General features: G+C 64.7%; 111 protein-coding genes and 1 pseudogene (1 of these 112 cut by a window edge). 40 read left to right on the top strand and 72 right to left on the bottom strand.

The genetic code is table 11. The annotated features are described in order from the left end of the window. The 3 genes in view from K289_RS0120665 to K289_RS0120655 are tightly spaced (each overlapping or abutting the next) and all read left to right on the top strand, a layout consistent with a single transcriptional unit that may run on beyond the window. Positions 1–644: the 3' portion of a hemin ABC transporter substrate-binding protein gene (locus K289_RS0120665; protein ID WP_027553278.1), read on the top strand. Its footprint begins 310 nt before the window's first position; 644 of the gene's 954 nt are visible here — the last part of the coding sequence; its start codon lies beyond the left edge, outside the window; the stop codon is at positions 642–644. After that, positions 641–1,735 carry an iron ABC transporter permease gene (locus K289_RS0120660; protein ID WP_027553277.1) on the top strand — a complete coding sequence of 365 codons (1,095 nt, stop codon included), beginning with the start codon at positions 641–643 and terminating at the stop codon, positions 1,733–1,735. The genes K289_RS0120665 and K289_RS0120660 overlap by 4 nt, the downstream gene beginning before the upstream one ends. After that, positions 1,732–2,532: a heme ABC transporter ATP-binding protein gene (locus tag K289_RS0120655; RefSeq protein WP_027553276.1), complete on the top strand. Its 801-nt coding sequence runs from the start codon at positions 1,732–1,734 to the stop codon at positions 2,530–2,532. The genes K289_RS0120660 and K289_RS0120655 overlap by 4 nt, the downstream gene beginning before the upstream one ends. A 57-nt stretch (positions 2,533–2,589) precedes the next feature. Here K289_RS0120655 and K289_RS0120650 read toward each other — a convergent pair whose 3' ends face one another. Together K289_RS0120650 and K289_RS0120645 are read right to left on the bottom strand one after the other, a co-directional pair. Then, positions 2,590–4,269 (bottom strand): mucoidy inhibitor MuiA family protein, encoded by a 1,680-nt coding sequence (locus K289_RS0120650; RefSeq protein ID WP_027553275.1) that lies wholly within the window; start codon positions 4,267–4,269, stop codon positions 2,590–2,592. Positions 4,270–4,437: 168 nt separating this feature from the next. Beyond that, positions 4,438–5,058 carry a response regulator transcription factor gene (locus tag K289_RS0120645; protein WP_027553274.1) on the bottom strand — a complete coding sequence of 207 codons (621 nt, stop codon included), beginning with the start codon at positions 5,056–5,058 and terminating at the stop codon, positions 4,438–4,440. 196 nt (positions 5,059–5,254) lie between these two features. On the opposite strand from K289_RS0120645, the gene K289_RS0120640 reads away from it, so the two are divergent. Next, on the top strand, positions 5,255–6,277 hold the full coding sequence (locus tag K289_RS0120640) for an AraC family transcriptional regulator (RefSeq protein ID WP_027553273.1): 1,023 nt from the start codon (positions 5,255–5,257) through the stop codon (positions 6,275–6,277). 1 nt (position 6,278) lies between these two features. Here K289_RS0120640 and K289_RS0120635 read toward each other — a convergent pair whose 3' ends face one another. Further along, entirely contained in the window at positions 6,279–7,490 is a 1,212-nt protein-coding gene (locus K289_RS0120635) for an NnrS family protein (protein ID WP_027553272.1), read from the bottom strand. 133 nt (positions 7,491–7,623) lie between these two features. Between K289_RS0120635 and K289_RS0120630 the strand changes: the two genes are divergently transcribed. Continuing rightward, complete coding sequence (locus K289_RS0120630) at positions 7,624–8,334, top strand: Crp/Fnr family transcriptional regulator (RefSeq protein ID WP_027553271.1); 711 nt, start codon at positions 7,624–7,626, stop codon at positions 8,332–8,334. A 119-nt stretch (positions 8,335–8,453) separates the two neighbouring features. On the opposite strand, the gene K289_RS0120625 is transcribed toward K289_RS0120630, so the two are convergent. Next, the gene (locus tag K289_RS0120625) at positions 8,454–8,651 is read right to left on the bottom strand and encodes a DUF1858 domain-containing protein (protein WP_027553270.1); all 198 of its coding nucleotides are present in this window, start codon (positions 8,649–8,651) and stop codon (positions 8,454–8,456) included. 198 nt (positions 8,652–8,849) lie between these two features. After that, the gene (gene hemN, locus K289_RS0120620) at positions 8,850–10,202 is read right to left on the bottom strand and encodes an oxygen-independent coproporphyrinogen III oxidase (protein ID WP_027553269.1); all 1,353 of its coding nucleotides are present in this window, start codon (positions 10,200–10,202) and stop codon (positions 8,850–8,852) included. A 164-nt stretch (positions 10,203–10,366) separates the two neighbouring features. Here hemN and K289_RS0120615 point away from each other — a divergent pair, with 164 nt between their 5' ends. The 3 genes from K289_RS0120615 to K289_RS0120605 all read left to right on the top strand — a co-directional run bounded on the left by K289_RS0120615 (position 10,367) and on the right by K289_RS0120605 (position 12,847). Next, positions 10,367–10,573, top strand: coding sequence for a hypothetical protein (locus tag K289_RS0120615; protein WP_027553268.1), 207 nt, complete (start codon positions 10,367–10,369; stop codon positions 10,571–10,573). Positions 10,574–10,818: 245 nt separating this feature from the next. Beyond that, entirely contained in the window at positions 10,819–11,916 is a 1,098-nt protein-coding gene (gene nirK, locus K289_RS0120610; protein WP_027553267.1) for a copper-containing nitrite reductase, read from the top strand. Positions 11,917–11,968: 52 nt separating this feature from the next. Further along, a complete protein-coding gene (locus tag K289_RS0120605) occupies positions 11,969–12,847 on the top strand; it encodes an SUMF1/EgtB/PvdO family nonheme iron enzyme (protein ID WP_027553266.1) in 879 nt (292 codons plus the stop codon). A gap of 271 nt (positions 12,848–13,118) precedes the next feature. On the opposite strand, the gene K289_RS0120600 is transcribed toward K289_RS0120605, so the two are convergent. The 3 genes from K289_RS0120600 to K289_RS0120590 are packed head-to-tail and all read right to left on the bottom strand — an operon-like array spanning position 13,119 to position 15,152. After that, on the bottom strand, positions 13,119–13,754 hold the full coding sequence (locus tag K289_RS0120600) for a GNAT family N-acetyltransferase (protein WP_027553265.1): 636 nt from the start codon (positions 13,752–13,754) through the stop codon (positions 13,119–13,121). A 22-nt stretch (positions 13,755–13,776) separates the two neighbouring features. Continuing rightward, on the bottom strand, positions 13,777–14,427 hold the full coding sequence (locus K289_RS0120595) for a 3-oxoacid CoA-transferase subunit B (RefSeq protein ID WP_027553264.1): 651 nt from the start codon (positions 14,425–14,427) through the stop codon (positions 13,777–13,779). 17 nt (positions 14,428–14,444) lie between these two features. Next, complete coding sequence (locus K289_RS0120590; RefSeq protein ID WP_027553263.1) at positions 14,445–15,152, bottom strand: CoA transferase subunit A; 708 nt, start codon at positions 15,150–15,152, stop codon at positions 14,445–14,447. Positions 15,153–15,417: 265 nt separating this feature from the next. Here K289_RS0120590 and K289_RS0120585 point away from each other — a divergent pair, with 265 nt between their 5' ends. From K289_RS0120585 to K289_RS0120570, 4 genes are all read left to right on the top strand, one after another. Further along, a complete protein-coding gene (locus tag K289_RS0120585) occupies positions 15,418–17,346 on the top strand; it encodes an AsmA family protein (protein ID WP_027553262.1) in 1,929 nt (642 codons plus the stop codon). Between the two features lie 384 nt (positions 17,347–17,730). Next, complete coding sequence (locus K289_RS0120580) at positions 17,731–19,116, top strand: ABC transporter substrate-binding protein (protein WP_027553261.1); 1,386 nt, start codon at positions 17,731–17,733, stop codon at positions 19,114–19,116. Positions 19,117–19,210: 94 nt separating this feature from the next. Then, positions 19,211–20,083, top strand: coding sequence for a carbohydrate ABC transporter permease (locus K289_RS0120575; protein ID WP_027553260.1), 873 nt, complete (start codon positions 19,211–19,213; stop codon positions 20,081–20,083). Further along, positions 20,080–20,931, top strand: a complete 852-nt coding sequence (locus tag K289_RS0120570; RefSeq protein WP_027553259.1) for a carbohydrate ABC transporter permease — start codon at positions 20,080–20,082, stop codon at positions 20,929–20,931. Before K289_RS0120575 ends, K289_RS0120570 begins: the two co-directional genes overlap by 4 nt. A 111-nt stretch (positions 20,932–21,042) precedes the next feature. Here K289_RS0120570 and K289_RS0120565 read toward each other — a convergent pair whose 3' ends face one another. The 5 genes from K289_RS0120565 to K289_RS0120545 are packed head-to-tail and all read right to left on the bottom strand — an operon-like array spanning position 21,043 to position 28,182. After that, positions 21,043–21,855, bottom strand: a complete 813-nt coding sequence (locus K289_RS0120565) for an ABC transporter permease (protein ID WP_027553258.1) — start codon at positions 21,853–21,855, stop codon at positions 21,043–21,045. Position 21,856: 1 nt separating this feature from the next. Then, a complete protein-coding gene (locus tag K289_RS0120560) occupies positions 21,857–22,768 on the bottom strand; it encodes an ABC transporter permease (RefSeq protein ID WP_027553257.1) in 912 nt (303 codons plus the stop codon). Next, positions 22,765–23,928, bottom strand: coding sequence for an ABC transporter ATP-binding protein (locus K289_RS0120555; RefSeq protein WP_027553256.1), 1,164 nt, complete (start codon positions 23,926–23,928; stop codon positions 22,765–22,767). Before K289_RS0120555 ends, K289_RS0120560 begins: the two co-directional genes overlap by 4 nt. A gap of 30 nt (positions 23,929–23,958) precedes the next feature. After that, a complete protein-coding gene (locus tag K289_RS44770; RefSeq protein WP_035685316.1) occupies positions 23,959–25,458 on the bottom strand; it encodes a glycerol-3-phosphate dehydrogenase in 1,500 nt (499 codons plus the stop codon). 39 nt (positions 25,459–25,497) lie between these two features. Then, entirely contained in the window at positions 25,498–28,182 is a 2,685-nt protein-coding gene (locus tag K289_RS0120545) for an EAL domain-containing protein (RefSeq protein WP_027553255.1), read from the bottom strand. 214 nt (positions 28,183–28,396) lie between these two features. On the opposite strand from K289_RS0120545, the gene K289_RS0120540 reads away from it, so the two are divergent. Next, positions 28,397–29,500: an NAD(P)/FAD-dependent oxidoreductase gene (locus tag K289_RS0120540; RefSeq protein ID WP_027553254.1), complete on the top strand. Its 1,104-nt coding sequence runs from the start codon at positions 28,397–28,399 to the stop codon at positions 29,498–29,500. 107 nt (positions 29,501–29,607) lie between these two features. On the opposite strand, the gene K289_RS0120535 is transcribed toward K289_RS0120540, so the two are convergent. Continuing rightward, a complete protein-coding gene (locus K289_RS0120535; RefSeq protein WP_027553253.1) occupies positions 29,608–29,793 on the bottom strand; it encodes a YdcH family protein in 186 nt (61 codons plus the stop codon). Between the two features lie 331 nt (positions 29,794–30,124). Between K289_RS0120535 and K289_RS0120530 the strand changes: the two genes are divergently transcribed. From K289_RS0120530 to K289_RS0120520, 3 genes are all read left to right on the top strand, one after another. Continuing rightward, entirely contained in the window at positions 30,125–30,331 is a 207-nt protein-coding gene (locus tag K289_RS0120530) for a YdcH family protein (protein ID WP_027553252.1), read from the top strand. A 177-nt stretch (positions 30,332–30,508) separates the two neighbouring features. Continuing rightward, complete coding sequence (locus tag K289_RS0120525) at positions 30,509–30,724, top strand: hypothetical protein (RefSeq protein WP_027553251.1); 216 nt, start codon at positions 30,509–30,511, stop codon at positions 30,722–30,724. 132 nt (positions 30,725–30,856) lie between these two features. Further along, a complete protein-coding gene (locus tag K289_RS0120520; RefSeq protein WP_027553250.1) occupies positions 30,857–31,108 on the top strand; it encodes a hypothetical protein in 252 nt (83 codons plus the stop codon). A gap of 111 nt (positions 31,109–31,219) precedes the next feature. Here K289_RS0120520 and K289_RS0120515 read toward each other — a convergent pair whose 3' ends face one another. Beyond that, positions 31,220–31,918: a GGDEF domain-containing protein gene (locus K289_RS0120515; protein WP_084788661.1), complete on the bottom strand. Its 699-nt coding sequence runs from the start codon at positions 31,916–31,918 to the stop codon at positions 31,220–31,222. 142 nt (positions 31,919–32,060) lie between these two features. On the opposite strand from K289_RS0120515, the gene purE reads away from it, so the two are divergent. Together purE and K289_RS0120505 are read left to right on the top strand one after the other, a co-directional pair. Further along, positions 32,061–32,549 carry a 5-(carboxyamino)imidazole ribonucleotide mutase gene (gene purE / locus K289_RS0120510; protein WP_027553248.1) on the top strand — a complete coding sequence of 163 codons (489 nt, stop codon included), beginning with the start codon at positions 32,061–32,063 and terminating at the stop codon, positions 32,547–32,549. Then, positions 32,546–33,652 (top strand): 5-(carboxyamino)imidazole ribonucleotide synthase, encoded by a 1,107-nt coding sequence (locus tag K289_RS0120505; RefSeq protein ID WP_027553247.1) that lies wholly within the window; start codon positions 32,546–32,548, stop codon positions 33,650–33,652. The genes purE and K289_RS0120505 overlap by 4 nt, the downstream gene beginning before the upstream one ends. 36 nt (positions 33,653–33,688) lie before the next feature. Here the strand turns inward: K289_RS0120505 and aqpZ are convergent, their stop codons facing one another. Continuing rightward, a complete protein-coding gene (aqpZ, locus tag K289_RS0120500) occupies positions 33,689–34,411 on the bottom strand; it encodes an aquaporin Z (protein ID WP_027553246.1) in 723 nt (240 codons plus the stop codon). 263 nt (positions 34,412–34,674) lie between these two features. Between aqpZ and rpsU the strand changes: the two genes are divergently transcribed. Together rpsU and K289_RS0120490 are read left to right on the top strand one after the other, a co-directional pair. Further along, positions 34,675–34,971 (top strand): 30S ribosomal protein S21, encoded by a 297-nt coding sequence (rpsU, locus tag K289_RS0120495; RefSeq protein ID WP_027545547.1) that lies wholly within the window; start codon positions 34,675–34,677, stop codon positions 34,969–34,971. Between the two features lie 126 nt (positions 34,972–35,097). After that, positions 35,098–35,745 (top strand): tetratricopeptide repeat protein, encoded by a 648-nt coding sequence (locus K289_RS0120490; RefSeq protein WP_027553245.1) that lies wholly within the window; start codon positions 35,098–35,100, stop codon positions 35,743–35,745. A 24-nt stretch (positions 35,746–35,769) separates the two neighbouring features. On the opposite strand, the gene K289_RS0120485 is transcribed toward K289_RS0120490, so the two are convergent. From K289_RS0120485 to K289_RS0120445, 9 genes are all read right to left on the bottom strand, one after another. Beyond that, a complete protein-coding gene (locus K289_RS0120485; RefSeq protein ID WP_027553244.1) occupies positions 35,770–36,705 on the bottom strand; it encodes a hypothetical protein in 936 nt (311 codons plus the stop codon). 92 nt (positions 36,706–36,797) lie between these two features. Further along, complete coding sequence (locus K289_RS0120480) at positions 36,798–37,082, bottom strand: cupin domain-containing protein (RefSeq protein WP_027553243.1); 285 nt, start codon at positions 37,080–37,082, stop codon at positions 36,798–36,800. Between the two features lie 12 nt (positions 37,083–37,094). Continuing rightward, a complete protein-coding gene (locus K289_RS0120475; RefSeq protein WP_027553242.1) occupies positions 37,095–38,195 on the bottom strand; it encodes a calcium:proton antiporter in 1,101 nt (366 codons plus the stop codon). 63 nt (positions 38,196–38,258) lie between these two features. Beyond that, positions 38,259–39,056, bottom strand: a complete 798-nt coding sequence (locus tag K289_RS0120470; RefSeq protein ID WP_027553241.1) for an alpha/beta hydrolase — start codon at positions 39,054–39,056, stop codon at positions 38,259–38,261. A 265-nt stretch (positions 39,057–39,321) separates the two neighbouring features. Continuing rightward, positions 39,322–40,719 carry an NAD(P)(+) transhydrogenase (Re/Si-specific) subunit beta gene (locus tag K289_RS0120465; RefSeq protein WP_027553240.1) on the bottom strand — a complete coding sequence of 466 codons (1,398 nt, stop codon included), beginning with the start codon at positions 40,717–40,719 and terminating at the stop codon, positions 39,322–39,324. A gap of 39 nt (positions 40,720–40,758) precedes the next feature. After that, positions 40,759–41,076: a proton-translocating transhydrogenase family protein gene (locus K289_RS0120460; protein ID WP_027553239.1), complete on the bottom strand. Its 318-nt coding sequence runs from the start codon at positions 41,074–41,076 to the stop codon at positions 40,759–40,761. An 11-nt stretch (positions 41,077–41,087) separates the two neighbouring features. Next, positions 41,088–42,215, bottom strand: coding sequence for a Re/Si-specific NAD(P)(+) transhydrogenase subunit alpha (locus tag K289_RS0120455; RefSeq protein ID WP_027553238.1), 1,128 nt, complete (start codon positions 42,213–42,215; stop codon positions 41,088–41,090). A 142-nt stretch (positions 42,216–42,357) separates the two neighbouring features. After that, positions 42,358–42,510 carry an aa3-type cytochrome c oxidase subunit IV gene (locus K289_RS0120450; protein WP_008136857.1) on the bottom strand — a complete coding sequence of 51 codons (153 nt, stop codon included), beginning with the start codon at positions 42,508–42,510 and terminating at the stop codon, positions 42,358–42,360. Positions 42,511–42,721: 211 nt separating this feature from the next. After that, positions 42,722–44,602: a M3 family oligoendopeptidase gene (locus K289_RS0120445; protein WP_027553237.1), complete on the bottom strand. Its 1,881-nt coding sequence runs from the start codon at positions 44,600–44,602 to the stop codon at positions 42,722–42,724. A gap of 124 nt (positions 44,603–44,726) precedes the next feature. On the opposite strand from K289_RS0120445, the gene K289_RS0120440 reads away from it, so the two are divergent. The 3 genes from K289_RS0120440 (at position 44,727) to K289_RS0120430 (ending at position 50,679) form a co-directional block, all read left to right on the top strand. Then, entirely contained in the window at positions 44,727–46,223 is a 1,497-nt protein-coding gene (locus K289_RS0120440; RefSeq protein WP_027553236.1) for a sigma-54 dependent transcriptional regulator, read from the top strand. A 346-nt stretch (positions 46,224–46,569) separates the two neighbouring features. Continuing rightward, the gene (locus K289_RS0120435) at positions 46,570–48,786 is read left to right on the top strand and encodes a murein L,D-transpeptidase (protein ID WP_027553235.1); all 2,217 of its coding nucleotides are present in this window, start codon (positions 46,570–46,572) and stop codon (positions 48,784–48,786) included. 273 nt (positions 48,787–49,059) lie between these two features. Continuing rightward, positions 49,060–50,679 (top strand): DUF882 domain-containing protein, encoded by a 1,620-nt coding sequence (locus K289_RS0120430; RefSeq protein WP_027553234.1) that lies wholly within the window; start codon positions 49,060–49,062, stop codon positions 50,677–50,679. Positions 50,680–50,689: 10 nt separating this feature from the next. Here the strand turns inward: K289_RS0120430 and K289_RS0120425 are convergent, their stop codons facing one another. From K289_RS0120425 to K289_RS0120415, 3 genes are all read right to left on the bottom strand, one after another. Further along, positions 50,690–51,115 (bottom strand): hypothetical protein, encoded by a 426-nt coding sequence (locus K289_RS0120425; protein ID WP_027553233.1) that lies wholly within the window; start codon positions 51,113–51,115, stop codon positions 50,690–50,692. Between the two features lie 165 nt (positions 51,116–51,280). After that, positions 51,281–51,553 (bottom strand): DUF2312 domain-containing protein, encoded by a 273-nt coding sequence (locus tag K289_RS0120420; protein ID WP_018641571.1) that lies wholly within the window; start codon positions 51,551–51,553, stop codon positions 51,281–51,283. 210 nt (positions 51,554–51,763) lie between these two features. Then, a complete protein-coding gene (locus K289_RS0120415; RefSeq protein WP_027553232.1) occupies positions 51,764–52,066 on the bottom strand; it encodes a DUF1244 domain-containing protein in 303 nt (100 codons plus the stop codon). A gap of 184 nt (positions 52,067–52,250) precedes the next feature. Here K289_RS0120415 and K289_RS0120410 point away from each other — a divergent pair, with 184 nt between their 5' ends. Further along, on the top strand, positions 52,251–52,844 hold the full coding sequence (locus tag K289_RS0120410; RefSeq protein WP_027553231.1) for a DUF1036 domain-containing protein: 594 nt from the start codon (positions 52,251–52,253) through the stop codon (positions 52,842–52,844). After that, positions 52,841–54,277, top strand: coding sequence for a pyruvate kinase (gene pyk, locus K289_RS0120405; protein WP_027553230.1), 1,437 nt, complete (start codon positions 52,841–52,843; stop codon positions 54,275–54,277). The genes K289_RS0120410 and pyk overlap by 4 nt, the downstream gene beginning before the upstream one ends. A 273-nt stretch (positions 54,278–54,550) precedes the next feature. Here pyk and K289_RS0120400 read toward each other — a convergent pair whose 3' ends face one another. After that, positions 54,551–55,231: a TetR/AcrR family transcriptional regulator gene (locus K289_RS0120400; protein ID WP_027553229.1), complete on the bottom strand. Its 681-nt coding sequence runs from the start codon at positions 55,229–55,231 to the stop codon at positions 54,551–54,553. A 283-nt stretch (positions 55,232–55,514) separates the two neighbouring features. Here K289_RS0120400 and K289_RS0120395 point away from each other — a divergent pair, with 283 nt between their 5' ends. After that, positions 55,515–56,492 carry a phosphatase PAP2 family protein gene (locus K289_RS0120395; protein WP_027553228.1) on the top strand — a complete coding sequence of 326 codons (978 nt, stop codon included), beginning with the start codon at positions 55,515–55,517 and terminating at the stop codon, positions 56,490–56,492. 165 nt (positions 56,493–56,657) lie between these two features. Here the strand turns inward: K289_RS0120395 and K289_RS0120390 are convergent, their stop codons facing one another. Further along, on the bottom strand, positions 56,658–56,822 hold the full coding sequence (locus tag K289_RS0120390) for a Flp family type IVb pilin (protein ID WP_027553227.1): 165 nt from the start codon (positions 56,820–56,822) through the stop codon (positions 56,658–56,660). A gap of 293 nt (positions 56,823–57,115) precedes the next feature. Here K289_RS0120390 and K289_RS0120385 point away from each other — a divergent pair, with 293 nt between their 5' ends. Together K289_RS0120385 and K289_RS0120380 are read left to right on the top strand one after the other, a co-directional pair. Continuing rightward, positions 57,116–58,606 (top strand): hypothetical protein, encoded by a 1,491-nt coding sequence (locus K289_RS0120385; RefSeq protein ID WP_027553226.1) that lies wholly within the window; start codon positions 57,116–57,118, stop codon positions 58,604–58,606. Positions 58,607–58,696: 90 nt separating this feature from the next. Then, the gene (locus K289_RS0120380) at positions 58,697–59,050 is read left to right on the top strand and encodes a hypothetical protein (protein WP_035685313.1); all 354 of its coding nucleotides are present in this window, start codon (positions 58,697–58,699) and stop codon (positions 59,048–59,050) included. A gap of 49 nt (positions 59,051–59,099) precedes the next feature. On the opposite strand, the gene K289_RS0120375 is transcribed toward K289_RS0120380, so the two are convergent. The 12 genes from K289_RS0120375 to tolQ all read right to left on the bottom strand — a co-directional run bounded on the left by K289_RS0120375 (position 59,100) and on the right by tolQ (position 73,612). Continuing rightward, positions 59,100–60,320, bottom strand: coding sequence for an ABC transporter substrate-binding protein (locus K289_RS0120375; RefSeq protein ID WP_027553224.1), 1,221 nt, complete (start codon positions 60,318–60,320; stop codon positions 59,100–59,102). 399 nt (positions 60,321–60,719) lie between these two features. Further along, entirely contained in the window at positions 60,720–61,130 is a 411-nt protein-coding gene (locus K289_RS0120370; protein ID WP_027553223.1) for a DUF3052 family protein, read from the bottom strand. Positions 61,131–61,142: 12 nt separating this feature from the next. Then, positions 61,143–63,065, bottom strand: coding sequence for an ATP-dependent zinc metalloprotease FtsH (gene ftsH / locus K289_RS0120365; protein ID WP_027553222.1), 1,923 nt, complete (start codon positions 63,063–63,065; stop codon positions 61,143–61,145). 254 nt (positions 63,066–63,319) lie between these two features. Beyond that, a complete protein-coding gene (gene tilS / locus K289_RS0120355) occupies positions 63,320–64,396 on the bottom strand; it encodes a tRNA lysidine(34) synthetase TilS (protein ID WP_027553220.1) in 1,077 nt (358 codons plus the stop codon). A gap of 175 nt (positions 64,397–64,571) precedes the next feature. Continuing rightward, entirely contained in the window at positions 64,572–65,594 is a 1,023-nt protein-coding gene (gene ybgF / locus K289_RS0120350; RefSeq protein WP_027553219.1) for a tol-pal system protein YbgF, read from the bottom strand. Between the two features lie 191 nt (positions 65,595–65,785). Further along, positions 65,786–66,274, bottom strand: a complete 489-nt coding sequence (pal, locus tag K289_RS0120345; protein WP_027553218.1) for a peptidoglycan-associated lipoprotein Pal — start codon at positions 66,272–66,274, stop codon at positions 65,786–65,788. A 253-nt stretch (positions 66,275–66,527) separates the two neighbouring features. Beyond that, positions 66,528–67,286: a hypothetical protein gene (locus tag K289_RS0120340; RefSeq protein WP_027553217.1), complete on the bottom strand. Its 759-nt coding sequence runs from the start codon at positions 67,284–67,286 to the stop codon at positions 66,528–66,530. A 161-nt stretch (positions 67,287–67,447) separates the two neighbouring features. Continuing rightward, positions 67,448–69,784, bottom strand: a complete 2,337-nt coding sequence (locus K289_RS0120335; protein ID WP_027553216.1) for a bifunctional diguanylate cyclase/phosphodiesterase — start codon at positions 69,782–69,784, stop codon at positions 67,448–67,450. 264 nt (positions 69,785–70,048) lie between these two features. Further along, positions 70,049–71,425, bottom strand: a complete 1,377-nt coding sequence (gene tolB / locus K289_RS0120330; RefSeq protein ID WP_027553215.1) for a Tol-Pal system beta propeller repeat protein TolB — start codon at positions 71,423–71,425, stop codon at positions 70,049–70,051. Between the two features lie 16 nt (positions 71,426–71,441). Beyond that, complete coding sequence (locus K289_RS0120325) at positions 71,442–72,398, bottom strand: cell envelope integrity protein TolA (protein WP_027553214.1); 957 nt, start codon at positions 72,396–72,398, stop codon at positions 71,442–71,444. A 10-nt stretch (positions 72,399–72,408) separates the two neighbouring features. After that, on the bottom strand, positions 72,409–72,861 hold the full coding sequence (gene tolR, locus K289_RS0120320) for a protein TolR (RefSeq protein WP_027553213.1): 453 nt from the start codon (positions 72,859–72,861) through the stop codon (positions 72,409–72,411). 34 nt (positions 72,862–72,895) lie between these two features. Further along, a complete protein-coding gene (gene tolQ, locus K289_RS0120315) occupies positions 72,896–73,612 on the bottom strand; it encodes a protein TolQ (protein ID WP_027553212.1) in 717 nt (238 codons plus the stop codon). A 587-nt stretch (positions 73,613–74,199) separates the two neighbouring features. Here tolQ and ggt point away from each other — a divergent pair. Both ggt and K289_RS0120305 read left to right on the top strand, forming a co-directional pair. After that, positions 74,200–75,936, top strand: coding sequence for a gamma-glutamyltransferase (gene ggt, locus K289_RS0120310; protein ID WP_035685310.1), 1,737 nt, complete (start codon positions 74,200–74,202; stop codon positions 75,934–75,936). A 284-nt stretch (positions 75,937–76,220) separates the two neighbouring features. Then, a complete protein-coding gene (locus K289_RS0120305; protein ID WP_027553210.1) occupies positions 76,221–76,508 on the top strand; it encodes a hypothetical protein in 288 nt (95 codons plus the stop codon). A 171-nt stretch (positions 76,509–76,679) separates the two neighbouring features. Here K289_RS0120305 and K289_RS0120300 read toward each other — a convergent pair whose 3' ends face one another. The 3 genes from K289_RS0120300 to K289_RS0120290 are packed head-to-tail and all read right to left on the bottom strand — an operon-like array spanning position 76,680 to position 80,007. Continuing rightward, positions 76,680–77,915, bottom strand: coding sequence for an ABC transporter permease (locus K289_RS0120300; protein ID WP_027553209.1), 1,236 nt, complete (start codon positions 77,913–77,915; stop codon positions 76,680–76,682). Next, a complete protein-coding gene (locus K289_RS48745) occupies positions 77,912–78,643 on the bottom strand; it encodes an ABC transporter ATP-binding protein (protein ID WP_084788668.1) in 732 nt (243 codons plus the stop codon). Before K289_RS48745 ends, K289_RS0120300 begins: the two co-directional genes overlap by 4 nt. Positions 78,644–78,657: 14 nt before the next feature. Continuing rightward, complete coding sequence (locus K289_RS0120290) at positions 78,658–80,007, bottom strand: efflux RND transporter periplasmic adaptor subunit (RefSeq protein WP_051310698.1); 1,350 nt, start codon at positions 80,005–80,007, stop codon at positions 78,658–78,660. A 980-nt stretch (positions 80,008–80,987) separates the two neighbouring features. Between K289_RS0120290 and K289_RS0120285 the strand changes: the two genes are divergently transcribed. Both K289_RS0120285 and K289_RS0120280 read left to right on the top strand, forming a co-directional pair. Continuing rightward, positions 80,988–81,398: a hypothetical protein gene (locus K289_RS0120285; RefSeq protein WP_027553206.1), complete on the top strand. Its 411-nt coding sequence runs from the start codon at positions 80,988–80,990 to the stop codon at positions 81,396–81,398. 118 nt (positions 81,399–81,516) lie between these two features. Further along, positions 81,517–82,035, top strand: a complete 519-nt coding sequence (locus tag K289_RS0120280; protein ID WP_027553205.1) for a DUF2231 domain-containing protein — start codon at positions 81,517–81,519, stop codon at positions 82,033–82,035. A 61-nt stretch (positions 82,036–82,096) separates the two neighbouring features. Here the strand turns inward: K289_RS0120280 and K289_RS0120275 are convergent, their stop codons facing one another. The 4 genes from K289_RS0120275 to K289_RS44760 form a co-directional block, all read right to left on the bottom strand. Further along, positions 82,097–82,807: an SDR family NAD(P)-dependent oxidoreductase gene (locus K289_RS0120275; protein ID WP_027553204.1), complete on the bottom strand. Its 711-nt coding sequence runs from the start codon at positions 82,805–82,807 to the stop codon at positions 82,097–82,099. 30 nt (positions 82,808–82,837) lie between these two features. Further along, complete coding sequence (locus K289_RS0120270) at positions 82,838–83,128, bottom strand: hypothetical protein (protein ID WP_027553203.1); 291 nt, start codon at positions 83,126–83,128, stop codon at positions 82,838–82,840. 42 nt (positions 83,129–83,170) lie between these two features. Continuing rightward, positions 83,171–84,751, bottom strand: a complete 1,581-nt coding sequence (locus K289_RS44765; protein WP_035685308.1) for a class I adenylate-forming enzyme family protein — start codon at positions 84,749–84,751, stop codon at positions 83,171–83,173. A gap of 74 nt (positions 84,752–84,825) precedes the next feature. Further along, a complete protein-coding gene (locus K289_RS44760; protein ID WP_051310696.1) occupies positions 84,826–85,485 on the bottom strand; it encodes a 2-hydroxychromene-2-carboxylate isomerase in 660 nt (219 codons plus the stop codon). A gap of 213 nt (positions 85,486–85,698) precedes the next feature. Here K289_RS44760 and K289_RS0120255 point away from each other — a divergent pair, with 213 nt between their 5' ends. Beyond that, the gene (locus tag K289_RS0120255; RefSeq protein ID WP_027553202.1) at positions 85,699–86,199 is read left to right on the top strand and encodes a helix-turn-helix domain-containing protein; all 501 of its coding nucleotides are present in this window, start codon (positions 85,699–85,701) and stop codon (positions 86,197–86,199) included. Positions 86,200–86,220: 21 nt separating this feature from the next. On the opposite strand, the pseudogene K289_RS50585 reads toward K289_RS0120255, so the two are convergent. The 11 genes and pseudogenes from K289_RS50585 to K289_RS0120200 form a co-directional block, all read right to left on the bottom strand. Next, a pseudogene (locus tag K289_RS50585) lies at positions 86,221–86,319 on the bottom strand (serine acetyltransferase); the annotation flags it as partial. 64 nt (positions 86,320–86,383) lie between these two features. Further along, complete coding sequence (locus tag K289_RS44755; RefSeq protein ID WP_035685306.1) at positions 86,384–88,111, bottom strand: outer membrane protein; 1,728 nt, start codon at positions 88,109–88,111, stop codon at positions 86,384–86,386. A gap of 168 nt (positions 88,112–88,279) precedes the next feature. After that, on the bottom strand, positions 88,280–89,212 hold the full coding sequence (locus K289_RS0120240; protein WP_198024744.1) for an AraC family transcriptional regulator: 933 nt from the start codon (positions 89,210–89,212) through the stop codon (positions 88,280–88,282). Between the two features lie 50 nt (positions 89,213–89,262). Next, complete coding sequence (locus K289_RS52360; RefSeq protein ID WP_245283965.1) at positions 89,263–89,700, bottom strand: hypothetical protein; 438 nt, start codon at positions 89,698–89,700, stop codon at positions 89,263–89,265. Between the two features lie 66 nt (positions 89,701–89,766). Then, positions 89,767–89,943 carry a hypothetical protein gene (locus tag K289_RS51640; RefSeq protein ID WP_198024743.1) on the bottom strand — a complete coding sequence of 59 codons (177 nt, stop codon included), beginning with the start codon at positions 89,941–89,943 and terminating at the stop codon, positions 89,767–89,769. Positions 89,944–90,144: 201 nt separating this feature from the next. After that, complete coding sequence (locus K289_RS0120225) at positions 90,145–90,633, bottom strand: DUF2852 domain-containing protein (protein WP_027553200.1); 489 nt, start codon at positions 90,631–90,633, stop codon at positions 90,145–90,147. Between the two features lie 121 nt (positions 90,634–90,754). Beyond that, positions 90,755–91,504: a TetR/AcrR family transcriptional regulator gene (locus tag K289_RS0120220; protein WP_027553199.1), complete on the bottom strand. Its 750-nt coding sequence runs from the start codon at positions 91,502–91,504 to the stop codon at positions 90,755–90,757. Positions 91,505–91,629: 125 nt separating this feature from the next. Then, positions 91,630–91,992 (bottom strand): YciI family protein, encoded by a 363-nt coding sequence (locus K289_RS0120215; protein ID WP_027553198.1) that lies wholly within the window; start codon positions 91,990–91,992, stop codon positions 91,630–91,632. 60 nt (positions 91,993–92,052) lie between these two features. Next, complete coding sequence (locus tag K289_RS0120210) at positions 92,053–92,457, bottom strand: YciI family protein (RefSeq protein WP_027553197.1); 405 nt, start codon at positions 92,455–92,457, stop codon at positions 92,053–92,055. A 155-nt stretch (positions 92,458–92,612) separates the two neighbouring features. Next, positions 92,613–93,029: a YciI family protein gene (locus K289_RS0120205; RefSeq protein ID WP_027553196.1), complete on the bottom strand. Its 417-nt coding sequence runs from the start codon at positions 93,027–93,029 to the stop codon at positions 92,613–92,615. Positions 93,030–93,152: 123 nt separating this feature from the next. Beyond that, positions 93,153–93,518 (bottom strand): nuclear transport factor 2 family protein, encoded by a 366-nt coding sequence (locus K289_RS0120200; RefSeq protein WP_027553195.1) that lies wholly within the window; start codon positions 93,516–93,518, stop codon positions 93,153–93,155. Positions 93,519–93,750: 232 nt separating this feature from the next. Between K289_RS0120200 and K289_RS0120195 the strand changes: the two genes are divergently transcribed. The 4 genes from K289_RS0120195 to K289_RS0120175 all read left to right on the top strand — a co-directional run bounded on the left by K289_RS0120195 (position 93,751) and on the right by K289_RS0120175 (position 96,199). Then, a complete protein-coding gene (locus tag K289_RS0120195; protein WP_027553194.1) occupies positions 93,751–94,539 on the top strand; it encodes an SDR family NAD(P)-dependent oxidoreductase in 789 nt (262 codons plus the stop codon). Positions 94,540–94,680: 141 nt separating this feature from the next. Further along, positions 94,681–95,118 (top strand): hypothetical protein, encoded by a 438-nt coding sequence (locus K289_RS0120190; RefSeq protein ID WP_027553193.1) that lies wholly within the window; start codon positions 94,681–94,683, stop codon positions 95,116–95,118. A gap of 174 nt (positions 95,119–95,292) precedes the next feature. Further along, positions 95,293–95,472 carry a hypothetical protein gene (locus tag K289_RS0120185; protein ID WP_156918078.1) on the top strand — a complete coding sequence of 60 codons (180 nt, stop codon included), beginning with the start codon at positions 95,293–95,295 and terminating at the stop codon, positions 95,470–95,472. A 373-nt stretch (positions 95,473–95,845) separates the two neighbouring features. Then, positions 95,846–96,199, top strand: a complete 354-nt coding sequence (locus tag K289_RS0120175) for a hypothetical protein (RefSeq protein ID WP_027553191.1) — start codon at positions 95,846–95,848, stop codon at positions 96,197–96,199. A 108-nt stretch (positions 96,200–96,307) separates the two neighbouring features. On the opposite strand, the gene K289_RS0120170 is transcribed toward K289_RS0120175, so the two are convergent. The 4 genes from K289_RS0120170 to K289_RS0120155 all read right to left on the bottom strand — a co-directional run bounded on the left by K289_RS0120170 (position 96,308) and on the right by K289_RS0120155 (position 99,143). Beyond that, on the bottom strand, positions 96,308–96,721 hold the full coding sequence (locus K289_RS0120170) for a VOC family protein (protein WP_027553190.1): 414 nt from the start codon (positions 96,719–96,721) through the stop codon (positions 96,308–96,310). A gap of 36 nt (positions 96,722–96,757) precedes the next feature. Further along, positions 96,758–97,294, bottom strand: coding sequence for an SRPBCC family protein (locus K289_RS0120165; protein ID WP_027553189.1), 537 nt, complete (start codon positions 97,292–97,294; stop codon positions 96,758–96,760). 185 nt (positions 97,295–97,479) lie between these two features. Continuing rightward, positions 97,480–98,778, bottom strand: a complete 1,299-nt coding sequence (locus K289_RS0120160) for an RNA polymerase sigma factor (protein WP_027553188.1) — start codon at positions 98,776–98,778, stop codon at positions 97,480–97,482. Continuing rightward, a complete protein-coding gene (locus K289_RS0120155; protein WP_027553187.1) occupies positions 98,775–99,143 on the bottom strand; it encodes a YciI family protein in 369 nt (122 codons plus the stop codon). The genes K289_RS0120160 and K289_RS0120155 overlap by 4 nt, the downstream gene beginning before the upstream one ends. Before the next feature lie 141 nt (positions 99,144–99,284). Here K289_RS0120155 and K289_RS0120150 point away from each other — a divergent pair, with 141 nt between their 5' ends. Then, complete coding sequence (locus tag K289_RS0120150; protein WP_027553186.1) at positions 99,285–100,250, top strand: glyoxylate/hydroxypyruvate reductase A; 966 nt, start codon at positions 99,285–99,287, stop codon at positions 100,248–100,250. Positions 100,251–100,293: 43 nt separating this feature from the next. Here the strand turns inward: K289_RS0120150 and K289_RS0120145 are convergent, their stop codons facing one another. Next, a complete protein-coding gene (locus tag K289_RS0120145) occupies positions 100,294–100,941 on the bottom strand; it encodes a TetR/AcrR family transcriptional regulator (RefSeq protein ID WP_027553185.1) in 648 nt (215 codons plus the stop codon). A gap of 103 nt (positions 100,942–101,044) precedes the next feature. Here K289_RS0120145 and K289_RS0120140 point away from each other — a divergent pair, with 103 nt between their 5' ends. Next, positions 101,045–101,689, top strand: coding sequence for a glutathione binding-like protein (locus K289_RS0120140; RefSeq protein ID WP_027553184.1), 645 nt, complete (start codon positions 101,045–101,047; stop codon positions 101,687–101,689). Between the two features lie 49 nt (positions 101,690–101,738). On the opposite strand, the gene K289_RS0120135 is transcribed toward K289_RS0120140, so the two are convergent. The 7 genes from K289_RS0120135 to K289_RS0120105 all read right to left on the bottom strand — a co-directional run bounded on the left by K289_RS0120135 (position 101,739) and on the right by K289_RS0120105 (position 110,663). Continuing rightward, positions 101,739–102,527, bottom strand: coding sequence for a sugar phosphate isomerase/epimerase (locus K289_RS0120135; protein ID WP_051310694.1), 789 nt, complete (start codon positions 102,525–102,527; stop codon positions 101,739–101,741). Positions 102,528–102,625: 98 nt separating this feature from the next. Next, positions 102,626–103,393, bottom strand: coding sequence for an ABC transporter substrate-binding protein (locus K289_RS0120130; RefSeq protein WP_027553182.1), 768 nt, complete (start codon positions 103,391–103,393; stop codon positions 102,626–102,628). Positions 103,394–103,431: 38 nt separating this feature from the next. After that, positions 103,432–103,812: a cytochrome c gene (locus K289_RS48740; RefSeq protein ID WP_245283964.1), complete on the bottom strand. Its 381-nt coding sequence runs from the start codon at positions 103,810–103,812 to the stop codon at positions 103,432–103,434. A 62-nt stretch (positions 103,813–103,874) separates the two neighbouring features. Then, positions 103,875–105,590 (bottom strand): PQQ-binding-like beta-propeller repeat protein, encoded by a 1,716-nt coding sequence (locus tag K289_RS0120120; RefSeq protein ID WP_027553180.1) that lies wholly within the window; start codon positions 105,588–105,590, stop codon positions 103,875–103,877. A 394-nt stretch (positions 105,591–105,984) separates the two neighbouring features. Continuing rightward, positions 105,985–107,643 (bottom strand): hydantoinase B/oxoprolinase family protein, encoded by a 1,659-nt coding sequence (locus K289_RS0120115; protein ID WP_027553179.1) that lies wholly within the window; start codon positions 107,641–107,643, stop codon positions 105,985–105,987. 2 nt (positions 107,644–107,645) lie between these two features. Beyond that, entirely contained in the window at positions 107,646–109,730 is a 2,085-nt protein-coding gene (locus K289_RS0120110; protein WP_027553178.1) for a hydantoinase/oxoprolinase family protein, read from the bottom strand. 126 nt (positions 109,731–109,856) lie between these two features. Continuing rightward, positions 109,857–110,663, bottom strand: coding sequence for an NAD-dependent protein deacetylase (locus K289_RS0120105; protein WP_245283963.1), 807 nt, complete (start codon positions 110,661–110,663; stop codon positions 109,857–109,859). Positions 110,664–110,883: 220 nt separating this feature from the next. On the opposite strand from K289_RS0120105, the gene K289_RS0120100 reads away from it, so the two are divergent. Continuing rightward, the coding region (locus tag K289_RS0120100; protein ID WP_035685302.1) for a transposase at positions 110,884–111,148 on the top strand (265 nt) is incomplete at its 3' end.

Raw genomic sequence — 111,148 nt, 5'->3', positions numbered from 1 at the left:
TCCTGGCCATCCAAGGCTCGGGTCCGCGCGAGACCATGGACGTCCTGGAGACGGCAAAGGTGCCGCTGGTGCTGGTGCCCGAGACCTTCTCCGAGAAAGGCCTGATCGAGAAGATCAGGCTGGTCGGCCACGCCATGGGCGTCGATGCTCGCGCCGCGTGCCTGAGCGATGCGGTCGGCGCCGACCTCGCACAGCTACGCGCGCTGCGCGCCAGGGTGACGCAGCCGGTGCGGGTGATGTTCGTGATGTCGCTTCAGAACGGGCGGGCGATGGTTGCCGGCCACAAGACCGCGGCCGACGAGATCATCCAGCTCGCCGGCGCCGCCAACGCCGTCGACGATTACGACGGCTACAAGATCATCAGCGACGAGGCGATCGTCGCGGCGAAGCCCGACGTCGTGCTGTCGATCGAGCGCGGCAAGGAATCACTCCAGGCCGAAGCGGTGTACGCTCATGCCGGCTTTGCCCTGACGCCGGTCGCAGCCAACAAGAGCTTTATCGCGATGGACGGGCTCTATCTGCTCGGCTTCGGGCCGCGGACCGCGGCGGCGGCACGCGATCTGGCGGTCAAGCTTTATCCGGTACTGGCCGCGGAGGGCGGCACGTTCACGTCGGCCCTCCCCGCGGCGAATTGCCGGCAATGAGCGTGGCGATCGGGACCGAAGCGCGCAGCCGGCAACGATCAAGCACGGGACGGCGGTCCGCGCCGGCTGCGATTTCCGTGTTGCTCGCAGCACTCGCGGCTGCGACGATCATTGCGGTGACCGTCGGCGCCGCCGGCATTCCCCTCGCCCGGTTGCCAGCGGCGCTCGGCTTTTTCAGCGACGGTGTGGCCGATGCCGTGACGGCCCGCGATCAGCTCGTGCTGTGGTCGATCCGCATTCCCCGGATCGTGGCGACCGCGATGGTCGGCGGCCTGCTCGCTGCGGCCGGGGCGATCATGCAGGGACTGTTCCGAAACCCGCTCGCCGATCCCGCGCTGGTCGGCGTCTCCAGCGGCGGTGCGCTCGCCGCGGCCGCCGCGATCGTCTTCACCGATTCGCGCTTCGGCGAAGCACTGCGTGCTCTCCAGGCCGAGCTGTTGCCGCTGGCGGCGTTCGCGGGCTCGCTGCTGACGACCGCGATCCTCTATGGCATCTCTAGCCGCGCCGGGCGGACCTCGATCGCGATCTTCCTTCTCGCGGGCGTCGCCGTCACCGCCATCACCAATGCGGGCATCGGACTTCTGGTGTTCATCGCAGATGACCGCCAGCTTCGCGACATCACCTTCTGGCTGCTGGGCTCGATGAGCGGCGCGACCTGGGCCAAGGCCGCGGTGCTCGCGCCCGTGCTCGCACTTGGTCTCGCCGCCTGCGCCTTCATCGCGCGCGGCCTCGATCTGCTGGTGCTCGGCGAGGCCGACGCGTTTCACGGCGGGGTCGACGTCGAGCGATTGAAACGGATTTCGATCGTCATGGTCTCCGCGATGACCGGCGTTGCGGTCTCGATCAGCGGTGTCATCGGCTTCGTCGGCATCGTCGTGCCGCATCTGCTCCGCCTCGTCATCGGACCGGCGCACCGTCTGCTGCTGCCGGCCTCCGTGCTGCTCGGCGCGATCCTGATGGTCGGCGCCGACACATTGGCGCGCACCATCGTGGCGCCGGCGGAGATGCCGATCGGCATTCTGACCGCGGCGGTCGGCGCACCGGTCTTCTTGGGGATCCTGCTGCGGCAGCGCGGGCTCGCCTCGCTGTGAGCGCTGTGATCGAAGCACGTGCTCTGACCAAGCGCGTCGGCCGCGCGACATTGCTCGACGGGGTCGACCTGCACGTTGCGGCCGGCGAGATGGTCGCCATCATCGGCCCGAACGGCGCAGGCAAGTCAACGCTGCTGCGGCTCTTGTCCGGCGACCTCCGTCCGAGCGGGGGCGAGGTACGCCTGAAGCAGCGCGACATCCGCAAGCTTACGCCGCGTGAGCTCGCGGGTCATCGCGCGATGCGGTCGCAGCATGTCAACGTCACCTTCCCCTTCACGGTCGAAGAGATCGTGCTGATGGGCGCCGGCGATCGCAGCCCGCGTGAAGCAGGTGGGCTGGTGGACGCCGCCCTGGACGAGGTTGGCCTGACGTATTTCCGCACACGGCAATTGCCGACCTTGTCCGGCGGCGAGCAGCAGCGCGCGCATTTCGCCCGCGTGCTGGTACAGCTCGCCTGCGGCGAGGCCGCGCATGGGCCAGGGTTGTTGCTGCTGGACGAGCCGACGTCGAGCCTCGACCTGCGCCACCAGATCGACCTCGTCGAGGCGGCGCGACGCCGCGCGGCGGGCGGCACGGCCGTGATCGCGATCCTGCACGACCTTAACCTCGCGATCCGCTTCGCCGATCGCCTCATCGTGCTGAATGGAGGCAGGCTCGCTGCCGACGGCCCGCGCGCCGATGTCGTCACGCGCGAGACCATCCGCGACATCTTCGAGATCGACGCCGTCGTCCATACGGGCGACGACCGCGTGCCTTACGTGTTGCCGCAATCGATGCGCGCGCCGTCGCCGCGATGAAGGAGCACTCCCTCTCCCCGCAAGCGGGGCGAGGTAAGACGGCACAGCACTTCGGCTCTAGCCCGCCGGCACGATCACCATGCCCTTGTCCTTGGGCCAGCGGATACGCCAGGCGAAATTGATGTCCCGGGCCTCGCCGGGCTTGGCATCGAACGACCATTCCAGCACGCCGCGCCGGTCGCGGATGTTGCTTGCGGTCGGGGGCGTGGTCGACGGCAGCATCTCGACGACGATGTCCTCGTTCTCGCTGACCGGCAGCTGGTCCTCGATCGCGACTTTGATCGGGAAGTCGTGGCCGTTGCGAACGGTCGTCTTGAACGCGCGCTCGTCGGTCTTCGAGGTCGTGACCAGGAGGCCGGCCGAGCCTTCGTTGCGCTTGAGCACGGCGCGCTCGATCTTGACCTTGTCGTCGGCGCCGAAGCCGAGCCGCACGGTCTCGTCCTTGGCCGAGGCCGTGATCTTGCCGCGACCGACGAAGACGCCGTCGCGATAGATCGCGACCTTGCCGGGCAACAGCGCCGCATCATCCGTCTGCTTGAAGCTGGCTTCGAGGAACGCGGTGGGATCCGCGACCGGCGCGGCGCGCACCGCGAGATCGGCCGGCACGGTCATCGAGGCGATGCGCAGGCTCTTGGCGCCCTCGGCGGCGCCGAGGCTGACGCGGCCGGGAATCTTGAAGGTGGCCTGGAAGTCGCCGATCTCGGCGACGGCCTGCTGCTCGTCGGCGCGCTCGCGCTGCTCGGGCGCCTCGGCGATCTTGGCCATCGTCGGTGATTGCGCCTGGCGCGTCATCGGCGCGGGCCGCGCCAGGTCCGAGGCAGTACCCAGCGCCAGCGGCCTTGGCACTTGCGGATATTGGGCGATCAGCGAATTCAGCTCCGGCGCACTGCCGCCGCGGCCGATGCGGACCGTGGAGACCCCGAGCGTGACGTTGGACCAGTCCTCGCCGGTCGATTGCGTCACCTCGGCGCGGCGGACCAGTTCGAGCTGCGGCTTGCGGTCCTTCGCGCCGGTATCGAGCCGGGCGTCATAGAGCGGCATCCAGCGCGCATTGCGCACCGCATAGGTCACCCTCAACGTCGCCTTCGTCGCAGCCGCGGCGGCGACGTCGATCCGGACCTCCAGCTTGCTCGGCGGCTTGGCGGAGCGCTCCGCTTCCAGCTGCGCGATCTGGCGATCGATCTCGCGCTGCTTTCGCGCGGCGTCGCGGATCGTGGTGTCGGCGGTCGCGATCTCCTCGGCGACCGCGGCAAAGGCCGCGCGCCATTCGGTGATCGGGCGAGCCTCACCCTTGTCGCCGAGACCGGCAGGCGAGGCCTCGGCAAAATGCTGGGCGAACTTGCGCCGGGCGGTGGCCGCATCGATCGTGCCTTGCAGATCGGCGCGCTGGTCCTTGAGACCCTCGATGCGCTTGTCGAGCTCGGGCAGGTTGACGGGAGGTGCCGCGCGCGGCGGCCGCGCGTCGATCGTGCCGATGGTGAGTTTTGCGCCCGCCTCGCCCTCGACCCGCAACGAGGACGGATCGAGCGAGAGCGGAAAATCCTTGGCGACCAGCGTGCTGTCGCCGGAAGAAAGGTCCAGCGTGATGACGCGGGTGACGCTCGCGCCATCTGGATAAACGGTGACGGTGTCGATGGCCGATGTGGCGTCCACATCGGCGGCCCAGGCCGGCAACGCGGCCGCCGTGGTCACCAGAACCAGGCTCGTCGTCGCCAGACACTTTGCAATCGTTCGCATGAAATTCCTCCTGCCATCACGCGCCGCCAGCCGGACGCACGACAAATGCCACGCCATCGCCGTAAGACGCGGCAGGGAAGGAACCGGTTCGATTGGGGCTTCCGTGGGGCGGCGCTGCGGCAGGCCCGTGGCCGCGGAACGCGTCAGCGCGGCGTGGTATCCGCTCCTTTAACTCTGATGAGCCGGCCCCTGGCCGAAGATGCGGCGGAGCAGATCGGTCACATTCTTGGCGCCGGCCTTTCGCAGGATGCTGGCGCGATAGCCCTCGACCGTGCGCGCACTCAGATGCATCCGCCGGGCGATCTCCTTGTTGGTCAGGCCGCCGGCGAGATGCCCGAGCACGTCGCCTTCGCGCTCGGTCAGGGGCTCGCAACCGGTCAGCCAGCGCTGCCGGTTCGAAGCCGGCGGGACAAACTCATCGATTGCAGCATCGATGCGCTCGACGATGTCGTGCGTGCGGAACGGCTTCTCGATGAAGTCGAACGCGCCGCTCTTGATCGCGTCGACCGCCATCGCGATGCTGCCGTTCGCCGACGTCACCAGCACCGGCGCCATGCAATTCTCTTCACGCAGGCGCTTGAGCACGTCGAGGCCGGAGCGATCGGGCGGCATCTCCAGGAGCACGCAGGCCGGCATCCGCGCCTTCGCTTCCGACAGCAGCGACGCGCCGTCGGCAAAGCAGATCACGTCATAGGCGTTCTGCTGCAGCGCCATCGAAAGTTGTTCGCGCGAGGCTGCATCGGTGTCGATGACGAATACCTCACCCTTGGAAAGCATGTTTCCCGGCATAATCCCGATCCAGCAATGTCTTGGTCAAATGAGACGGCCGCCGGCCCCATCGCCTTGCGCCGTCATGAGCACGGCATTCACGCCTGTGCTTCGGTCCACCTTATGTATGTTCCGCCCGGTTCCCGGATTTGACGGATCGGGACAGAAACTTTACATTTCGGGACATCTGCAGGAATGGCTGGCAGGAACGGTTCGCATGACCGACCTCATTCGCAGCGCAAGCCTGACCTATTACCCGGAGGTCGCCCGGTCGGTCGGGCTCGACCCCAAGCAGATGATGCGCAAGGTCCGCCTTCCGCTGGCCTGCCTCGACACGCCCGATATCCCGATTGCGGTCTCAGGCCTGCGTCGCCTGCTCGAACTATCGGCAGAAGCTTCCGGGGCCGAAGATTTCGGCTTGCGTCTCGCCGAACGCGGCGGCCTGACCAATTTCGGCTCGGTCGGCCTCATCGTGCGCGAGCAGGCCACGATTGGCGATGCGATCGACGCGTTCTCGCGCTTCATCCACGTGCATCACGAGGGCATGAAGCTCGACGTCACGCGCAACAAGACGACCGTGACCATCACGCTGCGTTTGCGCGGCCGGCAGCCGAGCGCGCCGCGCCAATCCATCGACATGGCGCTGGGCAGTATCCACCGCATCATCCAGTCGCTGCTCGGCCATGACTGGCGGCCGCAGGAAGTGCATCTGCACTATCCGCCGCCGCGCGACCGCAAGCGCTATCGCGAATTCTTCGGCTGCTCCGTGACCTTCAACGCCGGTGACGACGCGATCCTGCTGTCGGCCCACGACATGGACCGTCGAATCCCGAGCGCGCATCCGCTTATCGCGAGCTATCTGCGCAAGCGGATCGAGGCGATCGAGACGCGGCCCGCGAGCTGGGAGCAGAAGGTTGACGAGGTCGTGCGCGCCCTGCTCGCGACCGGCGACTGCACGGTCGAGCGCGTGGCGGAGCACCTTGCCTGCACCCGCCGCACCATCCACCGGCGCCTGGCCGAAGCCGGCACCAGCTTCTCGGCCATCCTCGATGCACGCCGCGCCGAGCTCGTGACCCAGTTGATCGAGGATCCCGCCCGGCCGCTGGCGGCGATCGCCACGCAGCTCGGCTTTTCCGCACAAAGCGCCATGGCGCGCTGGTTCCGCACCCGCTTCGGCTGCACCATCACCGAATGGCGCAGGGGTGTGCGGCTGCACGCCTCAACGGCAACCGCCGCTTAAGTCAGCGCGCCGGCGCGACCGCGCGCGCAGTGGCGAGCGCACGCCATCGCATCCCGAGGAGCAGCGGACCGAAGGCAATGGCAAAGCCGAGGAAGGCGGCAATCCAGCCGCAAGCGGCAACATGCAGCAGCACGTCGCCATGCGCCGGCCACACCACCGCGGCGACCCGCGCCACCGCCGCGGTGATGATCGCGGCATAGATCGCCTGCGTCGCCACTGAGGCCGTCAGCGCTTGCCCGGTATGGCCGAGGCTCGCGCGTGTCATCACCGCCAGCGTCATGACGCCGGCCGCACCCGCCATCCAGGCGTGGATGCCGGCACTCGCCGGCAGGGCGCCGAAGGCGGCCGCGGCATGCAGGAGGAAGCCGAGCGGGACGAAGACGTAGCCGACATGCAGGATCAGGAGCAGCCGCTCACGCGAGGTGCGGTCGCCGGCCCAGCGCGCAAGGCGGACCAGATGCAGCGTGCCGACAGCGGCCATCGCAACACCGGTGACGACGCTTAGCGGCGCCACGATCCACGCGATGAGCGCGAGCGCGCTGCAACCGATCACCGCACCGTCGAAGCGGCCGAACGGCACCGGCAGGCGGCCGGGATTGACCTTGACCAGCCAGTTGCGGGTGAAGCTCGGGATGATGCGGCCGCCGATCAGCGCGATCAGCAGCACGACGACGCTGATGCCGACACGGATGCTGATATCGGCCGCACCCTCGATATGCGCTTCGAGATGAAAGGCGACGTTGCCGGAGAGCAGCACCAGCACGAGAATCACCACGGGCAAATTGCGCCAATTGCCGCCGGTGATGATCTCGCGCGCCGCCGCGGCGACGACCAGCGCCAGGAATGCGGCATCGATGAGGAGTGCAAAGGCCCAGCCGAGCTCGGCCGACAGGGTCACAGCCACGCGTCCGGCGAGCCAGACCGCCACCAGCGCGCCCAGGGACGGCCCCTGGATCGGCAGCCGTCCGGTCCAGTTCGGGATCGCCGTGAACAGGAACCCGGTGATCACCGCCGGCAGGAAGCCATAGAGCATTTCGTGGACATGCCAGTCGCGCGGGGCAAAGGCCGAGGTCAGCGACACTTCGCCATAGAACATCGGCAGCCAGACCAGGATCGACAGCGCGGCCTGGATTGCGGCCAACAGGAAAAAGGGGCGGAAACTGTGGGCAAACAGCGGCCAGCCTTGCGGATTGCGGGATCGGGCGCCAGCCATGGGGCAACTCCAGGAACATCGGACGGTTGTCAGGAAAAATAACGCCGCCCGGCCCGCCCGTTTTGCGCTATCGCAAACTGTCCGACGATTAGAGGTGCCATCACACTGCGCGAGCGCCGCGCATGGAGGCAGCATGGCCAAGGTCGATACGTCGCTGGTTGCACATTTGCCGCTCTTTGCGGGCTTCAAGACCGAGGATCTGGAGGAGATCCTTCGCGAGGCCCGCTCGGCGCGCTATCCGAAGAACAGCGCCATCTTCGAGCAGGGCGCGGATGCGCACGGATTCTTCCTCTTGCTGCACGGCCACGTCCGCGCGGCCAAGACCACGCCGACCGGCGAGCAGATCGTCGTGCGCTATGTCGCGCCAGGCGAGACGTTCGGGCTCGCGATGGCGCTTGGCCTTACGCAATATCCGGCGACCGCGACCGCCGTCGACGACAGCGTGGTCCTGATCTGGCCGACCGCCGCCTGGCCGCGGCTGGTGGAGCGGTTTCCATCGCTTGCCAGCGGCACGCTGCAAACCGTCGGGGCGCGCCTTCAGGAAAGCCATACGCGTATCCTGGAAATGTCGACCCAGCAGGTCGAGCAGCGCGTCGCGCATGCACTGCTGCGGCTGGCGAAACAATCCGGCAAGAAACTCGACCATGGCATCGAGATCGATTTCCCGATCAGCCGCCAGGACATCGCCCAGATGACCGGCACCACGCTGCACACCGTCAGCCGCATCCTCAGCGGCTGGGAACAGCAGGGCCTTGTCGAGAGCGGCCGTCAGCGCATCATCCTGCGCGACCCGCACAGGATCGTCACCCTTGCGGAGCGGAACCCGGACAGCGGGCCGGCGTGAGCGCAGCGCTGCGGGGCCTCCGCCGCCTCGGAAGATAGGGATGAGGGCGCCTCCGCTTACGGCGAAAGCCCTCCCTCACCCGGGAATCCGCGCGCACCCGCGCGCATTCCAATCCCGCCTCACGCCGGTACGCACTCGCACAGCGCAGCCAGGAACTTGTCGCGGTCGATGCCATGCTCGCGGCAGGCGTCATCCACCGTGTGGAAAGTTGCGATCGGACAACCGACACAGGCCATCCTGAAGGCAAGAAACACCCGGATCGTGTGCGGCGCACTCCGCATGATGTCATCGACCAGATCGTCGGATCGGAAGGGCATGGACAACTCCGTTCCGTAACGACGATAGCGAAGTGGCTCGCGATATCTTTGTCGAAGCGCAAGCTGGGGCGAAGTCCCAACTCGTCATTCCGGGGCGCGCCTTTTGGCGCGAACGCGGAATCCATTTCTCCACGTCATCTGTTGCCCGATGGATTCCGGGCTCTCGCTTCGCTCGACCCGGAATGACGAGGAGATGAGCTACACGGCCCGGCTGTGCAACTGCTTCGCCGCATCGAGATGCGCGTCGAACGCGGCGGCGACGCTGCGGACCAGGAAGCGCGCGTCGCTGGCGACGGCGAGCCGATCACCGTCGAGGCTGACGACGCCGTCGGAGACCAGCTCCTTGAGCCGCGGCGCCGACTTCAGCATCGCTTCGGGCGCCGTGCCGTGGCGCGCGCAGATCGCGCCGAGATCGGCGCTGAACTCGCACATGATGCGCTCGATGATGTCGGCGCGCAGCCGGTCATCGTCGGTGAGACCATAGCCCCTTGCAGTCGCGAAGCGGCCGGCGACGACGCTTTGCGAATAGCCGCCGATTTGCACCTCGTTCTGAACATAGCCTTGCGGCAGATGTCCGATCGCGCTCGCGCCGAAGCCGAGCAGGAGCTCGCTGCTGTCGGTGGTATAGCCCTGGAAATTGCGTCGCAGCGTGCCCTCCCTGAAGGCCACGGCCATGGAATCGTCTGCCTTGGCGAAATGGTCGAGCCCGATCTGAACGTAGCCGGCCTCCTTCAGCGCGTTGGCGATCGCGCAGGCCTGGTCGTGGCGCGCCGGGCCGTCAGGCAAGGCGCTCTCCTTGATCATGCGCTGGTGCTTCTTGAAATCGGGCACATGCGCATAGCCGAACACCGAGAATCGCTCCGGTGCGAGCGTCAGCGCGCGCCGCACGGTATCGAGGCAGGAGGCGATGGTCTGGTGTGGCAGGCCATAGATGAGATCGAAATTGATCCCCTTGATGCCGGCGCGCCTGAGCATGTCGACGACGGAGGCGGTCTGCTCAAAGCTCTGCACACGGTTGATCGCGCGCTGCACGACGGGGTCGAAACTCTGCACCCCGAGGCTGGCGCGGTTGACACCGGAGAGCCGCATCGCCTCCACCATGTCAGCGGTCAGCGTCCGCGGATCGATCTCGACCGCGATCTCGGCCGACGGCAGCACGAAGAACGCCTTTCGCATCGTCGCCATCAACTCGGCAAAGGCTTCCGGCTTCATGATCGTCGGCGTGCCGCCGCCGAAATGGATGTGCTCGACTTTGATGCGGCGGCCGACCTTTTCAGCGACCAGCTCGATTTCGCTGCGGAGCGTGCGCTGATAGGCCGCGATAAGCCCGTCGCGGCGTACGATCTGGGTATGGCAACCGCAGTACCAGCACATCTCGCGGCAGAACGGCACATGCAGATACAGCGAGGCGCTGGCGTTCGTCGGAATCTCGGCCAGCCAGGTCGCGTAGGTGCCGGCACTGATGGCGCGCGAAAAATGCGGTGCGGTCGGATAGCTGGTGTAGCGCGGCAGACGTTCCTCGCCGTAGCTCGCCGCGAGATCGGTTCTCATGTCTTACCCATTCGTAAATGCCGGCTGCGAACGGTCGCGGCAAGTCCCGGAATGGGTTCAGCTAGCCCGGATTTGCCGAGGCGACCTTGCGCTCGCTCAAAGTCGGAGCGCCGGATTCCGGCCATTCTGACGTTCAATCATTTGTTCCTTTCGGAGATGACGCCATGGCGCCGTTCGCGCTCGAACTCGTTCTCTGGCTGCTCGGCGTTCGCGGTCATATCCCGCGCTTCGACGATTTCCGACCCGTCCCGGCGGCACCCACAACCGGCGCCGCCCATTTGATGCGTGTGCTGGCCGTCATGGCCTCGATCTTCGCGGCGCTGTCCCTTGCGGTCTGGGGGACGGTCTGGCTGGCGATCCAGCTGCTCTAGTCCACGATTTCAGACATTCACGACCAAGCGCAACTGAACATGCGAACGATTTGCTGCTGGCGCGACTGATGTCGCGCGCGGCATGTCATCGTATCATTCGCGTCGCCGACACCGCTCGGTAAACCTCTTAAGTATCTTCACGGAGGCGAATTCGGAAAAAGGTTGTTGCAGCGCAAATCATCTTGCCGTGATCGGCGCACACTGCATCCCGTCATCAAAACCTTTTCAGATGAAGGATGCTTCCGATGTTCACCCGCAGAGCCGCATTGATCAGCGCCGCCGCGACCGCCCTCATGCTGGCGACTCCCGCTCTTGCCGCCGACGATCTCAAGCTGCCGCGGCAGAAGATCGAACTGGTCGCACCGCCCTTCGTGCACGCGCACGAGCAGGCGACCAAGCTGAGCCCGAAGATCATGGAGTTCACGCTCACGATCCAGGAGAAGAAGGTCGTCATCGACGAGAAGGGCACCACCTTCCAGGCAATGACCTTCAACGGCTCGATGCCGGGTCCCCTGATGGTCGTGCATGAGGGCGACTATGTCGAGGTGACGCTGGTCAATCCCGCGACCAACACCATGCCGCACAACATCGACTTCCACTCCGCGACTGGTGCACTCGGTGGCGCCGCACTCACGCTCGTCAACCCCGGCGAGCAGGTGGTGCTGCGCTGGAAGGCGACCAAGACCGGCGTGTTCGTCTATCACTGCGCTCCGGGCGGCCCGATGATCCCCTGGCATGTCGTCTCCGGCATGAACGGCGCTGTGATGGTGCTGCCGCGCGACGGCCTGAACGACGGCAAGGGCCACGCGCTGAAATACGACAAGGTTTACTACATCGGCGAGCAGGACATGTACGTGCCGCGTGACGAGAAGGGCAACTTCAAGTCCTACGACTCGCCCGGCGAGGCCTACACCGACACCGAAGAGGTGATGAAGAAGCTGATTCCGAGCCACGTCGTGTTCAACGGCAAGGTCGGCGCGCTCACCGGCAAGAATGCGCTGACCGCGAATGTCGGCGAGAACGTGCTGATCGTGCACTCGCAGGCCAATCGCGACAGCCGTCCGCATCTGATCGGCGGCCATGGCGACTATGTCTGGGAGACCGGAAAGTTCTCCAACGCGCCGGAGACCGGGCTCGAGACCTGGTTCATCCGCGGCGGCTCGGCCGGCGCTGCGATGTACAAGTTCCTGCAACCCGGAATCTACGCCTATGTCACACATAATCTGATCGAGGCGGCCGATCTCGGTGCCACCGCCCACTTCAAGGTCGAGGGCAAGTGGAACGACGACCTGATGACGCAGGTGAAGGCGCCTGCGGAGGTCCCGCCTTCCGGCACCAACTAGACGCGACAAGGGGCCGGCGATCACCGGCCCCTTCTTCTTTCGGGGAATGATCATGCTGCTCGCATTCAAGCTGAAGTTGGCACTGGCCTGCGTTGCCGGGCTCGCAGGGCCGATCGCCGTTGCGCCGCTGGTCTCGGACATGACGATCCAAGGCACGGCGACGGAGCCCGCGACCGTCGAGATCGCGCGGGGCCACCTCTCCTATCGCGCCGCCGGCGACTTCACGCGCGGCGGCCAGCAGGCGGAAGCGCCGCTGCGCGACGTGCGTTTTGCAAAGCCGCTCACAATCATGCAGCAGCAGGTGTCATCGGCTGACTACCAGCTCTGCGTATACGACGGCGCGTGCCGCGCGCTCGACCGCGGCGTCGTGCTCGCGCCCGATCGTCCCGCGGTGCAGGTGAGCTGGCACGATGCGCAAGCCTATGCCATCTGGCTGTCGCGCAGGACCGGCCAGACGTGGCGGCTGCCGAGCGACGCGGAGTGGGCCTATGCGGCCGGCAGCAGGTTCAAGGACGACGGCCTGCCGGTGGATGCGAACGACCCGTCAAAACGCTGGATCAGCCGCTACGAGCGCGAGTCCGATCGCGACCTCTCCGACACCACGGCCTATCCTTTCGGCAAGTTTGGCCTGAACGAGCACGGCGTCGAAGATCTCGCCGGCAATGTCTGGGAGTGGACCTCGACCTGCTTCGTGCGCTCGCGAGTCGACGAGAGCGGCAAGCCCGCGCCGCAGACCGTGAATTGCGGTGTGCGCGTCGTCGAGGGCGCCCACCGCGCCTACGTCACCGACTTCATCCGCGACGCCCGCGCCGGCGGCTGCGCGCAAGGCGTGCCGCCCGCCAATCTCGGCTTCCGCCTGGTGCGCGAGGAGACGTCGTGGGTCGCGAGCGTGTCGGCGCGGCTCGGCAAGGTGTGGACGGCGAGGTCGTAGATGTCGATGCGTTGATATGTGAATTGGAGGAGCGACCGCGCCACACACGCCGTCATTGCGAGCGCAGCGAAGCAATCCAGACCGTCTCCGCGGCAAGACTCTGGATTGCTTCGCTGCGCTCGCAATGACGATATGGATGCGGACGTGCCGCCCGCATGGGCGCCGTAGGGTGGGCAAAGCGATGCGTGCCCACCACTACCGCCGCAATCGCAGAGAAATGGTGGGCACGGCGCTTCGCGCCTTTGCCCACCCTACAGCTCCGCGAGATCAATCAAATCGCCCGCGCGAACATTCGAAAGCCGGGTGCGCCGATCAAGGCCTCGAAGGCGGGATCACGCTTCTCTTCCGCAAAGACAAATCCCGCTTTGCTGTAGCAGCGCTCGGCGGCGTCATTGCCGATCAAGAACGAAATGGTTGCCCGCGCAAAGCCGGCCGCCTTGCCGGTGTCCAATGCACGCGCGATCAGCGCCTGCACCAGGCCGCGGCCGCGATGAGCGGGATCGGTCGCGACATGCTCGATCATCCAGTCACCCTCGCCGCCTTGCACCCAGCAGCCCCGAACATAAGCGCCGCGCTGCCGGATCGCTTCCAGCTCCGACGCGGCGAGCCCGGTCGTTCCTGCGACCTCCTCGACTGCGCGCCAGGCCGCAGGTCCCGTGCCGGCTGCAAGCAGCGCGCAGAGTGCGGCAGCCGGCTTGCCGTCGACTTCGGCGATGATGAATTGCGAGACGTGCCACATCGACACCGCGCGTGCGACCGCGATTCGCGCTATGAAATCCAGGCACTGCACCTCGGGCCAGCCGAGCGCGACATCGAACCAGCCGCGCGGCCGGTAGCCGCGCTGCGCTGACAAGATGGTTCTCGCGATGAAATCGGCATCGTCGGGACGCGCAGACCGTATCGTCATGCGCGCGCCCATTCGCGAAACCTTACGTGTTCTTCAGCGCGACGCGGAATTCGGCCTCGGTCTTGGCCTTGACCTCGTCGAGCGAGACGCCGTCGGCGAGTTCGATCAGGGCCATGCCGCCGTCGCCGTGCTTGTCGATGGTGAAGACGGCAAGATCGGTGACGACCATGTCGACTACGCGCTCGCCGGTCAGCGGCAGGTTGCACGTCTTCAGGAGCTTCGGACCGTCCTTGGCCGAATGCTCCATCACCACGACGACGCGCTTGACGCCGGCGACGAGGTCCATCGCGCCGCCCATGCCCTTGACCATCTTGCCGGGGATCATCCAGTTGGCGAGGTCGCCGTTCTGGGCGACCTGCATGGCGCCGAGGATGGACAGATCCATGTGCCCGCCGCGGATCATGCCGAAGGAATCCGCGCTGGAGAAATAGGCGGTCGACGGCAGCTCGCTCACGGTCTGCTTGCCGGCGTTGATGAGGTCGGCATCTTCCTCGCCCTCATAGGGGAACGGTCCCATGCCGAGCATGCCGTTCTCGCTCTGCAGGCTGACATCCATGCCGTCCGGGATGTAGTTCGAGACCAGCGTCGGAATGCCGATGCCGAGATTGACGTAGTAGCCGTCGCGCAATTCCTTCGCGGCGCGCGCGGCCATCTGTTCACGGGTCCAGGCCATGTCGCTCTCCTGATCTCTTAAGCTGCCGGGCGCGGGCGGGTGTTGCGGAATTCGATGCGCTTCTTGGCCGTGCCGACCTCGACGATGCGCTTCACGAAAATGCCTGGCGTGTGGATGTGGTCGGGATTGAGTTCGCCGGCCGGAACCAGATGCTCGACCTCGGCCACCGTGATCTTCGCGGCAGTCGCCATCATCGGGTTAAAGTTGCGCGCGGTCTTGCGGTAGATGAGGTTGCCGGCGGTGTCGCCCTTCCAGGCGTGCACGATGGCGAGGTCGGCGAACAGGCCGCGCTCCATCAGATACTTCTCGCCGTCGAACTCCTTCACTTCCTTGCCTTCGGCGATCAGCGTGCCGACGCCGGTCTTGGTGTAGAAGGCCGGGATGCCCGCGCCGCCGGCACGAATGCGCTCGGCGAGCGTGCCCTGAGGGTTGAATTCGAGTTCCAGCTCGCCCGCGAGGAATTGCTGGGCGAACAGCTTGTTCTCGCCGACATAGGACGAGATCATCTTCTTGATCTGCCGGGTTTCCAGCAGGCGGCTAAGGCCGATGCCGTCGACGCCGGCATTGTTGGAGACCACCGTGAGGCCCTTGACGCCGGAGTCGCGGATCGCGTCCGACAGCTCCTCGGCGATGCCGCAGAGGCCGAAGCCGCCGGACATGACCATCATGCCGTCCTTCAGAATGCCGTCGAGAGCCGACTTGGCGTCGGGATAAACCTTGTTCATGCAGGAAACCTTCGGCTTGGAGGCGTCGCGCGCCCTTCATTCGCGGCGATTATTAGGCGAAATGGTCCGAGGCCGTCAATGATACGGGGTTCTCCGCCCCGCCGACCGATGATAGAAGCTGCCCACGCCGTGGGCATAACCGGCCCGCGGCCTTGAAAGCGACAAGAAAACCCATCAAGTTGCGGGGGTTGGGTATGGGCGCGCAGGTTTTCCGGCCCGCCCTACTGGCTCCAACGACCAACCCGATCAGGACACGCCATTGACCATGGCCCAAGGAATGAAGCGCCTCGGGACGCCGATCGCGGCGCTGCTCGGCGTGGTGCTGATCGCCCTGATCGCGACCTCATGGCTCATCAACCGCGACGCGCTGCGCCAGGCGGTCGAGGCGCAGATCCGCGACGTCACCGGGCTCGAGCTCAATGTCGCAGGCGCGATCGACATCTCGCTTCTGCCGGCCAGCTACATCTCCTTCCACGATGTCGGCCTCAAGGGCGGCGGCACCAGCGATCCGGCGCTGCATGTCGACGTACTCACCGCGAATCTGCGGCTGCTGCCGCTACTGCTGCAACGGTTCGAGATCGCCGACCTGATGCTGCTGCGGCCGCATATCCATGTCAGCCTCAAGCCGGACGGCGAGAGCAACTGGACGCCCTTCATCCAGACCATCGCGCGCACGATGAAGCCCGGCGCCGACAACCAGGTCTCGTTCTCCGAGATCAGGATCCAGGACGGCGTGCTCAATTACGAGGATGTCGCCACCCACGCCACCGAGAAACTCGAGGACATCGACCTGTCGCTGGCCTGGCCCTCGATCTCGCGGTCCTTTGCCGCGACCGGGCAGTTCGACTGGCGCGGCGAGCGCGTCGACGGCTCGATCAGCTTCGCCGATTTCGTTGCCGCTCTCTCGGGCGACCGCTCGGGGCTGAAGGCGCGGATCGCCAGCGCGCCGCTCAAGCTCGCCTTCGACGGCAGCGTCGCCAACCGCACCAGCCCGATGATGGAGGGCACCCTCACGATCGACAGCCCGTCCTTGCGCAACGCGCTGCGTTGGACCGGCCAGCCGCAGCCCGGCAGCGGCGGCTTCGGCCGCTTCGCGCTGAAGGCGCGGGCCAATGTCGTGGGCGCCTCGATCGCGCTCACCAACGTCAATGTCGAGCTCGACGGCAACGTCGCCGAGGGCGTGATGACCTACGCCAATAACGGCCGGCAGACGTTGCAGGCGACACTGGCCGCCGATGCCCTCGACTTCACGCCCTACATCTCCACCTTCCGTTTGCTGGCAAGCGGCGCGCGCGACTGGAACAGGCAGCTGTTCGATCTCAACGGCTTGTCGACCACCGACCTCGACATGCGCCTGTCGGCGGCGCGGCTGACAGTCGGGCCGTCGAAGCTCGGCCGCACCGCGATCGGCGCGAACCTGCGCAACGGCACGCTGGCGCTCTCGGTCGGCGAGGCGCAGGTCTATGGCGGCATTGCCAAGGGCTCGTTCGGCATCGCGCGCTCCGACACCGTCGCCGACGTCAAGGCGCAATTGCAGTTCACCGATGTCGACCTCCAGGCCTGCACCTCAGAGCTGTTCGGCATCAACAAGCTGTCCGGCCGCGGCAACATCAACGTGTCGCTCGTCGCCTCCGGCTCGAGCCCGTTCGGCCTCGCCCAATCGCTCGACGGCACCGCCAGCGTGATCGGGCATGACGGCGCGATTTCGGGCTTCAACGCCGAGCAGCTCTTGAAACGGCTGGAGCGGCGGCCGCTGTCCGGCGGCGGCAATTTCCGCAACGGCTCGACGCCGTACGACAATCTCACCATTTCGGTGAAGTTCGCCGACGGGATCGCCACCGCCGAGGACATCCGCGTCGAAGGACCTTCGGCCAAGATCACGCTGACCGGCACCGCGTCGGTCCCGACGCGCGAATACGACATGAAGGGCGTGGCGAGCCTCAACACCAGTTCCGGCTTCGAGCTGCCCTTCGTGGTGCAGGGCCCCTGGGACGACCCCCTGATCTTCCCCGACCCGGAGAGCCTGATCCGCCGCTCGCCGGCCTCGGCGCCCCTGCTCGACATGCTGAAGGATCGCAAGACCGGCGATGCCGTGCGCTCCGCGATCGAACGCATCACCGGCAGCGGCAAGCGCCCCGCGCCGGACGTGTCGCCGACGGCGGAGAATGCCAAAGAGAGCGCGAAGTCGAACTAGTCCTGAGCCGATCGGGTGCGCGGTCCTGGTGTCCGATCGATCGCGGAGGACGACCGATCGAGGTGCTTCAATGCCAGACCTCGGACCCGCTAAGGCGACACTTTGGCATCTTTGATTGCCAGCTTGAGCCGTAACGGACTTCAGCAGCGTCAGAGGCGAATTTGATCCGCAATCATTTTGATGTTGTCGCTCGGATCGAGGCCGGGCACGTCGCGAATTGATCAGGGCGAATTAATGCGGCGTTTGGATCGATGCGCGACTGACGCATCTCAACAGGCCTCACCCCAGACCTAGGTCGGACAAGAAGCCGCTAGATCGGCCCACGGCCATGCGCTAGTGTTTTAGCCAACCGGTTAAAATGCCGGTCGTTTGAGGGAGAAAAACGTGAGATCCAAGGTTATTGGCGCATTATCACTCGCGGTTGCTGCGGTCGGGCTGTTTGCGGCCACTGCACCCGCATTTGCGCAGCAGAAGACGATCACGGTCTGGTGGGGCAAGGGCTTCTATCGGTCCGAAGACGACGCGCTGATCGCGGCCATCAAGAAGTTTGAAGAGAAGACCGGCATCAAGGTCGAATTGTCGCAGTATGCGATTCAGGACATGATTCCGAAGACGGTGGCCGCGCTCGATGCCGGCACCGTGCCGGATATCGCCTATTCCGACTCCTATGACGTGCAGGCGCAGGGCAAGTGGGCCTACGAAGGCAAGCTCGAGGATCTGTCTGACGTCATGGAGCCGATCAAGGATCGGTTCGCACCGAACACACTGGAAGCGTCGATCCTCTACAACGACGTCGCCAAGAAGAAGGCCTATTACGGCTTTCCGCTGAAGCAGCAGAGCATGCACGTCCAGATCTGGAACGACATGCTGGAGAAGGCCGGCTTCAAGCAGAGCGACATCCCGACCGACTGGAACGGCTATTGGTCGTTCTGGTGCGACAAGGTGCAGCCGGCGATCCGCAAGGCGACCGGCCAGCGCATCTATGCAGTCGGTCAGCCGATGGGCGTGGAATCGACCGACGCCTTCCAATCGTTCTACACCTTCATGGACGCCTACCACGTCAAGCTGGTCGACGACGACGGCAAGCTCCTGGTCGACGATCCCAAGGTGCGCGACGGCCTGATCAAGGCGATGAAGGACTACACCGACACCTACATCAAGGGTTGCACGCCGCCCTCGTCCACGACCTGGAAGGATCCGGACAACAACGTTGCCTTCCACAACAAGACGATCGTGATGACGCACAACTTCACGATCTCGATCGCGGCAAAGTGGTACGAGGACTCCCAGAACCAGGCGCTCACGCCCGAGCAGCGCGAAGCCGGCAAGAAGGCCTACGAGCAGGACATCATCACCGCGTCCTTCCCGAAGGCGCCGGATGGTTCGACGATCAAGTACCGCTCCGACGTCAAAACCGGCCTGATCTTCACCGCGGCCAAGAACAAGGCCGAGGCCAAGCAGTTCCTCAGCTTCCTGCTTCAGGAAGAGAATGTCCGCCCCTACATCGAAGGCGCGCTCGGCCGCTGGTTCCCGGTGACGAAGGAAAGCCAGGCCAGCCCGTTCTGGCAGGCTGACCGGCACCGCAAGGCGGTCTACAACCAGTTCATGGGCGGCACCGCGCCGTTCGACTTCACCAAGAACTGGAAGTTCACAATCCTGAACAACGAGAACGTGTGGGCCAAGGCGATGAACCGGGTGGTGAGCGAGAAGGTCCCGGTCGACAAGGCCGTCGACGAACTGATCGTCCGCATCAAGCAAGTCGCGGGCTAAATCATCCTCACCTCTCCCCGCGCCGCGGGGAGAGGCGATAAACCATCACCGGCCGCATCACGCGGTCGGCAGTCCGTTCAAAGAGTCCTAAAGAATGGCGATTACGCTCTCTGGCGATCAGGCCATGCCCTCCCCGCCCTTGTCGTCGCGGCTAACGCCGGCGCAGGTCTGGGGCATCGTGCTGCTCGCGCCCTACCTGCTCGTTTTCCTTGCCTTCGTCGTCTATCCCGTCGGTTACGGGCTGTGGCTGGCGCGCGCTCCCGAAAACTATGTCGCGCTCTACAACGATCCGATTTTCGCACGCGCCGCGGTCAACACGCTGATCTTCCTGGTCATCGGCATCAACATCAAGATGCTGATCGCGCTGTTCCTGTCCGGCTTCTTCGCCCAGCAGCGCACCTGGATCAAATGGCTCTCGGTGATCTTCATCCTGCCCTGGGCGGTGCCGTCGATCCCGACCATCCTGTCGGTCCGCTTCATGCTCAATCCCGAATGGGGCATGGTCAATCACCTCATATTCACCTTAACCGGCGATGACGGCCCCAACTGGCTGAACGATCCGACCGTGGCGCTGACCATGGCAATCGCCGTGCATATCTGGAAGTCGCTGCCGTTCTGGACGCTGATCCTGATCACCGGCCGTCTTGCGATCTCGCATGACCTGTTCGAGGCCGCCGAGGTTGATGGCGCGAGCTGGTGGCAGAAATTCCGCTACATCACCTGGCCATCGATGCAGACGCTCTACGTCACCTGCACGCTGCTCTCGATGATCTGGACGCTGGGGGACTTCAACAGCGTCTACCTGCTCACCGGCGGCGGGCCGGCCGACCTCACCCATGTGCTGGCAACGCTCGGCATCCGCTATCTCCGGCTCGACCAGCTCTCGCTCGCGATGGCCTCCATCGTCTGCGCGATGCCGTTCGTGCTGCCGCTCGTGTACTTCATGATGAAACGGTTGTCGCGATGAAGCTCCCTACCTTGCGCGAAGTCGCGACCGAAGCGCGGTTGCTGCTGATCGGTATTCCCGTCTTCCTCTGGACGATGATCCCGATCTACCACATGTTCCTGTTCGCGATCTCTCCGAAGGAGGACGCGTTCTCGGGCAAGCTGTGGCCGGACCATCCGACGCTGCACAACTTCTCGATCGTGTTCAATCAGCAGCACTACTTCCTGCGCGACTTCTACGTGCAGTTCTGGAACTCGACGCTGATCGCCGCAGCCGTCGGCGTGATGACACTGTTCATCGCCACCGCAGCGGCGTTCTCGATCTCGCGGCTGCGCGTGCCCGGCGGGCGCATCGTGATGAATCTGGCGCTCTTCACCTACTTCATCCCCGCGGCGTTCCTCGCCGTGCCGATGTACCGCACCATGGCCAATTACGGCTTGCTCAACAATCACTGGTCGCTGATCCTCGCCATGGTGACGATCGCCTCGCCCTACGCGATCTGGGTGCTGAAGCAGGCCTCCGACAAGCTGCCGGTCGAGCTCGACGAAGCAGCCGTGATGGACGGCGCCACCACGCTCCAGATTTTCCGCCTGGTCTATCTGCCGCTGATGATGCCCTCGCTGGTGGCGATCGGCACCTATGCGGTGCTGCTCGCCTGGAACGAATATCTCTACGCGTTCCTGCTGCTGTCGAACGACCGCGAGATCACGCTCCCCGTCGCGCTCGGCAACTTCCTCGCCGCCGACGACTCGCCCTGGGAGCTGCTGATGACCACCGGCTTCATCTACGCGCTGCCGCCGGCCGCGATCTACTACGCCTTCCGCCGCTACATGGTGGGCGGGCTCACCGCGGGCGCGGTGAAGTCGTAATCAACGTCATTCCGGGCGCGCCCCTTGGCGCGAGCCCGGAATCCATTCCGCCACGTACCCCGCTGAACAATGGATTCCGGGTTCGCGCTACGCGCGCCCCGGAATGACGACTTAGAGCGGCGCGGCGCTCTCGCCCTGCGAGCTCGACAGTTTCGAGGCGAGCGAGGCGATGACGATGACGACCGCGATCAGCGCGATCACCAGCGTACAGATCGCGTTGATCTCGGGCTTTACCCCGAGCCGCACCTCCGAATAGATCCGGATCGGCAGCGTTGCCGAGCCGGGGCCGGTGGTGAAGCTCGCGATCACGAGATCGTCGAGCGACAATGTGAAGGCGAGCATCCAGCCCGCGACGATCGCGGGCGCGATCAGCGGCAGGGTGACGGCCACGAACGCGCGCACCGGATCGCAGCCGAGATCCATCGCGGCCTCCTCCAGCGAGCGGTCGAGCGAACCAAGGCGGGACTGCACCACCACCGCGACGAAGCACATCGTCAGCGTGGTGTGCGCGATCGTCACCGTCCAGAAGCCGCGCTCGGCGTTCAGCGCCACGAACAGCAGCAAGAGCGACAGCCCGGTGATCACCTCCGGCATCACCAGCGGCGCATAGAGCATGCCGGAGAACAGCGTGCGGCCGCGAAAGCGCTCGCCACGCGACAGCGCTACCGCAGCAAGCGTTCCGAGCAGCGCGGCAATCGTCGCAGAACAGACCGCGACCCGCAGGCTCATCCAGGCCGCCTCGATCATGGCGCGATCATTGAAGAACTCGCGGTACCAGCGCAGCGACCAGCCGCCCCACACCGTCACCAGTCGCGAATCGTTGAAGGAATAGATGACGAGGATCAGGATCGGCAAATAAAGGAAGGCCAGCCCCAGCGCGAGCGAGGCGATGTTGAAGCGGGACAGGCGGGAGGACTTGCGCATCTCACCGCTTCTCCAACTGCCGCCGCTGCAGTCGCTCGTATAACAGCAACGGTGCCAGCAGCACGATCAGAAGCACGATGGCCGCAGCGGACGCAACCGGCCAGTCCTTGTTGGTGAAGAATTCGAGCCACAGCGTCTGGCCGATCATCAGCGAATTGGAGCCGGCCAGGAGATCCGGGATCACGAACTCGCCGACGATCGGGATGAAGCACAAGAGCACGCCGGCGCCGACGCCGGGCAGCGACAGCGGAAAGGTGACGAGCCAGAACACCTGTAGCGGCGGCGCGCCGAGATCGGCGGCGGCCTCCTCCAGCGCCGGCTCCATCTTGGCGAGCGTGGCATAGAGCGGCAGGATCATGAACGGCAAATAGGAATAGACGATGCCCAGATACATTGCGCTGTCGGTGGAAAGCCACACCACGGGCTGATTGACCAGATGCAGCGCCAGCAGGATCTGGTTGAGCAGGCCATCATGCTGCAAAATGTTGATCCAGGCGTAGATGCGGATCAGGAACGAGGTCCAGAACGGCACGATGACCAGCAGCATTGCCACGGCCTGCCAGCGTTTCGGCAGCCGCGCCATGCCGTAGGCGATGGGGTAGCCGATCAGGAGCAGGAGCGCAGTCGCGGTGGCGGCAACGGTGAGGCTGCGCACATAGGCGAACACATAGAGCTCGTCGGAGACGAGCAGCTTGAAATTGTCGATCGACAGCGCGGCGAACGCGGCCTTGAGCGCGGTCCAGCCCGCCGCGAGTTCGAACACGGGCAAGTAAGGCGGCTGCGCGATCGCCGTCTGCGACAGGCTGATCTTCAGCACGAAGCCGAACGGCACCAGGAAGAACAGCGCCATCCACAGATAGGGCGCGATGGCTGCAAACCGCGCCGGCCGGGCGAAGATGCGGCGCGCGCTCATCGGTCCAGCACCATGCAGTCGTCGGGCGAGAACCACGCGACGACCTGCTGGTTCAGGCTGTAGGCGTCGACGTCGAGGCGCGCGGAGTTGGTCACCGAGGACAGCACCATGCCGCCGGTGCCGAGCTTGACCTTGTAGGTGGTGAAGCCGCCGAGATAGCAGATATCCGCGATCACGCCGTCGAGCTGGTTGATCGCCGATCCCTCACCCACCGGGGCGCGGCGCGACAGCTTGACCTTTTCGGGGCGGACCGCGACCGACAACTTTGTGGCGTCGACCGGCTCGCGCGGCTCGGCCGCCACCAGCGTGCCCGCTCCATCGGTGGCAATGACAAGGCGATGACCGTCGCGCAGCTTGAATTCACCGTCGAACAGGTTGATGTCGCCGACGAACTCCGCGATCCAGCGCGAGCGCGGCGCCTCGTAGAGCTCGCGCGGGGTCGCGACCTGATCGAGCCGGCCGGCATTCATCACGCCGATCCGGCTGGCCATCGTCATCGCCTCCTCCTGGTCGTGGGTGACGATGATGAAGGTCATGCCGAGCCTGCGCTGCAGATCCATCAATTCGGCTTGCGTGCTCTCGCGCAGCTTCTTGTCGAGCGCGGCGAGCGGCTCGTCGAGCAGGAGAAGCTGCGGCCGGCGCGCCAGCGCGCGTGCCAGCGCCACGCGCTGACGCTGGCCGCCGGAGAGCTGGTCGGGCTTGCGCTTCTCCAGCCCCTCGAGCTTCACCAGCGCCACCATCTCCGCGACGCGGGTGGCGATGTCGGCGCGCGCCATGCCGGCGCGCTTCAGGCCGAAGGCGATGTTGTCGCGCACGGAGAGATGCGGAAACAGCGCGTAGCTCTGGAACATCATGTTGATCGGGCGCTCATGCGGCAGAGCCTGCGCGATGTCCTTGTCCCCGAGCAGGATGCGTCCCTCGTCCGGCGCCTCGAAGCCGGCAAGCATGCGCAGCAGCGTGGTCTTGCCGCAGCCGCTGGGACCAAGCAGCGCAAAGAACTCGCCGGCCTTGATGTCGAGCGACACACCGTCGACAGCCCGGTACGTTCCGAACGTCTTGGCAACGCCCTCGATGCGCAGCAGCGGCTGGCCGGCCGCCGGGTGCGCCTCTCCGCCGGCGGCATGCGCCACGACTTCCGTTCCAGGCAAATCTTCAGACATGTTCCCAGCCAACCCCGATGCCGCCGCACGCTAGCGGCGGATCGGCCTTTGCTCAACCGGTTCGGGCGGATCGTTCACACTCGCCATGAATGCCGCAAGCGCGTCGCGATCCGCCGCGGGCATGGTCAGGCCGAGCTTGGAGCGGCGCCAGAGGACATCGTCGGGGAAACGCGCCCATTCGTGGCTCATCAGATAGCGCACCTCTGCACCCGTCAGCTCGGGACCGAAGGCCGGACCAAGCTCGCCACGGCTCTTGGCCTCGCCGAGCACCGCCGGCAATCGCGTGCCATAGGCCGCGACCAGCCGCTGCGCCTCTGGCTCTTCGAGAAACCGCCAGCGGTCGCGCGCGATGTCGACCTCGGTATCGAAGCGATGCCAGGCAAAGTCTCCGCCCGGCAGCGCCGCGCCAGCCGTCCAGGGCGGCGACATCGGATAGAACGGTGTCAGCTTCGTCACCGCCCGCTCCGCGCGCAGGCGCGAGGTGGTGACGTCGCCGCCGAACATCGTGAGCAGCGGCGCCTTGCGGCGGCGGGCGTGGAACAGCATCGTCCCGTCCCGCCCCCGTGCGGATGCCAGCGTCAGGTTGACGCCGGAGATCGTTCGCACCACGTCGGTCGGAACGACGCGCTCGCGGAAATAGCGGCTGGCGGCCTCGCAGAGATAGGTGACGTCGGCGCCTGGCATCGCCACGATCGCCGGATCGCCCGTGAAGGCATGCGTGACCGTGCCGATCAGCGTGAACGTGCGTTCGAAGGGACTTGCGAAGATCAGCCGCCCGTCGCTGTTCTGGAAGACATAGACATTGTCGGACTCGAACAGCCGCGGCACGACGATCTGGCTCATCTGCATCGCCGCCATCGGCGGCGCCGGCTGCCGCAGCACGGTCTCCGCGACCATCGAAGTCCAGCCGCCGCTCGCATTGGCGAGCGCACGGGTGGTGATCACTCGGCGATGGCCACGATCGATCACCGCGAGCCGCCAGAAATCCCCTCTATCCGCGCGCACGCAACGCGCCCCGGTGCGGATCGCAGCGCCGCGCTCGGCCGCATCCAGCGCCGTGAGCACCACCAGCCGGGAATCGTCGACGACGCAGTCCGAATAGTCGAAGGCGGTGCCGAACGGACGCCTGAGCGCGTTGCCGACGGGATGGTGGGTGATGTCGAGGGTTGTCGATGGCGGCAGGCCGCTGCGATCGGCAAGACGGTCATAGAGGATCAAGCCGGCGCGCAGCAGCCATGGCGGGCGCTCGTCGGAATGCGCGGGAATCACGAAGCGCATCGGGCGGACCAGATGCGGCGCGATGGACAGCCAGGTCCGGCGCTCCGCCAGCGCCCGGCGCACGCGCCGGAAGCCGCGCCGTTCCAGCACCGACAGGTCGCCATGGATCAGCCGTGGGCTCGCCGATGACGCGGCCCCGCCCAAATCGCCCTGCTCGAACAGGATGACGCGCAGGCCGCGGCCGGCAGCATCGCGCGCGATGCTGACACCGTTCAGGCCGCCGCCGATGATCGCGAGATCGTAATCCGCCATGAAACCGTCGAGAGGGAGCGAGGAAGCGTCCGCTCACCACTAGCCGGTCTTGAGCGCAAGCTCCATTGTCTCGGCGCGGCCGATCAGGCCTGCATACTGCTCGATCGGCTTGGGCCTGCCGAGCAGATAGCCCTGCACACCGTCGCATCCCTCCCGGGCGAGGAAGGCGAGCTGCTCGATTGTCTCGACACCTTCGGCGATGATCGACATTTCGAGGCCGTGGCCGAGTTCGATCACGGCGCGGACGATCGCCGCCGATTGCGGGTTGCGGCCGAGATTCATGACGAACGTGCGGTCGATCTTGATCTTGTCGAACGGGAACGCCTGGAGATAGCTCAGCGAGGAATAGCCGCTGCCGAAATCGTCCATGGAGATGCGCACGCCGAGCGCCTTCAGCCTGCGCAGCAGTGCGAGGCCCCGGTCAAAATCCTCGATCAGCACGCCCTCGGTGATTTCGAGCTCCAGCCGGCCGGGCGCGAGGCCCGTCTCGAGCAGAATGGAATGGACGAGCCCGACCACGTCGCCGTGCATGAACTGCGCCGGCGACAGGTTGACGGCGACCTGGAGCGGCTTCGGCCATGACGCCGCCTCGCGGCAGACCTCGCGCAGAATCCATTCGCCCATCTCGACGATCAGGCCGCTTTCCTCCGCGATCGGGATGAATTCGGCCGGCGAGACCTGGCCCCGCACCGGATGCTGCCATCGCGCCAGTGCCTCGAAGCCGATGATTTCGGTCTCGGCGACGCTGTGGCCCGCGATCCCCTGCGGCTGGAACGCGAGCGACAGCTCGCCGTTCTTGATCGCCTTCGACAGGTCCTGGTGCAGCACGCGGCGGTCGCGGATCTGCTGGTCCATCTCGGGCTGGTAGAGGCTGATCGAGCCGCGCGATTTCTGCTTGGCGCGGAACAGCGCCGCACCGGCATTGGCGAGCAGCGAAGCGGCATCCGCACCATTGTGCGGGAAGATCGACATGCCGGTGGTGACCCCGGCGCGGACTGCTCGACCGTCGATCTGGAATTCCTGGGCAAGGGCATGGCCGAGCTGCTGCGCCAGCGCGAGGCCGGCGTCCGGCTGCTTGCCGTCGATGATCAGGCCGAACTCGTCGCCGGACAGGCGCGCCACCACGCCGCCGCGGGCGGCGTCCTGAAGCCGCTGGGCCACCTCGATCAGGAGCTTGTCGCCGAGGGCATGGCCGAAGACGTCGTTGACCTCTTTCAGCCCGTCGAGGTCGACGCAGAGCACGGCGAACTCCTCGCCGGTGCCCTCGCAGGCCTCGATCATCTGGGTCAGTGCCTGAAGGAAGGCGGCGCGGTTCGGCAGGTCCGTGAGCCCGTCGTGATAGGCCATATGCGCCATCCGCGACTCGGTCTGGCGGCGGTCGGTGACGTCTTCGTGGGTCTTGATCAGATATTGCGGCTCGCCGGAATCGTTGAGCACGGTGGCGCGGCGGGTGAGGAACAGCCGCAGGCCATCCTTGGTGGAGATCGGGTGCTCCTCGGTGATCATCCCCCGCTTCTTGATCGCGGCCTCGTCGCGCGCGATGATCAGCTTCGCCTCTTTGGCGTTGAAGATGTCGGAGGCGGTCAGGCCGGTGGCCTCCTCGCGCCTGCGGTTGAGGATCGTCTCGGCACTGCGATTGGCGAGCAGGTAGCGGCCATCCTTGACCTGCTCCACGATCAGCGCCACCGGGATGTTGTCGACCACGAGCTCGAGGAATTTCTTGGTGCTCTCCAGCTCCTGCGACAGGGAGCGCCGGTCAGTGATGTCCTCGAACACCAGCAGCAGGAATTCCGGCTGGTTGCTCTCGTTGCGGACCACAATGCGAATCGAGGCAACCATGCGCTGCGTCCCGCCGCGCTCGACCTCGAACTGATTGCGGAACTGGCCGTCGGTTGCCTCCAGCGCGGCCCGGTCGGTCGCCTCGATGGTCGCCGCCGAGGCGGGTGCGAACAGTTCCCGCGCGTTCTTGCCCACGACGTAGTCCCGCGAGAAGCCCCAGAACCGCTCATAGGCGCTATTGGCGAAAATGTAGCGGCCGTCCTCGATGTTCTTCGCGGCGACGCAGGCCGGCACGTTGTCCAGCACCGTCTCCAGGAACTGCTTGGTGGACGCGAGCTGCCGCGACAGCCTGCGCTGCTCGCTGACATCGAGATGCGTGGCCACCGAGCCGCCGTTCGGCAGCACGTAATACTTCACGAGGATGGCGCGCCCGTCCGGCAGCTCGGTGATCAGGCCGTTGTGGCTTGCCGCCTTCTCGTAGAACTCGTCGTCGGAGACACCGAGGACCCCGCGATCGCGCCGCAGCTTGAGGAGGTCGTAGCCGGTCATGTCGGCCCAGAGGTCCGACCGCGACAGGCCGTAGATCTCGATATAGCGGTCGTTGCAGAAGATGATGCGCCGCTGCGCATCCGTCATCACCACGCCCTGGTTGAGATTGTTCATGGCGGAGGAGACGAAGGCATTGCGCCGCAACTGCGCCCGCTTGGCCCGGCGCAGCGCGGAATGGATCCACAGAACGATCGCGGCCAGGAAGGCGCTGACGGCAACGCCCGCGATGAGAGCCTCCCAGATCACGCCGGGATCGAGCCTGCCGACATGGCCGGACGATGCGAATTGGTCGGACAGCGCGACGGCGCGCGCAGGGGCAGCCGTGCAGGCCAGACACACGACGGCCTGCACAGAAATCAGAATCGTGCTGCCCGCATGCCAGTTCCTGTCAGCCATCAGCCACCCGCGATTTCAACTGCGGATTGTCTGGCTTCACGGGTTTGGATCGGGTAAACGCCTGTACGCGCGACAGAAAAATGTGACGTGAACTACGGCAATTGCCCTGACATGATAAATGCTCCCTTAACGGAAGGCGGCCTCGAGGCACGTTTTCCAGGCAAACAGGCCCCTCCGCAACTCTCGGCGCCCCCACCAGAAATGCCGCAAAACCATGGATAGGGTCGACTGCGTCGTCGTCGGAGCCGGCGTCGTCGGGCTCGCGATCGCCCGGCGCCTCGCCCAGGCCGGGCGCGAGGTGATCGTGCTGGAAGAGGCGGAGGCCATCGGCACCATCACGTCCGCGCGCAACAGCGAAGTGATCCATGCGGGCATCTACTACCGCGCCGGCAGCTGGATGGCGCGCATGTGCGTCAGCGGCAAGCATGCGCTCTACCGCTACTGCGCCGAGCGCGGCATTCCGCACAAGAATTGCGGCAAGCTGATCGTTGCGACGACGCCGAGGGAGACCGAGAAGCTGCAATCGATCAAGGCGCATGCCGAAGCCAATGGCGTGCTCGACATGCAGTTGCTCCCGGGCGAAGCCGCCCGCGCGCTGGAGCCGGCGCTCGCCTGCGACGCCGCGCTGCTCTCGCCTTCCACGGGCATCATCGACAGCCACGCCTACATGCTTTCACTGCGCGGCGAGGCCGAGGCGGCCGGCGCGGCCTTTGCGTTTCACACACCACTGATCCGGGCCAAGGCCGCGGGCGGCGTGATCGAGATCGATGCCGGCGGCGAGGCGCCGATGACGCTGCAATGCGCCCTGCTCGTCAACGCCGCCGGGCTCGCGGCCACCACGGTCGCGCGCCACATCGACGGCATGCCGCTGGAGCAGATTCCGCCGGCCTATCTCGCCAAAGGCAATTACTTCAGCTGCAGCGCCAAGGCGCCGTTCTCGCACCTGATCTATCCGGTGCCCGAGCCCGGCGGGCTCGGCGTGCATTTGACGCTGGACATGGCAGGCCAGGCGCGGTTCGGTCCGGACGTCGAGTGGATCGAGACGATCGACTATGCAGTCGACCCGGCGCGCGCCGAGCGCTTCTATCCGGCCATTCGCAAATATTGGCCGACGCTGCCTGATGGCGCGTTGATGCCGAGCTATTCAGGCATCCGCCCGAAGATCGTGCCGCCGGCTGTCGCCACGCAGGATTTCCTGATGCAGGGCCCGCGCGATCATGGCGTCGAGGGACTGATCAATCTGTTCGGCATCGAATCGCCGGGATTGACGTCATCGCTCGCGATTGCGGATCACGTCGCCGAACTCGCAGGACTCTAGGTCCCGCGCAATGATGATTGCGTGGCGCCCTTGCCGCAGGGACGAGCACAATAGCTCTCGCCCCTGCGTGAAAGGGTGCGATCAACTTTACGATGTGTACGGGGTTACTAGTGGAGCGTGTCGTCCGAGCCGTGCTTCAAACGCTCGATCTGGTCCTTGACCATCAGCTTCCGGCGCTTCAACTCAACAATTTGCAGGTCGTCTGTTGAAAGGTGCACGAGTGCTTCGTGCAATTCGTTTTCGAGAAGTTTGTGCTTCCGCTCCAATTCAACCAGATGTGCCTGAATTGTCATTCGAAACCTCCTCGGTAGGGTTGAACCTTAGGATTCGATCCGGACGGCGAAGTGTACATCAGCGATTCGTTCTGTCGACGATTATCCGTCGTCGCAGCGTCATTTTTGAAAATTCATATGTAATGAAGCGTGAGTACGGAACCGCGCGGGAAAGACTCATGATATCAATGTGCTCGCGCGGCGCGGGAGCGCTCCACCGAAATATCTTGCGGGAGAACGGTGAGCGGCGTCCGGAGATCGCTTGCGATCACGCCACGCAAGGACGATAATTTCCACAGGACGTCCACAGCCTTGTCCTGGAGCTCATCGGGTTTTTCGGCCACCGTAGATCATGACCAATGAAGACGAGCGCGAACTCGAAGCCGAGCTCGCCCGGTTGCAGCAGGAACACCGAGATCTCGACGCAGCGATCGATGCACTGCATCAATCGCCCGCCCCCGATCTATTGCGTTTGCAGCGTCTGAAGAAACGCAAGCTGTTGTTGCGCGACCGGATCGCGTTCATCGAAGACCAGATCACGCCCGACATCATCGCCTGATCGCGAACGCCTCTGGCAGCCCGGACTTACCGCGCCGGGAGTGTCGGCCATGTCCGCGAACACTTGTCTCCGAACACGTCTCCGAACACTTGGTGCGCTTCGCGGGATTCCGCTTGACTCACTTGGAACAAAAAGAGAACATTCGAAAGCCCACCGCCCCCAGGAAAACGCCCATCCATGTCAGCAGCCCTCTTCGATAACAGCCATTATGAACAAGCCTGCGATCAGGCGATCGCGATGTGCGACGGCAACCTGCGCAGCACCATCAAGGCGCTGATCATGGCCAACGAATATCTGGAGGCGGAGCTCGAGGAATTGCAGGCGGCGATTTCGGCCGGCTGCATTCCGGAGACCTCGCGCGGCCAGATGCGGAGCAAGAGCAGCGCCGCCTGATCGCCAAAGCGCGATGGCATCGCGCTTTAGGTTGTTGTTTGAGCATGATCTCCGCGCGAATGCGTTCGGCGTTTGTTGCGAGGGAAAACCGCTTCACGTTTTTCCGGATCATGCTCTACCCGGAGCAACGCCATGTCGGATGTGACCTACTACGTTGCAATGCCCTTCCTGATCGATGCCGACGGATCGCCGGTCGCAGGCGCCGCGGAGGAATGCCAGACTTCGGCGGCCGCCCTGCGGCGCGCCGCGATTCTGGCGCGCGGTACCGGGCACATCGGCGCGGTCGCGTTCAGCCGCAGCGGCGATCCCATGACCGGTGAGTTCGACGACGCCAAGCTGCTGCGCAAATTCGGCAACGTGCCGGAAGACCTCGGCGCGCTCTGACTCTATTGCTCGAGCATGATCTCCGCGCAAACGCGTTCCGCGTTTGTCGCGCGGGAAAACCGCTCCACACTTTGCGCTAACGCGGCCCTTCGGGTCCGGATCATGCTCTAGCTACTCGCGTAGCCTGATCGCCGGCTCGTGCCGCCGCTTCGCCTTGCGCACGTACATTGCCGCATCGGCCTCCTCCAGCGCGCGGCCTGCGTCGGAATGCGGCCCGAGCAGCGCGACGCCGGTGGAGGCACCCGCGTTCACGCGCTGGCCATGGAAGACGAAAGAGAGCTCGTCGATCGCCTGCTCGAAGGCCGCAGCCTTCGCCTTGGCGTCGGTCTCGCTGAGATTCCACAGCAGCAGCGCAAACTCGTCGCCGCCGAGCCGGCCCACCACGTCGGACGCGCGCACCTGCCGCGTCAGCGTGCCGGCGATCGCCTTGAGGACCTCGTCACCGGCGGCATGGCCGAAGGAGTCGTTGATCGGCTTCAGCCGGTCGACATCGAGCACGATCACCGCACCGCTGGCGCGGTAGCGCTTCATGTAGGCAATGGCGCGCTGCAGCTCGCGCTCGAACCCGCGCCGGTTGGGAATGTCGAGCAGGAAATCGGTGTCGGCCGCCGCCTCGAGTTCCGCCACCCGCTGCAGGGCCTCCTTGAGCTTGGCCCGCAGGCTGCGGATGGTCGCTTTGCCGCCATCGGCGGCCGGCGCGCGGCGCCGCGACGGCGCGGCCGGCCGCTTGGGCGCGGTTCTGGTCAGGCTGACGCTGGTCTTTCGGCCCTTCCCGGCCTTCGCAGCGGTCGCCCTTTTTGGTTTCTTCATGGGCATCCTGCTCAATGAAGGCTTGCGGGGATTCACCAAGACAGGATAGTGCATTCCCTTCTCCTTGCCACCGCCTTGCGAGCCGCCGGCCGGAACCGTTAATCTGGCCTATGTTTCTGTTTTCCCGAGCACAATTAACGTCATGACCGCGCCGATCGCCATCATCATGGGAAGCCAGTCGGACTGGGACACCATGCGCCATGCCGCCGACACGCTGGAAGCGCTCGGTGTGGCCTGCGAAAGCCGCATCGTCTCGGCGCATCGCACGCCGGATCGGCTGTTTGCCTTCGCCAAGGGCGCCAAGGCGGCGGGCTTCAAGGTCATCATCGCCGGCGCCGGCGGCGCGGCCCATCTGCCCGGCATGGCGGCGGCACTGACCGAACTGCCGGTGTTCGGCGTCCCCGTCGAATCCAAGACGCTCAAGGGCGTCGATTCGCTCTACTCGATCGTCCAGATGCCGGCGGGCATCCCGGTCGGCACCCTGGCGATCGGCAAGGCAGGCGCGATCAACGCTGCGCTGCTCGCAGCCGCCGTACTGGCCTTGTCCGATCCGGCGCTGTCGACCCGCCTTGCCGCCTGGCGCAAGGCGCAGACCGACGCGGTTGCCGAGCGCCCGGAGGACAAGGCGTGACTGACACCAATCGGGTGAAGCTGAAGCCCGGCGACACCATCGGCATCCTCGGCGGCGGACAGCTCGGCCGGATGCTGGCCATGTCGGCGGCGCGGCTCGGCCTGCGCTGCCAGATCTTCTCGCCCGATCCGGATTCGCCGGCCTTCGACGTCGTGCTGAACGCGACGTGCGCCGAATATGCCGATGTCGAGGCGCTGGAGCTGTTCGCCAACGATGTCGACGTCATCACCTACGAGTTCGAGAACGTGCCGGCCGCGGCCGCGATGGTGCTGAACGCGCGCCGCCCGGTGCTGCCGAACCGCAAGATCCTCGAGACCACGCAGGACCGGCTCGCCGAGAAGGATTTCGTGACGCGGCTCGGGATCGGCACCGCCGCCTATGCCGACGTCACCTCGGTCGCGTCATTGCGCGAGGCCATCGTCAGGATCGGGCTGCCGGCGGTGCTGAAGACCCGCCGCTTCGGCTATGATGGCAAGGGCCAGGCCATCATCCGCAACGGCGACGACATCGCCAAGGTGTGGACCAGCCTCGGCACCAAGCAGGCGATCCTGGAAGCCTTCGTGCCGTTCGAGCGCGAGATCTCCGTGATCGCCGCGCGCTCGGCCGCGGGCCAGGTCGAATGCTTCGACGTCACCGAGAACGAGCACCGCGATCACATCTTGAAGATATCCCGCGCGCCGGCGCCGATTCCGGATTCGCTCGCGGACGAGGCGCGCAGCATCGCGAGCAGGATCGCCACCGCACTCGACTATGTCGGCGTTCTCGCAGTCGAGATGTTCGTGCTCGCCAACGGCACCGGACCGAAGGTGCTGGTCAACGAGATCGCCCCGCGCGTGCACAATTCCGGTCACTGGACGCTCGACGGCGCGTCGGTGTCCCAGTTCGAGCAGCACATCCGCGCCATCGCCGGCTGGCCGCTCGGCAAGCCAGTGCGCCATGGCGAAGTCGTCACCATGACCAACCTTATCGGCGACGAGATCAACAGCTACGACAACTGGCTGACCGTTCCCGGCGCCACCGTGCACATCTACGGCAAGGGCACGCCGCGTCCCGGACGGAAAATGGGCCACGTCACCGAGGTCCGGCCGGCACGAGGCAAGTGACGGGACCGCGGCGATTGCCGCGATCCCGCGCGTCGGTCACGCCGTCTTCACGCCTGCGACGACGCCAGAGGGCTCCTCGCTGAGCCAGCGATAGATCACACCGCCCAGCGCGCCGCCGATCAAGGGCGCAACCCAGAACAGCCAGAGCTGCGCCAGCGCCCAGCCGCCGACGAACAGCGCGGGGCCCGTGCTGCGCGCAGGGTTCACCGACGTGTTGGTGACGGGAATACTGACGAGATGGATCATCACCAGCGCAAGCCCGATCGCCAGCGGCGCGAAGCCCGCGGGAGCGCGGCCATGGGTGGACCCCATGATGATGAACAGGAACATCATGGTCATCACCACCTCGGTGATGAAGCACACCACCATGCCGTATTGGCCGGGCGAATGCGCACCGTAGCCGTTGGAGGCGAAGCCCTTGCTGACGTCGAAGCCGGGCGCGCCGTTTGCGATCACATAGAGAAGGGCGGCAGCCACGATCGCGCCCACGACCTGCGCAATCACGTAAGGAAGGATCTGGCCGGCCGGAAAGCGCCCGCCGGCAGCAAGGCCGACCGTGACGGCCGGGTTGAGGTGGCAGCCGGAGATATGGCCGATAGCGTAGGCCATCGTGACCACGCTCAGCCCGAATGCCAGGGAGACGCCGACCAGGCCGATTCCGACCTGCGGAAAGCCGGCTGCGATCACTGCGCTCCCGCAACCAGCGAATGTGAGCCAGAAGGTGCCGATAGCTTCGGCGGCGTATTTCTTCGTATCCATGTGGGGTCTCCCCTGATTTCCAAGATTTCCGGAGCAAAGCTCCGGCTGCGGCCCCGTCTTTGGCGCCAAATCACCCAAATCGCGGCCGCACAGAGGCACTTTCGCCTCATTTAATGGCTGAACTTGGCCCGAAATGCCGCTTGGCAGGTGGACATCTCAGCTTTTGTCTGATACATCCGCGCGCTCAAGGTTAAGGGCCGAGCGTTTTGCCTCCCCCTTTGACTTACCAGAATTCAAATCCGATCTACTGAAGAGGATGCCGCGTGCAGGTTCTCGTTCGCGATAACAATGTTGATCAAGCCCTCAAGGCGCTGAAGAAGAAGATGCAGCGCGAGGGCATTTTCCGCGAGATGAAGCTCCGCGGTCACTACGAAAAGCCCTCCGAGAAGAAGGCCCGCGAAAAGGCCGAAGCCGTGCGCCGCGCGCGCAAGCTCGCCCGCAAGAAGCTGCAGCGTGAAGGCCTGCTGCCGATGAAGCCGAAGCCGGTGTTCGGCGCCGGTCCCGGTGGTGAGCGTGGCGGCCGTGGTGGCCCGGGCGCCGGTCCGCGCGGACCGCGCTGATTTTGCCGAACTTGCAAGACTGAGTTTTCAATGACGCGGGCCCCTGGCCCGCGTTATTATTTTGGCAAGCGGTGCCTTTCTGGGATGGGGCACTACAGATGCGGCACCAGCGCGAGCGAACCGTAGATGGCTTCCCCTTTCCCCGAGCGCATTCTGGCGCGGACGCGCCACGTCTGTCAGCGGCCACTCGTGGCGGTCATGGTAGGAATCGCGCTCTCCGGCTGCTCCTTCGACCTGGGATCGCTGATGCCGGAGAAGGACAAGCCGCAGGAGGCGCCCAAGGCGGCGCCCACCGACAGCGCCGTCAGCGCCGGCAATGTCAGCGAGGCGCAGGCCCACACCGCGAAAGCGCAGGCGCTGGCGAAAGCCGGAGAAACCTCCACCGCGCTGGACGAGTTCAACCGCGCGGTCGCGCTCGATCCCTATAATGCGCAGGCGCTCTATGGCCGCGCCCTGATCTACCAGGGCAACAACCAGCACGACTTCGCCATTGCCGATTTCAGCGCGGCGAGCGGGCTCAACCCGCAAAAGGCCGAGCCGCTGCTTGGCCGCGCCGTCAGCTATCTCGCGCTTGGCAAGGTCAGGGAGGCGGCAGCGGATCTCGACGAGGCGTCCGAGGCCGATCCGCACAACGTCCAGGTCTGGACGACGCGGGGGCAGGCTTATGAGCGGCTGGGCGACAAGGCCAAGGCAGCGGCGTCTTACACCAAGGCGGTCGCGCTCCGTCCACGCGACGACGCCGCACGCAGCGGCCTTGCCCGCGTCGGCGGCTGAAAGGCTGGGCGCGGCACAGGCGCCTTAATCCGGGGTAGCGCCCTTCGGCAGGACGGCGTGGAACATCGACTTCATGCCGGACAGCATGTCCTCGGCGACGTTGGTCTTGGGCCGCGGCATGGCAGGCCCGCCCGCGTCGGCACGCAAATCGAGCGGCGGCGCGATCACCGGGACGGGGATATCGGCCGGCGGGGTCATCCTGTTGGGATCGTCGCTGCCGACCGAGGCAGTGTAAGGCGGATTGGCCGATTGGCCATTGCCATAGGACTCGGCAGGCGGCGTCGACACCGTGATCGGCGGCGGCAGCGGGCGCACGGCCGACGGCGCCGCAGTCACGACTCGCGGCGCCTCCTGACCGCGGGCAGCTTCCTGCGCGTGGGCTGCCTCCTGAGCCACAGGCTCAGACGACTTGGTCTCGGGCGACTTGTATTCAGGTGACTTGTACTCAGGTGACTTGCGCAGCCGCTCGATCGCGGCGCGCGCGAGATCGTTGGCGTCCGGGGTTGCAGCCGTCGTCGGGGCTGAATTGGCCTCGACAACCGGGGAGGCGGCAGCGGGAGCGGCGGGGGTGGACTTGGCGACGGCCTTCTCGCGCGCCGAAGTGCGGCCGCGGGCGCCTGTGGGGGCGGCCTCGGCCGGCGCCACATCCGCAGCCTTAGTCTCTGCACCCTTGGTCTCGGCCGGCTGGTCGGCAGGTTTGTCGGCGGGCTTCTCGGCCGCCGGCTTGTCCGTCACGGATTTCTCGGAAACGCCCTTGGCCTTGACGCCCGGCGCCGGGAGATTGGCGACGTTGGCGGGCTTGCCGTCCTTGCCCGCGGGCTGGGCGGGCGCGACGGCGGCCGCGGGAGCGTCGGGCGCCGGCTTGGCGTTGATGTAATGATTAACGATGTACGCCCCGATGATCGTGGCGAGCACCGAGGGGAAAATATCCATCGATATCTTAGCGAAGTATTTCAGCATTCCGGCCACTCCCCGCGCGATCTGATGCGGGAACTTTTGGGCATAGTAAGGGATCAACTGCGACGGATCGATGGCAATCGATGAACGGGGATCTACGGTTTCAGTTCGATCTCAAGGAACACGATCTCGGTTGAGGTTTCGTTAAGCACGTCATGCGCGACACCCGCCTTGCGGAAGTAGGACTTTCCCGCCGCGAGTTGCGCCTTGGAGCGCTCCCCATCGGGCGCCACGATGGTCATTTCCCCGGCGACGACGGGAACGATCACGTAGTCCATCCCATGGACGTGAGGCCCGGTGGCGCTGCCCGGCGCCAGTCTCCACTCGGTCACCCGGACCTCCTCATTGTCGATCTGGACGTCGGACTGGGCGGCGAGCATCAGCATTTTCTCCTAGGGCACGAAAACCATGAACACGTAGACGGCAAATACCACCAGATGGACCAGTCCGAACAGGACGTTGGTCCTGCCGGTTCCGAAGGTCAGCATGCTCAGCAGGAATGTGAGGAAGAGCAGCGCCGTGTTCTGCGGGTTCAGTCCGAGCACGAGCGGCTGGTCGAACGCATAGGTGGCAATTCCGACCGCGGGAATGGTCAGCCCGATGGTTGCAAGCGAGGAACCGAGCGCCAGGTTGATGCTCTTCTGGAGGTCGTTCTTGCGCGCCGCCGCAATCGCGGAGACGCCTTCCGGCATCAGGATCAGGAGCGCGACCAGCAGGCCCGCGAACGCGGGCGGAGCGCCGATCATGGCGGCAACGGCATCGACGACCAGCGAGAATTTCTTGGCGAGGAGAACCACGGCCGAGAGCGAGACCAGCAGCAACGCGATGCTGACCGCCAGCATCTTGCCGGACAGATGGCTCGTGCCGCCCGCCTCGTCGTCTCCGGCTTGATTGATGAAATAGTCGCGGTGGAGGACGGTCTGGGTATAGAGAAACACGCCGTAGAGCACGATCGTCACGAGGTCGACGAAGCCGAGCTGAAGCGTCGAATACATCGGGCCCGGCGTGGTCAGCGTGTAGTTGGGCATGATCAGCGTGATGGTCGCGAGCGCAATCAGGCCGCTGAGATAGACGTTGGCGCCGGAGACCTGAAAGCCCTGCTCGCGATAGCGCAGGCCGCCGGTCAGGATACAGAGGCCGACCAGGCCGTTGCAGACGATCATCACGACCGCGAAGACTGTGTCGCGCGCGAGCTCCGGCGCCGGCTTGTCCCCCAGCATGATCGTCGTGATCAGCGCGACCTCGATGATGGTGACCGAGAGCGTGAGCAGCAGCGTGCCGAACGGCTCGCCGATCCGCTCCGCGATCACCTCGGAGTGATGAACAGCCGCGAACACGGTGCCGAACAGGATCACCAGGAGCACGACCGCAAACACGACCCCGCCGGCCGATAGCGTGAAGCCGTAGCCGGTCGCGGTGACGATCAGGAATAGCAGCACCGCCAGAGCTGGAAATAACCATGACGACCGCGGCATCGGTCCGTGCGCGCTCATGCAGACAAATCCTCAAATCGAGCCGGGGACGATTATGCGCGAGAAGATCGCGTGCGTCAGCCCTTAGCTGCCATTGATGAATTGTCGCGCGATCTCCATGGCTCCGAAGGCATCGAGATCGTTGTGTCCGCCGCCGTCAAGTCGCACGAACCGTTTGGGCCCGCGGGCGAGTGCGAACAGGCGCGTCCCCAGCGCGATCGGGATGGTCGGATCGTCTGTGCCATGCATGATCAGAAGCGGCGCAGTGACGCGGGCGATGCGCTCGTCGGAGCGAAACTGGTCGCGCATCAACAAGCGGACCGGGACGAAGCGGTAGTGCGAGGCGGCGACGTCGACCATCGACGTGTAAGGTGCCTCCAGGATCAATTTGCCGATCGTGTGCTCGGAGGCGATCGCAACCGCCACACCGGTCCCGAGCGAGAAGCCCCAGGCGACGATCCGCTCGGCGGCATAGCGCGCGGCTGTGAAGGCGTAAGCCGCGGCGGCATCGCGCAGCAGGCCCTGCTCGCTCGGCGCGCCGCTCGAACCGGCATAGCCGCGATAGGATAGAGCGACGAGACCAGTGCCGTCGGCGGTCATCGCCTTGAAGCGACCGACAAGGCCGGCGAGAAAATCGCCATTGCCGTGAAAATAGAGGATCACGGGACGATCGGGCTTTGCCGGCACGTGCCAGACGATCACCGTCTCGCCATCCGACGTGGTCAGCAGGTGCTCCTCCGCCGAAAACCCCGCAGCGGCCGGCGCCGTTCGTTTGGTGGTCGGGATCGGAAACAGCATGTCGCGCTGCATCACATAGAGCAGGACGAGGCCTGCGAAATAGCCGCCCACGACGAGGATGGCGATCCACTTGATGATGGTCATACAGGCGACACGCGGCTGAGGCCCAATCTTTCGGCAGGGTATCGCGGACGACGTGTGGTCGTCCGCAACGGACCCGCCGCAGGCCTCAAGGCTTGCGCCGACTTCGCAGCAATTTCAGGACATCCGGCCGGGTACTCACCGGAATATCGCGGCAGCCGCATGCGGCCACGCGCTGTTCTCGCGTGGCCTTCGCGTGGTCTTGGGCGGCATGCGATGGGACCGGTGCCATTCCTTGTTGATGGCCACGGTCCGCTTTCCTGTTGCGCTACATCGCCTTGACGATGTTCTCGGTGACCTTCTTGGCGTCGCCGAGCAGCATCATGGTGTTGTCGCGATAGAACAGCGGATTGTCGATGCCGGCATAGCCCGACGCCAGCGAGCGCTTGATGAACATCACGGTGCCGGCCTTCCAGACCTGGAGCACCGGCATGCCGTAGATCGGCGAGGTCTTGTCCTCTTCGGCAGCGGGGTTGGTGACGTCGTTGGCGCCGATCACGAAGGCGATGTCGGCCTGCGCGAATTCGGAGTTGATGTCCTCGAGCTCGAACACCTCGTCATAGGGCACGTTGGCTTCGGCCAGGAGCACGTTCATGTGGCCGGGCATGCGGCCCGCGACCGGGTGAATCGCGTACTTCACCTCGACGCCTTCCTTCTTCAGCATGTCGGCCATTTCACGCAGCGCGTGCTGGGCCTGCGCCACCGCCATGCCGTAGCCCGGCACGATGATGACCTTGGAGGCGTTCTTCATGATGAAGGCCGCATCGTCGGCCGAACCGAGCTTGGCCGGCTTCTGCTCGCCTGTCGCACCGCCGGCCGCCGCGGTCTCGCCGCCGAAGCCGCCGAGGATGACCGAGATGAAGGACCGGTTCATCGCGTGGCACATGATGTAGGACAGGATCGCGCCCGACGAGCCCACCAGCGCGCCGGTGATGATCAGCGCGGAGTTGCCGAGCGTGAAGCCGATGCCGGCAGCCGCCCAGCCCGAATAGGAGTTCAGCATCGAGATCACGACCGGCATGTCGGCGCCGCCGATCGGAATGATCATGAGCACGCCGAGCGCCAGCGCGAGGATGACGTTGAGCCAGAAGAACACGGCGCTGCCGGTGACGACGAGGCCGACGATGCAGGCGACCAGCGCGACCGCGAGCGCGATGTTGATCACGTGCCGCGCCGGCAGGATGATCGGGGCGCCGCTCATCCGGGCCGACAGCTTCAGGAACGCGATCACCGAACCGGTGAAGGTCAGGGCGCCGATGGCGACGCCGAGCGACATTTCGACCAGGCTCTGGGTGTGGATGTTGCCGGGCGTGCCGATGTCAAAGGCCTCAGGCGCATAGAACGCGCCGGCAGCAACCAGCACCGCGGCCATGCCGACCAGCGAGTGGAAGGCGGCGACCAGCTCCGGCATCGAGGTCATCGGCACGCGGCGTGCGATCACCGCGCCGATCGCAGCACCAATGGCGATGCCGACGATGACGAGCAGCCAGGCCAGGCCGTCCGCCGGCGGATGGTTGGCAAGCGTGGTGGCGACCGCAATCGCCATGCCGATCATGCCGAGCAGATTGCCCCTGCGCGACGTCGCCGGGCTCGACAGCCCGCGCAGTGAGAGGATGAAGAGCACCCCCGCCACGAGATACAAGAATGCAGAGAGGTTAGCGCTCATCTCAGGTCCCCATCTATCCCTTCAGCCCGAGGTGGCCGCTTACTTGGCCTTCTTCTTGTACATCGCCAGCATGCGCTGGGTGACAAGAAAGCCCCCGAAAATATTGATGCAGGCAAACACCAGCGCGACGAAGCCGAAGGCGCGAGCCCAGCCCGAGCCGCTCGATACGTTTGCGACGCCGCCCGCGAGAAGCGCGCCGACGACGATCACCGAGGAGATCGCGTTGGTGACCGACATCAGCGGCGTATGCAGCGCGGGGGTCACCGACCACACCACGAAGTAGCCGACGAAAACGGCGAGGACGAAAATCGATAGCCGGAAGATGAAGGGGTCGACGACCTGTGCAGCGTGCTCCATGGCTTCTCTCCTTAGGCTTTCGGCTGGAAGTTCGGGTGGATGACGGCACCGTCCTTGGTGAGCGCAGTCGCCTTGACGAGTTCGTCGTCCCAGTTCACGGCCAGCTTCTTCTCTTTCTTGTCGACCATGGTCTCGATGAAGGAGAACAGGTTGCGCGCGTAGAGGCTGGACGCCGAGGCAGCGACCCGGCCGGCAACATTGGTGTAGCCGACGATCTTGATGCCATCGAGGTCTACGACCTCGCCGGCCTTGGCGCCCTCGACGTTGCCGCCGCGCTCGACCGCGAGATCGACCAGCACTGAACCCGGCTTCATCGACTTGACCATCTCGCCGGAGATGAGCTTCGGCGCCGGCCGGCCCGGGATCAGCGCCGTCGTGATCACGATGTCCTGCTTCTTGATGTGCTCGGCGGTGAGCGCGGCCTGCTTGGCCTGGTACTCTTTCGACATTTCCTTGGCGTAGCCGCCGGCGGTCTGCGCGTTCTTGAACTCCTCGTCCTCGACTGCGAGGAACTTTGCGCCGAGCGATTCGACCTGCTCCTTGGTCGCGGGCCGCACGTCGGTGGCGGTGACGATGGCGCCGAGGCGGCGCGCGGTCGCGATCGCCTGAAGGCCGGCGACGCCGACGCCCATCACGAACACCTTGGCGGCGGGAACGGTGCCGGCAGCCGTCATCATCATCGGGAAGGCGCGGCCGAAGGCTTCGGCGCCCTCGATCACGGCGCGGTAGCCGGCGAGGTTCGCCTGCGAGGACAGCACGTCCATCACCTGGGCGCGCGTGATGCGCGGCATCAATTCCATCGCGAAGGCGGAGATGCCGGCATCGGCCATCGCCTTGAGCGCCGCATCGTTGCCATAGGGGTCCATGATGGCGATGACGAGCGCGCCGCGCTTGTACTGCGCGAGCTCGGTCGCCTCGGGACGCTTGACCTTGATGATGATGTCGGCGTCCTTCAGCGCATCGGCGCTGACGGTGGCGCCCACCGCGGTGAATTCGGAATCCGGCAGGCCCGATTTGAGGCCGGCGCCCGGCTCGACGGCAATCTCGGCGCCCAGCGCCTTGAACTTCTTCACCGTATCAGGCGAAGCGGCAACCCGCGACTCTGACGGATCGATTTCCTTGGCAACGGCGATCTTCATAGGCCCTCCGGCGGCGCGGGACAGCGCGCGCACAAAAAAGTAGCGTTACTCCCGCAACGTTCGATACCGGTTTTGGAACCGGCTTGAATGCAAATATTGTGGGCAGCTGCCGCCGTTGGCGTAGGCAGCCGCCATAGGCGGATCAGGTGAGGAAGATCGCCATCAAAATGACGATGAGCGCGACCGAGGCCGTGCCGTATTTCACGAGCTTGATGAAGCCCTCATAGGTCTGCTCGTGCGCAACGTAGTCGTTGCCGTCGGCGGTGGTGTACGCCACTTCGCTATGGTCAGCCATTGATGATGTCCCCAGTCGAAAGTCGAATTCTTTGCTGGCAATACCGCAATAAGCCGGACAGGGCAACGGCACGGACGCGCGGTTTTCCGGCAAATGGGCTCATTTGGAATCCCGATTATCGCGGATCAAGCGGGTGGGACAGCATTCGCTGAACGGCGGTTCAACAAATGCTTCGCACCCACCCTGCTCTAAATTCAGGCACTTTCGCCCGTCAGCCCATGGTCTCCAACTCGTCAATCATGCCCGCAATGACCGAGAGCCCGCCGTCCCAGAATTTCGGGTCCTTGGCGTCGAGCCCGAACGGGCGCAGCAACTCGGAATAGTGCTTGGTGCCACCGGCGGCGAGCATGTCGAGGTAGCGCTCGGCAAAGCCTTCGGCCGCGTTCTCATAGACCGCGTAGAGCGAGTTCACGAGGCAATCGCCGAAGGCATAGGCGTAGACGTAGAACGGTGAATGGATGAAGTGCGGGATGTACATCCAGTAGTTCTCGTAGCCCGCCTTGATCTCGATCGCCGGCCCGAGGCTCTCGCCTTGCACCGACAGCCAGATCTCGCCGAGCCGCGTCGCGGTAAGCTCGCCGTTCTTGCGCTCGGTGTGCACGGCACGCTCGAAGGAATAGAACGCGATCTGCCGTACTACGGTATTGATCATGTCCTCGACCTTGCCGGCGAGCAGCGCCTGGCGCTGCTTCGGGCTCTTGGTCTGCGCCAAGAGCCGCTTGAAAGTCAGCATCTCGCCGAACACGCTCGCGGTTTCCGCCAGCGTCAGCGGCGTCGGCGCCATCAGCGCGCCGTTCCTGGCCGCCAGCACCTGATGCACGCCATGGCCGAGTTCATGGGCGAGCGTCATGACGTCGCGCGGCTTACCCTGGTAGTTCATCAGCACGTAAGGATGCGCAGACGGCGTGGTCGGATGCGAGAAGGCGCCGGGCGCCTTGCCCGGGCGCACCGGTGCATCGATCCAGCGGTCGGTGAAGAAGCGCTCGGCGATCTCGGCCATATCAGGCGAGAAGCCACGATAGGCCGTCAGCACCATGTTCCGCGCATCGGGCCAACCGATGGTGTCGGTCGCGGCAAAAGGCAGCGGCGCGTTGCGGTCCCAATAGGCCAGCCGCTTCTTCCTGAACCAGCGCGCCTTCAGCGCGTAGTAGCGGTGCGACAGCTTTGGATAGGCCGCGCGCACCGAGGCGACCAGCGCATCCACCACCTCGCGCTCGACCCGGTTGTTCAGATGCCGGGAATCCGCGACGTCCTGGAAGCCGCGCCAGCGGTCGGAGATGTCCTTGTCCTTGGCGAGCGTGTTGGTGATCAGCGCAAAGGTGCGCTCGTTGGCCTTGAAGGTCTTTGCCAGCGCCTCCGCGGCGGTCTTGCGCTTGGCGCCGTCGCGGTCCTGCAGCAGATTCAGCGTCGGCTCGATCGCGAGCTCCTTGGAGCCGACCTTGAAACGCAGGCCCGAAATGGTCTGGTCGAACAGCCTGTTCCAGGCGGAGTAACCGGTCTGCGCCTTCTCCAGAAAGAGCTGCTCCAGCTTGTCCTCAAGCTGATACGGCTTCTCCTTGCGCAAATCCTCGATCCAGGGACGATAATGCGCGAGCTCCACCGTCTGCATCGCGGAGGTCAAAAGATCGTCATCGATCCGGTTGAGCTCGAGCGCGAAAAACAACAGATGGGTGGACGCCGCTGTCAGGCGCTCGGACACATCGCCGTAAAACTTTGAAATCTTGGGATCAACGCTGTCGCCGGCGTGAACGAGGCCGGCATAGGAGCCGAGGCGGCCGGCGAGATCGTCAATTGCCTCATAGCGTCGCACGGCCTCGGCGAGCCATTTTCCGCCATCTTCGTTTGCTGTGCCTGTCGCGAGCTTGCCCTTGTAGTCCGTCTCAAACGCGACGCAATCGGCATCCATCTTTTCGAGATCACGCGCCACGTCCGGCGCATCGATCCCGGAATAGAGATCGGCGAGGTTCCATTCCGGAAGCTTTCCGGTTTTGCTTGCAGACTTGCCGGAGGGTTTGGCTTTGGCGGCGGCTTTTTTGGTGTTCGGCTTGCGGAGGGCGGGCATGCTACGAGTGGGCTTGGAGCGCGAAGTCATTGTGCTGGAAACCTGTGTTCAACGATCGCAAAGAGCGGGGTCATCAAGGTTTAAGAGTGCGTTAATCGGCTTCGGCCAGAGTGACCCGATTCGAGACAGATAGTTGTAGCGTGCGGGGAACACCATGGCTGCCAGTATTTTGATCGCCGATGACGACGCCGTGGCACGCCGTCTGGTCGAGAACATGGTGCAGAAATGCGGCTATGAGACGATCGTCGTGGATTCCGGCGACGCCGCGATTGCCACCCTCACCGCGCCCGACGCACCGGCCATCGACGCCGTCATCCTCGATCTCGTGATGCCCGGCCTCGACGGCATGGGCGTGCTGGCGAAAATCCGCGAGGCGGGCCTCAGCGTACCCGTGATCGTGCAGACCGCCCATGGCGGCATCGACAATGTGATCTCGGCGATGCGCGCAGGCGCCGCCGATTTCGTGGTCAAGCCGGTCGGCGTGGAGCGGCTGCAAGTCTCCTTGCGCAACGCGCTCAATACCTCGGCGCTCAAGGGCGAATTGCAGCGCATCCGCCACAGCCGCGAAGGACGTCTGACCTTCTCCGACATCATCACGCGCGCCGATGCGATGGCGGGCGTGATGCGCGCCGCGCAGAAGGCGGCCAACTCCTCCATTCCCGTGCTGATCGAAGGCGAGTCCGGCGTCGGCAAGGAGATGTTCGCGCGCGCCATCCATGGGAGCGGCGAACGCAAGGCAAAGCCTTTCGTCGCGGTCAATTGCGGCGCGATTCCCGACAATCTCGTCGAGTCGATCCTGTTCGGTCACGAGAAGGGCGCCTTCACCGGCGCAACCGAGCGGCACATGGGCAAGTTCGTCGAGGCCCACGGTGGCACGCTGTTTCTGGACGAGGTCAGCGAGCTGCCGCTCGCCGCGCAGGTCAAGCTCTTGCGCGCGCTGCAGGAAGGCGCAGTGGAGGCGGTCGGCGGCCGCAAGCCGGTCAAGGTCGATGTCCGCATCGTCTCCGCGACCAACCGCAGGCTCCTGGAGCGGGTGAAGCAGGGTCATTTTCGCGAAGACCTGTTCTATCGCCTGCACGTGCTGCCGCTGACGATCCCGTCGCTGCGCGCACGGCGCGAGGATATCCCGCATCTGCTCCGGCATTTCCTGGCGCGGTTTGCCGCCGAGGAAAACCGCCCGATCAACGGCATCAGCGGCGAGGCGATGGCGCATCTGGCGCAGCTCGACTGGCCCGGCAACATCCGCCAGCTCGAGAACGCGGTCTATCGCGCGGTGGTGATGAGCGAGGGCGACCAGCTCGGCCTCGGCGATTTCCCCCTGCTCAACTCGCATCCCCATCCCGCAAACGACATTCCAACCGCGCCGCTGATGCTCGAGCCGATCGCGGCGCCCTCGCTGGTTTCGGGTAATGAAATACCGATCGCGCCCCTGCCGGCGACGGGAAGCCTGACCATGCTGACCGCAACCGGCGACGTGCGGCCGCTGGAAGACATGGAGAACGAAATCATCCGCTTCGCGATCTCGCATTATCGCGGACAGATGTCGGAAGTTGCTCGCCGCCTCAAAATCGGCCGTTCCACGCTCTACCGCAAACTCGACGAAGCCGGCGTGCAAGGGCACGGCGGGAAAAGCGGCGAGGAGACGCACTGAGCAGCGCCTGCGAGTGGCGGTTTGCCTGACGCCCCAGTTTGGCCGCAAGCCCTTCGGTTTACGGAGTTTTCGACCGCGGCGTGAACCGTGACTTGGAAGTGACAGACAAAGGGAAAAGCGCTTGGCAGAAGCGCACAATCCGTTGCCAAGAGGCTTCCTTGAAGTCAGTTTGTCGTGAGTTGTCCCGGGTGGCGCTGGCTGCAAAAACGGGGCCTGTATATCGTCTGCGTAAGAATCGTTGCGTGCAGGCGTGCAACTTTCGAGAAGCCGGCACGATTAGCCGAAGCTCATAAGACGATAACGAAGCTGTTCCATGAGGGACAGTTCACCCAAGGGGTGCGACACAATGCTTGACTGCTTGAACCACCGTCGAGGCTTTGACCGCGTGCTGATGACGGTCGCGGCGACCTTCCTCACGGTGTCGGCCACTTCGGCGCTTGCGCAGGACCAGGCGCGCAGCAGCGCCGCCGAGCTCGCGATCGAAGCCGCGATCCCGCGCCCGGAGCCCGCAAACGTCCCGCCCCCGACCGCCGCCGACATCAAGCTCGATACCACGGCAACCGTTCAGGACCCCGCCAAGGAAGCTGCGAAGACAGAGGCCGCCGCGCCCGCACCCTATAAGGTCGAGGCCAAGCCCTCCGACGTCGCCACCACGCCCGCGGCTGACGCGCCGAAGAACGAGACTGCCAAGACGGAGCCCGTCAAATCTGAACCAGCCAAGGCGGACACTGCGACCGCAACGCCGATCGCTCCCGCTGCACCTGCGGCCGCGGCAGCGACCCCGGCCGAACCGCCCAAGGACGTCGCCAAGGAGCCGGCCCCAGAGCCCGTGAAGGCCGCGAGCAACGTTCCTGCCGCGGACCAGCCGGTCGCCGACAAGCTCAAGGACATGATCGGCGCCAAGTCCTCGCGCTATTTCGATCGCAAGAATGAACGTGCCGCCGTCGAGAAGTTTTACGGCGCGCGCGAGTTCGCGCCGGTCTGGACCCAGGCAGGCGCCCTCACCGCTGCGGGCAAGGGCGTGATCTCGCGGCTGAAGGATGCGGCCTCCGACGGCCTCAATCCCGCCGATTACCCGGTGCCGGATTTCACTGCGGCCACGACGCCCGATGCGCTCGCCGAGGCCGAGCTGAAGCTCACCGCTAGCATGTTCGACTATGCGCGCCAGGCGCAGAGCGGCCGGATGCACTGGTCGCAGGTCAGCGCCGACATCCTCTATCCCGAGCACCCGACCGATCCGAACGAGGTGCTGATCAAGGTCACGACCGCGGCCGACGCCTCCGCGGCGCTCGACAGCTACAACCCGCCGCAGAAGCTCTACAAGGAGCTGAAGGCGAAGCTCGCGCAGCTGCGCGGCCAGGGCGACGGCCCGGTGATCGAGATCACTGACGGGCCTGCGCTGAAATACACCCCGGCCCGCGGCAAGAAGCAGGCTGAGGTCGTGGTGGAAGATCCGCGCGTGCCGCAGCTCCGCGCCAAGCTCGGCATCACCGAGAACGCCAACGACACCCGCTACGACGCAACCGTCGCCGAAGCCGTGCGCAAATTCCAGGACGGCGCCGATCTCAAGGCCACCGGCATCCTCGACGACAGGACGGTCAGGGCGCTGAACAGCCCGAAGCGCGACAGGCAGATCGACACGGTGCTGGTGAACATGGAGCGCTGGCGCTGGCTGCCGCGCGACCTCGGCGCCCCTTCGCTCGGCGACGCCTATGTCATCCTCAACATCCCCGACTACACGCTGAAGGTGATGCAGCGCGGCCAGCAGGTCTGGACCACCCGCGTCGTCACCGGCAAGCCGGGCACGCATGCGACCCCGCTGCTCAGCGAGACGATGAAGTACATCACGGTCAACCCGACCTGGAACGTGCCGCCGTCGATCGTCTACAACGAATATTTGCCGGCGCTTCAGCAGGATCCGACCGTGCTTCAGCGCATGGGCCTGCGCCTCGAGCAGAACCGCGACGGCTCCGTACACATCTCGCAGCCGCCGGGTGAAGCCAACGCGCTCGGCCGCGTCCGCTTCAACTTCCCGAACAAGTTCCTGGTCTATCAGCACGACACGCCGGACAAGTACCTGTTCGCCAAGGAAGAGCGCGCCTACAGCCATGGCTGCATGCGTGTCCAGAATCCGGATCAGTACGCCTCGGTGCTGCTCAACATCACGATGCCGAACGAGCACTACACGCCGGAGCGAATCCGCAGCATGTACGGCTCGAGCGAGGTCGACCTGAAATTCCCGACGCCGATCCCGGTCAACATCACCTACCAGACCGCGTTCGTGGACGACGCCGGCAAGCTGCAAATCCGCAAGGACGTGTATGGCCGCGATGCGACCATGATCAACATCCTGAAGAACAACCGCGGCAAGGATCTCGAGAACGTCGTCGCTCATGCCCAGCCGAGCTACTCGCGCCCGGCAACGACGCTGCCGTCCGGTGTGGCAGTGGCCAACAGCGGCTTCTCCTCATCCGGCCCCTCGTTCTTCGAGCGGCTGTTCGGCGCGCCGACCCCGCCGCCGGCTCCGATCGGCCGCAGGCCGCAGCGGGTGTTTACCCGCTGAGCCATTCTCAGCCCACCATTTCTTGAAATTCTTCAATGAAATCAGCGACCTCGACCCGTGGTCGGGATCGCTTAACGTTAACCATTCTCTCGCCCGAGGCCGGGCAGCGGGCGTTTTTTCGCCACAGTCAACCGTTTAGGTTTGTATTGTGACTTGGTTTGGGGGCGGGAAGGTACACCTCGAATTAACCTTCTCGCTTTAAGAAAGCGTTCATCCTCTTTCGCGCGCTAGCGGGGTTGGCGGGAGAGTCCATTTTGAACGCTCGTCGACTGGGTGGGCTCATACGTGCTGGCTGGTTTCGCACGCAAAATTTCTGCGGTGTCGTTGTCCCATGCGGGGTTGAAGGCCGGATCCAGGATCGGCCTCGCCGCGCTGGTGCTGCTTGCCGCCGCCGGCTCGGTGCATGACGCCGCGGCACTGAACGAGACCCACACGCTCTCCTTCCACCACACCCATTCCGGCGAAGATCTCACCGTCACCTTCAAGCGCGACGGACGCTATGACGAAGCGGCGCTGAAGCAGCTCAACCACTTCCTGCGCGACTGGCGTACCCAGGACGAGACGGTCATGGACCGTCACCTCTTCGACATCCTCTGGGAAGTCTATCGCGACGTCGACGCCAAGCAGCCGATCCAGATCATCTCCTCCTACCGCTCCCCCGCCACCAACGCCATGCTCCGCCGCCGCTCCTCGGGCGTCGCGCGCTTCAGCCAGCACATGCTGGGACATGCGATGGATTTCTACGTTCCGGGCGTGCCGCTGGAGCAGATCCGCTTCGCCGGCCTACGCCTGCAGCGCGGCGGCGTCGGCTTCTATCCGACCTCCGGCTCGCCCTTCGTGCATCTCGACACCGGCAGCATCCGGCACTGGCCGCGCATGACGCATGATCAGCTCGCGCGCGTCTTCCCCGACGGCCGCACGGTCCACGTTCCGACCGACGGCGTGCCGCTGAAGGGTTATGAGCTCGCCAAGGCCGACATCGAGCGGCGCGGCAGCGGCGATGACGCCGCGAGCAAGCCGAACTTCTTTGCCGCCCTGTTCAGGAGCAAGTCCGCTCCGAGCAGCAGCGAGGAGGATGACGAGGGCGCGCCCGTTGCGAGCGGGAAGCCGGCGGCCCCGACCGTGGTCGCCGCCGCGGCGAAGCCGGCCGATCCGGTGCCGACGCCTCGCGCCAAGCCGCAGGTGCCCGCAGCGCTCCAGCTCGCCTCGGCCGATGTGCAGGCCGTTGCGCCGCCGAAGCCGAAGCCTGCACCGGTCGCCGACAAACCGGCTGACGCCAAGCCAGCTGACAAGCCCGAAACACCGGCCGACATCATCAATGCCCGCGGCTTCTGGGATATTCCGGCGACGCCGCAACAGGCGACCCCGGCCCAGGTCGCCGCGCTGAAGGCGCGCCAGGCGCTCGCCGCCGCGACCGACCCGCAGCCGACCGCGAGCGTCTCCTCAGCCGCCTATCAGGCACTGGCCTATGCGCCGGCCGCCGCCTCCCCGGTCGACCGCGCCAACGTCGTTGCCGCCTCGGCGCCTATCCCGCGCACGAGCCGCCCGGCCTCCCGCAACCTCGCGCAGGCGACTGAAATCAACACGGTCGTGGCCAAGGGCGCCCAGGGCGCGGTCGCGACCTCGAGCCGCCTCTCCGCGGCCAAGGGCGAGAGCCTCTGGCTCAAGATCGTGATGCTGTCGCCGAGCGCTAGCCGCGCAATGTCGGTGACGCTGATGGGCGAGATCGACATGGCCGCGATGCGCGCCTACTTCATCAAGCCGCAGGCCGTGATCGCGATGGGCTTCACCGATGATCCGATGCTGGGAATGTCCTGCGACAGTTTTTCTGGTAGCGCCACCGCGAAGCTCGATATGACGTCCTTCGTCATGCGCACCGCCGCGCTGCGCTGAGGCGCAACTGCTATCGCGCTTTCCTGCCCCGCCGATCCAGATGATACGTCAGCGCCAGCGACAAGCAGATCGATAAAGGTTGCTTCGGCAGCGCGCCCGAGACGGGCAACAACAACGCCCGGGTCTGCCGATATTCGAAATGCTCCGCAAACCGTTCACGAAACGTGTCGACCAGCGTCGTCCTGCAGTTGAACAGGATGGCGGCGAGCTCTGAGTCTTTCACGCGCCCGAGACGGATCGTGCTGCCGCTGCCCGTCTCCTCGGTGAGATAGGCCGGCTCGCCCCATTTCAGCGCCTCGGTCAACCGGCCGACCTCTTCATGCGCCGCGGCGGTCGCAAAGATCAGCGCGCGCACCTGGAGCAGCCGCCTGCTGATCGGCGCCGGAAAGGCGTCGAAGGCACGGCCCACCTCGCGCGGCAGCGGCGGCGCAGTCACGATATCTCTCCCCGGCCCAAAGCTCAGGCGTCGTCCTGGCGCAAGCCAGGACCTAACCGCGGAATCTATCAATGAAGCGCGATGTCAGTCTCGCGGGACGACAGAATAACTGCGTGGCTATAGGGAATCCACCATCCTGGCTTTCGCCAGGACGACAGCCAGCCCTCAGAGCATCCCCAGCGCCTGCATGTAGGTTTCGAGGATCGTCTCGGCCTCGGCGCGCTCGTTGGGATCCTGCTTGCGCAGGCGCACGATGGTGCGCAGCGCCTTCACGTCGTAGCCGTTGCCCTTGCTCTCGGCATAGACGTCGCGGATGTCGTCGGAGATCGCCTTTTTCTCTTCCTCCAGCCGCTCGATGCGCTCGATGATGGATTTGAGCTGGTCCTTGGCAAATTTCGTCGCGGGTTCGTCGTCGCGGACGGCGGCGGAGGTGGCCATCTTGTACTCCCAATGGAACTGGCAAAACGAGGTGACGCCGGCATCGTCACCGCGCGTGCTGCTTGACCCTTAGGGTTGGCGGCCCTCGCGTTCAAGGCAACAACGCAATCGTCCACAGCGCGCCCACATCTTCCTGCACAAGGACAAGAAAGCCGTTGTGCTTGCCGCGCGACTCAGGCCGCACGCGTCGACGCCGAAGCCTGGACGGTCTTAATGACCGGGATGGACCTTCTTCATCGCTTCGAGCTGCTCTGGCGTGGCCGTGCCCTGATATTTCGTCTTCCAGGTCTCGTAGGGCATGCCGTAGACGGCCTCGCGGCTCTCATCCTTGCTTAAGGCGACCCCTTGCGCGTCGGCCGCATCCTTGAGCCAGTTGGACAGGCAATTGCGGCAGAAGCCCGCGAGGTTCATCAGATCGATGTTCTGGACGTCGGTCCGCGTCCGCAAATGCTCGACCAGGCGCCGGAACGCTGCCGCCTCGAGCTCTGTTCTGGTTTTGTCGTCGATTGCCATAGCTGGATCTCTTACCCTGCCCCGATTGGCTCTCACCCCGGTGATTGGCTCACCCTTACGGGATCAGGTGGGGTCCTGTCACAGATTTTGCCATATCGCGGCGCAAACCGGCCATCGGGGGCGGTCCGGCAGTTCCGGTCCCTCTACGCGAAATCGTCAACCATCTGATATAGCTTCCGCGACAATGATCGCCGAATCTCCCCGCTCACCCCTTCGCCTGCTTGCCCGGTTGGTCCCGGTGCTGGTGGTCGCCCTGCTGTGCCTCTGGAATGGCCCGGCATCGGCCGACTTCCGCCTCTGCAACAACACCTCGAGCCGGGTCGGCATCGCGCTGGGCTACAAGGACGCCGACGGCTGGACCACCGAGGGCTGGTGGAACATCTCGTCCCGCTCCTGCGAGACGCTGCTCAGGGGCACGCTGGTTGCCCGCTACTATTACATCTACGCGATCGACTACGACCGCGGCGGCGAATGGTCCGGGCAGGCCTTCATGTGCTCGCGCGACAAGGAATTCACCATCCGCGGCACCGAGGACTGCCTTGCGCGCGGCTACGACCGGACCGGCTTCTTCGAGGTCGACACCGGCGAGCAGCGGGCCTGGACCGTGCAGCTCACCGACGCCAACGAGCAGCCCTCGCAGCAGCGGGTACCCGGCCTGCCGGGCCCGGTTGGCCCGGGCGGCGTTCCGGGTTTGCCCAATAGCCCGCCGGGTGCTACGCCCCCGCCCTCGCCTGGCCTCCCGCCAGGCGCCCCTCCCCCGCCTGGGAATAAGCCATGAGGCGTCTTCGCCGTATCAAGATTCTCGCGACCCTGGGACCTGCCTCTTCAGACCTCGCGATGATCCGCCGCCTGTTCGAGGCCGGCGCCGACCTTTTCCGGATCAATATGAGCCACACCCCGCATGACAAGATGCGGGAGCTGGTGGCGACCATCCGCAACGTCGAGAGCAGCTACGGCCGGCCGATCGGCATCCTGGTCGACCTCCAGGGGCCGAAGCTCAGGCTCGGCGCCTTCGCCGAGGGCTCGGTCCAGCTCCAGAACGGCCAGACCTTCACCCTCGATTCCGACAAGGCACCAGGCGATTCCACGCGCGTCCATCTCCCGCATCCGGAGATTCTCGCCGCCTTGCGGCCGGGCCATGCGCTCCTGCTCGATGACGGCAAGGTGCGGCTGATCGCGGAGGAAACCTCGAAAGAGCATGCAGTGACGCGTGTCGTGGTCGGCGGCAAGATGTCGGACCGCAAGGGCGTCAGCCTGCCGGATACGGACCTGGCGGTCTCGGCGATGACCCAGAAGGACCGCGCCGACCTCGAGGCGGCGCTGACGACCGGCGTCGACTGGATCGCGCTGTCCTTCGTGCAGCGCGCCGACGACGTGATCGAGGCCAAGAAGATGATCCGCGGCCGCGCCGCCGTGATGGCCAAGATCGAGAAGCCGCAGGCGATCGATCGCCTCGCCGACATCATCGAGGCCTCCGACGCGCTGATGGTGGCGCGCGGCGACCTCGGCGTCGAGCTGCCGCTGGAGCGCGTGCCGAGCCTGCAGAAGCAGATGACGCGCATGGCGCGCCGCGCCGGCAAGCCGGTGGTGATCGCCACGCAGATGCTGGAATCGATGATCCAGGCACCGGTGCCGACCCGCGCCGAGGTCTCGGACGTCGCCACCGCCGTCTATGAAGGCGCCGACGCCATCATGCTGTCGGCGGAATCTGCCGCCGGAAAATTCCCGGTCGAGGCGGTCTCGACCATGAACCGCATCGGCGAGGAGGTCGAACGCGACCCGACCTATCATTCCATGGTCGCGGCACAGCGGCCCGCACCTGAATCCACCGCGGGCGATGCCATCGCGGATGCCGCGCGGCAGATCGCCGAAACGCTCGACCTGCCGGCCCTGATCTGCTGGACCAGCTCAGGTTCGACCGCCGTCCGCGTCGCGCGCGAACGGCCGAAGCCGCCGATCGTGGCGATCACGCCGAACATCACGGCCGGCCGCCGGCTCGCGGTGGTCTGGGGCGTGCACTGTGTGGTCGCCGAGGATGCGCGCGACCAGGACGACATGGTGAGCCGCGCCGGCCAGATCGCGTTTCGGGATGGGTTCGTCCGCGCCGGCCAGCGCGTGATCATCGTCGCCGGCGTGCCGCTCGGCATTCCCGGCACCACCAACATGGTGCGCATCGCCTCCGTCGGCCCCGAGGGCGACGCGAATATGTGAGGCTCCCGTAATTCCGGGGCGCTCGCGCATTCGCGGGCGAACCCGGAATCCGGGGATTGCGGCGCATCCGACGATGCTGGCCTGATCGCGCCGCAAAAAATATCGAAAACAACCCCATGCAAAGTAGCCGGTGACGGCCCGGCATGATGCCTTGCGCATCTCACGAGGGCGGCATGGCGCCACCATCGGCGTGCGGCGGTCTTTCGAAAACTCACTCTCGGACAGCAGCTTAAACGCGATGAGGTCCCATGCCGCTTCGATCGGGCGCCGGCCTTAAGCCCCTACCAGCGCCTTTGCGGTCGGTAGCAGCGTCTGCTGCACCACGAGGCCACGGGCGCGGGCGTCCATGACGCCGACGGCGCGCAGCGCGAGCAGCGTCACGGTCTGCACGGCATCGCGCATCTTTGCGGGATCTTCGAGATTGTCGGGGGCGAGCGGCCCGACCAGCGCCTCATGCAGCGCGCCGAGCAGCGCGGTCGCGGCAAGCGCGGTGTCCTGGGCCGGCAGGTGGCCGGCGCGCACCGCGGCCTCGATCCGGGCGGCTATCTCGCCCGCGATCTCGCGCCGGCTGGCAAGTCTGGAGGCGCTGACATCGACGTCGACCGGCTCGGCCAGGATGCCCCAGGCCAGTCGGCGCTGGGACAGGGTGTGGACGGCGACCGTGGTGACGGCGGCCGCCAGCGCCGAGGACGGGCCCGGCGCGGCATCGGCCGCCCGGCGGATCGCCGCGAGCTCGTCGCGGGAGACCTCGGCGATCAATTCGGAGATCAGGTCAGCCTTGGAGGGGAAGTAGCGATAGACGGTTCCGGCCGCGACATTGGCCCGAACCGCGACCGGCGCGATCTGCACCGCCGCCATCCCGCCTTCCGCCGCCGCCTCGCGCGCCGCCGCGAGAATGGCGCTGCGCCGGGCCGCAAGGCGCTTAACCACTTGATGCGTCCGCCGATAAACCATGGCGCGCTTCCTGTCCCACCCACGCCGACCGCATGCCCTGCGCCCGAACGCTTCGTCACCAATTTCGCTGCAAATCGCCCCCAAGAACTGAACAACTATTCAGAGCGAATGACAAGAAGCAAATGCGCGGAGCCGCAATCCACGCAACGCGGTTTGGACGTTCCGCTGGACCATCTCTTGGACGTCTAAAACTGCAGCGAATCTCTTGGCGAATGGCTGACTACAATTCTTACCGCCATCTTAAAGCGGGCCCGCGATTGTACGGCATCAATTTCGGTGCAGCATGATCGATACGGACGCCCGAACCGCCTGGCAGCTCTTCCACGTGAACTGGCTTCCCATCGCAGCCATGGGCAGCCTGCTGGCGCTCGGCCTCGCCTTCACGGGGCTTCGGCTCGAGCCGATCGCCTACGGCGTGACGCTGGCGATCGCAGCCGTACTGCTCGCCGTTACCTATCTTCATCAGATGACCAAAGGCGAGCGCGCCGATCCAAAGCTGGTGTTCTCGCTCGGCACGATCGGTCAGATCATTCTCACCTGCGCCATCGTGGGCCCGCTGAGCTTTGTCGCGGGCAAGATGGGCTGGCCGCTGCAGGACCACGCGCTGCTTGCGATCGATCGCGCGCTTGGCATGGATCCCGAACCGATCGCCCGCTATGTCAACGACCATCCGTGGCTCGCCGACGTCCTGTCGCGCGGCTACGGACTGATCAAATGGCCGCTGCTCGCCATCCCCATCGTGCTGGCGCTGACGGCGCGCTATGTGCGCCTACAACTGTTCATGCTCGCGATGAGCCTCGCGCTCGCGATCACCATCGCGATCTCGGCCGTCGTCCCGGCGATCGGCACCTATTACGGATTGCAATTGCCGGCGGCCCACTTCCCCGACATCAACACCGCGATCTATGCCGGGCAGCTGCGCGACATCCTCGCCTTGCGCGACGGAAGCCTGCACGAGCTCAAACTGTTCAAGCTCTCCGGCATCGTCTCGTTCCCGAGCTTTCACGCCGCCTCAGCCGTGCTCTACATGTGGGCGCTGTGGCCGGTGCGCGGCATCGGCGGCATCGCCGCCGCGCTCAACCTCTTGATGATCGCCGCGACGCCGGTGATCGGCGCGCACTACATGATCGATGTCATCGGGGGCATTGCACTCGCCGCGGCGTCGATTTGGGCCGCAAGATGCTATCTCTCATGGATGAGCCGCGCGTCGGACGACGTTGCGAAGGACGCGTCACCCGCCTGGCAGCCAGGCCTCGGCTAGAGCTACCGTAGGGTCGGCAAAGGCGCGTAGCGCCGTGCCCACCAGCATTCTCGCAGTTCAAAATTTTTCAATGGTGGGCACGCTTCGCTTTGCCCACTAAATCACCGCCCAAAAGAAAAGAGCCCCGTCCAGGACGGGGCTCTTTTGATTCCAGTTCGTCTGGCCTTACTTGAGGCTGGACGAGATCGAGCCGAACTTGGCGTTCAGCGTAGTACCGAGGCTATTGACGACGGTGATGATTGCCAGCGCGATGCCGGCAGCGATCAGACCGTACTCAATAGCGGTGGCGCCGGATTCATCCTTCACGAAGCGCGCAACGAGGTTCTTCATAGACTGCTCCAAAGAGTACACGAGGCTACAACTGGTCTGGTCTCTTGGCTTCCCAGCGCCGCCTGACCATGGAACCGACTGTAAATGCAAAGGATTGCGCCGCAGTTAACTCGACCGCGTAAAGACGGGGCGGTTTGCGTGTATTCGCCGATGGTAAATCGAAATTGAAAACGATCGGTTAAATAGTAGGGATTTGAAACCGCGCTGCGTGCGCCGATTTACCCGAAGTTATGACCGCCATGGTCCAATGCCGCCCGGCCAACCGGAAAGAACAGGCAGGACGTCAAGGCGGCATGTCCCTCTCCTTCACCAACAGCATTGCGGTCCACGGCCGCGCGCGAGCGCTGGTGCCGCTGTGCGTCGGCGCCGGCGCCTATCTCTTCTTCCTTTATGTCGGCGACACGCTGCTGCAGGACTCCGACTCGTTCTGGCAGATCAAGATCGGGCAGTGGATCCTCGATCATCAGGCGATGCCCTATACCGATTTCTATTCCTTCACACGGCCAGGTGAGCCCTGGATCTCGACGTCGTGGCTGTCGCAGGTGATGTTCGCGCTGTCCTACGCGCAGTGGGACTGGGCCGGTCCGGTGATCCTCACTGCGCTTGCGGTGGCGCTGTCGGCGGCGATCTTCGTCTATCTGCTCGACGCACATCTCGAGATTCCACGCTCCGTGCTGTTCGCGATGCTCGCGGTCGTGCTGTCGCTGCATCACATTCTGGCCCGCCCGCACATCCTGGCGCTGCCCGTCATGATCGCGTGGGTCGGCATGCTGATGGCGGCGGCCGATCGCAGAGGCACACCGTCCTGGTACTGGCTGCCGCTGATGTCGCTGTGGTCGAACCTGCATGGCGGCTTCGTGCTGGGCCTCGCGCTGATCGGCCCGACGGCGCTCGTGGCGATCTGGGGCATGGAGTCCGGCAAGCAGGTCCGGCTGCTGCTGCGCTGGTTCCTGTTCGGTGTCGCCGCGATGGGAGCGGCTTGCGTCACGCCCTATGGCTGGCGAACGCTGCTTGGCGCGACGAACATCCTCAATCTCGGCGAACTGCTCTCGGTCATCTCGGAATGGATGCCGGCGAATTTCGCTTCCTTCACCGCGTTCGAGGGCGCGCTGTTCGGCCTGATCGCGATCGGCCTTTTCCGTGGCCTCACGCTTTCCCCACCGCGCATTCTCCTGATCCTGCTGCTGACCTGGATGGGACTGACCCATGTCAGGAGCATCGAGGCCTTTGCCTTCCTGGTGCCGCTGGTGCTGGCCAAGCCGCTCGGCGAACAATCACCGCGGCCCGAGCTGGACGCGACGGGCGGCGAGAGCTGGCCAGCCCGCTATGTCACTGCGCTCGGCGCGCTGATGATCGTCGGTGCCGCCTGGACCTCGACATCGATCTACTTGTCGCACCATCGCTTCAGCTTCACGATGGAGCAGACGCCGGTTGCCGCCGTCGACCAGCTCGAACAGCGCAAGGCACAGCGCATCTTCAACGCCTACCAGTTCGGCGGCTATTTGATCTCGCGCGACATTCCGGTGTTCGTCGACGGCCGCGCCGAGCTCTATGGCGAGAAGTTCGTGATGGACTTCTTCAAGGCGGTGGAGGTCAAGAAGCTCGACAACCTGACGCGGCTGCTCGACGAATACAAGATCGACGCCACGCTCATGGTTGCGGACGCCCCGGCCGCCCAGGTGCTTGATCACATCAAGGGCTGGAAGCGGCTCTACGCGGACAAAATTGCCGTGGTCCATGTGCGGGACACCACGGACGGGACGACCGCGACGCCGTCGAAGTGAGGACGCAGCTCTGCGGCGCGTACACGTAAAATGAGATGCCCGCTTCCAAGCGGCCGTTCAGGCTCATCACGCAGATGCTATGGAAGCTGAATGTCGCTCTTTTTGTGCATGCTCGCCTTTGCACTCCTCGGCGTTGCCGGGTGGGGTTTTACGTCCGTGATGGCGGAGTTGGCCAAGTCACAACCCTGCGAGCCGGTGGACACCTTTTCTCGTAGGTTCGAGGTCGATGAATTCATCTGGGGTCCTCGCGCACCGTTGGCATTACGGAAGCAATATATCGCTACGCAAGCTTGCGCCGTCCCGGCATTCCTCTGCCTGGCCGCGCTTGTGTGGATCAACGAGCCGCGTCCCGATCTCCGCACATTGGGAGCTCTTGGCTTTTGCGCCATTTCAATTTTCGCAGCCGCTCTTTTGGCTTGGAAAGCCCTTCGGCGAGAGAAATAAAGCATCTGGGTGCGGCTAGACTGCTTGTGCCCCAAGCCGCCTCGCTAAATCAATTTCCCGTCTGCAGCTCGCCAAAACGCTCCCAGCTCTTGCCGTTGAAGCGCATGAACTGCATCTGGTCGACCGGGACGTGATCGGTTGGGCTGGTGTTGACCTTGATGCCCGGCAGCAGCATCGGCAGCTCGAGGTCGTGGATCGCGTAGGCCTGCTTGAGGATGTTCTCGGTCGACAGATCATCGCCGCAGGCTTTCAGCACCGCCTCCAGCGCCATCGCGCTGTTGTAGGAGTTGACGTAATTGGTGTCGTGCTGGTCGGCCTCCGGCACGTACTTTGTCATGAACTCGCGCCAGCCCTTGACGCCCGGATCGTCCTTCCAGGCAGGATCGTCGGGGTCCTTCACATAGGCGGTGGAGAGAATGCCGGTGCCGGCTTCCAGTCCCGCGGGCTCCATCACGGTCGAGACCCACACCGCGACGTTGGACAGAAACGTCATCGGCCGCCAGCCGATCTCGAAGGATTTGCGGATCGCCTGCGCCGCGAATTTCGGCGTCGCCGCGATCACGAACACGTCCGCGCCTGACGCCTTCAGCTTCACGATCTGCGAATCGATGGTCGGGTCCTGGATCTCGTAGGTCGCGCTGGTGACGACGGTGTCGTATTTGTCGCCGAGCACGTCCTTGAGGCCGGCGAGATAGTCGCGGCCATAGTCGTCGTTCTGCGAGATCACCGCGAATTTCGCGCTGGGATTCTTCGCCAGCGCATAGCGCGCATAGAGCCGCGCCTCGTAGCGGAACGGCGCCTGCACGCCCATCGTCGCCTGCGGATATTGCGCGATGTCGGCGAATTTCGAGGCGCCGGAGCCGATGAAGAGCTGCGGCACATTCTTGCTCTGGAGATATTTCGCGATCGCCGTGTTGTGGGCGGTGCCGATCGAGGAGAAGATCAGCGCGACCTCGTCGCTTTCCACCAGCTTGCGCGTCTGCTCGACCGATTTCGGCGGCGCATAGCTGTCGTCGAGCGAGATCAGATTGACCTTGCGGCCGTTGATGCCGCCCTTCTCGTTCAGCATCCTGAAATAGCCGACCTCGCCCTTGCCGAGCGCACCGAACGCCGAGACCGGTCCGCTATAGGGCATGGTCTGGCCGATCCTGATTTCGGTTGCGGTGATGCCGCGCATGTCGGCGGCGATGGATGGGGTGGTCCATGTCGGACATAAGAACGTCAGGAACGAAACGGCGCCAAGCGCGCCCAATGCCGTCGCACGACGCATCGGCTTCCCCTCCCCTTTGTCCTGCGCGGTCGAGCCGCACCTTTGTTTGGAGGGAGCATGCCATGGCGGCCGCGAGACGCCAATCATTATCGCGCGGGATCGTAGGGTGAGCAAAGCGCAAGCGTGCCCACCATCGCAAGCACGGCGCGGATGGTGGGCACTGTGCAAGAGCGCCTTTGCCCGCACCGCCACCAAATCATTGCGAGCGCAACTGCATCAACATCGTCATTGCGAGCGCAGCGAAGCAATCCAGACTCTTTCCGCGGATACATTCCTGGATTGCTTCGCTGCGCTCGCAATGACGGAGTTTGCGGCTATAGCGCGCCTCCCTCTCGTGTCCCGGACGCGCTGCGCGATGGTGGGCACGGCGCGCGCCTTTGCCCACCCTACGGGCCGGTGCTACTTGGCGCGATCTTTCACGGGGATCACCAGCTTCAGGGCGGACCAGATATCATCAACGGCGCAGACCTTGATGTCGACGAGGCCGCTCGCCAGCGCGGTCTCGCGCACCACCGTTTCTGTGACGTCAGTCGCAACGCCCGAAGTCTTTTTTGGCCATGACGCCCAGATCATCCCATCGGGCGCAATCGCCTTGCGGTAGCGGCGCAAGCTCGCAGCAAGACCTTTGGCTTCGGTCGCAAAGAGATGCACGAGCTCGAGCGGAGCCTTGGCCTGCCTCGCGATCTGCACGCCGTCAGGCAATTCGCCGACGATGTCGCCATAGGCAACGGGAAGACCATCCACAAAAATGCGAAAGCCCGGCTTGATGCCGAGCTTTTGCACTAACGGTTTGCCGGAATAGCCGGCCATGGCGCGCAGGCCTTACGCCTGCGGCTGCGGCTCCAGGCCTGGATCCGGATCGGGCCGCGGGCGCGACTTGCCGGCCGGCGGCACGGCGGAAGCGCGCGGCGTGGTCGGCTCGAGCACGGACTCGCGGTTCGGCTTCTTGCCCTTGAGCAGGTCGACGATCTCGTCGCCGGTCAGCGTTTCGAACTCGAGCAGGCCCTTGGCGAGCGCCTCGAGGTCGGCATGCTTCTCGGTGAGGATGCGGGTCGCTTCCTTGTAGCCTTCCTCGACCAGGCGCTTGATCTCGGAGTCGATCTTCTGGACGGTCGCCTCAGAAGCGTTCTGCGTCCGCGACACCGACATCCCCAGGAAGACCTCGTCCTGGTTCTCGCCGTAGGAGACCGTGCCGAGCTCTTCCGACAGGCCCCAGCGCGTCACCATCATGCGGGCAAGGCGCGTGGCCTGCTCGATGTCGGAGGCGGCACCCGAGGTCACCTTCTCGCGGCCGAAGATCAGCTCTTCGGCGACACGGCCGCCCATCATGATGGCGAGGCGCGAGGTCATCTGCTCCAGCGACATCGACAGCTTGTCGCGCTCGGGCAGCTGCATGACCATGCCCAGGGCACGGCCGCGCGGAATGATGGTCGCCTTGTGGATCGGATCGGTCGCCGGCACGTTCAGGCCGACGATGGCGTGGCCGCCCTCGTGATAGGCCGTAAGCAGCTTCTCTTCCTCGGTCATGACGAGCGACTTGCGCTCGGCGCCCATCATCACCTTGTCCTTGGCCTCCTCGAACTCGGCCTGCGTCACCATCCGCTTGTTGCGGCGGGCGGCGGTCAGCGCGGCCTCGTTGACGAGGTTCATCAGGTCGGCGCCGGAGAAGCCCGGCGTGCCGCGCGCGATGGTCTTGAGGTTGATATCCGGCGCCAGCGGCACCTTGCGGACGTGAACCTTGAGGATCTGCTCGCGGCCGACGACGTCCGGATTGGGCACCACGACCTGGCGGTCGAAGCGGCCCGGACGCAGCAGCGCGGGATCGAGCACGTCGGGACGGTTGGTCGCGGCGATCAGGATCACGCCCTCATTGGCCTCGAAGCCGTCCATCTCGACCAGCAGCTGGTTCAGCGTCTGCTCGCGCTCGTCATTGCCACCGCCGAGACCGGCGCCGCGGTGACGACCGACCGCGTCGATTTCGTCGATGAAGATGATGCAGGGCGCGTTCTTCTTGGCCTGCTCGAACATGTCACGGACGCGGGAAGCACCGACGCCGACGAACATCTCGACGAAGTCGGAACCTGAAATGGTGAAGAACGGCACGTTGGCTTCGCCCGCGACCGCGCGCGCGATCAGCGTCTTGCCGGTGCCGGGAGGGCCGACCAACAGCACGCCGCGCGGGATGCGGCCGCCGAGCCGCTGGAATTTGCCGGGATCGCGCAGGAATTCGACGATCTCCTGGAGGTCCTGCTTGGCCTCGTCGACGCCGGCGACGTCCTCGAAGGTGACGCGGCCATGCGCCTCGGTCAGCATCTTGGCGCGCGACTTGCCGAAGCCCATCGCCTTGCCGGCGCCGCCCTGCATCTGCCGCGACAGGAAGATCCAGACGCCGATCAGCGCGATGAAGGGCAGCCAGGAGACCAGCAGCGAGACGAACCACGGCACGTTGTCGCCCGGCGGCTTCGCGGTAATCTGGACCTTGCTGTCATAGAGGCGCTTGACCAGCGTCGGATCGTTCGGCGCATAGGTCTGGAAGCTCGAGCCGTTGGTGAAGGTGCCGTGAATCTCCGGCCCCTGGATCACGACGTCGCGCACATTGCCCTTGTCGACCTCAGTCAGGAGCTGCGAGAAGGCGATGTCCTGGGAGGCCGCCCGCTGGCCCGGATTCTGGAAGAGCGTGAACAACGCCAACAGCAGCAAAACAATGATGACCCAGAGGGCGAAATTGCGCAGATTGGCGTTCATCGATCTTCCTTCGTGGTCGCGCGGATCGCGGCCCTGATCCTTCAGGAGCTACTTGGGCAATACGAGGAAATCCCCAAGGAATCCTCTCGGTTAGACGCATACAATTTAGGTGCCGCCCCGGTCGCTGCCAAGGGAACGAGATGGGACTATTTATCCCATCTTAGCCCGATTCCCGCTGAAATAATGGCACCGGATCGGGGGTTTTTCCTGCCTGGTTAAGGTTGCTCTGATGATAGTGCCTCGATCAGCCGGTGTCATGATCCGCCCCTCGATCCGTTCCTCGCGCGTCGAGCGGGCGCCGGCGCGATATGAATTCGTCCCCCGGCGAGGCTGATGAGGGCTCCCGCAAGCGTCTGCTTCAGGAGCGGCCGGCCCTTTGCGAGCGTACGGCCGTCCCCGGCAATGGCTTGATCAAGCATCGCCATGAGCGTTTCAACCTTGCCGAGTTCCGCCGGCCCCTCGTGCCCGAGCGCGTTGATGGCCCGCAGCAAAAGCCGCAGCCGGACCTCCTCCGGCAGGGATGCGAAGGCCGACGCCTCGAAGCTTCGCGCGGGCAGGCCATGCGACGCATCGCCGCGATCCCTGAGCCTGAGGAAGCGTTCGGCGCCGTCGGTCAGCACCTCCACCGCCGCGTTGGCCCGGGCCAGCCGCGCTGCGAGCCGCGCAAGACCCCGGGCATCGCCGCCTTCGGCCGCGAGCTGCGGCAGCAGAGCGCGCAACCGCGGACGCGTGAACGCGGTGTCACGGTTGCTCGGGTCATCGGCAAAACCGATCTTCGCCCGTTTCAGCGTGGCGACGAGCTGCGACTTCGGAATGTCGAGCAGCGGACGCGCCAACATGATCCCCTCGCGCTCGGTGATGCGCGCCATCGCCGACAGCCCGGCGATTCCGCTCCCGCGGAGCAGACGCATCAGAAGCGTCTCGGCCTGATCATCGCGGGTGTGCGCGGTCAGCACATGGGTCGCGCCGGCCGAACGAGCGGCCCGCGCAAGCAGGCGGTAGCGGGCTTGCCGCGCCGCGGCGGGCAGACCGGTCTTCGGCTTCGGCCCGGTCCAGCGCATGGTCCGGTGCGTCAACTCGAGCACTGTCGCGAGCCGCTTGACGTCGCGCGCCTCGCGCGCCGCTTCCGGTCGCAGACCATGATCGACGGTGACGGCGACGAGGCGCGGGCCATGCGCGAGGCTGCGTTGCCAGCGCGCTGCAAGCCACATCAGCGCGACCGAATCCGGCCCGCCCGAGACCGCGAGCACCAGCGCGGGCGCGTTCTTCAGGTCGGCGAAGAGCAGCTTCGCCGCACGGGCCGAGATCGGCGAATTGTCGTCGTCTGACATGACGCTGCCCAGCAATCGCCAGCGGATGGAAGACTGTCTAGCGCAGCACCATCCACCTTGTCAGGATCAAACGCTGCGCACTGGCGCGATTCTATTGTTCGAGCATGATCTCCGCGCAAACGCGTTCCGCGTTTGTCGCGAGGGAAAACCGCCTCACACTTTTCCGGATCATGCTCTAGCACTTCACGCGCTTCTGCTCGCGATCGACGGCGGCTTTGACGCCGGCAGAGGCGCGCGGATATTTGCGGCCGACCTCGCCGAAGGCGGCGCAGGCGGCCTCCTTCTCCTTCAGCGCCGCAAGCGACTGGCCGAGCCGCAGCAGCGCATCCGGGGCCTTGCCGGACCTATCGTATTTGGTGGTGACGGCGAGGAAGGCTTCCGCCGCGTCGCGATATTGCTGGCGCTGGAAATAGCTCTCGCCGAGCCAGTACTGGGCGTCACCGAGCAGCGGGTCGCTCGGATATTTCTGCGCGAAGTTCTTCATGGTCTGCTCGGCGAGCGCATAATCCTTGCGCTGCATGTAGCCGATGCCGAGGTCGAACTCGTCGCGCGGCGATTGCGAGGGCGGCTGGGTGGTAAGACCGCCGCCGGCCGGTGCTGGATAGCCCTGCTGCGCCGGCGCCGGTGCCTGCTGCTGCGGGTAGCGGCTGCCGGTGTTGGCGAGGTCCAGCGGCTCGCCGGCGCCGCGGCCGCCGGGCGCGCCGACCGGAGCCGTCGCCATCGGCTGCTGACCGCCGCCGAGCGCGCGCGGCGCACCCGGGGCATTCGGGCTCTGGTTCGGGTCAAACGCATCGCCGCGGCGGCGGGACCCCGGCGCCCCAGGGGGCGGCGCTTCCTGAACGATCGGAGCCGGCGCCCCGCCCTGCGGCTCGTAGGCCGGCTGGGTGGGCTGGACTGCCTGTTGCTGGCGATAGGTCGGCGCGGACTGGGCGGGCGGCATGGCCGCCACGTTGGGCTGGGCCGGCACCTGTCCGGGCGCGCCTTGCGCACCGCCCTCGAGCTGCCGGATCCGCTCTTCGAGCTGGCGGTTGCGATATTGCAGTTCTTCGTTCTGGCCGGTGAGCTGGCGTAGCTGATTCTCCAGCCGCTCGATCCGCATCTCGGCGTCGGCATCCTCCTGCGCGAGGACGGGCGAGCACAGAGAGAGCAGCGTGGCGATCGCCGCGGTGCCGGTAATGACCTGGAATTTAGATGACATTTTGCCCTGACGACGAAAGCGACGTGGCGCGCGGCGGAACTCTCGCCGCGCCACACATTGAGAGAGGGAGTACGCCAAAACTGTGACTGCTACCAAGGGGTTTCTATGCCGGCCCCGTCAAACGAAACCGGCGCCCGAGGGGGGGCGCCGGCATAGTCCAAGTCTGAAGCTGAACAGCGCCTGACTGGCCGTCAGGAACTCGCGTTCAGCACGGTGACGGCGCGACGGTTCTGCGACCAGCAGGAGATGTCGTTACAGACAGCCACCGGACGCTCCTTGCCGTAGGAGATGGTGCGCATGCGGTTCGGATCGATGCCGCGCGAGGCCAGGAACGAGCGCACCGACTGGGCGCGGCGGGCGCCGAGGGCGATGTTGTATTCGCGGGTGCCGCGCTCGTCGGCATGACCTTCGATGGTGAAGGTGTAGCGCGGATAGGTCTGGAGCCACTGCGCCTGCTTCTCCAGGGTCACGATCGCCTGCGGGGTCAGATCGGTCTGGTCGCTTTCGAAGAACACGCGGTCGCCCACGTTCACGACGAAATCCTGCTGGCTGCCAGGCGTCGCCGCGCTGGCCATCGCATCGGCACCCAGGTTCTTGTTGGCGCAGGCGCCCATCGACAGCGCGACCGCAAGCACCGCAGCCAGCTTCAATCCCTGGAGGATACGCATAGGATGTTTCATTCCGGAGCCTCCACGCTCACGTTAGTCCACTGCTGTCCGGTCTACAGGGGGTTGGTTAAGCGAACGTTCCGTCAACCTTGATGGGACGTTGCCACAGCCGTTCGAATGCCCCCAATCGGCGAAAAGCAACCGCGATGGTTAATGGGTTGTAAATGTGGCGCGATGGTGAAGGCAAGCCGTCTCAGCCGGCGGAAGCGCTGGTTTTGCCGGGACTTTGGCCCTTAGGCAACAGGTAGGAGCCCGGAGTTGCGCCTCAACGGGCGGAACCGATCAGGGTCGCTGCTGCGTCGGGGTTCCGCGAGGTGGCCAGCACCGGCCGCGGCGCGGCCTGGCGCGCGCCGGAACGCTCGAACAGCATGCGCCGCTCGAAGGCGCTGGACCGCATGATGGGAAAGCGCGTCAGAATCCTTTCCCGCGTCCTCGGGAAATCGGATGCCATCAAGACCGCCTTCTTCGTGGGCCAGCCCGGAAACCCACGCGGTTCGGTCAGGGTCTCCGACAGGAACACGCGGCGATAGAAGGCCTGGTGATCGACGCGCACCATCGAAAGCCCGACGTCGGCGTTGAAATGTTCGCATGCCACGAAGGGCAGCCGCACGGTCAGATAGGGTAGTTCCGGGAAGCGCTGCTGCATTTCGGGTTCGGCAACGAACCGGCACGGATCGACAAACACCTCACCGCGATCGAGGCGAGGATGGAGGGCATCGCCGAACACCTCGGTGGTGTAGGACATCCGCCATTCGGACGTCAGAACGTGAATCCGGACGGCACTGCAGAGTTCGTCGTCAACATAGACCCCGAAATTCCAGACATTGGGCGCATCGTCGAAGCGGTCTGTCACGCGCTGCGATTCCGCCGGCGGGATCAGCCCGGCATGCAGATAGGCCCGGTAGCGCATCAAGTAGAGGCTGTCTCTGTCCTCCGGCGTCTCGATGAGCCGGTAGTCGATGCGGTCAAACAGTGCGGCTCCACGCGGAAGGAGCGCCGTATGCGGTTCGGCCCCGGACTTCATCTCTTACCCCTACAACTCCAGCAACTTCCGCGAGTGTAGGAAGATTAATAGTTCCTTAACAAAATTGCAAAGCCTTCGAAGTGTTAAGGTTAAGCTTTGCGACCCGCAAAAACACGGGTGCGCGCGAGAGTTGAACGCAATTCAGAGCTGTCGAGGGACGATCAGGCGATGGATCGCGACGACACCAGCGTGATCTGGTCGTCGGGCATGCGGCGGCCATGGGAGGCGTTGAGCAACTGGCGGACCCGCACCGCCGGGATCGGTCGGCTGAACAGATAGCCCTGCCCTTCGCTCACCGTACCATCAGCGCTGATCAGCGCGAGTTGCTCGTTGGTCTCGATGCCCTCGACCACGACCGACATGCCGAGATCGGCGGACAGTCGCGCCACGCCGCGCAGCAGCGTCAGCGGCCGGTCCGTGTCGATGCCCTCGAGGAACGAGCGGTCGATCTTCACCTTCTGCATCGGGAAATTGTGCAGATAGCTGAGGCTGGAATAGCCGGTGCCGAAATCGTCGAGCGAGATGCGCACGCCGAGCGCATGCAGCTGCGACAGGATGTCGTGGGTCAGCTGCGTGTTGCGCAACAGCGAGGATTCGGTGATCTCGATCTCCAGACGATGGGCGGGCAGGCCCGAGACCTCGAGCGCGTAGCGGATTTCGCTCAGCACGTCGCGCTGGTGGAATTGCTGCGGCGAGAAGTTGACCGCCACGCTGACACCGTCGGGCCACTTCATGCATTCCATGCAGGCCCTGCGCAGGATCCAGCGGCCGAGATCGACGATCAATCCCATGTCCTCGGCGACGGGAATGATGTCGACCGGCGAGACCGTGCCGCGCACCGGATGATTCCAGCGCAAGAGCGCCTCGCAGGTTGTGATCTTGCCGGACTTCAGATTGACCAGCGGCTGGTAGAACAGCTCGAACTCCTCGTTGGCGAGCGCCTTGCGCAGGTCGAGCTCGAGGATGCGGCGGGCCTCGACGGTCGCCGCCATCTCGTCGCGGAAGAAGCAGTAGGTGCCGCGGCCGTCGGCCTTGGCGCGATAGAGCGCCATGTCGGCGTTCTTCAGCAGCGTATCGGCACTGATGCCCTCCGGCGAGGTCAGCGCGATGCCGACGCTGGCGCCGATCTCGACCAGGTGATTGTCGATGCGGTAACGCTCGCTCAGCCGCTCGACGATGCGGCGGGCAAGCGCCGCGGCGTCCTCGGGCGAATGGATGTTCTGCTGGAACACGACGAACTCGTCGCCGCCGAAGCGGGCGACGAAGTCCTCCGGCCGCAGCATCTCGCGCAGGCGGTTGGCGACGGCGCACAGCAGCTGGTCGCCGCAGGGATGACCGAGCGTGTCGTTGACCTGCTTGAACTGGTCGAGATCGACGAAGAGCAGCGCGGAGAGGCGCTCGGCATTCTGCGAAATCGCCAGGAGCCGCTCGATCTCGTCGCGGAAGCTGACCCGGTTGGGCAGCGCCGTGAGCTCGTCATAGCGGGCGAGATGGCTGATCCTTGCCTCCGCGTTCTTGCGCTCGGTGATGTCCTCGAGCAGCACGACCGTGCCGCCGTCCGCCATCGGCTGCAGCGTCCATGACAGCGTCCGTCCGCGCGCGAGATCGGGATCGTTGGTCACGATCTCCTTCATCCGCGCATCTGCGATCTCGCTGAGGATCAGCTTGCCGCTCTCCGCCGAGATTGAGGCGGAGTTGACGCACGCCGCGATGATGTCGGCTGCGCCGGCGCCACTCTGCGCGAGGTCGCCGGACAGATCGACCATCTCGCCGAACCTGTGATTCATGACCGCGAGCTGCCCGTCGGCGCGGAACATGCACAGACCGTGCGGCATGTTGTTCAGTGCCGTGTCGAATTGGCTGGCGAGCGCCGCCTCGCGCTCGCGCGCCACGACCGCTCGCACGAATATCCTGTGCAGATTGGCCGATAGCTGCACGACCGCCAGAAGAAAGGCAGCGGATATCACCGACATCGCGATGTAGTAAGGCGTGCCGCGCAGCCCCAAGGCGACCACGGTTGGGCCGAATATCAGCAGGGCCTGCAGTCGAAATATCGTTTGCCGTCCATAGGCCCTGCCCGCGCCACCCGCCACGATCCCGGTGGTGACGGAAACACAGATCATGTGGGCGACGGCGTCGTCGCTGCTCAACAGGGTGGTGGAACACCACAGGCCGATTGCAGCAGCCTGGATCAGCGCTCCGACCTGATAGCGCCTCTGCCAGTGCGCGGCCTGTTCGGCGGTAACGTCGGATTTTCGGGCCTGGTACCGATGTAGATCGAACGCCCGGACAGCTCCCGCCAGGATGAGGAGAGGGACGAATCCCCAGATCAGCGTCTGTCCCGTCTTCAGCGCGGTCAAGGTTGCAGCGAAGGCGGAGAAGACGATGCCGGTGAGCACCGTACCAGGAGCCTCGTACAACGAATCGATCAGCGCTGCCGAGATCGTCGGCGAGGGCTGTCGCTTGTCCGGCTCTCCGCTCTGACTAGCAAGCTGCATCTGGTCTGTACGCGCGTCCTGTCTGACACGCAGTTTTACAGACCCGGAGTGAAGTCTTTCTGAGGGAACATCGTTAAAGTCGAGTGTTTCTGAACGTCAGACGATCGAAATACATCAATCAAATCAAAGGACTGGGAAAATTTTACCGGGCACAATCTAAAGGAAAGATTGATGCGGGCAAACATCGCGCAAAGTTTTTCGAAAAAGGCGCGCGTTCAGGTTCGCGCGCCAAGATCGTGCCAGGACCGGACCAGGACCGGGCCGCTAGCCCGACGTCGAGGAGAGCAGCGGCGACCATGCCGGGTCGGACGCGAAGCCCGGCGTCGGCACCTTCTGCTCGTTGCGGCCGGAGATGTCGACGGTGAACAGCGACGGGCCGCCGCTGCCGCCGGGATCGCGGAAGAACATCACGACGCGACCGTTCGGCGCGAAGGTCGGCCCCTCATTGTGGTAGCCGGAGGTGAGGATGCGCTCACCCGAACCATCAGGCTTCATGATGCCGATCGCGAACTGGCCGCCGCCCTGCTTGGTGAACGCGATGTAATCGCCGCGCGGCGACCACACCGGCGTCGAATAGCTGCCGTTGATGTCGTCCTTCGAGAAGGAGATGCGCTGCGCCGGACCGCCGCCTGCGGCCATCACGTAGATCTGCGGCTTGCCGCCGCGATCGGACTCGAAGCAGATGCGCGTGCCGTCGGGCGAATAGGACGGCGAGGTGTCGATCGCGGGCGTGTCGGTGAGCCGCGTGGTCGAGCGCGAGCGCAGATCCATCGCGAACAGGTTGGAGTTGCCGCCCTGCTGCAGGCTCATGATGACGCGCTGGCCGTCCGGCGAGAAGCGCGGCGCGAAGGTCATGCCGGGGAAGTTGCCGACGATTTCGCGCTGGCCGGTCTCGATGTTGTAGAGATAGACCTTCGGATCGCCCTGGCCGAACTCCATGTAGGTGATTTCCTGCGAGTTCGGCGAGAAGCGCGGCGTCAGCACGAGATCCGAGCCGCGGGTCAGATAGCGCACATTGGCGCCATCCTGGTCCATGATCGCGAGCCGCTTGACGCGCCGTTCCTTGGCGCCGGTCTCGTCGACGAACACCACGCGGCTGTCGAAATAGCCCTTGTCACCGGTGAGACGCTCGTAGATCTGGTCGGAGATGATGTGAGCGATGCGGCGCCAATATTCCGGCGAGGTGAAATATTGCTGGCCGGTGAGCTGCTGGCCCGAGGCCACGTCCCACAGGCGGAATTCGGCCTTGAGCCGGCCGTCCGGCTGACGCGTCATGCGGCCGGTGACGAGTGCCTGCGCGTTGATCGTCTTCCAGTTCTGGAACTGGGGCGCGACATCGATATTGGAGATGCGCTCGATGAAGGCGGCCTGATCGATCGGATTGAACAGCCCCGAGCGCTTGAGATTGTTGGTGATGACCTGGGTGACGCCATTGCCGACCTCACCATCGGACGGCGAGCCCGCCACGAAGTTGGTGATCGCGATCGGCATCGGCGCGACGTTGCCTTCGGTGATCTGCAGCTTGGTCTGCGCCGATAGCTGCGAAGGAAGCAGCAGCCCCGCGGCGGCACCGGCGCCTCCGATGAGAAGCTGACGGCGATCGATCGGCAAAGGCGACAAGGGAAAAGACTTCACGGACATTGCGGGCTCTCAAACATTAGCTGCGGAACATCGTCTTGGGATCGAAATCGATGTCCATGTATTTCCACTGATCGTAGGTTTCCTGGCGCAACATGGTGTAGGGTTGGCCCTGCAACACGGCGCGAACGGCGGCGTCAGCCGCGGCCTGATAGCGCGGCGAGGAGCCGGTCGAGACCACCTGCGGCGGTTGCGTCAGTCGTCGATCCGGTCCGAGATGGATGCGCACGGTCACGAACATCTCTTCGGGATGCTCGATGCCGGGCTGCACGTTCCACAGGCTGGCAAGCCGCGCGCGCATCGCGTCGAGCTCGGACTGAGACAGCGTCGCGGCCGTGCCGCGCGTCGTCCCGAGCGAAGCCGAGGCGTTCAGCGACGCACCGGTGATCGCCTGCCGGGTCGGATCGCGCTTGTCGAGCAGGGCCGCGATCTTGGTCTGGTCGAAGGTGCGCTCCTGCTTCGGCTTCGGAGGTTGCGGCTGAGCCTGCGCCTGCGCAGGCTTGGTCTCCTGCTTCGGTGTCGGCTTCTTCGCTTCCTGCTTCTTGATGGCTTCGGCGATCGGATCTTCCTTGGCCGGGTCGGGCTTCTTCTCGGCCGGCTTCTGCTCTTCCTTCGGCTTGTTCTCGGCGACCGGCTTCGGCGGATCCGGCTTCTTCTCGACCGGCTTCTCAACCGGCTTCGGCGGCGGCTCGGGCGCGGACGAGGTGATGATCTCTTTCTTCTCGGTCACCTTGCCTATGGCTTCCTCGACAGGCTTGGCCTCGGCGACCTTCTCGACCATCGGCTTCGGCTGGTTCTTGTCGCCGGTCTTAATGCCCTGCGTGATCTTGGACAGCTGATCGGCGGAGATGATGTCGACCGGCAGCGATTCCGGCGGCGGCGCTTCCATCGAGCGCGACGAAAAGGTGACCATCCCCCACCCAAGCACGAGGACATGGAGGGCAATCGACGCAACGAGTGTCTTGTCGACCTTCACCTTCACGATCTTACGACCCCTGGTCCACTTCCGTGACGAGCGCCAGCTTCTTGAAGCCCGCGCCGGACAACAGCCCCATCACCTTGGCCACCGTTCCGTAATCCGCCTTCTTGTCGGCCCGCATGTAGATGCGCTCCTCCAGGCCTCCGCGCGCATCCGTGATCGCCTTCAATTTCGGCACCAGCTCGTTGATGTCGATCTCGGCGTCGTTGATGAACACCTTGCCCTTGATGTCGACCGAGAGCTGGATCGGCTTCTGGTCGTTCGTCTCGAGGCTCTTGGCCTGGGTCTGCGGCAGGTCGAGCGGCACGCCGACGGTGAGCAGCGGCGCCGACACCATGAAGATGATGAGCAGCACCAGCATCACGTCGACCATCGGCGTGACGTTGATTTCGGCCATGACCGGCTTGCGCCGGCTGCGGCGGCCGCCGCCTCCGGACGAACTTGCGACGTTCATGCCCATGATCTAGAGCCCACGATCGTCATTATACCGTCCATTAGCCCCGCTCGTCGATCTGACGCGACAGGATGGCCGAAAATTCATCCGCAAAGCCCTCGAGCCGCTGGGCCTGCCGGTTCACCTCGGAGGTGAACTTATTGTAGAAAATAGTGGCAGGAATGGCGGCGATAAGGCCGATTGCGGTCGCAAACAGCGCTTCCGCGATGCCCGGCGCCACCACCGCCAGCGAGGTATTCTTCGACGCCGCGATCGACTGGAAGCTCGACATGATGCCCCAGACCGTGCCGAACAGGCCGACGAAGGGGCCGGCGGAGCCGACGGTCGCCAGCACCAGCAACCGGCGTTCCAGCCGCTCGACCTCGCGGGCGATCGAGACGTTCATCACCTTGTCGATGCGCATCTGCAGGCCCGCGACCGACCGCGCATGGCTCTCGAACGAGCGCTTCCACTCGCGCATCGCCGCGACGAAGCAGGCCGCCATCGAATGCGTCGGCTTGGCCGACAGCGTGCGATAGAGCTCCTCGATCGACTCGCCGGACCAGAATGCCTGCTCGAAGCGGTCCATCGAGCGGCGGGTGCGCGCGTAGAGGAAGATCTTGTCGATGGCGATCGCCCAGACCCATACCGAGCAGGACAGAAGGCCCAGCATGACCCCTTTCACGATCCAGTGAGCCTGCCAGAACAGCGCGATCAGCGACACGTCGGCGGAGGCAGCAACCGGAAGGGCTGACTGAGCCACGTCGGCCGGATTCATAAGCAGTATCCTCTCAAGGCGATCGTTCCATATCCTCCGGGAGCAAAATGGCTGCCGGTTACCCAAAGCCGCGCGGGTCGCGCGCAGCTCACAAGCCTGCACAAAGCCTTGTCTTTTTGGATTGCAGCGGCCCGTCCAAAGCCGGCCGTCTGCTTTCCCTGCCAAGATGTCAAAACTATGGGCCTCGACTAAGCCTTTGGGCGCGACTTGCCAGCTTTTACCAGACCCCGACGATAGTTAATGCGGGGTTACTAGAGCCGAATTTGGCGGCCGAAAAGGGAGACGGCACAGGCCTTTGGGCGCCTGCTGGCACGGACAAGGTGGGGCGCGGTGGCTGACGTATCGGGGCTGCCTGCCCGAACGGGATCGGTTCCCTCCTGCTTGCGGGGAGGCCCGGGAGGGGAGGCCACACGGGGATTCTCACCGTCGTTGAGGTCACTTCCCGATTGGCTCCCCTCTCCTGGGAGCGCAGCATGCGCCACAACTCCACCGTTCCAACTTGGATTTCACAGCGGGCACGAGCTGATAGGCTGCGCTGGCGGACAACAATATGTGCCGGCATCACCGGCCCAGCCAAGGAGCTTCCCGTGCCGAAACCACAGACAGGCCTGCGGTGGATCGTCGCCGCGATCGTATCGGTCAGCCTCGCAACATTCGGCCCCGCGCGCGCGGCGTCGGTCGCGCCGGTCGCCGCGGAAAACGGCATGGTGGTGTCCGCGCAGCATCTGGCGACCCAGGTGGGCGTCGATGTGCTGAAACGCGGCGGCAATGCGGTCGATGCCGCCGTGGCCGTCGGTTATGCCCTGGCCGTCGTCTATCCGGCAGCCGGCAATCTCGGTGGTGGCGGCTTCATGACGATCCAGCTCGCCGACGGCCGCAAGACCTTCCTCGACTTCCGCGAGACGGCGCCCAAGGGCGCGACCGCGAACATGTATCTCGACAAGGACGGCAACGTCATCAAGGGCATCTCGACCAAGGGGCACCTAGCCGTAGGCGTTCCAGGATCGGTCTCGGGCATGGAATATGCGCGCGAAAAGTACGGCACCATGAAGCGCGCCGACTTGCTCGCCCCCGCGATCCAGCTCGCCGAGCAGGGCTTTGCGCTGGACCAGGGCGACATCGACCTATTGCGCACCGCCACCGCGGATTTTCAGGACGATCCCGCATCGGCCGCCATCTTCCTCAACAACGGTCAGCCGTTCCAGGTGGGTGAGAAGCTGGTGCAGTCGGAACTCGCCAAGACGTTGCGCGAGATCAGCAGCAAAGGCACCGACGGCTTCTACAAGGGATGGGTCGGCAGCGCCATCGTGGCATCGAGCCAGGCCGGCAAGGGCCTGCTGACGCAGGACGACCTCGACGGCTACAAGACACGTGAGCTTGCACCTGTCGAATGCGACTATCGCGGCTACCACGTGATTTCCGCGCCGCCGCCGAGCTCGGGCGGCGTCATCATCTGCGAGATCCTGAATATCCTGGAGGGCTATCCGCTGAAGGAGCTGGGCTACCACTCCGCGCAGGCCGTGCACGTGCAGATCGAAGCCATGCGTCACGCCTACGTGGACCGCAACAGCTACCTCGGCGATCCGGACTTCGTGAAGAACCCGCTCGACCGCCTCCTCGACAAGAATTACGCGACCAAGATCCGCGCCGTGATCGATCCGAACAAGGCCGGCGTCTCCAAGGACATCAGGCCGGGCGTCGCGCCGCACGAGGGCAGCAACACCACGCACTATTCGATCGCGGACAAGGACGGCAACGCGGTCTCGGTGACGTACACGCTGAACGACTGGTTCGGCGCCAAGGTGACGGCGGCCAAGACCGGCGTGCTGCTGAACGACGAAATGGACGACTTCACCGCCAAGATCGGGGTGCCGAACCTGTATGGCCTGGTGCAGGGCGAGGCGAATGCGATCGCTCCGCGCAAGCGGCCGCTGTCCTCGATGAGCCCGACCATCGTCACCAAGGACGGCAAGACGGTCATGGTGGTGGGCACGCCCGGCGGCAGCCGCATCATCACGGCTGTCCTGCAGACCATGATCAACGCGATCGATTACGACATGAACGCGCAGGAAGCCGTCGACATGCCGCGCATCCACCAGCAATGGCTGCCGGACCTGACCAATCTCGAGACCTATGCGCTGTCGCCGGATACGCAAAAGATTCTGGAAGGCATGGGCCACAAGTTCGGGCCGCCGCAACCGGCCAACCATCTCGCGGTCATCATCGTCGGCGCGCCGTCACTGAACGGCAAGCAAGTCGGCAACAACCGCTACTACGGTGCGAACGACCCACGCCGCAACTCGGGATTGGCTGCCGGGTACTGAGAACCTCGTAGCGTGGGTTAGTCCGACGGACCCGGCCGCAACGAGAGCGGTGGGTTACGCTTTGCTAACCCACCCGACGGGACTGCCCTTCGACGGACAGCGGCGCGCTGAAAACGTCGCTATGCAGTTTGTGCCACGCGCGAGGGTTATTTCACCGGTCGATCAGCAACACACTCTATTGTCTTTACCTGGAAGCCGCTGACGATGCGGGTGCGGGCAGTTCGAAAATACCACCAATAGGAGATGCTGACGAACCGCCTGACGACCTCGTACGGGAGATCCGCATGGAACAGATTCTGATCAACCTCGTCTCAGGCGCGCTTGGTGGAATTGGCGCCGGCAAGTCTTCGCCGACATTTGATCTCGGAATGGCCGGAAATGTCATTTCGGGTCTGGTCGGTGGCGGAGTGCTCGGCCAGGTCATTACGTTGCTGCTTCCGTCCATCATGGCTGCAGCACAATCCGGAAACCTGAGTGTTGGCGGCATTGTGTCACAAGTCGTCGCCGGTGGCGCCGGCGGGGCGATCCTCACCGCGATCATCGGAGCCATCAAGAACAAGGCTGCCGCCTGATCGGCGAGGCAAAGGGACAAGGCCTCACGGGTTCTTCCTCGACGTTCGCGCGTGGAGCTCGAACGATGCTGGAATAATGGAGGTTGAGCCTACGGGCTCGTGGTCGCGAGCGTTTCGCCGCCGCGAAATCGCATCGCGCGGAAAAACCAAAGCCCCCTTTCAGCTCATCGCCTATTCGAAGCGCAGCGCCACAATTGGATCAAGCCTTGCTGCCCGATGGGCCGGATAGAGGCCGAAAGAAATTCCGATGAAGCCCGCAAATCCGCAAGCCAGCACGATCGCCCAGGGACTGATCAGGATAGGCCAACCAGCTTTCCACGCGATTGCGACTGCCGCGACAGAGCCCGACACCGCACCCACAAGCCCTCCCATCAGCGACAAGATCAGGGCCTCGATCAGGAATTGCCATCGGATGTCGCGGCGGCTCGCCCCAACCGCCATGCGCAAACCGATTTCGCGGGTACGTTCGGTCACCGAAACCAGCATGATATTCATGATGCTAATGCCGCCAACGACCAGCGAAACCGCCGCCACCGCGATTAGCAGAGTGCCGAGGAGCCGCACCGCGGCGCCTCGTGCAAACAGGATATCCGCTGGATTCTCGATCTTGAAATCGCTGGGGGCATCGGCGCGAATGCGGTGCCGCTGCCGGAGCAGCGTCTCGATCTGCCGTTCGATCTCCGGCATCGCAGTGGCGTCAGATACCTTGATCGATATGAAATCCAATGCTTCGCGCGTTGTGCCGCGCACGGCGCCCAGCACCCGGCTTTTCGCGGCTGACAGCGGGATGAACACGACATCGTCCTGGCTGCGGCCTGCCGCGCCTGCCCCCTTTTTGCCCAGCACGCCAATCACGGTAAAGGGAACGTTGCCAATCCGAAGCGTCTCTCCCGGTCCCGTGCGCCCATTGAAAAGCTCCTCGACGATCACCGATCCGACGATGGCAACCTTGGCTCCGGATACGATCTCGTCGCTCGTAAAGGACCGGCCATCGGCGACTTGCCATTCGCGGGCCACCAGATAGTCGGCATTGATTCCGGCCACGACCGTCACCCAGTTCTTGTTGGCGGCGACCAGCGGGATCGAACGCGACAACAGCGGAGCCGCGACCTGCACGTCCACCAGTTCGCGGCGGATTGAAGCAGCATCCTCTTCCGTCAGCGTGGGCTGCGTTCCCGATTCAAGCCTTGCTCCGCCGGAATTTCTGGCGCCGGGCATGACGAGCAGGAGGTTGGCTCCCAGCGTGCGGATCTTCTCCGAAACTTCCGCTTGTGCGCCGGCTCCCACCGACACCATGCAGACCACGGCCCCCACGCCAACGACGATCCCAAGCACGGTCAGGGCGCTTCGCAGTTTGTTGACGCGAAGCGCCCGCGTGGCGATTCGCAAGCTTTCCAGACCTCTCATGGGGAAGAACCCAGGACTGCGCTATTCAAAGGCGAATTCCTGGCTGCTACTTGGGCGTCCTTGATGATTCGCCCATCGTGCAGCGTGATCTGTCGCCGCGCGCGGTCGGCGACGTCGGTCGCGTGGGTCACCACGATGATCGTGCGACCATCGCGATGAAGCGTCTCGAACAGCGACAGAATCTCATCGCTGGTAGCACTATCCAGCGAACCGGTCGGTTCGTCAGCCAGGATGAGAGCAGGATCGTTGACCGTCGCACGGGCAATGACGACCCGTTGCTGCTCTCCTCCCGAGAGTTGATTTGGCCAATGATGCCCGCGGTCAGCCAGGCCTACGCGCTCAAGCGCTTCTTTGGCTGCGCGACGTCGTCGAGAGGGAGGAACGCCGGCGTAAACAAGCGGAAGTTCGACATTTTCCAGCGCAGTTGCACGCGGCAGAAGGGCCGGCACCTGGAATACGAAGCCGATGTCGTGCCTCCTGATGGTCGCGCGTCCATCCTCGCTCAGCTTTGCAACCTCTCGGCCGTTGAGCGCATATTCGCCGGAATCTGGCCGATCCAAGAGCCCCAAAAGGTTCATCAGCGTCGACTTTCCGGAACCCGAGCGGCCGCGAATTGCAACAAAATCGCCATGCTCGATCGCGAGCGACACGTCCGATACTGCGCGAACGATCGTCCCTCCGCAGGAATAGTGCCTTGAAAGCCCGGCGGTTCGGACCAGCGGCGGCATCGTTGATTCCAATCTCAAAATCCGAGACGCAGGCCGAAATTGCCCCCTTGCTTCTGGGTGTTCGCAATCCCGATGATCACTTGCTGGCCCTCCGCAAGCGGGCCCTCCAGCAGTTCTGCGCTGTTGTCGTCGCTCACGCCGAGTCTCACTGCGACCGGCGTTGGTCGCCCATCGTCGCCGACCAGCCAGACCGTCGCGGAGGCCTTGGAGGCGCCCTTGTCGGCATTCTCTTGACCAGACGTGGGGCTGGCATCGCTTGGCCGGAAACGCAGCGCCTGGCTCGGAATCTTGATGATCCCGCCAGTATCACTCACCACAATGCGAAGCTGGGCCGTCATTCCCGGCAGCAACAGGAGATCCGGATTTGATGCGGAAACGATCGTCGTATAGGTAACGACGTTCTGCACGACCTCGGGAGACTTGCGGATCTGTAGAACCCGTCCACTGAAGGTTCGATCGGGATAAGCATCCACTGTGAACTGCGCGGTCTGCCCCGCTCTCAACTGGCCGACATCCGCCTCGTCGATCTTGCCATGGACCTCCATCTCGCGCAGATCGTTCGCGATCTTGAACAATGTTTTGGCTTCGAGGCTGACAGCGACCGTTTGTCCGGGATTGACGTCCCGCTTGATGATGATCCCATCGATCGGCGCGCGGAGCACGGTACGATCAAGATCAAGCTTCGCCTGATCGAGTGCCGCCTGCCTCTGCTCGACAACAGCCTGTGCATTCTCGAGATTGGCCTCGGCCATGTGCACTTCTGCTTTCGCAATCGCAATAGCCTCGGCCTTCATCTGGATCTGCTCCAGGGAGCCACGCAGGTCCGCGGCGCCCGCGTCGCGCAGAGCCCGTGCCTGGCTCAAGTCTCGTTCGGTTCCGCTTCCGGTGCGGGCCAATGCGAGCTTTCGCTGGAATTCCCTTTCGACTTCGTCTTGCCTCGCCCCATTTGCGGCCGATTGATCCTCCGCCAGCTTTTCGGCAGTCCGTGCGTTCGCCACTGCCACCTTCGCTCGTTCCAGGGCGGCGTCTTGCACCTGGGCGGTAGCTCTCGCCACTCTCAGCGCGGCTTTCGCTTCATTGACCCGTGCGGCAAAGATCTCCGGGTCGATTTGCGCAATCGGCTGCCCGGCCGTTACGCTATCGTTGAAATTTACGAATACCTCCGCAATTCGCCCTGACAATTGCGAACTGACATCGACGCTTGCGACAGCCTCGACGGTGCCGCTGGCCCTCACCAAAGTCGAGATGTTGCCCCGCTCGACCGGGGCGGTGAGGAAGGTCTCGGGAGAGCTTCCCCGGCTGTATGTGTAGCCAAGACCCGCGGCCACCGTGCTCAGCAGAATGGCCGTCGCGACGAAACGCATGGGGTTGTCACCCCCTCTCGCCCTCCCCTTGCGCGGAGCATCAACTACGCTTCGCGTGGCGTAACGCCTGGAAAACGTAACCGAGCCCCGCGCTCTTCAGGGCTACGGCGCTTGATGTTGGAAGCAAGCGACATCGTACTGGGAGTTGGCGTGTGCATTGCTGGTTGAGTTTCCCGGGTTTGTTGGGGTTCCAGCGTAGTTCTTTTGTACGCCCACAACGTCCAAAGCGAACGGGGACATACTGCTGAGGCCGCCCGCGCCCAGCTGACCCGGAGGACCACCGGCTGTACCGCCTGAGAGGGTACCGCACGATGCGCCGCCCGAAGCACCGGACGGCTGCGTACCAGGTTGGCCCTTCGACACACCGAGACCGGCAGCCGAGCCATGGGGATTCTCGGCGAAGACCACGCTCGCGGAGGGAAGCAGTAGGCAGGCACCAATTACAAGAGAGGCTAACACGTGTTTCATCTCTGCACTCCCTTTCAAGGCTATGTTGCTCATTGGACATAGTTGTTTGGAAATGCTGCGTGGAGCGTATTGGCCAACGCTCTAACGCGCCAATCGCGGTCGAGGCGGTAGGGCCCGACCCCGATCACTGCGAAACACCAGAAGGTACAGAATATTCCTGGACTCTCCGCTTTTCTGTCCCTCCTTTCAGCAATCCTTCGTGCGCCATGCTGGGCGAAAAGCTGCCACGATGCCCCTCGCCAAAACTGACTTATCTGTCAGAAACTATCAGTCCTTCGGGAATCAACCAGGACATCCGCGAAAGGAATCGGGGCATTTCACGTCAACGCCGCCTGCTTGAAATACCGACAGGCGGCGTTGGTCCAGCCCCGGGAGGGTGAAGCAAAATCCCGGCAAGGCGTACAACCCCGGTCCGCAGTCTTTATTTCCCCGCTGGCTCAGTTTTTCAGATTCAGATCGTGACACTCGAGTCAAATACGGACGATGCCCTTTGCCGCATGACGAGGAGATGCATGGCGTTCGCGATCAAGGCTGAAATTCGCGACCCGCGGGCGCGAACCTTCGCATTCCCGGCGCAGAAGACGATGTACGACGGCAAGCACATCAAGGCGGGCGATGCGATCTTCCTGTTCGCAAGCGAGAACGAGGGCGGTCAGGGTCTCATCGCGCGCGGCGTGGTGACATCCGCCGAGGCGGTCGCGAAGAAGCGCGGCATCGCCCGGCAGACACCACGTGTCAGCATCACCGTCCGGAGCACTGCGCTGGCGAAGCGGCCGCTGGGGCGGAGCGACCTCAAACCGTTCGCCGACTGGAAGGACGGCCGTCCCGAGACCGAGCTCAACTTCAAATTCTATCGCCAGGCGACCAACAAGATCGTCGGCCTCTCCGAGGACGCGGCGGCGTTTCTCGGCACATTCTTCTAGCCGCACGGCCGATACCGGCTGCGCCGGTCAGCCAGGCTGCCTCTGTCCGGCGGATACTGAGGAACCTGCACGCGCGCCGAAAATTGTTCCGGAAGATCACTTTCGGCGAGGTTTTGCCATGAGCATCAACCCGAAGACGACCGCCGCCATCGGCGATCACCCGCTCCATCCGATGATCATCCCGTTTCCCGTCGCGTTCCTGGTCGGCGCCCCCATTGCCGATCTGGCCTTCATTGGAACCGGCGATGGTTTCTGGGCCCGCGCCGCAATGTGGCTGATCGGCGCCGGCATCGTCATGGCGCTTGTCGCCGCCATAGCCGGCTTTACGGATTTCCTGAGCGAGGCCCGCATTCGCAGCCTGAACGACGCCTGGTACCACATGGTCGGCAACCTTGCGGCGGTCGTGCTGACGCTGGTCAATTTCTACCTTCGCTATGCGCAAGGCGCCGAGGCCGCGATCAAGCCCTGGGGCGTGGTGTTGTCCCTGATCGTCGTCGGCATCCTCCTCTTCACCGGCTGGAAGGGCTGGGAGATGGTGTACCGCCACCACGTTGCAGTGATGGACGCGCCGGGCCAGACGAGCTCGGAGCCGGTCACGCCGCCCCACGGCGGCGAGAGCCATCGGCACGCCGCCTGAACGGAACGGGTCAGACATAGGCGCCTGGCGTCGCCGACGGCGCCCGGCCGTGCTCCCTGCCCTACCACTTCTCCTTCGACGTCCGCACGTCGAGCTCGAATGACCAGGCGCGCTGAGGCTGCCGGTAGAGAAAGGCGAAACCGTCGACGATGCCCTCGATGCTGATCAGGCTGTCCTCGCGGCTTGCCAGATCCGGAAAGCGCGTCATGATCTTGTCGCCGGCGATCGCGCCGTCGACCACGACATGGCCGACGTGGATGCCGTCGGGCGCGTACTCCTTGGCCATCGCCTGCGCCAGCGTGCGCAGGCCCGCCTTCGCTGAATTGAACGCGCCGAAACCGGAGCGGCCGCGCAGCGAAGCGCTGGCGCCGGTAAACAGCAGCGTGCCGGTTTTCTTCGGCGTCATGCGGCGCATCGCCTCACGGCCGAACAGGAAGCCGCCGAAGCAGACCACGCGCCAGGCCTTCTCGAAATAGTCGGCTTCCATCTCGATGATCCTGCCGGCCGTGTTGTTGCCGGCGTTGTAGATGGCGAGATCGAGGTCTTCGCCCGCGGCATCGAACAGAGCGACGATGTCGCTTTCCTTGGTCGCGTCCGCGACAAAGGGCACGGCCGCACCACCCGCCTGCTCGATATCGCGCGCGACGGCCTGCAATGCGGACAACGTCCGCCCTGCGACGATCACCTTCAGTCCATCAGCCGCGAAACGCTTGCAGAGCTGAGCTCCTAAGCCGCGGTCCGGACCGACGCCGATCACGATTGCCGTCTTCATTGCACCCTCCGAGGATTGGATACCGGAGCCTCAATCACCGTCCGCGCTCAGCACATTGCCGAATTGCTCCCAGGAGCTTCCGGTCCAGCGCTGCAATTGCAACTGCGTATAGGCCATACTGTTGTCCGGGCCGGTGTTGATTGTCACTCCCGGCACGAGCGTGGGCAATGACAATCCGCGGATGCCCCTCGCCTGCTTGAGGACGTTCTCGCGCGAGAGATCACCGCCGCACTGCTTCAGGACCTGCTCCAGGATCTGCCCCTGCTGGGTCCCATGGAGATAGTTGGCATCGCCGATGTCGGCGCCCTGAACATTCGACACCTCCCCTTGCCCTGAAAACGACGCGCGCGTCCGGCGCAGCGGTCAACCTGTCGCCGCCATATCTGCGGTCCTGGCAAGAGCGAGCTCGCGAAGCTTGTGCTTGAGGATTTTTCCGGTCGAGGCTGCCGGCAGCGCATCGAGCACGATCAGCTCGGTCGGCCGCTTGTAGGCTGTGAGCTGGCTCGCCGCGTAGGATTTCAGCGCTTCGGCGTCGACGCGCGCACCCGGCAACAGCTGGACGTAGGCGACAACCTCCTCGTTTCCGTCCACGGGGCGGCCGACCACGGCCGATTGCACGACGTCGTGGTGCGTGTTCAGCACCGCCTCGATCTCCGCCGGATAGACGTTGAAGCCGGAGCGGATGATCATCTCCTTGGTGCGTCCGACGATGTAGAGCTGCTCACGCTCGTTCATCCGGCCGAGATCGCCAGTGTTGAACCAGCCGTCGCGATCGATGGCCGCCGCCGTCAGATCAGGCGCGCGGTAATAGCCGAGCATGACGTTGGCGCCGCGCACATGCAGCTCGCCGACCTCGCCGATGCGGACCTGCCGCCCGTCGCGATCGACGATCCTGTGATCGATGCCCGGCAGGAAAGGGCCCACCGTCTCGTCGGCCGCCGGATTTTCCTCGCGCACGCCGGCAAGGCCCGGCGAGCACTCGGTGATGCCATACCCGTTGAGGAGGGAGACGCCGAACTCCTCTTCCATCCGGCGCTTCAGTTCGAGATCGAGCGGCGCGCCGGCGACGCACATCAGACGGAGGTTTCCGCGGCTGAGCTGCGCGATGCCGTTGACGGCCTTGTATTCGAGCAGGCGCTGGTACGTTGCGGGCACGCCGTACAGCGTGGTGATGCCTTCCTCCGCCAGCGCACGGGCAAGCGCCGCGGGATCGGCCTTCGAAACGACATGCAGCGCGGCACCGTGCATCAGCGTCGAGATCAGGAGGATCGAATAGCCGACGATGTGCGACATCGGCAGCACGCCGTAAATGCGATCGCCCGGCGCGGTCCGGCGCAGATTGCCCGAGACCTTTGCCGCGACCAGCAGATTGCGATGGCTGAGCATCACGCCCTTCGGCGCGCCCGTGGTGCCGGAGGTGTACATCAGCGCGGCCACCTGCCGTTCGCTGAGCGCTTCGACCGGCTCGACCTTCGCCGCCTCATGCAGCGCGCCGACGCCGATGCCGCCGAACGGGCCCACGGCGCGCAAGCCTGCGCTGGTGCGGCTCGCATGATCGGCGGCATCCTTCGACAAGGCGGCATTGAACAGCACGCGACGTGCGCCGCTGTGGGTCGCGATGAGATCGAGCTCGCGCGCCGAGAGGCGCGGATTGACGGGGATGGCCCAGGCATCGAGCGTACTTGCCGCGAACAGCATGGCCCCGAGCGCGACGCTGTTCTCGCTCACGACCATGACGCGATCGCCGGGCCTGATCGCGAGATCGGCGAGATCTTTCGCGGCCGCATCCACGGCATTGGAGAACTGCCGGTAGGTCCAGACGCGGCCGGCCTCGACGAAGGCAGGCAGATCGGGCGAGGTCTCGGCGAAGGGAGCATAGACCTCGTGAACTCTGCGCGGCAGTCGCGCGATGAGATCGGCCATATCGACGTCGTTGCTGGTCATGCGGGTCCTCCCTGGTGGACAGGCGCAGGCCCGTGGCCGGGCTCTCTTGCGCGCGGGCAATGAAGCGGAGCGAATCAGGCCGAAGCGGCGGACGCGACGCGCGGCGTAACCTGCGACAATTGGGCGAGGATCTCCTCCTCGACGTCCCGGAGCTGATCCTTGCCGAAGAACATCTCGTCGCCGACGAAGAAGGTCGGCGAGCCGAACGCGCCGCGAGCAACCGCATCCTGCGTCAGCTCCATCAGACGGTTCTTGACCGCGAGCTCCTGCGACTTTGTCGCGATGAGATCGAAATCGATCCCGGAGGCGGTCAACGCCGCGCGCATCACCGCGGGATCGTCCATCTTCTTCGGCTCTTCCCACATGTGGTGGTAGACGGCGCGAAAGTACGGCGCGAACAGCCCGAGCTCCTGGGCCGCGACGACGCCGCGCATCAGTTGCAGCGTGTTGACCGGAAAGAACGGATTCGAATGGAAGCCCGTGATGCCGTGCCGGCGCAGAAAGCGCGCCGTCTCGACCTCCATGTATTCGCGCTTGTTCCTGATGCCCTTCAGGGAATCGGCGGGCGACGAATTGCCGGTCAGCTTGAAGATGCCGCCGAGCAGCACCGGCACATAGTCGAACGTCACGCCGGTGCGCTTCTCGATGTCTGGGATGACGCGGTCGGAGAGATAGGCGTTGGGGCTGCCGAAATCGAACAGGAACTGCACCCGCAGCGGTCGCGCGCTCGACATGGTCACATCCTCCCGCCGATTTGGCTTGTTGAGCCTTGAGAGCTCATCTTGCGGCGACCATATAGTTCTAAAATAGAACTGTCAAACCGATCGCCAAAATAGGGCCACCTCAGCACAGATCGTGATGGTTGAGGACTTTCATTCCATTTTGGAATTTTATATTGTCGGTGCGAAGAACGCATTGGAAATTCAGCTGTTTCGAGGATCGGACGGATGCGGTGGGATTCGCTTGAGCAGGAACAGTGCTCGGTTGCCAGGACGGTGGCCGTGATCGGCGATCGCTGGAGTCTGTTGATCCTGCGCGACTGCTTCCTGCGCGTGCGCCGGTTCGAGGAGTTTCAGTCACGGCTCGGCGTCACCAGGCACATCCTCGCCGACCGCCTGAAGAAGCTCGTCAGTTTCGGCGTACTCAGGCGCGCGCCCTATCAGGTGAACCCGACGCGGCACGAGTACATCCTCACCCAGAAGGGACTCGATCTCTATCCGGTGGTGATGGCGATCGTGCATTGGGGCGACACCCACATGGTGGATGAGCGCGGCCGCCCCCTGCTCCACGAGCACAAGAACTGCGGCAAGATGTTCGACCCGGTCATGGTCTGCTCCGAATGCGGCGAGCCGATCATTGCGAAGGAGGTCCATGTGCATGCGGGCCCCGGCGCGGCGAAAGGCACGGCCGAGGAGATCGCAGCCCGCGAGGCCGCGCGCGCGAGATAGCGCGGCTTGCCACGGCGCCGATCAGGCAGCCGGCGCCGGCTCCGGGCAATTGGTCAATCGCACCGGATTGCCGATCGCCGTGCAACCGTCCGGCACGTCGGAGGTCACGACCGTGTCCGCACAGGAGGCGAGCTTGCGCGAATTGCGTCCCCGCGGCGGAGACATCTCAGCGCTCTTGGCGCTCTCAGTTGAACCTGTAAGCGATGCCGAAGGTCGCCATGTGGCTCTGCAGACGCACGGAGTTTGTGGTGTTCTGGGTTCCGAAGCAATTGACGGTCAGCACACCGAAAGCAGGGTCGTTGATCGTGGCGCTTCCGGCGCAATTGCGGGTCTGCGAAAAACGTGCGGTCCCAAAGTCGGCATAGCGATACTCGCCGCGCAGTATCCAGTTGTCCGTAAGCTTCATCTCGCCGCCGCCGCCGACTGTCCAGCCGGGGCGAACCGTGGACTGCTTGATCACGGGCGGCGAGAGCAGACCGGGGGTACAGTTGCCGACTTCCGCGCCGACAAAGCCGGGCGCCGTGAACAGCGGCTGCAAGGCCGTATCGCAGGTCGACGTCTGCTCCACGCTCATCCAGGCCGCGCCGCCGGTGAGGTAGGCCAGGAAAGCGGGATTGACGACGTAGCCGACACGGGCCCGGATGCTCGCATCCCATTTGGTCCGCAGACTGTAGCTGTCGTTCAACCCGCCGCTTCCGCCAACGATGCCGCCGGGGAGATACCTGCCCGACACCGAACTCTGACGATTGGCGATGCCGAAATCGCCTTCGAGACCAAGCAGCCATTTCGGATTGATCTGCCAATTGTAGCCGACATAGGGGCTGATCCGGGCAGCGGTCGTATCAAAATGGTCGCTCAAGAAGCAGTCGCCGCACAAGGCCAGCAAATTCAACGGCGGGAAGCCTGTCTGCGTAAACGAGGCTGCATCGACGCTGGAGCTGGCGTGGTTGGCGCGAATGCCTGCGCCAACGCCGAGATAGGCGCCGCTCCACGACGCAGTCGACGGCGCCGCCGCATGGGCTGCCAGGGCCGCCACGCCCGGCGCGTTGGCATTGCCGAACTTGTAGGCCAGGCCGAACGTCGCTGTGTGGGTCTTTACCGACGTGTCGTAGCTTACCGTCTGTACTCCCGTTGCGGCGGTCCGGATGTCGGTATTGGAGAAATGTCCGTAATCGGCAAAGCGATACTCGGCCCGGGCAATCCAGTTTGGCCAAAGCATCGCCTCGATGCCGCCACCGACCGTGTAACCAAGCTGGGTCCTGCTGTTGCTTATGCTCGCGGGCGCCAGTCCAAGACCGGGCACGCAGCGGCCATCGGCGCTCAGGAGCGTGCTGCAATTCGATGTGGTTTCGACATGGATCCAGGAAGGGCCAGCCGTTCCATAGATCAGCAGGGCGGGATCGACCAGATAACCGGCGCGGCCGCGAATGCTCGCATCCCACGTCGTCTTGAGCGCAAAGGAGTTGGACGTCGCCGCGCCGCCGTTGAATGGCGTTGCCGGATAGGCGGCACCGAAGATCGTCGTGGTCTGGTCGGCGTAGGCGACATCGCCTTCCATACCGAGGACGGTGCGCCCGATCAGCCAATTGTAGCCGAGATAAGGACTGATGCGGAACGCGGTGCCGTTGAAGGACCGCCCTGTCACGCACGGAAGGCCCGCAAAACAATCGGCCGCGACGAACATGTTCTGCAGCACCGCAGCGGCCGTCGTGTCGGTCGCGGAATTGACGTTGACATTGGATTCGCTCGCGCGAAATCCGAGGCCGGCGCCGATGTAGAAACCACCCCAGGCTTCGACCGCCGCGGGCGCCTTGAAGACAGGTACCTTGACCGGCAGATCGGCGGCATTGGCCGCAGAAACGACCAGCAGTCCCGCAGCAACAGACAGGGTCAGATCCAGAAGTCGTGTCATTGCATTCCCATTCCGACGCGGGGCGTAAAGCCCGCATTGAAGCTGTACATGGACGCGGCCAGCACGACTTGGAGAGGACAAGACTTCGCCCTGGGACTGGACACGACCCGACGCGCTATTTTGAGCTGTGTTGCGCATTTGCGACAGCCGAACGCCGGCCGGCCGTTTCTATTCGGCCGACGAATGTGTCCTGCGGTGCTCGGAGGGAGACAGGCCGTAGCGGCGCCGGAAGCAGCGATTGAAGTAGGAAATGTCGCCGAAGCCCGCGGCGAGCGCGAGACGGGCAATACTTTCATGAGCCCTGAGAGGATCCGTAAGACCGGCATGCACTTGTGCCAGCCGCTCCTCTAGGACGAAGTCGTGGAAGGACGTGCCAGCCTCGCGGAAAAGCTTCCGGATATAGTCGGCCGAGACCTGCTGCAGCGCTCCGATGCTTTCCGCCGACAGATCGCCGTGCCCGAGCCGCGATTTGATGGCGAGCTTGGCAAGCTTCAGGCGCGCCGCGCGTGGACCGTCGCCCTGGGCGGCCACCTCCTCCTCCGGCACCCCGCAGATCAAGGCGATGAGATCGCGCAGATGCTGCGCAGCCAACCGCTGCATCTCCGCTGCGGCCGATTCGCCCATCGCCATCGCGCCGAGCACATAGCCGCGCAGCAGCTTCAGCGCCGACGCGCGCGGATCGATCGGTTGCAGCAATCGATCCTCGAAATCGCGGACAAAGGGTGCGAGCGCCTGCCGGGGCAGTTGCACGCTGAGATGACGGCCGCGATCGAGCAGCGTGTGACGGCCGACGTCGCACGTCGTCATCAGCACCGCGCCGCCTCGCGGGACCTCCACGTCACGCCCGAGCTGGGAGGCCTCGGCGCGGCCGCGCAGAACCACCGCGAGGACCACGTTGTCGGAGGCGGTCGCGAGCAACGGGCGCGTGATACGAAAATGCGCCGGCGTGCGCCAGCCCGACGACAGTCCCGCGGCCGGCAGGCGACGCAGTTCGGTTCTTGCCTCGAAAGGGAAACCTGGGATCGGGTCGATCTCGATGTTGAACAACAGGCGACCATAGACCTCCCGCCAAACGGCAAGGCGGTCGCGCTCGGGCAGCATCGCGGTGTCGAGCGAGAGGTGCTTGAGCTGGGACATTCGCAAACGGGCATTCATTGGAGAGCAGAAGTCTCGCTGTCGCGAGTGGCCACAGAGGAGTTCAGCTCGTCAAGATTGTGCGCCATTTTGTCGCGCCTGACGGCAACTCCGCCGGGCCTGCTTGCGCAGGCTGAGCGCGTGGAGCCAACCGCCGAATGCAATGAGCACCGGCAGGACGTAGAGCGCGAAGTCGCGAAGCATGAATCGAGGCTCGCTTTCGCAAACGAGATCGCGCGATCGAGTGCGAGCCCAGCGAACTGGTAGACGAAAAGGCTGAGAAAGAGCCTCCAGGACTCGCCGACCTGCCACGGATAGAGCTGGACTTCGTTCGGCCATCCATTGAGGAACGCGATCGGCATCGGCACCCAGCCCCCGAACCGCCAGAACAGCGCCGAGGCGCGCTCGAGCAGCGCGATGCGCTCACTGATCTGCTTGCGTTCGGCGTCGGTCATGGTGGTACCCGGCGGCAACGCGGAATGCGTTGTCAGGACTTGGTCGGTCCCCGCACGGATCGGGTTCTATGGCGCCCTGCTGTCCTGCCCATTCCCGTAGACCACTCCGCAGAACGAGCGGCCGCCGGCGCAGAGGCGAAAATGGCAGGCGGGATCGGTCGAGCAGCTGCCATAGACGAAGCTGATGTAGCCCAGCACCGCGAAGGCGGTTACGCCGAGCAGCAGGCGGGTATAGAGGTCCATGACGCGCGTGACCCAGACATGAAGCTGCGCGGGCCCGGCGAGACGGCGCGCGCAAGTCTTAGTGTCGGATCGTCAGCGGTTGGTTCTGCTCCCCCGCAAAAACCAAACCGCCCGCCTGCGGGATGCGCAGGCGGGCGGCTCGGGGCCATCAGGACTTTGGGGGCATGCGCCTGAAGGCTTTGAGAGGCTCGGCGTTCAGGATCAGCCCTGCGGCGGCTGGTCGCTCGGCGGCGGCGTCGGACGGGTCTTGTGCTGCGCCATGAACTGGTCGAACTCTTCCTTGTCCTTGGCGTGACGCAGACGGGTCAGGAAGTCCTTGAACTCGCGCTGCTCCTCCTCGAGCCGCTGCAGGGTCTCGGCGCGGTACTCGTCGAAGGCGCGGTTGCCGGATGACGGCGGGCCGAAACCGAAGCCGAAGCCGCGGCGCTCCATGCGATCGCGCATGCGATCCATCTTGTACTGCATCCGCTCCATCTTGTTCTGCCAGCGATCCTGGTGACTCCAGCACGACATTCTTCTGCTCCCGAGTGTGAAAAAGAGAAGGGCAAGGCCGATCGGCCACCAGATGATGAAGCCGAGGATGGTCACGGCGATCCAGCCGGGATGCCAGGGCGTGTCGAGCATGTGGGGGCGTTCGTAGGGTTGTTCCGAAGGGCCGCGCCATCGATTGACATCAGCGGTGTAGGCCATTTCCCATCTCCATCACGGCATCAGCGCCGTTGTGAATGTAAATAACATTTACATAGCTAGACCATCCCGCGTTTTTGTCAAGCCGGCCGCCTGACAGGCGCGCCGATTTATTTGCGCAACTTTATTTCGGCTTGCCCCAAGGACCACCTGGAGTAGCGCCGGGAGTCACGCCGGAACCGGAGGACGCCTCCGGTGGCACGGGCGGCGGCTCGGCGCCTTTCGCCGCGGGACGGCGATCGGTCGGGAAGCCGAGACCGCGCAGATAGATCAGCACCTCGGCTTCCAGCAGCTCATCGGGCGACATCGGCAGCTTCCGCCGCGCGGCGTCGCCGCGCGAGAACAGCGATGCCACGCCATGCGCCATCGACCAGATATGCAGCGCCATCATCATCGCCGGCGGACGCGGCGTGCCGGGCGGTGCGAGCGCCGCAAGCCGCTCTGCCGCGGCGCGAATGATGTTGAAGGCGCGCTCGCTCGCGGCCTGCAGCGCCGGATTGGCATCGACTGGAAGGCCGGATTCGAACATCGCGTTATAGAAGGCCGGCTCCTCGCGGGCGAAGGCGAGATAGGCCCTGCCGACGCGCTCGAACGCGGTCACCGTATCGGGCCGTCCGTCGTCCCAGGCCGCGGTCAGGCGCGCCTCGAACTGCTCGAAGCCGCGCTGCGCGATCGATGACAACAGCTCGTCGCGGTCGCGAAAATGCCGGTACGGAGCGGCCGCGCTGACGCCGGCCATGCGCGCGGCATCGGCGAAGGTGAAGCCGGCAGCGCCTTTCTCGGCGATCAGCCCGAGCGCGGCCTGCAACAAGGCTTCCTTCAGATTGCCGTGGTGATAGCCGCGCTCGGCGCGGCGCTCCTTGCGCCAGCTCATGTGAACGGCTTTTACATGAGCCGCGCGCGAAGGTCACTAGCGGGAACGGGTTTTGGTGAACCCGTACTTGCACGGTCATTTCCGGGGCGACGCTGCGCGTGCCCTGGAATGACGAGTCCGAGGCACTAGCCGCCCGGGATCGGCAGGACCGGCATGATCTCGACCCGCTCGCCGGGGAAGATCGCGAAGTGCGGGTGGTTCTCGAACATCTTGGCCGCGGCCTCATGGGAGGCGGCCCGGACCACGGTGAAGGCGCCCATCTCATTGGCGATGTCGGCGATGCCCTTGCCATCGACCTTCTTGGTCTTGCCGAGCGGGCCGCCCATCGCCTGGATCGCGCCCTGGTGCTTCTCGACCCAGCCCTTCCAGGCGGCCATGCCTTCCTGCTCTTTCGCCTTGCGCTCCGTTTCGGACATCGCATTCCATGCGACCCATTTCGGACTGTTCTTGCTGCCGAGGAAGACGGCGAGATAGGTGTCGGTGCTCATCGGTGGTTTCTCCCTTGCGTGGTGATTGACGAAAAGCCGCGGCGTCGGCCGCGACTGCTGCTACTTCTTCAGGTCGTCGAAGCCGGCGGCGGCCTCCTGCACGTCCGGCGGGAAGTCGCCCATCTCCTGCACCTGCCGGATCTCTATGATTTCGTTGGGCGAGGCCGGGCACTTCCTGGCCCAGGCGATCGCTTCCTCGCGCGAGGCGACCTCGATCATCCAGTAGCCGCCCAGGACTTCCTTGGCTTCGGTGAAGGGGCCGTCGGTCACGATCGGCTCGCCGGTGGCAAACGACACGCGCGCGCCCTTCGACGGCGGATGCAGGCCGTCGAGCGTGATCAGAACGCCCGCGTCCTTCAACGCCTCGTTGTAGCGCATCATCGCGGCGACGCGTTCCGGATCGAGCTGCACATCCGGCGGTGCGGTCTCGTAGCCGAGGGGGATCATCAGCATCATGAATCGCATGAGGGCTCTCTTTTGGTCGTGAACACGCGAATGTCTTCCGCTGTCTTTCCGGGATGCGCAGTGAGGCGCAGACCCGGAATCCATTCATCCGCGGTCATCGCGGCCCGATGGATTCCGGGCTCGATGCTTCGCATCGCCCCGGAATGACGGTGAGGCTATTTCTTCGCCGCATGGGCGCGGGTGCGCTCCTCCTGCTCGCGCAGCTCGGGCGTGAAGGCTTCGCCAAAATCCTCGGCCGAGAACACCTGGCGGATCTCGATCTCGGAACCGGGCTCGAACGGCGCGCGCTTCATCCACGCGATCGCCTCATCGAGCGAAGAGGTCTTGATCAGCCAGAAGCCGGCGATCAGGTCCCGCGACAGATTGAACGGGCCGCGGGTGACGCTGGCGTCGGCGGGCGAATATCGGATACGGGCGCCCTTCACCGTCGGATGCAGGCCCTCGCCGGCCTCGATCACGCCGGCCTTGGCCATCTCCTCGTTGAATTTGCCCATGGCGGCCAGCATCTCCGTGGTCGGCATCTTGCCGGCCTCGGTGTCCTGATTTGCCTTGACGATCACCATGAAACGCATCGACCTGCTCCGTGACGTTCTTTGGGGGGCGGACCGGCTTGACCCGCGCTCCCCTGTAAGACGAACGCCGTTGTACAGAACCGACACGGGAACGAAAATTATTTCGGAAGCCATGGCGCGCCGTCAGCGCGGCTGCCGGAGGAACCGACCATCCTGGCGAGCCGCGCCGAAATAAACGTCGATGCGGTGGACCTTGTCACTGGCGAAGGCGAAGAACTCGGTGTTGCGAAAGCTCCTGCCATCTGTTGCCAGACAGTGATAGGTCACGAAGGCCTCATCCCCGGCGACGAAGATGCGCTCGATGTCGTGGCGAGCGATCCAGCCGGTATCGCGCCAGCAACGTTCGAAATAGGCCTCCTTGTCGAGGTCGTCGTCGAAGGGGCTGGTGAAGCGGAAGTCATCGGCCAGCGCGTCGCTGACCAGTTGCCGATCATTGGCGAGATAGGCGGCGAACAGGTTTCGAATCAGGCGCTCGCGATCGTCAGGCATGGTCACATCTCCCCGTTGGATTCAATGGAAGACGAAGCAAGCACCGTCGTGCCGACATACCTCCGGCGCGGTTCCAAGGGCACGTCGTCATGCCCGGCCGCCATTCCTCCATCGGCGCCGCACCGGGGTCGATCGGAATGCTCTGAGACCTTTCTCGGCCGCTCGAAAGCGAAGTAAAAGGGGCCAGGCGCTCGCGCGCGACCAACCTTTCGGACACAGGACAGATCAAGAGATGCCGCAGGCCCCGCAAAAAGTCGCCCTCGTCACCGGAGCCGCACGCGGCATCGGGCTTGCGGCCGCCAAGAAGTTCCTCGCCGAGGGCTGGCGCGTGGCGCTGCTCGACATCGAGGGCGAATTGCTCGGCCGCGCGGTGGCCGAGATCGGTCAGGGCGAAACCACACTGGCGCTGACTTGCGACGTCTCCGACGCGATTGCGGTCGGTGCGGCAATGAAGACCATCGAGCAGCGCCTTGGCCGTCTCGATGCGCTCGTCAACAATGCCGGGATCGCGGTGTTCGCGCCGCTGATGGAGACGTCGGATGCCGACTGGAGCCGTGTGCTCGAGGTCAACCTCACCGGGCCCTTCCTTTGCACCAAGGCGGCGGTGCCCATGATGCGCGAGGCGAGCGGCGGCGCCATCGTCAACATCACCTCCATCTCGGCCGTGCGCGCCTCGACGCTGCGCTCGGCCTACGGCACCAGCAAGGCCGGGCTCGCGCATTTGACGAAGCAGCTCGCGGTCGAGCTCGCCTCCCTCAACATCCGCGTCAACGCGGTGGCGCCAGGGCCGGTCGAGACCGCGATGGCCAAGCAGGTGCACACGCCGGAGATCCGTGCCGACTACCACGACGCCATCCCGCTCAACCGCTACGGCCTGGAGGAGGAACTTGCGGAAGCGATCTTCTTCCTATGCTCGGACCGCGCAAGCTACATCACCGGCCAAATTTTGGCCGTTGATGGCGGCTTCGATGCGGCTGGCATCGGTCTGCCGACATTGCGCGGCCAGCGCCGCAACGGATGAGAATTGTAGGGTGGGTTAGCGCAGCGTAACCCACCACTTCCGGCGCCGCGGCTATGAAAGTGGTGGGTTACGCCTAGCGGACTGCGCTTCGCGCAGCCGCAAGGCTAACCCACCCTACGAATCGAGCTCTGGGAGAGCAGCATGCGACGCGTCGTCTTTGTCAAAGCCTTGATGTGGTCGCTCGCCCTGCTCGCGGCCGCGCCCGCCTCGGCCGAAATCCGCATCATGCAGAGTCCGGGCGGACAGGTCGGACCGTTCCTCGACCTGTTCGAGAAGGTGCGCGAGAGCGGCGACCGCGTGGTGATCGACGGCCCCTGCCTGTCGGCCTGCACGCTGGTGCTGAGCATCGTGCCGGGCGAGCGCATCTGCGTTACGAAGCGCGCGGTGCTCGGCTTTCATGCTGCGCGTTCGGTAGACCGGAGCGGGCGCTTCTATGCCGAGCCGGAAGCGTCCGAAGCCGTGCTGCAGGCCTATCCAGGTCCGGTGCGCAACTGGATCAGCCGCCATGGTGGGCTGAGCTCGCGACTGCTGCTGTTGAAGGGGCGCGAACTCGCCGCAATCTATCCGCGCTGTCGATAGCGTTTTTCGCAATCAGCTATCCGCGCCGCGGAAGATGATTCGTCGGAACCGACGCACACAATTTGCGCGCGTCACGTCGGGCAAATGCGCCACAAGTGTGAACCGCGTCACACTAACGCCAACTTGGCTTGGCATACATGACACCGCACGACACGGATGTCCGCGGAGATAGTCATGACCAGCATCAGCAGCGACGGACATCCCGATGCGCAAGACCAGTCATCGCACTTACGAAAATGGAATGAACAGGCCGTCACTGCTGCGTTGCTGATCACGAGCGCCGTCGCAACCCTTGGCTGGCTCTACGCGCTCGCAGAGGGAGCCTTGGCCGTCGTGAACTGGCTGCTCTCCTAGAAGAGAATCTGAATCATCGGAGCCAGCTTCATGCTGGCGCAGATGAGCATCCCCCACAGGGCAAAGTTGATTTGTAGCGCCGCTGCCATCGGTCGCTCCCCTCTCAAGTGACGTCCACCCCAGTTTTTAAATCTTATGAGACAAGGCTATCGATTCTGACGCGAAGTTCACAGCCTAATATTGCGCCAATTGTTGTGCGATGCAGTCCGTTTCATTCCGCGAAAGCTCACGCGCGCTCTTGCAGAATGAGGCGAAAGCAAGAGTCATATTCGGCCGTGCCGGCGACGTCGTTTCCCTTAGGTCTGATTTAACAATCGCGATGCGAAGGCTCCACGCGGATGTTGCGTGGTGCGTACCGCACAGCAGGTCCGGCATGACTCGATACATCTTCATCTTGCTCAGTTTTTGCGCCGCGCTCACTGGGTGCGCAAATGCACCGGCCTCGGAGCGTCGCCCGATCGCATGGGACGGACTCGGTCGGGACCCGAACCGCACGGCTGTCACAAAGCATCGCAATGCGGATCGTGCTCCGGCGGAGAACGACACCAACCCGAATCAGGAACGTGAGAGAGTGCTGGGCACGCTGCGCCCGTATTCCGAGGCGTGGTGGGCGGTCCAAGACGAGATCGAGGCCGAGAACGACAGGCAGCTCGGATCGAAGCTCGTGATCTGTCCGCGCTGTGTTCCACCGGCGCCGCAAGAGGATGTGACCGGGTCGATCCGCTGAAGCAGCGCGCGGTCCCGGCGGCGGTGAGGACTACTTCTGCGCCCTCTCGCGCCAACAGCGCGAGAGGGCATTGGTGTCATCGCGCCATCGACGCGATCGAATCTGCGCTCACATCCCTTCGGCGGGGCAGTTCACCATCCAGGGGATGCCGAAGCGATCGACGCACATGCCAAAGCCCTTGGCCCAGAACGTCTTGCTGAAGGGCATGGTGACGGTGCCGCCGTCGGCGAGCGCATTGAACTTGCGCTCGGCTTCCGCGGGATCGGTCAGCGTGAGCGAGATCGAAAAGCCCTGCGGCTTCTGCACATGCTCGGGCGGCGTGTCGGAGGCCATCAACACGCTGCCGTCGGGCAGCGACATCCGCGCGTGCATGATGGTCTTCTCGCGGCCGGGTGTGGCGGGCATGTCCGCCGGCGCCTCGGAGGCGCGCAGCATCGCCTCGATCTTTCCACCCAGCGCCTTGGCGTAAAAGTTGAAAGCCGCTTCGCAAGTGTCCTGATAGAACAGATAGGGATTGAGCATCGTTTCTCTCCTCTTGGTTTCCTTGGGCAGTGAGCGTCACTTCTCGGTGAGCTTCTTCAGGCTGGCGAGGCCGGCCTCGAAATCCTTGCCGATCATGCTGTCCATGTTGACGAAGACCTGCATGATCTTCGACATGAATGGGGCCGGACCGTACATCGCCCATGTGACCAGTGTGGCATCACCTTGCGGCACAAAGGTGAACTCCGCGGTGTTGTGACCTTCGAACGGCCGCTCGAAATCGAGCTTGATGCGGACCTTCGACGGCACGTCCGCCTCGAGGATCTCCATGTGGCCGGCGCCGACATTGTTGTTGCCGTCCCAGGCATAGGTCGCGCCCTTGCCCTGCGCGGTTCCGCCAAAAGTGCGCTTCATCGCGGGATCGCGGCCCTCATAGGGCGACCAGCCGGTCCAGCGGTGGAAATCTGCAACCAGCGGATAGATCGCCTCGGCCGGCGCCTTCACGGCGAGACGGCGCTCGACGCGGAACGTGTCGGGCTTAGTGAGCGCGAGGGCGAGGACGGCGGCGAGACCGACCGCGATCACGACGGCGAAAATGGCAACAGCTTTCAGCATGAATGGCTCCGTTGGTTATGGGCTAAGGACGAACGGGGAAGGATGGGATCGACAGCGTGGAACAGAAATTTTTCGGCAGGCTACCCGCCCCGCGTCATGCCCGGGCATCCACGCACTTGGAGAGCAAGGCAGAACGTGGATGGCCGGGACAAGCCCGGCCATGACGGTGTGGAGTCGAGCCTGCCCTAATTCACCTTCACGCCTTGCTTGGAACTTCCGTTCCCCTTCGGCCGGCTGTCCCTGATCAGGCGATCGAGATGCATGCGGATGTGGGCGGCTTCCGCCGAGGTGTTGGCGAGCGCGATGGCGCGGTCGAAGGCGACGCGGGCCTCGTCGTTGCGGCCGAGCTGCATCAGGAAGGCGCCGCGCACGCCGTAGAAATGGAAGTAATTGGCAAGTTTTGGCGCCAGCGGCTCGATCAGGTCGAGCGCGGCTTGCGCCCCGCGCACCTTCGAGACAGCAACCGCGCGGTTGAGCGTCACCACCGGTGAAGGCTGCACCAGCTCGAGCGCGCCATAGAGCAGGTCGATCTGCGTCCAGTCGGTCTCCTCCGGCGTCGAAGCGCGCGCATGCAGCGCCGCGATCGCCGCCTGGATCTGATAGGGGCCGCTGCGATGGTGACGCATCGCCTTGTCGATCAGCGCCAGGCCCTCGGCGATCATGGTGCCGTTCCACAACGAGCGGTCCTGATCTTCCAACAGGATCAGCGAACCGTCCTTGGCAAAGCGCGCGGCGCTGCGCGCATGCTGCAACAAGATGAGTGCCGTAAGTCCCATGATCTCCGGCTCGCTCTGGAACAGCCGCAATAGCAGCCGCGCCAGCCGGATCGCCTCCTCGCAGAGCGGCTTCCTGATCTCGGCGGTATCGCCGCTCGCCGAATAGCCTTCGTTGAAGATCAGGTAGATCATCGCCGCGACGCCGGCGAGGCGCTCCGAACGCTCGACCGCACCGGGCGCTTCGAAGGGCGCGCCGGCCTCGGCGATCTTGGCCTTGGCACGGGTGATGCGCTGCTCCATCGCCGCTTCCGAGACCAGGAAGGCGCGCGCGATCTGCTTGACGGTGAGGCCGGAGACGATGCGCAAGGCGAGCGCGATCTGCTGCGTCGCCGGCAGTTGCGGATGGCAGCAGATGAACATCAGCCGCAGGATGTCGTCGCGATAGTGCGAACCGTCGAGCCGCTCGGCAAGCTCACCTTCGGCGTCGCCGAGATCGGAGATCGCCTGATCGTCCTCGGGCAGCGGCTCCTGCTTGCGAGTGCGGCGCACCTCGTCGATCGCGACGTTGCGGCCGACCATGATCAGCCAGGCGGCGGGGTCGCGCGGCGGCCCGTTCTGCGGCCAGGTCTTCAACGCGCGCAGGCAGGCGTTCTGGAACGCCTCCTCCGCCGTATCGAGATCGCGGAAATAGCGGAGCAGCGCACCCACCGCCTGCGGTCGCGCCGAGGTCAGCGCGGTCTCGATCCAGGCGGCATCGGTGTCGCTCACGTCAAATTCCCTCCGGGTCTGAACACGCCGACCGGACGCACCTCATAGGCGCCGCCGGGATTGGCGGCCCCGAGCTCGCGCGCGACGTCGAGCGCGTCGTCGAGATTCTTGCAGTCGACAATGTAGAAGCCGAGCAACTGCTCCTTGGTTTCGGCATAGGGGCCGTCGAGCACCAGCGGCGGATCCTCTTTGCGCAGCGTCGCGGCCGCAGTGGTCGGCAACAGCCGCGCCACCGGCCCGAGCCGGCCTTGTTTGGTGAGCTTCTCCTGCACCACGGCGAGCTTTTTCATCACGGCATCGTCCTGGTCCTTGCTCCAGGAACCGACGAAATCCTCATCGTGATAGCAAAGGATGGCATAGAGCATGGGTGGCACTTTCCTCGTCTCGTTTTGAAGACGAGCCAATATGCCCTGCCCCGACAGCGATGCGGAAATAATTTGCGAGAAAAGTCCGTCCGTTCGTGCCAAGGAGGGCCTTCAAAAGCGGAACCCGATGAGGCACCTGGAATGACCAAAGGCACACTGGCCGTCCTGATCAACAGCACCCAGCAGAACTGGCTGCCGGCGCGCTGGAAGACCCGGTTCGAGGCGGTCTGTGGCGGCCGCCGCGTGGTACTGCTGCCCGACGCCGGGCTCGATCCGGCCGAGGTGCACTATGCCGCGGTGTGGAAGCCGGCACCGGGCGAGCTCGCCGCATTTGTGAACCTGCGTGCGATCTTCAATCTGGGTGCCGGCGTCGATGCGCTGATGGCCGACCGCAGCTTGCCCGACGTACCGCTGGTCCGCGTCGCCGTGCCCGACCTGACCAATCGCATGACCGAATACGTCGTGCTGCACGTGCTGATGCACCATCGCCAGGAGCTTTACTTGCGGCAGTCGCAGCGCGAGAAGCGCTGGGAGCCGAAATATCAGTGGCCGGCGAGCGCGGTCACGGTCGGCGTCATGGGGCTCGGCACGTTAGGTGCGGATGCGGCCGGGGTGCTGAGGCGGCTCGGCTTTCGCGTCGCAGGCTGGAGCCGCAGCCCGCGCGCGGTCGAGGGCGTCGAATGCTTTCACGGCACCGCGCAGATCGATGCGTTCCTGAATGCGACCGACATTTTGGTGTGTCTCCTGCCACTGACGCCGGACACTCAAGGCATCCTCAATCGCGACGTCTTTACAAAGCTCAACCGGAAGAGCCTGCTCGGCGCACCGGTGCTGATCAACGCCGGCCGTGGCGGCTTGCAGAACGAGGCCGAGATTCTCTCCTGCCTCGACGACGGCACCCTTGGCGCCGTCTCGCTCGACGTGTTCGTGCAGGAGCCGCTGCCGCAGGACAGCCGCCTCTGGACCCATCCGAAGGTGGTGCTGACGCCGCACAACGCGGCCGACACCGACGCTGAGGCGATCTCGACCTATGTCGCCGAGCAGATCGCCCGGTTCGAGGCCGGCAGCGCGCTGGAGAATGTGGTGGATCGGGCCAGGGGGTATTAGGCGCTCGCTTGCGCCACACACTCACTGTCGTCCCGGCGATGGCCTAACTTTTGGCTCCCACCATCACGTCGATCGCGCCCGACACGATCGCTTCCAGCTCCTTGCGCGGCACGCGGGCACGGGAGCGGATGGCGATGGTGTGCACGGTTGCGGAGGCGAGCTGCGCCAGCACGGCGGGATCGGCCGTCTCCGGTAACTCGCCCTTCTCTTTCGCCCTGCGGAAGCAATTGGCAAAGGCCTTGTCGAGCTCGGTGAGCCCGTCGAGCACCATGGCGCGGATCTCGGGATCGCCGACGGCTTCGGAGGCCGCGGTCACCACCGTGAAGCAGCCGCGCGGACCGGTGTCGCCGGAGAGATAGATGTTCAGCGCCGAGGCGAAGATGCGCTCCAGCCGCTGGCGCAACGGCATCTCCTCGCGAAAGATCGCGACCATCGATGCGCGCGCCTCCTCGCGGTAGCGCTGATAGCTCTTGATGTAGAGCTCGCGCTTGTCCCCGAAGGCACCGTAGAGGCTCGGCCGGTTCATGCCAGTCGCTTCGCTGAGATCGTCGAGCGAGGTCGCCGCAAAACCCTGCTTGCGGAACAGATCGAGCGCCTTGCCGAGCGCGACATCGGGCTCGTAGGCGCGCGGGCGGCCGCGGCGTTTCGGTTGCTCGGGGGCCGCGGGCGGCCCTTTCGATTTTTGTACCATTTCGCAAGATAATCCTTGACCTGTTTTATATTATGCAAGACAGTACAAAAATCAATCTGGCCAGGTTGAGCGAAACTCGAGGAATTGCCCAAGGAGGCTACAGATGGACCTTTATTTCTCACCGCTCGCCTGCTCGATGGCGACCCGCGTCGCGCTGTATGAAGCCGGCGCCGAGGCGAATTATCTCGAAGTCGATCCGCCGACCAAGAAAGTGCTGAACGACGGCTCCGACTTCCGCGCCGTCAATCCGATCGGCCTCGTACCGACGCTGCGCACCGACGAGGGCGTGGTGCTGACCGAGAACGCGGCGATCCTGCAATATGTCGCCGACCGTTTTCCGCACTCCGGCATCGGCACGCCACCGGGCATCGATCGCACGCGGCTGCATCAATGGCTCTGCTTCATCGGCACCGAGTTGCACAAGGGTCTGTTCGTGCCCGTGCTCGACCGCAAGGCGCCGCAGGAGGCCAAGGCCTACGTGCTGGAGAAGAACCTGTCGCGGCTCGACTATCTCGACAACTACCTGCAGGACCGCGAGTTCCTGCTCGACCATTTCAGCGTCGCCGACGCCTATCTTGTCACGGTCATCAACTGGACCATGGCGACGCCGCCGATCGAGCTCGCGAAATGGCCGAACGTGAAGGCCTATTACGAGCGCCTGCGTCAGCGCCCCTCGATCGCGAAGGCGATCGCGGAGGAGTTCGAGCTGTACAAGGCCGAGCAGGCGCGGCGGAAGGCGGCGGCGTAGCGAACAGTCGAGGCATCGTCGTCCCGGCCTCCGGGCCGGGACGGCAGCATCATCTGCCCTGCGCAAAATGCGGTTGGCGGCGAAGGAAAGCGATGCTGATCTCAATGCTTCGCAAGGGATCGGCCGAAATATCCTGCTCGACGAACATATGCTGCACGCCGCTCTCAAACGCAGCGTCGAGTATCCCAGCGAAATCAATCGTGCCACGCCCCAGCTCGGTGGTCGATCCATCCGTCGCCATGTCCTTGAGATGAAGCAGGCGAAATCGCGATGGATGTGCCCTCAGAACAAACGCGGAGTCGAGATTGCCCCTGGCTGCCCAGTAGACGTCGAGCTCGAACTTGACGAAGCGCTCGTCCGTGCGGCTGAGCAGAACGTCGTACGGCAGGATGCCGCCAGCGAGGTCTGCGAACTCGAAATCATGATTGTGATAGGCGAGCGTCAGCCCGGCACGCGCCGCCAGTTCACCGATCCTGTTCAACTCGTCGCAAATCCGCTTCCAGTCATCGATCGTCTGTCGCTCCGGCGGATCAAGCCATGGACAGACGACGAACCGGCTGCCAAGCGAATGGGCGAGGTCGAACGATGATCCGGTCTTGTCCCGCAGGTTGCCATATTCGAGATGCAACGACGGTGCGCTGAGACCGAGGCTGCGCAAAAGCTCGCCGGTGCGCCTTACGTCAGGGCCGAGAATGCCGGCGAACTCCACCTCGCTATAGCCGAAGAGAGCAACGTTGCGCAGGGTGCCCTCAAAGTCGTTCTTTAGGAGGTCGCGGACCGTATAGAGTTGGAGACCGATCCTGCGTCCCTCGCCGGCGGATGCCGAAGCCGCTCCCATTGCCGCTCCGGCGGCCAGACTTTGAAGGACATCGCGCCTGCTAGGTGGCGCGCCTCGATTGATCGAGCCCTTTGGACTACCGGGGCCGAGGCGCACGGCTATCTCGGCGCCTCGAGGACGATACCGTAGCGGCGATAGATCCGATCGATCGTGCCGTCGTTCCGTAGCCGTTCCAGCGCTGCGTCGATGGCTTCGCTGAACGCATCATCCGGGCGAACCATGCCGACGGCGACATTCCAGTTGAGATCGGCCACGCTCTCGTCGCGATCCAGGATCCGGAGTGCCTTGTCCGGATGCGTCAGATTGAAATAGCTCGCCGCGGTGGGCGTCACCGCGGCGGCATCGATCTCATGGTTTGACACGGCATCGAGGCTGTCGCTCTCGAAGCCGAAGGTCGATGTGGGCACGTGCCGTTGACCGATGATCATGGCGGCAACAGATCCGACCTGCACCCCCACCTTGGTAGACCCGTTGAGGCTCTTGAAGGAGGTGAGCGTGCTTGATGACGGCACTGCGAGCGCGACGCCCGTGCGATAGTACGGTTTCGAGATCCTCAAGCGGGTCTCACCCTGCGCTTCACGGTCGGCGATGACATCCAGAAGAATGTCACAGCCGGCGCTCCGCATCTGGTACTGCGTGATGATCCAGTCGAGCCTCAGCGAGACACCGAGCTCGCCTGCCAGCACCTGTCCCAACTCGACCTGGAAGCCGGGCGGATCGCCGGCCTTGCGAGCGAAGGGAAGCGAGTTGGGATGCGCGCAGAGCCCCATCGCGCCGCTCGAGCGGATCGCGTCCAGGGTTCGCGCCTGCGCCGGTCCTGATAGCCCGATGGCGGCGCCGACGATGACCGGGACAATTGCCTTCATTCCGCGTCCTCATTTGGATGGATCGGGTCTTTCGCGATTCAGCCCTCGCGCGGCTTGAGTTGCCGGATGTATGTGATGATCTGGTCGATCTGCGCGTCGCTGAAGGTCTCGCCGAATGCGGGCATCGCGCCTGGCTTGCCGCTCTTGATGCGGCTGCGAAGATAAGCGTCGTCGCGTGTCGTATTCATGAGCTGCGGCCCCTTGCCGGCCGCGCGCCCCCCATCGGAATGACACCAGCCACAGGTCGTTGCAAACAACTGCCCGACGTCGAATGTCTCCTGGTCCGGTGCAGGAATGGCAGACTGCGCATGGACCGGCACGGCACCTGCCAGGGAGACAGCCAGTGCGGCCGCCGGCAGTAACGTCATGGTCCCCAAATTCGATTTCACTGGGTACCGCTCCGTTTTCGCAAAGTCCATCAACCACTGAAATGCGCGGGGAGCGGGAGTGTTCCCGCTCCCCGACAGCTCATCCGTACGACCTATTTCAAGCTGTAGACGATGAGCGCGCCATCGTCGCGCGGCATGCTTTTGTAAACACCGCCGAAGGTCGGCGCGTAGTCGTCCGACGCCATGCCGCCAAAGCCCGCGGTCACCGCGATATACTGCTTGCCACCGGCGGAGTAGCTGACGATTCCGCCCTGATGGCCGGTGCCGTTGTTGTGATTCCACAGCTCGGTCCCCGATTCGGCATCGTAGGCATGAATGGTGCCGCGGGAGTCAGGCACGAACACGAGATTACCCGCGGTCGACAGCACGCTCGCGAGCGGTGGTTCGGGGAAGCGGACTTCCCACTTCTTGGCGCCGGTCACCGGATCGCGCGCGTCGAGATGACCATAAATCTCCCCGCCCGGCGGAGGCGCAATCTTGAAATCGGCCCCGATATTGAGCTGTGCTTGCGGGGCGGTCACCGGCGTCGTCTTCATGACCTCGAGGGTCATGCACCATTCCTGGCCGAGCTTGTAGTAGAGGCCCGTCTTCGGGTTGTAGGAGCCGGCATTGAAGCTGACGCCGCCGGAGATGTGCGGACACAGCGGCTCGTCTACCTTTCCCGGTTTAAAGTCACGCCGGCCAACCAGTTCGCCGGTCTTGGGGTCGATGTTCTTCACAAAATTGCTGTTCTCGGTGATCCGCCAGACGTTCTTCAAACCGAGATTGCGGTCATAGACGAAGATGTAGCCGCTCTTGTTCGGATGAACCACGAGCTTCTGGCCGTCGCGCTCGAGCATCACGAACTCGCCGACGGCGCTGTCGAAGTCCCAGGCGTCGTGCGGCAGCTCCTGATGGTAGAATTTCAGCTTGCCGCTATCGATATCGAGACCGATCACCGAACTCGTATAGAGATTGTCGCCGGGACGCGCACCTTGCGTCTTGTAATCAGTGCCCGACCAATCGTAGAGCGGTGCCGGGTTCGCGGTGCCCCACAGGATGGTGTTGGTCTCGGAGTCGTAGGTGCCCGGCATCCAGCCGCCACCGCCGCCGGTGCGCCAGGAATCGCTGCCCCAGGTCTTCATGGCCTCGTCGGTGCCTGCGACCGTCAGGAACTCCCACTTCTTCTTGCCGGTGGCGGCATCGACGGCGAAGATCGGGCCACGGCCCGGCCATTCACCACCTTGCGCGCCGATGATCACGCTCCCCTTCGCGTAAAGCGGCGCGCCGGTGAAGCCGACAGTGAGTTTCTGCGAGTCGATCAGCTTGGTGTCCCAAAGGACCTTTCCCGTCTTCGCATCCAGCCCGATGAGACGGCCATCCATCGTACCGACAAAGACCTTGCCTTCACCGAGAGCTACGCCGCGGTTGTAAGGAGAGTGGGTCTGTCGGCTGATCAGCGCTTCATCCAGCTCCGGAAAGAACGACCAGATGACCTCGCCCGTCGCGCCATTCAGCGCAAAGACCCGGCTGTAAGAACCCGAGTAATACAGCACGCCATCGGCCACGAGCGGCATTGACTGCAGGCCGCGCGTCGATCGTCCGGGAATGTGCATCCAGGCTACGCCCAGATTGCCGACGTTGTTCGCGTTGATCTGCGCGAGCGGGCTGTAGTGATAGGATTTGTATGAACCGTGATAGGTGAGCCAATCGTTCTGACCGGCAGCCTCGATCCGGGCCGTATCCACGGCTTGAGCCAACGCCGCCGACGCCGCAAGCGTTGCACCGACAAGAACAGGTAAACCCGAGTTAAGCCACTGCTTCCTCATAGGCACTTCCTCCCGCTTTTGTGCTTGATGATTGCGTCTTATAGGCGCCGCCGCGAGGGACGTTTGCAGTTCAATACGTGTCGATTGTTCTCCATCGGGCATGAGCTGCCAACAGATGTCCCTCTCTTTCGGCGCATGTCGCCAAAGGAGCTACGTTCACTGGAGTGATTGCTGTTGCACTTCTGCTCGGCGTCAAAGAGTACGCCGGATCACAGGGAGTGCAAAGACGGAATGCGCGCACGGCGTGAATTTGACGCGAGGGCGAATTTGAAACGGCAGCAGCACTGACCGTTTCGTCTCAATCGACAAATTTCGGACCGAAGCGAGTTACCCGCAAAGCACTGTCGGCGGGACCGGGCTGCGTGACGCAGGGGATACAGCCGAGCCCGTCACCTCACCCCGCGCGGCCATAGATCGCAACCGCATTGTCTGAGGACACCAATCCGCTCTCGACGTCGCTGTTGACGGCCGCGCGATCGCGCTCGCGGGGATCGCCGATGCCGGCACCGCCGGGCGTCATCACCACGAGCCGGTCGTCAGACGGCACGATCTGAAAACCCTTGCCGCGCATTTTCTGTCCCGACTTCAAGCCGACATAGCCGGCTTCGCCATCGCGTCCACCGTCACGGCCGCGCGGCGGATGATCGATGCGGTCGAAGGCCGCCAGGATCTCGAACGGCGCATCGACGCCGCTGCCGACTTCGATGATCTGGCCGAGCCCGCCGCGCGTGCGCCCTGCCCCGCCGGAATCCGGACGCAGCTCCTTGCGCCAGAAGATCAGCGGCGTCTGCGTCTCCGCGATCTCGACCGGCGTGCCGCGCACGCCGCTGGGATAGGCGGTCGCCGACAGCCCGTCCTTGCCGAAGCGCGCGCCGGTGCCGCCATTGCTGGTCACTGCCATCGAGAATCCGTAATTGCCGCCGGCACCAGAGCGTGTCTGTCCGCGCACGTTGAGATTCCACAGGCACGAGGTGCCCTCGGCCGGCACGCGCTCGGGAATGATCTGGCGCAGGCAGCCGAACACCACGTCGGGCAGCATCTGGCCGATCACGTGGCGCGAGGCAACCGGCGCGGGCTTGGGCGCATTCAGGATCGCGCCCGCAGGCGCCGATACCGTGAGCGGTGACAACGAGCCGGCATTGTTCGGGATCTGCGAGGCAACGACGCAGCCGAGGCCGAACACGGTATAGGCGGTGGTGTAGGACAAAGGCACGTTGATGCCGAACTTCGAAGCGGCCGAGGTGCCGTCGAAATCGACGTGAATGCCCATATCCGAGATCGTCAGCGTCGCGGCCAGCGTGACCGGCGCATCATAGCCGTCGACGACCATGCTGTTGCGCCAGCTTCCCTTCGGCAACTTCGCGATCTCCGCAAGCACGGCCTCGCGCGAGCGGTCGCAGATGTAGTCGCCAAGCTCGTCGAGCGTGTCGATGCTGAACTCGGTCATCATCTCGACGAGGCGTTCGCAACCGACATCGTTGCAGCCGGCGAGCGAATAGGTGTCACCCTCGGTGTCGATCGGCAGCCGCGTGTTGGTGCGGATCATCGCCATCAGCGTCTCGTTGACGACGCCGCCATCGATCAGCTTCAGCATGGGGATGTAGAGCCCCTCCATGAACACGTCGGTGGCATCGGGTCCGAAGCCGATGCCGCCGATGTCCATGAGATGGCTGGTGCAGGAGAACAGCGCGACGACCTTGCCGTCCTTGAAGCAGGGCGTGGTGACGACGAAATCGTTGAGATGGCCGGTGCCCATCCAGGGATCGTTGGTGATGTAGGCGTCACCCTCCTTCATCGTCTCAATCGGGAAATGCGCGATGAAATGCTTGACCGATTCCGCCATCGAGTTGACGTGGCCGGGCGTCCCCGTCACCGCCTGCGCCAGCATCCGCCCCTTGAGGTCGAACACGCCGGCCGAGAGGTCGCCGCATTCGCGCACGATCGGGCTGAAGGCGGTGCGGAGCAGCACCTGCGCCTGCTCCTCCACCACGGCGATCAGCCGGTGCCACATGATCTGGAGATCGATCAGGCTCGCGCCGCTTGCGTTGCTCATGATCATGCCGCCTTTCGTTCCATGACGATGCTGCCGGCACCATCGATATGGGCGTCGAAACTGGTGGAGACGAACGTTGACGTTTCGTCTTCCGCGATCACGGCCGGTCCCGCGATGGTCGTGCCCGGCGCCATGTCCTCGCGGCGATAGAGCGGGATCTCGATGACCTCGCCTGCCCGGCCGTCGAAGAACTTCCGGCTGCCGGAGGCCTTGCCGGCCGGCTTGCGCGCGACGGCCGCGACCGTGGGCGGATTGCGCGGCTCGGTGGTCGCCAGCACCGACCAGCTCAAGACCTCGATGGCGGCACCCGGGATCGGCCGCTCGAACATCGCGGCATAATCGGCCTCGAACTTCTGGCGCAGGCCGGCGAGATCGGCCGTCGTCAGCCGCCGGTTCGGCAGCTCGACCGCGATCTCGTGGCCCTGGCCGACATAGCGCATGAACGCGGAACGGCGTTCGTGCACGGGCGCACCGGCCGCACCGGGCTCGACCAGCGCGCGCGCCTCGGTCGCCATCTCCTGGAGCAGGTCCGACACCGCCTCGGTGTCGAAATCGTCGAGCCGGACGTGACGGCTGCGCACGAGCTCATAAGCGATCGGAGCCGCCAGGAATCCGACCGCCGAGCCGACGCCGGCATTCGACGGCACGATCACGCGGGAGACGCCGATCTTCTCGGCGACACGTGCCGCATGCAGCGGCGCGGCGCCGCCGAACGCGATCAGCGTGTGCTGGCCGACCACGGCGCCGCGCTCGACCGCGTGCACGCGCGCCGCGCTCGCCATGTTCTCACAGACGACCTCGTGCACGGCGTAGGCCGCAGTTTCCGCCGACAGACCGAGCGGCTCACCGACGTCGCGCAGCAAGGCCTCTTTCGAAAGCTCGGGGCTGAGCTTGATCGTGCCGGCGGCAAAGGCGTCGGGGTCGATCATGCCGAGCGCGACGTCCGCATCGGTCACGGCGGGACGCTGTCCGCCGCGGCCGTAACAGGCGGGTCCCGGTTCGGACGAAGCGCTCTCGGGGCCGACGGTGACCCGCTTCATCGCATCGACATGGGCGATCGAGCCGCCGCCGGCGCCGATCTCGACCATCTCGATTACGGGGATGCGCACCGGGAGCCCTGAGCCTTTCAGGAAGCGCGCGGCGCGATCGACCTCGAACACGCGCGAGGTCTCCGGCTGAAACTTCTCGATCAGGCAGATCTTTGCGGTGGTGCCGCCCATGTCGAAGGAGAGCACCTTGCTCTCCCCTGACCGAGCGGCGATCTGCGCCGCGAAGATCGCGCCACCGGCAGGTCCGGACTCGACGAGACGCACCGGAAAGCGCCGCGCCGTCTCGATCGAGGTGACGCCGCCGCCGGAGGTGACGAGATAGATGGCGCCGCGGAACTGCTCGACCTGCAAGGCATCGGCCATGCGGGCAAGATAGCCGTCGATCAGCGGCTGCACATAGGCATTGGCGACCGCCGTCGAGGTGCGCTCATATTCGCGGATCTCGGGACAGACCGCCGAGGACAGCGTCACGGAGACGCCGGGCATCTCCTCGGCGAGTATCGCGGCCGCGCGACGCTCGTGCTCGGGATTGGCGTAAGAGTGCAGGAAAGCAATCGCGACGCTCTCGACCTTCAGCGCCCGCAGCTTCGGCACGACCGCACGCACCGCCGCTTCGTCGAGCGCGAGGCGGACGGCACCATGCGCATCGATGCGTTCAGGCACGGTGAAGCGCAGGGAACGCGGCGCCAGCGGCTTCGGCTTGTCTATCGAGAGGTCATATTGGTCGTAACGGCTCTCGGTGCCGATATCGAGCACGTCGCGAAAGCCGTCGGTCGCGATCAGCGCCGTCTTCGCGCCACGCCGCTCGATGATGGCGTTGGTGGCAAGCGTCGTGCCATGAATGAAGACGTCGATGTCGCTGATATGTGCGCGCGCGTCAGTGAGGATGAGACGCATCCCGTCCAGCACCGCCTGCTCGGGCCGCTGCGGCGTCGTCAGCACCTTGCGCGTCTTGCGCGTCTCGCCCACGTCCAGCACGATGTCGGTGAACGTGCCTCCGATATCGACGGCAAGCCGCACCTCGGCTCCTTCAAGCATTCCAGAACTCTCCGTGCTGATCGTCAAACTGGGGTCGAAACCGCAGCAATTTTCATACCAGCGACCGCGCCGGTGGTGAAGCCACCGGACAGCTTTGCGTGGCACCTATGCGGCAGGAGCGCGCGTTCAGAGCAGGAATGCCAGCGCCGCTTCGCAGCGCTCCTCGACCTTGAGCGCGAGCAGATCGTCGGCGCGGGTGCGGCCGAGATTGACCGCGGCGATCGGGATCTGGCGGCGCGCGGCCGTCTGAACGAAGCGGAAGCCGGAATAGACCATCAGCGAGGAGCCGACGACCAGCATGGCGTCGGCCTGCTCCAGGTGCTCTTGCGCCGTTGCGACGACGTCGCGCGGGACATTCTCTCCGAAGAACACGACGTCGGGCTTGAGGATGCCGCCGCAGGATTCGCAGGCCGGCACGTTGAAGGAGGCAAAATCCGCGTGCTCCAGGTCGGCGTCACCGTCCGGCGCATCCGTGGCATCAAGCGTCAGCCATACCGCATTGGCGCTACCGAGGGCATCCTGAAACTCATTGCGCGGGGTCTTCCGGCCGCAGCCCATGCAGCGGACCAGATCGAGCCGGCCGTGCAGATCGATCACCTGGCGATGGCCGGCCGATTGATGCAGCCGGTCAACGTTCTGCGTCAGCAGCATCTCGCACCGCCCATTTGCTTCGAGCCGGGCCAGCGCATGATGCGCATCGTTCGGGCGGGCCTGGCCGAACCGCCGCCATCCGATCAGGCTGCGCGCCCAGTAGCGCTGGCGCGTGCGCTCCTCGGTCATGAAGGCCTGAAAGTTGACCGGCTGGGTCCGCTTCCAGTTGCCGTGGCTGTCGCGATAGTCGGGGATGCCCGAATTCGTGCTGCAGCCGGCCCCGGTCAGCACGAACAGACGTTCGTGCCGATCAACGAATTCCTCGAGCGGATGTCTTGCCATGGGCGCAGATGTAATCTGCGCCGCCGACTTTTGCCAGATGTGCCACGGAGCTTCCCCGCCGCGACGGGCCAAGCCAAGGGATACTCCTAGACGCGCACGTCAGCTTCGGATGACCAAGCGGAAATATTACGATCAGTCGGCGCATTGCCGCTCGTGACCCTGGCTGTGTGAAAAGTCGCGAGTCGGCTACGATTCCTCCGTTTCCTGATGGGGGGTGCGGATGGGACGTTTCGTTGAAGGCGCGGATAGATCCCAGCTGACGCTCTTGCCGGAATGCCTGGAGGATTGGGTAAGCGAGGACAACGCCGTTTATGTCATCGATGCCTTTGTCGAGGCGCTCGACCTACATGGAATGGGATTCGAACGTGTGATCGCCAAGGAGACGGGCCGGCCCTCCTACCATCCGGCAGTCCTCCTGAAGCTGTACATCTACGGTTATCTCAATCGGGTGCAATCCAGCCGGCGCCTGGAACGCGAGGCACGCC

Source organism: Bradyrhizobium sp. Cp5.3, from assembly GCF_000426265.1.
GTDB lineage: Bacteria > Pseudomonadota > Alphaproteobacteria > Rhizobiales > Xanthobacteraceae > Bradyrhizobium > Bradyrhizobium neotropicale.
The sequence above is the reverse complement of the archived record's forward strand: the minus strand, read 5'-3'. Positions and strand labels throughout refer to the sequence as shown.

Excerpts from the sequence above, each read along its gene's own strand:
- K289_RS0120370 (WP_027553223.1), bottom strand. The coding sequence starts at position 61,130 with ATGGCCGGCTATTCCGGCAAACCGTTAGTGCAAAAGCTCGGCATCAAG.
- K289_RS0120225 (WP_027553200.1), bottom strand. The coding sequence starts at position 90,633 with ATGGCCTACACCGCTGATGTCAATCGATGGCGCGGCCCTTCGGAACAA.
- K289_RS0120185 (WP_156918078.1), top strand. The coding sequence starts at position 95,293 with ATGACCAGCATCAGCAGCGACGGACATCCCGATGCGCAAGACCAGTCA.
- K289_RS0120170 (WP_027553190.1), bottom strand. The coding sequence starts at position 96,721 with ATGCTCAATCCCTATCTGTTCTATCAGGACACTTGCGAAGCGGCTTTC.
- pyk (WP_027553230.1), top strand. The coding sequence starts at position 52,841 with ATGAGGCGTCTTCGCCGTATCAAGATTCTCGCGACCCTGGGACCTGCC.
- K289_RS0120195 (WP_027553194.1), top strand. The coding sequence starts at position 93,751 with ATGCCGCAGGCCCCGCAAAAAGTCGCCCTCGTCACCGGAGCCGCACGC.
- purE (WP_027553248.1), top strand. The coding sequence starts at position 32,061 with ATGACCGCGCCGATCGCCATCATCATGGGAAGCCAGTCGGACTGGGAC.
- K289_RS0120570 (WP_027553259.1), top strand. The coding sequence starts at position 20,080 with ATGAAGCTCCCTACCTTGCGCGAAGTCGCGACCGAAGCGCGGTTGCTG.
- K289_RS0120525 (WP_027553251.1), top strand. The coding sequence starts at position 30,509 with ATGTCAGCAGCCCTCTTCGATAACAGCCATTATGAACAAGCCTGCGAT.
- K289_RS0120475 (WP_027553242.1), bottom strand. The coding sequence starts at position 38,195 with ATGAGCGCGCACGGACCGATGCCGCGGTCGTCATGGTTATTTCCAGCT.
- K289_RS0120130 (WP_027553182.1), bottom strand. The coding sequence starts at position 103,393 with ATGAAGGCAATTGTCCCGGTCATCGTCGGCGCCGCCATCGGGCTATCA.
- K289_RS0120575 (WP_027553260.1), top strand. The coding sequence starts at position 19,211 with ATGGCGATTACGCTCTCTGGCGATCAGGCCATGCCCTCCCCGCCCTTG.
- K289_RS0120150 (WP_027553186.1), top strand. The coding sequence starts at position 99,285 with ATGACCAAAGGCACACTGGCCGTCCTGATCAACAGCACCCAGCAGAAC.
- K289_RS0120520 (WP_027553250.1), top strand. The coding sequence starts at position 30,857 with ATGTCGGATGTGACCTACTACGTTGCAATGCCCTTCCTGATCGATGCC.
- K289_RS0120415 (WP_027553232.1), bottom strand. The coding sequence starts at position 52,066 with ATGGCAATCGACGACAAAACCAGAACAGAGCTCGAGGCGGCAGCGTTC.
- K289_RS0120340 (WP_027553217.1), bottom strand. The coding sequence starts at position 67,286 with ATGAAGTCCGGGGCCGAACCGCATACGGCGCTCCTTCCGCGTGGAGCC.
- hemN (WP_027553269.1), bottom strand. The coding sequence starts at position 10,202 with ATGAGAACCGATCTCGCGGCGAGCTACGGCGAGGAACGTCTGCCGCGC.
- K289_RS0120445 (WP_027553237.1), bottom strand. The coding sequence starts at position 44,602 with ATGACTTCGCGCTCCAAGCCCACTCGTAGCATGCCCGCCCTCCGCAAG.
- K289_RS0120460 (WP_027553239.1), bottom strand. The coding sequence starts at position 41,076 with ATGGAGCACGCTGCACAGGTCGTCGACCCCTTCATCTTCCGGCTATCG.
- K289_RS0120640 (WP_027553273.1), top strand. The coding sequence starts at position 5,255 with ATGACCGACCTCATTCGCAGCGCAAGCCTGACCTATTACCCGGAGGTC.
- K289_RS0120540 (WP_027553254.1), top strand. The coding sequence starts at position 28,397 with ATGGATAGGGTCGACTGCGTCGTCGTCGGAGCCGGCGTCGTCGGGCTC.
- pal (WP_027553218.1), bottom strand. The coding sequence starts at position 66,274 with ATGAAACATCCTATGCGTATCCTCCAGGGATTGAAGCTGGCTGCGGTG.
- K289_RS0120590 (WP_027553263.1), bottom strand. The coding sequence starts at position 15,152 with ATGAACAAGGTTTATCCCGACGCCAAGTCGGCTCTCGACGGCATTCTG.
- K289_RS0120605 (WP_027553266.1), top strand. The coding sequence starts at position 11,969 with ATGCTGCTCGCATTCAAGCTGAAGTTGGCACTGGCCTGCGTTGCCGGG.
- K289_RS0120450 (WP_008136857.1), bottom strand. The coding sequence starts at position 42,510 with ATGGCTGACCATAGCGAAGTGGCGTACACCACCGCCGACGGCAACGAC.
- K289_RS0120515 (WP_084788661.1), bottom strand. The coding sequence starts at position 31,918 with ATGAAGAAACCAAAAAGGGCGACCGCTGCGAAGGCCGGGAAGGGCCGA.
- K289_RS0120625 (WP_027553270.1), bottom strand. The coding sequence starts at position 8,651 with ATGCCCTTCCGATCCGACGATCTGGTCGATGACATCATGCGGAGTGCG.
- K289_RS0120140 (WP_027553184.1), top strand. The coding sequence starts at position 101,045 with ATGGACCTTTATTTCTCACCGCTCGCCTGCTCGATGGCGACCCGCGTC.
- K289_RS0120255 (WP_027553202.1), top strand. The coding sequence starts at position 85,699 with ATGCGGTGGGATTCGCTTGAGCAGGAACAGTGCTCGGTTGCCAGGACG.
- K289_RS0120380 (WP_035685313.1), top strand. The coding sequence starts at position 58,697 with ATGTCGCTCTTTTTGTGCATGCTCGCCTTTGCACTCCTCGGCGTTGCC.
- tolQ (WP_027553212.1), bottom strand. The coding sequence starts at position 73,612 with ATGAATCCGGCCGACGTGGCTCAGTCAGCCCTTCCGGTTGCTGCCTCC.
- K289_RS52360 (WP_245283965.1), bottom strand. The coding sequence starts at position 89,700 with ATGACCGACGCCGAACGCAAGCAGATCAGTGAGCGCATCGCGCTGCTC.
- K289_RS0120190 (WP_027553193.1), top strand. The coding sequence starts at position 94,681 with ATGCGACGCGTCGTCTTTGTCAAAGCCTTGATGTGGTCGCTCGCCCTG.
- K289_RS0120215 (WP_027553198.1), bottom strand. The coding sequence starts at position 91,992 with ATGAGCACCGACACCTATCTCGCCGTCTTCCTCGGCAGCAAGAACAGT.
- K289_RS0120435 (WP_027553235.1), top strand. The coding sequence starts at position 46,570 with ATGCTTGACTGCTTGAACCACCGTCGAGGCTTTGACCGCGTGCTGATG.
- K289_RS0120410 (WP_027553231.1), top strand. The coding sequence starts at position 52,251 with ATGATCGCCGAATCTCCCCGCTCACCCCTTCGCCTGCTTGCCCGGTTG.
- K289_RS0120555 (WP_027553256.1), bottom strand. The coding sequence starts at position 23,928 with ATGTCTGAAGATTTGCCTGGAACGGAAGTCGTGGCGCATGCCGCCGGC.
- K289_RS0120440 (WP_027553236.1), top strand. The coding sequence starts at position 44,727 with ATGGCTGCCAGTATTTTGATCGCCGATGACGACGCCGTGGCACGCCGT.
- K289_RS0120560 (WP_027553257.1), bottom strand. The coding sequence starts at position 22,768 with ATGAGCGCGCGCCGCATCTTCGCCCGGCCGGCGCGGTTTGCAGCCATC.
- nirK (WP_027553267.1), top strand. The coding sequence starts at position 10,819 with ATGTTCACCCGCAGAGCCGCATTGATCAGCGCCGCCGCGACCGCCCTC.
- K289_RS0120420 (WP_018641571.1), bottom strand. The coding sequence starts at position 51,553 with ATGGCCACCTCCGCCGCCGTCCGCGACGACGAACCCGCGACGAAATTT.
- K289_RS0120335 (WP_027553216.1), bottom strand. The coding sequence starts at position 69,784 with ATGCAGCTTGCTAGTCAGAGCGGAGAGCCGGACAAGCGACAGCCCTCG.
- K289_RS0120175 (WP_027553191.1), top strand. The coding sequence starts at position 95,846 with ATGACTCGATACATCTTCATCTTGCTCAGTTTTTGCGCCGCGCTCACT.
- K289_RS0120275 (WP_027553204.1), bottom strand. The coding sequence starts at position 82,807 with ATGAAGACGGCAATCGTGATCGGCGTCGGTCCGGACCGCGGCTTAGGA.
- K289_RS0120390 (WP_027553227.1), bottom strand. The coding sequence starts at position 56,822 with ATGAAGAACCTCGTTGCGCGCTTCGTGAAGGATGAATCCGGCGCCACC.
- K289_RS0120645 (WP_027553274.1), bottom strand. The coding sequence starts at position 5,058 with ATGCCGGGAAACATGCTTTCCAAGGGTGAGGTATTCGTCATCGACACC.
- K289_RS0120480 (WP_027553243.1), bottom strand. The coding sequence starts at position 37,082 with ATGCTCGCCGCCCAGTCCGACGTCCAGATCGACAATGAGGAGGTCCGG.
- tilS (WP_027553220.1), bottom strand. The coding sequence starts at position 64,396 with ATGTCAGACGACGACAATTCGCCGATCTCGGCCCGTGCGGCGAAGCTG.
- K289_RS0120290 (WP_051310698.1), bottom strand. The coding sequence starts at position 80,007 with ATGCGTTTCGTCGCGACGGCCATTCTGCTGAGCACGGTGGCCGCGGGT.
- K289_RS0120285 (WP_027553206.1), top strand. The coding sequence starts at position 80,988 with ATGGCGTTCGCGATCAAGGCTGAAATTCGCGACCCGCGGGCGCGAACC.
- K289_RS0120200 (WP_027553195.1), bottom strand. The coding sequence starts at position 93,518 with ATGCCTGACGATCGCGAGCGCCTGATTCGAAACCTGTTCGCCGCCTAT.
- K289_RS0120155 (WP_027553187.1), bottom strand. The coding sequence starts at position 99,143 with ATGCTCTATGCCATCCTTTGCTATCACGATGAGGATTTCGTCGGTTCC.
- K289_RS0120135 (WP_051310694.1), bottom strand. The coding sequence starts at position 102,527 with ATGGGAGCGGCTTCGGCATCCGCCGGCGAGGGACGCAGGATCGGTCTC.
- K289_RS0120205 (WP_027553196.1), bottom strand. The coding sequence starts at position 93,029 with ATGCGTTTCATGGTGATCGTCAAGGCAAATCAGGACACCGAGGCCGGC.
- K289_RS0120565 (WP_027553258.1), bottom strand. The coding sequence starts at position 21,855 with ATGCGCAAGTCCTCCCGCCTGTCCCGCTTCAACATCGCCTCGCTCGCG.
- K289_RS0120210 (WP_027553197.1), bottom strand. The coding sequence starts at position 92,457 with ATGCGATTCATGATGCTGATGATCCCCCTCGGCTACGAGACCGCACCG.
- ftsH (WP_027553222.1), bottom strand. The coding sequence starts at position 63,065 with ATGAACGCCAATCTGCGCAATTTCGCCCTCTGGGTCATCATTGTTTTG.
- K289_RS44755 (WP_035685306.1), bottom strand. The coding sequence starts at position 88,111 with ATGACACGACTTCTGGATCTGACCCTGTCTGTTGCTGCGGGACTGCTG.
- K289_RS0120115 (WP_027553179.1), bottom strand. The coding sequence starts at position 107,643 with ATGAGCAACGCAAGCGGCGCGAGCCTGATCGATCTCCAGATCATGTGG.
- K289_RS48740 (WP_245283964.1), bottom strand. The coding sequence starts at position 103,812 with ATGGACTTTGCGAAAACGGAGCGGTACCCAGTGAAATCGAATTTGGGG.
- K289_RS44770 (WP_035685316.1), bottom strand. The coding sequence starts at position 25,458 with ATGGCGGATTACGATCTCGCGATCATCGGCGGCGGCCTGAACGGTGTC.
- K289_RS0120110 (WP_027553178.1), bottom strand. The coding sequence starts at position 109,730 with ATGCTTGAAGGAGCCGAGGTGCGGCTTGCCGTCGATATCGGAGGCACG.
- K289_RS0120455 (WP_027553238.1), bottom strand. The coding sequence starts at position 42,215 with ATGAAGATCGCCGTTGCCAAGGAAATCGATCCGTCAGAGTCGCGGGTT.
- K289_RS0120165 (WP_027553189.1), bottom strand. The coding sequence starts at position 97,294 with ATGCTGAAAGCTGTTGCCATTTTCGCCGTCGTGATCGCGGTCGGTCTC.
- K289_RS0120585 (WP_027553262.1), top strand. The coding sequence starts at position 15,418 with ATGGCCCAAGGAATGAAGCGCCTCGGGACGCCGATCGCGGCGCTGCTC.
- K289_RS0120400 (WP_027553229.1), bottom strand. The coding sequence starts at position 55,231 with ATGGTTTATCGGCGGACGCATCAAGTGGTTAAGCGCCTTGCGGCCCGG.
- K289_RS0120600 (WP_027553265.1), bottom strand. The coding sequence starts at position 13,754 with ATGACGATACGGTCTGCGCGTCCCGACGATGCCGATTTCATCGCGAGA.
- K289_RS51640 (WP_198024743.1), bottom strand. The coding sequence starts at position 89,943 with ATGGACCTCTATACCCGCCTGCTGCTCGGCGTAACCGCCTTCGCGGTG.
- K289_RS0120385 (WP_027553226.1), top strand. The coding sequence starts at position 57,116 with ATGTCCCTCTCCTTCACCAACAGCATTGCGGTCCACGGCCGCGCGCGA.
- K289_RS0120490 (WP_027553245.1), top strand. The coding sequence starts at position 35,098 with ATGGCTTCCCCTTTCCCCGAGCGCATTCTGGCGCGGACGCGCCACGTC.
- K289_RS0120300 (WP_027553209.1), bottom strand. The coding sequence starts at position 77,915 with ATGAGAGGTCTGGAAAGCTTGCGAATCGCCACGCGGGCGCTTCGCGTC.
- K289_RS0120280 (WP_027553205.1), top strand. The coding sequence starts at position 81,517 with ATGAGCATCAACCCGAAGACGACCGCCGCCATCGGCGATCACCCGCTC.
- K289_RS44760 (WP_051310696.1), bottom strand. The coding sequence starts at position 85,485 with ATGTCGAGCGCGCGACCGCTGCGGGTGCAGTTCCTGTTCGATTTCGGC.
- K289_RS0120395 (WP_027553228.1), top strand. The coding sequence starts at position 55,515 with ATGATCGATACGGACGCCCGAACCGCCTGGCAGCTCTTCCACGTGAAC.
- K289_RS44765 (WP_035685308.1), bottom strand. The coding sequence starts at position 84,751 with ATGACCAGCAACGACGTCGATATGGCCGATCTCATCGCGCGACTGCCG.
- K289_RS0120650 (WP_027553275.1), bottom strand. The coding sequence starts at position 4,269 with ATGCGAACGATTGCAAAGTGTCTGGCGACGACGAGCCTGGTTCTGGTG.
- K289_RS0120305 (WP_027553210.1), top strand. The coding sequence starts at position 76,221 with ATGGAACAGATTCTGATCAACCTCGTCTCAGGCGCGCTTGGTGGAATT.
- K289_RS0120535 (WP_027553253.1), bottom strand. The coding sequence starts at position 29,793 with ATGACAATTCAGGCACATCTGGTTGAATTGGAGCGGAAGCACAAACTT.
- K289_RS0120120 (WP_027553180.1), bottom strand. The coding sequence starts at position 105,590 with ATGAGGAAGCAGTGGCTTAACTCGGGTTTACCTGTTCTTGTCGGTGCA.
- K289_RS48745 (WP_084788668.1), bottom strand. The coding sequence starts at position 78,643 with ATGCCGCCGCTGGTCCGAACCGCCGGGCTTTCAAGGCACTATTCCTGC.
- aqpZ (WP_027553246.1), bottom strand. The coding sequence starts at position 34,411 with ATGGATACGAAGAAATACGCCGCCGAAGCTATCGGCACCTTCTGGCTC.
- ybgF (WP_027553219.1), bottom strand. The coding sequence starts at position 65,594 with ATGTCATCTAAATTCCAGGTCATTACCGGCACCGCGGCGATCGCCACG.
- K289_RS0120660 (WP_027553277.1), top strand. The coding sequence starts at position 641 with ATGAGCGTGGCGATCGGGACCGAAGCGCGCAGCCGGCAACGATCAAGC.
- K289_RS0120630 (WP_027553271.1), top strand. The coding sequence starts at position 7,624 with ATGGCCAAGGTCGATACGTCGCTGGTTGCACATTTGCCGCTCTTTGCG.
- tolB (WP_027553215.1), bottom strand. The coding sequence starts at position 71,425 with ATGTCCGTGAAGTCTTTTCCCTTGTCGCCTTTGCCGATCGATCGCCGT.
- K289_RS0120105 (WP_245283963.1), bottom strand. The coding sequence starts at position 110,663 with ATGGCAAGACATCCGCTCGAGGAATTCGTTGATCGGCACGAACGTCTG.
- K289_RS0120595 (WP_027553264.1), bottom strand. The coding sequence starts at position 14,427 with ATGGCCTGGACCCGTGAACAGATGGCCGCGCGCGCCGCGAAGGAATTG.
- K289_RS0120240 (WP_198024744.1), bottom strand. The coding sequence starts at position 89,212 with ATGCTGCCCGAGCGCGACCGCCTTGCCGTTTGGCGGGAGGTCTATGGT.
- K289_RS0120545 (WP_027553255.1), bottom strand. The coding sequence starts at position 28,182 with ATGGCTGACAGGAACTGGCATGCGGGCAGCACGATTCTGATTTCTGTG.
- tolR (WP_027553213.1), bottom strand. The coding sequence starts at position 72,861 with ATGGGCATGAACGTCGCAAGTTCGTCCGGAGGCGGCGGCCGCCGCAGC.
- K289_RS0120485 (WP_027553244.1), bottom strand. The coding sequence starts at position 36,705 with ATGCTGAAATACTTCGCTAAGATATCGATGGATATTTTCCCCTCGGTG.
- K289_RS0120220 (WP_027553199.1), bottom strand. The coding sequence starts at position 91,504 with ATGAGCTGGCGCAAGGAGCGCCGCGCCGAGCGCGGCTATCACCACGGC.
- K289_RS0120635 (WP_027553272.1), bottom strand. The coding sequence starts at position 7,490 with ATGGCTGGCGCCCGATCCCGCAATCCGCAAGGCTGGCCGCTGTTTGCC.
- K289_RS0120470 (WP_027553241.1), bottom strand. The coding sequence starts at position 39,056 with ATGACCATCATCAAGTGGATCGCCATCCTCGTCGTGGGCGGCTATTTC.
- K289_RS0120465 (WP_027553240.1), bottom strand. The coding sequence starts at position 40,719 with ATGAGCGCTAACCTCTCTGCATTCTTGTATCTCGTGGCGGGGGTGCTC.
- K289_RS0120615 (WP_027553268.1), top strand. The coding sequence starts at position 10,367 with ATGGCGCCGTTCGCGCTCGAACTCGTTCTCTGGCTGCTCGGCGTTCGC.
- K289_RS0120145 (WP_027553185.1), bottom strand. The coding sequence starts at position 100,941 with ATGGTACAAAAATCGAAAGGGCCGCCCGCGGCCCCCGAGCAACCGAAA.
- K289_RS0120375 (WP_027553224.1), bottom strand. The coding sequence starts at position 60,320 with ATGCGTCGTGCGACGGCATTGGGCGCGCTTGGCGCCGTTTCGTTCCTG.
- K289_RS0120530 (WP_027553252.1), top strand. The coding sequence starts at position 30,125 with ATGACCAATGAAGACGAGCGCGAACTCGAAGCCGAGCTCGCCCGGTTG.